The 113197-nt window shown below is 64.2% G+C and carries 110 protein-coding genes and 1 tRNA gene (1 of these 111 cut by a window edge); 43 read left to right on the top strand and 68 right to left on the bottom strand.

The window, feature by feature from the left end; all coding sequences use genetic code 11:
• The 4 genes in view from ABIB73_RS22175 to ABIB73_RS22160 are tightly spaced (at most 19 nt apart) and all read right to left on the bottom strand, a layout consistent with a single transcriptional unit that may run on beyond the window.
• Positions 1 to 384 carry the 5' portion of a MarR family winged helix-turn-helix transcriptional regulator gene (locus tag ABIB73_RS22175; RefSeq protein ID WP_354227300.1) on the bottom strand. 195 nt of this gene lie to the left of the window's left edge, so 384 of the gene's 579 nt are visible here — the first part of the coding sequence; its start codon is at positions 382 to 384; the stop codon falls past the left edge of the window.
• A complete protein-coding gene (locus ABIB73_RS22170; RefSeq protein WP_354227298.1) occupies positions 366 to 1505 on the bottom strand; it encodes an OpgC family protein in 1140 nt (379 codons plus the stop codon). Before ABIB73_RS22170 ends, ABIB73_RS22175 begins: the two co-directional genes overlap by 19 nt.
• Before the next feature lie 19 nt (positions 1506 to 1524).
• The gene (locus tag ABIB73_RS22165) at positions 1525 to 2679 is read right to left on the bottom strand and encodes an efflux RND transporter periplasmic adaptor subunit (protein WP_354227296.1); all 1155 of its coding nucleotides are present in this window, start codon (positions 2677 to 2679) and stop codon (positions 1525 to 1527) included.
• On the bottom strand, positions 2666 to 5863 hold the full coding sequence (locus ABIB73_RS22160; protein WP_354227294.1) for an efflux RND transporter permease subunit: 3198 nt from the start codon (positions 5861 to 5863) through the stop codon (positions 2666 to 2668). Before ABIB73_RS22160 ends, ABIB73_RS22165 begins: the two co-directional genes overlap by 14 nt.
• 173 nt (positions 5864 to 6036) lie before the next feature.
• Here ABIB73_RS22160 and ABIB73_RS22155 point away from each other — a divergent pair, with 173 nt between their 5' ends.
• The 3 genes from ABIB73_RS22155 (at position 6037) to ABIB73_RS22145 (ending at position 7574) form a co-directional block, all read left to right on the top strand.
• Complete coding sequence (locus ABIB73_RS22155; RefSeq protein WP_354227292.1) at positions 6037 to 6960, top strand: LysR substrate-binding domain-containing protein; 924 nt, start codon at positions 6037 to 6039, stop codon at positions 6958 to 6960.
• A 243-nt stretch (positions 6961 to 7203) separates the two neighbouring features.
• The gene (locus tag ABIB73_RS22150) at positions 7204 to 7368 is read left to right on the top strand and encodes a hypothetical protein (protein WP_354227291.1); all 165 of its coding nucleotides are present in this window, start codon (positions 7204 to 7206) and stop codon (positions 7366 to 7368) included.
• A complete protein-coding gene (locus ABIB73_RS22145; protein ID WP_354227290.1) occupies positions 7365 to 7574 on the top strand; it encodes a hypothetical protein in 210 nt (69 codons plus the stop codon). The genes ABIB73_RS22150 and ABIB73_RS22145 overlap by 4 nt, the downstream gene beginning before the upstream one ends.
• A gap of 64 nt (positions 7575 to 7638) precedes the next feature.
• On the opposite strand, the gene ABIB73_RS22140 is transcribed toward ABIB73_RS22145, so the two are convergent.
• A complete protein-coding gene (locus ABIB73_RS22140; RefSeq protein ID WP_354227389.1) occupies positions 7639 to 8097 on the bottom strand; it encodes a MerR family transcriptional regulator in 459 nt (152 codons plus the stop codon).
• A gap of 99 nt (positions 8098 to 8196) precedes the next feature.
• Between ABIB73_RS22140 and ABIB73_RS22135 the strand changes: the two genes are divergently transcribed.
• Positions 8197 to 9510, top strand: coding sequence for an NADH:flavin oxidoreductase/NADH oxidase family protein (locus tag ABIB73_RS22135; RefSeq protein ID WP_354227388.1), 1314 nt, complete (start codon positions 8197 to 8199; stop codon positions 9508 to 9510).
• Between the two features lie 59 nt (positions 9511 to 9569).
• Here the strand turns inward: ABIB73_RS22135 and ABIB73_RS22130 are convergent, their stop codons facing one another.
• The 3 genes from ABIB73_RS22130 to ABIB73_RS22120 form a co-directional block, all read right to left on the bottom strand.
• Positions 9570 to 9848, bottom strand: a complete 279-nt coding sequence (locus ABIB73_RS22130; protein WP_354227289.1) for a hypothetical protein — start codon at positions 9846 to 9848, stop codon at positions 9570 to 9572.
• A gap of 48 nt (positions 9849 to 9896) precedes the next feature.
• On the bottom strand, positions 9897 to 10184 hold the full coding sequence (locus ABIB73_RS22125) for a hypothetical protein (RefSeq protein ID WP_354227288.1): 288 nt from the start codon (positions 10182 to 10184) through the stop codon (positions 9897 to 9899).
• Between the two features lie 104 nt (positions 10185 to 10288).
• Positions 10289 to 10630, bottom strand: a complete 342-nt coding sequence (locus ABIB73_RS22120; RefSeq protein WP_354227287.1) for a hypothetical protein — start codon at positions 10628 to 10630, stop codon at positions 10289 to 10291.
• 121 nt (positions 10631 to 10751) lie between these two features.
• On the opposite strand from ABIB73_RS22120, the gene ABIB73_RS22115 reads away from it, so the two are divergent.
• The 4 genes from ABIB73_RS22115 to ABIB73_RS22100 all read left to right on the top strand — a co-directional run bounded on the left by ABIB73_RS22115 (position 10752) and on the right by ABIB73_RS22100 (position 15568).
• Positions 10752 to 11072, top strand: coding sequence for a hypothetical protein (locus ABIB73_RS22115; RefSeq protein ID WP_354227286.1), 321 nt, complete (start codon positions 10752 to 10754; stop codon positions 11070 to 11072).
• 244 nt (positions 11073 to 11316) lie between these two features.
• Complete coding sequence (locus tag ABIB73_RS22110) at positions 11317 to 12042, top strand: outer membrane protein (protein WP_354227285.1); 726 nt, start codon at positions 11317 to 11319, stop codon at positions 12040 to 12042.
• A gap of 168 nt (positions 12043 to 12210) precedes the next feature.
• Complete coding sequence (locus ABIB73_RS22105) at positions 12211 to 14352, top strand: methyl-accepting chemotaxis protein (RefSeq protein WP_354227284.1); 2142 nt, start codon at positions 12211 to 12213, stop codon at positions 14350 to 14352.
• Between the two features lie 154 nt (positions 14353 to 14506).
• The gene (locus ABIB73_RS22100; RefSeq protein ID WP_354227283.1) at positions 14507 to 15568 is read left to right on the top strand and encodes an MBL fold metallo-hydrolase; all 1062 of its coding nucleotides are present in this window, start codon (positions 14507 to 14509) and stop codon (positions 15566 to 15568) included.
• 74 nt (positions 15569 to 15642) lie between these two features.
• Here ABIB73_RS22100 and aroQ read toward each other — a convergent pair whose 3' ends face one another.
• The 4 genes from aroQ to ABIB73_RS22080 form a co-directional block, all read right to left on the bottom strand.
• The gene (gene aroQ / locus ABIB73_RS22095) at positions 15643 to 16074 is read right to left on the bottom strand and encodes a type II 3-dehydroquinate dehydratase (protein WP_354227282.1); all 432 of its coding nucleotides are present in this window, start codon (positions 16072 to 16074) and stop codon (positions 15643 to 15645) included.
• 101 nt (positions 16075 to 16175) lie between these two features.
• Positions 16176 to 17456 carry a TRAP transporter large permease gene (locus ABIB73_RS22090; protein WP_354227281.1) on the bottom strand — a complete coding sequence of 427 codons (1281 nt, stop codon included), beginning with the start codon at positions 17454 to 17456 and terminating at the stop codon, positions 16176 to 16178.
• Complete coding sequence (locus tag ABIB73_RS22085; RefSeq protein ID WP_354227280.1) at positions 17453 to 18001, bottom strand: TRAP transporter small permease; 549 nt, start codon at positions 17999 to 18001, stop codon at positions 17453 to 17455. Before ABIB73_RS22085 ends, ABIB73_RS22090 begins: the two co-directional genes overlap by 4 nt.
• 19 nt (positions 18002 to 18020) lie before the next feature.
• Positions 18021 to 19049, bottom strand: a complete 1029-nt coding sequence (locus ABIB73_RS22080; protein ID WP_354227279.1) for a TRAP transporter substrate-binding protein — start codon at positions 19047 to 19049, stop codon at positions 18021 to 18023.
• A 159-nt stretch (positions 19050 to 19208) separates the two neighbouring features.
• Here ABIB73_RS22080 and ABIB73_RS22075 point away from each other — a divergent pair, with 159 nt between their 5' ends.
• The 3 genes from ABIB73_RS22075 to ABIB73_RS22065 all read left to right on the top strand — a co-directional run bounded on the left by ABIB73_RS22075 (position 19209) and on the right by ABIB73_RS22065 (position 25075).
• Positions 19209 to 19943 carry a GntR family transcriptional regulator gene (locus tag ABIB73_RS22075; protein WP_354227278.1) on the top strand — a complete coding sequence of 245 codons (735 nt, stop codon included), beginning with the start codon at positions 19209 to 19211 and terminating at the stop codon, positions 19941 to 19943.
• Between the two features lie 204 nt (positions 19944 to 20147).
• Positions 20148 to 21377, top strand: coding sequence for a 5-aminolevulinate synthase (gene hemA, locus ABIB73_RS22070; RefSeq protein ID WP_354227277.1), 1230 nt, complete (start codon positions 20148 to 20150; stop codon positions 21375 to 21377).
• 188 nt (positions 21378 to 21565) lie between these two features.
• Positions 21566 to 25075, top strand: a complete 3510-nt coding sequence (locus tag ABIB73_RS22065) for a PAS domain-containing hybrid sensor histidine kinase/response regulator (RefSeq protein WP_354227386.1) — start codon at positions 21566 to 21568, stop codon at positions 25073 to 25075.
• 849 nt (positions 25076 to 25924) lie between these two features.
• On the opposite strand, the gene ABIB73_RS22060 is transcribed toward ABIB73_RS22065, so the two are convergent.
• Together ABIB73_RS22060 and ABIB73_RS22055 are read right to left on the bottom strand one after the other, a co-directional pair.
• A complete protein-coding gene (locus ABIB73_RS22060) occupies positions 25925 to 26404 on the bottom strand; it encodes a hypothetical protein (RefSeq protein ID WP_354227276.1) in 480 nt (159 codons plus the stop codon).
• Positions 26405 to 26482: 78 nt separating this feature from the next.
• Complete coding sequence (locus ABIB73_RS22055) at positions 26483 to 27154, bottom strand: response regulator (protein WP_354227275.1); 672 nt, start codon at positions 27152 to 27154, stop codon at positions 26483 to 26485.
• Between the two features lie 343 nt (positions 27155 to 27497).
• Between ABIB73_RS22055 and ABIB73_RS22050 the strand changes: the two genes are divergently transcribed.
• Positions 27498 to 29123, top strand: a complete 1626-nt coding sequence (locus tag ABIB73_RS22050) for an MFS transporter (protein ID WP_354227274.1) — start codon at positions 27498 to 27500, stop codon at positions 29121 to 29123.
• Positions 29124 to 29190: 67 nt separating this feature from the next.
• On the opposite strand, the gene ABIB73_RS22045 is transcribed toward ABIB73_RS22050, so the two are convergent.
• From ABIB73_RS22045 to ABIB73_RS22035, 3 genes are all read right to left on the bottom strand, one after another.
• Positions 29191 to 29664 carry a secondary thiamine-phosphate synthase enzyme YjbQ gene (locus ABIB73_RS22045; RefSeq protein ID WP_354227273.1) on the bottom strand — a complete coding sequence of 158 codons (474 nt, stop codon included), beginning with the start codon at positions 29662 to 29664 and terminating at the stop codon, positions 29191 to 29193.
• A gap of 149 nt (positions 29665 to 29813) precedes the next feature.
• A complete protein-coding gene (locus ABIB73_RS22040) occupies positions 29814 to 30335 on the bottom strand; it encodes a hypothetical protein (RefSeq protein WP_354227272.1) in 522 nt (173 codons plus the stop codon).
• A gap of 41 nt (positions 30336 to 30376) precedes the next feature.
• On the bottom strand, positions 30377 to 30700 hold the full coding sequence (locus ABIB73_RS22035) for a hypothetical protein (protein ID WP_354227271.1): 324 nt from the start codon (positions 30698 to 30700) through the stop codon (positions 30377 to 30379).
• On the opposite strand from ABIB73_RS22035, the gene ABIB73_RS22030 reads away from it, so the two are divergent.
• The 5 genes from ABIB73_RS22030 (at position 30692) to ABIB73_RS22010 (ending at position 33328) form a co-directional block, all read left to right on the top strand.
• Entirely contained in the window at positions 30692 to 31066 is a 375-nt protein-coding gene (locus tag ABIB73_RS22030) for an AtpZ/AtpI family protein (protein WP_354227270.1), read from the top strand. The two genes, ABIB73_RS22035 and ABIB73_RS22030, sit on opposite strands and share 9 nt — an antisense overlap.
• Positions 31067 to 31179: 113 nt before the next feature.
• Complete coding sequence (locus ABIB73_RS22025; RefSeq protein WP_354176156.1) at positions 31180 to 31929, top strand: F0F1 ATP synthase subunit A; 750 nt, start codon at positions 31180 to 31182, stop codon at positions 31927 to 31929.
• A 53-nt stretch (positions 31930 to 31982) separates the two neighbouring features.
• Positions 31983 to 32213, top strand: coding sequence for a F0F1 ATP synthase subunit C (locus tag ABIB73_RS22020; RefSeq protein ID WP_007599451.1), 231 nt, complete (start codon positions 31983 to 31985; stop codon positions 32211 to 32213).
• A 60-nt stretch (positions 32214 to 32273) separates the two neighbouring features.
• On the top strand, positions 32274 to 32837 hold the full coding sequence (locus tag ABIB73_RS22015) for a F0F1 ATP synthase subunit B family protein (RefSeq protein ID WP_354227269.1): 564 nt from the start codon (positions 32274 to 32276) through the stop codon (positions 32835 to 32837).
• 5 nt (positions 32838 to 32842) lie between these two features.
• Positions 32843 to 33328: a F0F1 ATP synthase subunit B family protein gene (locus ABIB73_RS22010; RefSeq protein WP_354227267.1), complete on the top strand. Its 486-nt coding sequence runs from the start codon at positions 32843 to 32845 to the stop codon at positions 33326 to 33328.
• 214 nt (positions 33329 to 33542) lie between these two features.
• Here the strand turns inward: ABIB73_RS22010 and ABIB73_RS22005 are convergent, their stop codons facing one another.
• From ABIB73_RS22005 to ABIB73_RS21985, 5 genes are all read right to left on the bottom strand, one after another.
• Entirely contained in the window at positions 33543 to 34196 is a 654-nt protein-coding gene (locus tag ABIB73_RS22005; protein ID WP_354227266.1) for a hypothetical protein, read from the bottom strand.
• Between the two features lie 133 nt (positions 34197 to 34329).
• A complete protein-coding gene (locus tag ABIB73_RS22000; protein WP_354227264.1) occupies positions 34330 to 34917 on the bottom strand; it encodes a GNAT family N-acetyltransferase in 588 nt (195 codons plus the stop codon).
• Between the two features lie 38 nt (positions 34918 to 34955).
• Positions 34956 to 36245 (bottom strand): M16 family metallopeptidase, encoded by a 1290-nt coding sequence (locus tag ABIB73_RS21995; RefSeq protein ID WP_354227263.1) that lies wholly within the window; start codon positions 36243 to 36245, stop codon positions 34956 to 34958.
• Complete coding sequence (gene thrC, locus ABIB73_RS21990) at positions 36242 to 37660, bottom strand: threonine synthase (RefSeq protein ID WP_354227262.1); 1419 nt, start codon at positions 37658 to 37660, stop codon at positions 36242 to 36244. Before thrC ends, ABIB73_RS21995 begins: the two co-directional genes overlap by 4 nt.
• Before the next feature lie 549 nt (positions 37661 to 38209).
• A complete protein-coding gene (locus ABIB73_RS21985) occupies positions 38210 to 38854 on the bottom strand; it encodes a response regulator transcription factor (RefSeq protein WP_354227261.1) in 645 nt (214 codons plus the stop codon).
• A gap of 86 nt (positions 38855 to 38940) precedes the next feature.
• Between ABIB73_RS21985 and ABIB73_RS21980 the strand changes: the two genes are divergently transcribed.
• Positions 38941 to 40281: a histidine kinase gene (locus tag ABIB73_RS21980; RefSeq protein ID WP_354227259.1), complete on the top strand. Its 1341-nt coding sequence runs from the start codon at positions 38941 to 38943 to the stop codon at positions 40279 to 40281.
• Here the strand turns inward: ABIB73_RS21980 and ABIB73_RS21975 are convergent.
• From ABIB73_RS21975 to coxB, 9 genes are all read right to left on the bottom strand, one after another.
• A complete protein-coding gene (locus ABIB73_RS21975) occupies positions 40278 to 40643 on the bottom strand; it encodes a nuclear transport factor 2 family protein (RefSeq protein ID WP_354227257.1) in 366 nt (121 codons plus the stop codon). The two genes, ABIB73_RS21980 and ABIB73_RS21975, sit on opposite strands and share 4 nt — an antisense overlap.
• A 107-nt stretch (positions 40644 to 40750) precedes the next feature.
• Positions 40751 to 41515, bottom strand: a complete 765-nt coding sequence (locus ABIB73_RS21970; RefSeq protein ID WP_354227255.1) for an SURF1 family protein — start codon at positions 41513 to 41515, stop codon at positions 40751 to 40753.
• Entirely contained in the window at positions 41512 to 41913 is a 402-nt protein-coding gene (locus tag ABIB73_RS21965; RefSeq protein WP_354227253.1) for a DUF983 domain-containing protein, read from the bottom strand. Before ABIB73_RS21965 ends, ABIB73_RS21970 begins: the two co-directional genes overlap by 4 nt.
• 97 nt (positions 41914 to 42010) lie before the next feature.
• A complete protein-coding gene (locus ABIB73_RS21960; protein ID WP_354227251.1) occupies positions 42011 to 42868 on the bottom strand; it encodes a cytochrome c oxidase subunit 3 in 858 nt (285 codons plus the stop codon).
• A gap of 77 nt (positions 42869 to 42945) precedes the next feature.
• Positions 42946 to 43581 carry a cytochrome c oxidase assembly protein gene (locus ABIB73_RS21955; protein WP_354227249.1) on the bottom strand — a complete coding sequence of 212 codons (636 nt, stop codon included), beginning with the start codon at positions 43579 to 43581 and terminating at the stop codon, positions 42946 to 42948.
• Positions 43582 to 43586: 5 nt separating this feature from the next.
• Positions 43587 to 43751, bottom strand: coding sequence for a cytochrome c oxidase system small membrane protein (locus ABIB73_RS21950; RefSeq protein WP_354227247.1), 165 nt, complete (start codon positions 43749 to 43751; stop codon positions 43587 to 43589).
• Between the two features lie 7 nt (positions 43752 to 43758).
• Positions 43759 to 44703 carry a heme o synthase gene (locus tag ABIB73_RS21945; protein WP_354227245.1) on the bottom strand — a complete coding sequence of 315 codons (945 nt, stop codon included), beginning with the start codon at positions 44701 to 44703 and terminating at the stop codon, positions 43759 to 43761.
• Positions 44704 to 44764: 61 nt separating this feature from the next.
• Positions 44765 to 46390 carry a cytochrome c oxidase subunit I gene (ctaD, locus tag ABIB73_RS21940; RefSeq protein ID WP_354227243.1) on the bottom strand — a complete coding sequence of 542 codons (1626 nt, stop codon included), beginning with the start codon at positions 46388 to 46390 and terminating at the stop codon, positions 44765 to 44767.
• An 88-nt stretch (positions 46391 to 46478) separates the two neighbouring features.
• Positions 46479 to 47333: a cytochrome c oxidase subunit II gene (gene coxB / locus ABIB73_RS21935; RefSeq protein WP_354227241.1), complete on the bottom strand. Its 855-nt coding sequence runs from the start codon at positions 47331 to 47333 to the stop codon at positions 46479 to 46481.
• A 437-nt stretch (positions 47334 to 47770) separates the two neighbouring features.
• Between coxB and ABIB73_RS21930 the strand changes: the two genes are divergently transcribed.
• Entirely contained in the window at positions 47771 to 48319 is a 549-nt protein-coding gene (locus ABIB73_RS21930; RefSeq protein ID WP_354227239.1) for an invasion associated locus B family protein, read from the top strand.
• 14 nt (positions 48320 to 48333) lie between these two features.
• Here the strand turns inward: ABIB73_RS21930 and ABIB73_RS21925 are convergent, their stop codons facing one another.
• On the bottom strand, positions 48334 to 48822 hold the full coding sequence (locus tag ABIB73_RS21925; RefSeq protein ID WP_354227237.1) for a GNAT family N-acetyltransferase: 489 nt from the start codon (positions 48820 to 48822) through the stop codon (positions 48334 to 48336).
• A gap of 89 nt (positions 48823 to 48911) precedes the next feature.
• On the opposite strand from ABIB73_RS21925, the gene tldD reads away from it, so the two are divergent.
• From tldD to ABIB73_RS21910, 3 genes are read left to right on the top strand one after another with little or no spacing between them, the layout of a single operon-like run.
• On the top strand, positions 48912 to 50339 hold the full coding sequence (gene tldD / locus ABIB73_RS21920; protein WP_354227235.1) for a metalloprotease TldD: 1428 nt from the start codon (positions 48912 to 48914) through the stop codon (positions 50337 to 50339).
• The gene (gene lepB / locus ABIB73_RS21915; RefSeq protein WP_354227234.1) at positions 50336 to 51112 is read left to right on the top strand and encodes a signal peptidase I; all 777 of its coding nucleotides are present in this window, start codon (positions 50336 to 50338) and stop codon (positions 51110 to 51112) included. Before tldD ends, lepB begins: the two co-directional genes overlap by 4 nt.
• Before the next feature lie 10 nt (positions 51113 to 51122).
• Positions 51123 to 51461, top strand: a complete 339-nt coding sequence (locus ABIB73_RS21910) for an MmcQ/YjbR family DNA-binding protein (protein WP_354227232.1) — start codon at positions 51123 to 51125, stop codon at positions 51459 to 51461.
• Between the two features lie 108 nt (positions 51462 to 51569).
• Here the strand turns inward: ABIB73_RS21910 and ABIB73_RS21905 are convergent, their stop codons facing one another.
• The 3 genes from ABIB73_RS21905 to ABIB73_RS21895 form a co-directional block, all read right to left on the bottom strand.
• Entirely contained in the window at positions 51570 to 52148 is a 579-nt protein-coding gene (locus ABIB73_RS21905; RefSeq protein WP_354227230.1) for a PAN domain-containing protein, read from the bottom strand.
• Positions 52149 to 52261: 113 nt separating this feature from the next.
• Positions 52262 to 53632: a glutamate--cysteine ligase gene (locus tag ABIB73_RS21900; protein ID WP_354227228.1), complete on the bottom strand. Its 1371-nt coding sequence runs from the start codon at positions 53630 to 53632 to the stop codon at positions 52262 to 52264.
• Between the two features lie 99 nt (positions 53633 to 53731).
• Positions 53732 to 54229, bottom strand: coding sequence for a MarR family winged helix-turn-helix transcriptional regulator (locus ABIB73_RS21895; RefSeq protein WP_354227226.1), 498 nt, complete (start codon positions 54227 to 54229; stop codon positions 53732 to 53734).
• A 125-nt stretch (positions 54230 to 54354) separates the two neighbouring features.
• On the opposite strand from ABIB73_RS21895, the gene gstA reads away from it, so the two are divergent.
• Positions 54355 to 54969, top strand: a complete 615-nt coding sequence (gstA, locus tag ABIB73_RS21890; protein WP_354227224.1) for a glutathione transferase GstA — start codon at positions 54355 to 54357, stop codon at positions 54967 to 54969.
• A gap of 298 nt (positions 54970 to 55267) precedes the next feature.
• On the top strand, positions 55268 to 55576 hold the full coding sequence (locus tag ABIB73_RS21885; RefSeq protein WP_354227222.1) for a hypothetical protein: 309 nt from the start codon (positions 55268 to 55270) through the stop codon (positions 55574 to 55576).
• Positions 55577 to 56074: 498 nt separating this feature from the next.
• Here the strand turns inward: ABIB73_RS21885 and ABIB73_RS21880 are convergent, their stop codons facing one another.
• The 4 genes from ABIB73_RS21880 to ABIB73_RS21865 all read right to left on the bottom strand — a co-directional run bounded on the left by ABIB73_RS21880 (position 56075) and on the right by ABIB73_RS21865 (position 61775).
• Positions 56075 to 58291, bottom strand: coding sequence for an FAD-dependent oxidoreductase (locus ABIB73_RS21880; RefSeq protein WP_354227220.1), 2217 nt, complete (start codon positions 58289 to 58291; stop codon positions 56075 to 56077).
• A 19-nt stretch (positions 58292 to 58310) separates the two neighbouring features.
• Positions 58311 to 59519 carry an acetyl-CoA C-acetyltransferase gene (locus tag ABIB73_RS21875; RefSeq protein WP_354227218.1) on the bottom strand — a complete coding sequence of 403 codons (1209 nt, stop codon included), beginning with the start codon at positions 59517 to 59519 and terminating at the stop codon, positions 58311 to 58313.
• Positions 59520 to 59582: 63 nt separating this feature from the next.
• Positions 59583 to 61373, bottom strand: a complete 1791-nt coding sequence (locus ABIB73_RS21870) for an acyl-CoA dehydrogenase C-terminal domain-containing protein (protein ID WP_354227216.1) — start codon at positions 61371 to 61373, stop codon at positions 59583 to 59585.
• An 18-nt stretch (positions 61374 to 61391) separates the two neighbouring features.
• Positions 61392 to 61775, bottom strand: coding sequence for a nuclear transport factor 2 family protein (locus tag ABIB73_RS21865; RefSeq protein WP_354227214.1), 384 nt, complete (start codon positions 61773 to 61775; stop codon positions 61392 to 61394).
• Between the two features lie 182 nt (positions 61776 to 61957).
• Between ABIB73_RS21865 and ABIB73_RS21860 the strand changes: the two genes are divergently transcribed.
• From ABIB73_RS21860 to ABIB73_RS21845, 4 genes are all read left to right on the top strand, one after another.
• Complete coding sequence (locus ABIB73_RS21860) at positions 61958 to 62551, top strand: PadR family transcriptional regulator (protein WP_354227212.1); 594 nt, start codon at positions 61958 to 61960, stop codon at positions 62549 to 62551.
• Between the two features lie 268 nt (positions 62552 to 62819).
• Positions 62820 to 66269 (top strand): hypothetical protein, encoded by a 3450-nt coding sequence (locus ABIB73_RS21855; RefSeq protein ID WP_354227210.1) that lies wholly within the window; start codon positions 62820 to 62822, stop codon positions 66267 to 66269.
• Between the two features lie 268 nt (positions 66270 to 66537).
• Positions 66538 to 67455 carry a sulfite exporter TauE/SafE family protein gene (locus tag ABIB73_RS21850; RefSeq protein ID WP_354227208.1) on the top strand — a complete coding sequence of 306 codons (918 nt, stop codon included), beginning with the start codon at positions 66538 to 66540 and terminating at the stop codon, positions 67453 to 67455.
• Positions 67452 to 68222 carry a TIGR02186 family protein gene (locus tag ABIB73_RS21845; RefSeq protein ID WP_354227207.1) on the top strand — a complete coding sequence of 257 codons (771 nt, stop codon included), beginning with the start codon at positions 67452 to 67454 and terminating at the stop codon, positions 68220 to 68222. Before ABIB73_RS21850 ends, ABIB73_RS21845 begins: the two co-directional genes overlap by 4 nt.
• Positions 68223 to 68402: 180 nt before the next feature.
• On the opposite strand, the gene ABIB73_RS21840 is transcribed toward ABIB73_RS21845, so the two are convergent.
• Both ABIB73_RS21840 and ABIB73_RS21835 read right to left on the bottom strand, forming a co-directional pair.
• A complete protein-coding gene (locus ABIB73_RS21840) occupies positions 68403 to 69176 on the bottom strand; it encodes an MBL fold metallo-hydrolase (RefSeq protein ID WP_354227205.1) in 774 nt (257 codons plus the stop codon).
• 12 nt (positions 69177 to 69188) lie between these two features.
• Positions 69189 to 70100 carry a DMT family transporter gene (locus tag ABIB73_RS21835; protein WP_354227203.1) on the bottom strand — a complete coding sequence of 304 codons (912 nt, stop codon included), beginning with the start codon at positions 70098 to 70100 and terminating at the stop codon, positions 69189 to 69191.
• 98 nt (positions 70101 to 70198) lie between these two features.
• Between ABIB73_RS21835 and ABIB73_RS21830 the strand changes: the two genes are divergently transcribed.
• A complete protein-coding gene (locus ABIB73_RS21830) occupies positions 70199 to 71062 on the top strand; it encodes a LysR family transcriptional regulator (RefSeq protein WP_354227201.1) in 864 nt (287 codons plus the stop codon).
• A gap of 78 nt (positions 71063 to 71140) precedes the next feature.
• On the opposite strand, the gene pdeM is transcribed toward ABIB73_RS21830, so the two are convergent.
• The 4 genes from pdeM to ABIB73_RS21810 all read right to left on the bottom strand — a co-directional run bounded on the left by pdeM (position 71141) and on the right by ABIB73_RS21810 (position 77084).
• Positions 71141 to 71839 (bottom strand): ligase-associated DNA damage response endonuclease PdeM, encoded by a 699-nt coding sequence (gene pdeM / locus ABIB73_RS21825; protein ID WP_354227384.1) that lies wholly within the window; start codon positions 71837 to 71839, stop codon positions 71141 to 71143.
• A gap of 184 nt (positions 71840 to 72023) precedes the next feature.
• The gene (locus ABIB73_RS21820) at positions 72024 to 74579 is read right to left on the bottom strand and encodes a ligase-associated DNA damage response DEXH box helicase (protein ID WP_354227199.1); all 2556 of its coding nucleotides are present in this window, start codon (positions 74577 to 74579) and stop codon (positions 72024 to 72026) included.
• A 232-nt stretch (positions 74580 to 74811) separates the two neighbouring features.
• A complete protein-coding gene (locus ABIB73_RS21815) occupies positions 74812 to 76041 on the bottom strand; it encodes an ABC transporter substrate-binding protein (protein WP_354227197.1) in 1230 nt (409 codons plus the stop codon).
• A gap of 116 nt (positions 76042 to 76157) precedes the next feature.
• Entirely contained in the window at positions 76158 to 77084 is a 927-nt protein-coding gene (locus ABIB73_RS21810) for a class I SAM-dependent DNA methyltransferase (protein WP_354227195.1), read from the bottom strand.
• Between the two features lie 65 nt (positions 77085 to 77149).
• Here ABIB73_RS21810 and ABIB73_RS21805 point away from each other — a divergent pair, with 65 nt between their 5' ends.
• The 5 genes from ABIB73_RS21805 to ABIB73_RS21785 all read left to right on the top strand — a co-directional run bounded on the left by ABIB73_RS21805 (position 77150) and on the right by ABIB73_RS21785 (position 82795).
• Positions 77150 to 78187, top strand: a complete 1038-nt coding sequence (locus tag ABIB73_RS21805; protein ID WP_354227383.1) for a ligase-associated DNA damage response exonuclease — start codon at positions 77150 to 77152, stop codon at positions 78185 to 78187.
• Complete coding sequence (locus ABIB73_RS21800) at positions 78184 to 80067, top strand: ATP-dependent DNA ligase (RefSeq protein ID WP_354227193.1); 1884 nt, start codon at positions 78184 to 78186, stop codon at positions 80065 to 80067. The genes ABIB73_RS21805 and ABIB73_RS21800 overlap by 4 nt, the downstream gene beginning before the upstream one ends.
• Before the next feature lie 328 nt (positions 80068 to 80395).
• Entirely contained in the window at positions 80396 to 80701 is a 306-nt protein-coding gene (locus ABIB73_RS21795) for a DUF6460 domain-containing protein (protein ID WP_354227191.1), read from the top strand.
• 32 nt (positions 80702 to 80733) lie between these two features.
• A complete protein-coding gene (locus ABIB73_RS21790; RefSeq protein ID WP_354227189.1) occupies positions 80734 to 81468 on the top strand; it encodes an MBL fold metallo-hydrolase in 735 nt (244 codons plus the stop codon).
• Between the two features lies 1 nt (position 81469).
• Entirely contained in the window at positions 81470 to 82795 is a 1326-nt protein-coding gene (locus tag ABIB73_RS21785; protein ID WP_354227187.1) for an MATE family efflux transporter, read from the top strand.
• A gap of 137 nt (positions 82796 to 82932) precedes the next feature.
• Here the strand turns inward: ABIB73_RS21785 and ABIB73_RS21780 are convergent, their stop codons facing one another.
• Both ABIB73_RS21780 and ABIB73_RS21775 read right to left on the bottom strand, forming a co-directional pair.
• Entirely contained in the window at positions 82933 to 84030 is a 1098-nt protein-coding gene (locus tag ABIB73_RS21780) for a quinone-dependent dihydroorotate dehydrogenase (RefSeq protein ID WP_354227185.1), read from the bottom strand.
• Entirely contained in the window at positions 84027 to 84371 is a 345-nt protein-coding gene (locus ABIB73_RS21775; protein ID WP_354227183.1) for a DUF952 domain-containing protein, read from the bottom strand. Before ABIB73_RS21775 ends, ABIB73_RS21780 begins: the two co-directional genes overlap by 4 nt.
• A gap of 304 nt (positions 84372 to 84675) precedes the next feature.
• Between ABIB73_RS21775 and ABIB73_RS21770 the strand changes: the two genes are divergently transcribed.
• Positions 84676 to 85329 (top strand): S24 family peptidase, encoded by a 654-nt coding sequence (locus ABIB73_RS21770; RefSeq protein ID WP_354227181.1) that lies wholly within the window; start codon positions 84676 to 84678, stop codon positions 85327 to 85329.
• Between the two features lie 188 nt (positions 85330 to 85517).
• On the opposite strand, the gene ABIB73_RS21765 is transcribed toward ABIB73_RS21770, so the two are convergent.
• From ABIB73_RS21765 to ABIB73_RS21745, 5 genes are all read right to left on the bottom strand, one after another.
• Positions 85518 to 87161, bottom strand: coding sequence for a lysine--tRNA ligase (locus ABIB73_RS21765; RefSeq protein ID WP_354227179.1), 1644 nt, complete (start codon positions 87159 to 87161; stop codon positions 85518 to 85520).
• A 199-nt stretch (positions 87162 to 87360) separates the two neighbouring features.
• On the bottom strand, positions 87361 to 88296 hold the full coding sequence (locus ABIB73_RS21760; RefSeq protein WP_354227381.1) for an ABC transporter substrate-binding protein: 936 nt from the start codon (positions 88294 to 88296) through the stop codon (positions 87361 to 87363).
• 125 nt (positions 88297 to 88421) lie between these two features.
• A complete protein-coding gene (locus ABIB73_RS21755; protein ID WP_354227177.1) occupies positions 88422 to 89012 on the bottom strand; it encodes an SCO family protein in 591 nt (196 codons plus the stop codon).
• A 24-nt stretch (positions 89013 to 89036) separates the two neighbouring features.
• Positions 89037 to 89231 (bottom strand): hypothetical protein, encoded by a 195-nt coding sequence (locus ABIB73_RS21750; protein ID WP_354227176.1) that lies wholly within the window; start codon positions 89229 to 89231, stop codon positions 89037 to 89039.
• Between the two features lie 107 nt (positions 89232 to 89338).
• Positions 89339 to 89860: a Clp protease/crotonase-like domain-containing protein gene (locus ABIB73_RS21745; protein ID WP_354227174.1), complete on the bottom strand. Its 522-nt coding sequence runs from the start codon at positions 89858 to 89860 to the stop codon at positions 89339 to 89341.
• A 242-nt stretch (positions 89861 to 90102) separates the two neighbouring features.
• Between ABIB73_RS21745 and ABIB73_RS21740 the strand changes: the two genes are divergently transcribed.
• The 4 genes from ABIB73_RS21740 (at position 90103) to ABIB73_RS21725 (ending at position 93593) form a co-directional block, all read left to right on the top strand.
• Positions 90103 to 91761 (top strand): FAD-binding dehydrogenase, encoded by a 1659-nt coding sequence (locus tag ABIB73_RS21740; protein WP_354227172.1) that lies wholly within the window; start codon positions 90103 to 90105, stop codon positions 91759 to 91761.
• A gap of 3 nt (positions 91762 to 91764) precedes the next feature.
• Positions 91765 to 92682, top strand: coding sequence for a CE1 family esterase (locus tag ABIB73_RS21735; RefSeq protein WP_354227170.1), 918 nt, complete (start codon positions 91765 to 91767; stop codon positions 92680 to 92682).
• 93 nt (positions 92683 to 92775) lie between these two features.
• The gene (locus ABIB73_RS21730) at positions 92776 to 93126 is read left to right on the top strand and encodes a RidA family protein (RefSeq protein ID WP_354227168.1); all 351 of its coding nucleotides are present in this window, start codon (positions 92776 to 92778) and stop codon (positions 93124 to 93126) included.
• A gap of 101 nt (positions 93127 to 93227) precedes the next feature.
• On the top strand, positions 93228 to 93593 hold the full coding sequence (locus tag ABIB73_RS21725) for a nuclear transport factor 2 family protein (RefSeq protein WP_354227166.1): 366 nt from the start codon (positions 93228 to 93230) through the stop codon (positions 93591 to 93593).
• Positions 93594 to 93786: 193 nt separating this feature from the next.
• On the opposite strand, the gene ABIB73_RS21720 is transcribed toward ABIB73_RS21725, so the two are convergent.
• From ABIB73_RS21720 to ABIB73_RS21645, 16 genes are all read right to left on the bottom strand, one after another.
• Positions 93787 to 94638 carry an amidohydrolase family protein gene (locus tag ABIB73_RS21720; protein ID WP_354227164.1) on the bottom strand — a complete coding sequence of 284 codons (852 nt, stop codon included), beginning with the start codon at positions 94636 to 94638 and terminating at the stop codon, positions 93787 to 93789.
• 3 nt (positions 94639 to 94641) lie between these two features.
• On the bottom strand, positions 94642 to 95619 hold the full coding sequence (locus ABIB73_RS21715) for an aldo/keto reductase (protein WP_354227162.1): 978 nt from the start codon (positions 95617 to 95619) through the stop codon (positions 94642 to 94644).
• Between the two features lie 87 nt (positions 95620 to 95706).
• A complete protein-coding gene (locus ABIB73_RS21710; protein ID WP_354227160.1) occupies positions 95707 to 96639 on the bottom strand; it encodes a sugar-binding protein in 933 nt (310 codons plus the stop codon).
• Between the two features lie 93 nt (positions 96640 to 96732).
• The gene (locus ABIB73_RS21705) at positions 96733 to 97815 is read right to left on the bottom strand and encodes an ABC transporter permease (RefSeq protein WP_354227158.1); all 1083 of its coding nucleotides are present in this window, start codon (positions 97813 to 97815) and stop codon (positions 96733 to 96735) included.
• Positions 97815 to 98573, bottom strand: coding sequence for an ATP-binding cassette domain-containing protein (locus tag ABIB73_RS21700; protein WP_354227157.1), 759 nt, complete (start codon positions 98571 to 98573; stop codon positions 97815 to 97817). The genes ABIB73_RS21705 and ABIB73_RS21700 overlap by 1 nt, the downstream gene beginning before the upstream one ends.
• A gap of 12 nt (positions 98574 to 98585) precedes the next feature.
• Positions 98586 to 99908 (bottom strand): xylose isomerase, encoded by a 1323-nt coding sequence (xylA, locus tag ABIB73_RS21695; RefSeq protein WP_354227155.1) that lies wholly within the window; start codon positions 99906 to 99908, stop codon positions 98586 to 98588.
• On the bottom strand, positions 99909 to 101363 hold the full coding sequence (gene xylB, locus ABIB73_RS21690) for a xylulokinase (RefSeq protein WP_354227153.1): 1455 nt from the start codon (positions 101361 to 101363) through the stop codon (positions 99909 to 99911).
• 107 nt (positions 101364 to 101470) lie between these two features.
• The gene (locus tag ABIB73_RS21685; protein ID WP_354227151.1) at positions 101471 to 102529 is read right to left on the bottom strand and encodes a LacI family DNA-binding transcriptional regulator; all 1059 of its coding nucleotides are present in this window, start codon (positions 102527 to 102529) and stop codon (positions 101471 to 101473) included.
• A gap of 99 nt (positions 102530 to 102628) precedes the next feature.
• Positions 102629 to 103093, bottom strand: a complete 465-nt coding sequence (locus ABIB73_RS21680; protein ID WP_354227379.1) for a GNAT family N-acetyltransferase — start codon at positions 103091 to 103093, stop codon at positions 102629 to 102631.
• Positions 103094 to 103108: 15 nt separating this feature from the next.
• On the bottom strand, positions 103109 to 103621 hold the full coding sequence (locus ABIB73_RS21675) for a GNAT family N-acetyltransferase (protein ID WP_354227149.1): 513 nt from the start codon (positions 103619 to 103621) through the stop codon (positions 103109 to 103111).
• Positions 103621 to 104202 (bottom strand): helix-turn-helix domain-containing protein, encoded by a 582-nt coding sequence (locus ABIB73_RS21670; protein ID WP_354227147.1) that lies wholly within the window; start codon positions 104200 to 104202, stop codon positions 103621 to 103623. Before ABIB73_RS21670 ends, ABIB73_RS21675 begins: the two co-directional genes overlap by 1 nt.
• A 155-nt stretch (positions 104203 to 104357) precedes the next feature.
• Positions 104358 to 107540, bottom strand: coding sequence for a VCBS domain-containing protein (locus ABIB73_RS21665; RefSeq protein ID WP_354227145.1), 3183 nt, complete (start codon positions 107538 to 107540; stop codon positions 104358 to 104360).
• 225 nt (positions 107541 to 107765) lie between these two features.
• Positions 107766 to 108578 carry a hypothetical protein gene (locus tag ABIB73_RS21660; RefSeq protein ID WP_354227143.1) on the bottom strand — a complete coding sequence of 271 codons (813 nt, stop codon included), beginning with the start codon at positions 108576 to 108578 and terminating at the stop codon, positions 107766 to 107768.
• A complete protein-coding gene (locus ABIB73_RS21655) occupies positions 108575 to 109639 on the bottom strand; it encodes a TAXI family TRAP transporter solute-binding subunit (RefSeq protein ID WP_354227141.1) in 1065 nt (354 codons plus the stop codon). The genes ABIB73_RS21660 and ABIB73_RS21655 overlap by 4 nt, the downstream gene beginning before the upstream one ends.
• Before the next feature lie 24 nt (positions 109640 to 109663).
• On the bottom strand, positions 109664 to 110197 hold the full coding sequence (locus tag ABIB73_RS21650; protein WP_354227139.1) for a DsrE family protein: 534 nt from the start codon (positions 110195 to 110197) through the stop codon (positions 109664 to 109666).
• A 291-nt stretch (positions 110198 to 110488) separates the two neighbouring features.
• Positions 110489 to 110562 (bottom strand) — tRNA-Gly (locus ABIB73_RS21645).
• 173 nt (positions 110563 to 110735) lie between these two features.
• Between ABIB73_RS21645 and ABIB73_RS21640 the strand changes: the two genes are divergently transcribed.
• From ABIB73_RS21640 to ABIB73_RS21625, 4 genes are all read left to right on the top strand, one after another.
• On the top strand, positions 110736 to 111314 hold the full coding sequence (locus tag ABIB73_RS21640; protein WP_354227137.1) for a methylated-DNA--[protein]-cysteine S-methyltransferase: 579 nt from the start codon (positions 110736 to 110738) through the stop codon (positions 111312 to 111314).
• A 9-nt stretch (positions 111315 to 111323) separates the two neighbouring features.
• The gene (locus ABIB73_RS21635; RefSeq protein WP_354227135.1) at positions 111324 to 112163 is read left to right on the top strand and encodes a helix-turn-helix transcriptional regulator; all 840 of its coding nucleotides are present in this window, start codon (positions 111324 to 111326) and stop codon (positions 112161 to 112163) included.
• Between the two features lie 57 nt (positions 112164 to 112220).
• Complete coding sequence (locus ABIB73_RS21630) at positions 112221 to 112580, top strand: VOC family protein (protein ID WP_354227134.1); 360 nt, start codon at positions 112221 to 112223, stop codon at positions 112578 to 112580.
• A gap of 170 nt (positions 112581 to 112750) precedes the next feature.
• Positions 112751 to 113152 carry an SRPBCC family protein gene (locus ABIB73_RS21625; RefSeq protein ID WP_354227132.1) on the top strand — a complete coding sequence of 134 codons (402 nt, stop codon included), beginning with the start codon at positions 112751 to 112753 and terminating at the stop codon, positions 113150 to 113152.
• The last annotated feature ends 45 nt before the right edge of the window (positions 113153 to 113197 follow it).

Raw genomic sequence — 113197 nt, 5'->3', positions numbered from 1 at the left:
AGAAAGCGACAGCTGGACCACGCGCCTGTCGATCGATGAGGGCCTTCGATACAGAAATCCTTCCTTCTCCAGCGCCTTCGATTGAGACGTAACAAACGACGGCTCGACGTGGAGCATCTTGGCGACGATATTTACGGCAACACCATCCTCTTTGGCTGGTTTGGTTAGTGCCATGAGGATCCTCCACTGCGGATAGCTTATCCCTAACGCGCTTGCCCATATCTGGTGAATCTCTGCGAAATATAGGCTGATTGAGGCGATCTCCCACGCCAGCTGCCTGACGGGGTCGAGCTCCATGGGCCGCGTCTTTGATTCCGCAACAAATTCATTCTGCGGCAGAGGATTGTCCGTGTGGCGGCTTCGTTTCACGGACGGCTGGTCCATCCAATTATCGCGATCGCTCGCATCGGTACGGCTCGGGCCTTGGATCGTCTCATGAACTCTCCGGAGACGTAAGCGATCGCCGTCATGAGCGACAGTCCGACCAATCCGACAGCGATCTGCGTCCACAGCGCGTTCGCGCTCAGCTCGATCAAGGCATGCGCACAGAACGAGAGCACAACGCCGCAACAAAATACCGGCAACGAGCGCTTGCCACAGGCGATCATCGGAGCAAACGCCCGCCAGCGCAAAATCGGCGAGTCCGGTCGCAGCAGGTTGTTCGCAACGACGGCCAAAGCGATGAAGTGAATGATCCGCGACGGCGCGAGGTTGGTCTTATGCGCGGGGTCGAACGGGTTAGGCATCCATTGCGGCAACGCGCCGACGTCGGACTGCAGCGCGACGACGAATGTCAATATGAGGACGCCGACCGCGAGCCAGAAGACAAAATCCGAGCGCAGGATAGGTTCGATCGGCCGCGTCGCTCCGAAGCCAGTCCACGCACCGATGAAGAACAGGAGTTGCCAGGTCAAGGGATTGAAAAACCAGACGCCTCCGTCGGCGCCAGGAAGGTTCCAACCGAAGTGCCGTGACGCAACGTAAATGAACAACGAGAGGACGAGGGTCAGGGACGGACTCTTGGCCAGAAGCCACATGCCCGGCACAAATGCCGCCAGCAACGCCATGTAGAGAGGAAGCACATCGAGATTGACCGGCTTGTATCCCAGAAGCAGCGCGTGTCCGAACGCGCGAAACGGCGCTGCGGAAAATGCGGCAACGTTAAACTGATTGACGTCGTCGGGATCGCCGGAAGCGAACGACACCCAGACGATGACGCCAACGTAGACGAAGAGCACGGAAAGGTGCGCCGCGTAGAGCTGGAACACCCGTTTCATGACCTTCGCTGCGGCGGAGGCATATCCGCTTTCACGCATGATCCGCAGGAAGACCAATGCAGCCGTATATCCGGAGATGAAGACGAACAGATCCGCGGCATCGCTGAACCCATAGTTCTTGATGGTCAGCCAACTCAGGACTTCATGCGGCGTGTGATCCAGGAAGATCGCCCAGTTCGCCAATCCTCTGAACAGGTCCAGCCGGACATCGCGAACCGATTCACCCATGGCGACCTCGCTTTCGACGTCAGGATGACGGTGGCGCAGCGGCGACCTGGACGGTATCGCCGTTGGCCAGCGTTTCCGGCGGATTGTTAACGACACGATCGGACGGCGACAGTCCCGCAAGCACTTCGACGCTGTCGCCGAAGTCGCGGCCCAGTTCGATGGTCTTCAATACGACCTTGTTGCCATCGAGCACGGCCGCTTGCGTGCCCTTGTTGCCGACAACGAGCGCCGTCGACGGAATTCGAAGCCGGTTCGGATCGGATGGGATCTTGAAGTGGACGTTACAATAGGCGCCGCCGAAGAATTTTCCCTCGGAATTGTCGGCCTGCAGCTCGACCTGCATGCTGTGAGAGGCGCTGTTGATCGACTTCGAGATGTGCGACAGTGTCGCGTCGAACTGCACCCCGGGATATTGCGGCATCTCGAATGTCGCGACTATTCCCGGCTTCAATCCTGCGGAGAACGACTGCGGCACCTGGACGTAGATGCGCACCCGGTGCAGGTCCGACACCTCGAACAGCGGCTGTCCTGCTCCACCAGCCGAGATCAGCATACCGATCTCGACGTTGCGGGCCGTGACCACACCGTCGAAGGGCGCGGCCAGCGTCTTGAACGACTGCATCGCCTCGAGCTGTCGAACATTCGCCTCGTTGGCGTCGACGACAGCCTCTTTCGCCTTGGCGTCGGCGTCGGTCTGGTCGGCGAGCTGCTGCGCGACGATCTGCTTCTGAAGCAGGATATTGTTGCGCGAGGCCGTCAGGTTCGCGATCTGGAGGTTGGCGCGCACGCTTGCCAGCGTCGCCCTGGCCTGGCTGAGCTGCTGGTCGAGATCGGGCGCATCGACGATCGCCAGGGTCTGCCCAGCCTTGACCGAGGTTCCGATGTCGTGGTCCCAGCTCTTCAGATAACCGTTCACACGTGCGTAGATCGCGGCCTTGTTAAAGGGCTGGACGTTGCCCGGCAGTGTCAGCGTCTGATTCGGAGGCGTCGGGATAAACGATGCCAGTGAAACCGTTGCGGTCGTCTGCTGGTTGGTCCAGTCCGCGACCTCCTGCTTGCTCTGCGCCCGGCTCATGAAGCCGTAGCCTGCGATAAGCCCGACGAACGCAAGGATGGCGCCTGCAACGGTCAGCAGGCTGCGCTTCGCAGGCGCTCTAACGTTATCCGTCGACATCGGTCGCTCCGCTCAATTCGTTGAAGTGGTCTCGGGCGAGACGCGTCGATGCCCCGCCGTGCACCAGGCTGAAAATGGTCGGAACCAGAAAAAGCGTGGCGCAGGTCGCGAAGATCAGGCCTCCGATGACGGCACGCCCGAGCGGCATGTTCTGGCCGGGCTCGATCGCCATCGGAAGCATGCCGATAACCATCGCAAGTGCGGTCATGAGTACGGGGCGGAAGCGCGAACTTCCCGCATCGAACGCCGCCTCGAACGCGCTCGCACCTTCCGCCATGCGCTCGCGGGCGAAGCTGATCACCAGGATGCTGTTTGCGGTCGCGACGCCCATGCACATGATCGCGCCAGTCAGCGCGGGAACGGACAACGTCGTGCCAGTGCCGAACAGCATCCAGACGATTCCGGCCAAGGCGGTGGGCAGCGCCATGACGATGACGAACGGGTCAAGCCAGGACTGAAAATTGATGACGATGAGCAGGTAGATCAGCACGATGGCGGCGGCGAGCCCAACGTAGAGCTGCTGGTACGCGCTCGTCATCGTGCTCACCTGGCCGCGCAAGGCTACGCTGGCCCCCTGCGGGAGGTCCTTCGAGGTGTCCTCGATCGTCTTCTGGATGTCGGTGGCGAGCGCGCCCAGATCGCGCCCTTGCGGCGTGGCGTAGATGTCGATGACCGGTGAGACGTTGTAGTGCGAGACCACGGCATTGCTGCGGCTGCGCGCGACGTCGGCGATGCCGCCGAGCAACTGCGTGTTCGCGCCAGTCGTGGAGGTGACCGGGATGTTCTGGAGGCCGGTCATGGTGTCGATGTCGCGCTGCGGTGTCTGGATCGAGACCGCATAGGACACACCATTCTTCGGATCCAGCCAGTAGGTCGGCGACGATTGGGAGCTTCCGGACAGCGTCGTGAGCATGGCTGTCGCGACGTCTTTTTCGCTGAGGCCCGCCAGCGAGGCCATCGACCGGTCGACGTTGACGTCGAGTGTCGGCTGCTGGAACGCCTGCTGGATGCGCGCGTCGGCAATGCCCGGGATCGATTTGATCCGGGTCAATAACGCGTTGGCATATTGGCGATCGGCCGCAAGGTCCCTGCCGGCGACCTGGACGTCGATCGGCGCCGGCACGCCGAAATTCAGCACCTGGCTGACGATGTCGGCGGGAAGGAACGCGAAGGATGTGCCCGGGAATTGCTGCGGCAGCTTCTCCCGCATGGTCTTGATGTAGTCGTCCGTCGGCGCGTGGTTCGGGTTCAGGCTGATCAGAATGTCCGCGTCGCCGACGCCGATGGTGCCGGAATTGTTGTAGGCCATGTTGATGCCGCTGACGCTGAGGCCGACGTTGCTGACGATGCCTCCGATCTCGTTCTTTGGAATGATCTTCTGGATCTCGGCGCTGACCTTGTCGCTGAGACTGACCGTCTGCTCGATCCGGGTGCCCGTCGGAGCGCGGATGTGGAGCTTGATCTGGCCGGCGTCCACCGTCGGGAAGAAGTCCTGTCCGAGATAGGGCGCCAGCCCGAACGAAAGAACGCTGACGATCAGGAAGCCGGCGATGACCTTGACGCGGTTGCCGAGGCAAAGCTGCAGCAGGCCGCGGTATCGCGCGCGAACGCCCTCGAACACCCGCTCGAAGCCGCGCTGGAAGCGGGTGAGCGGGTTGCGCGACGGAGGCGCGCCGGCGCCCTCGCCCCCGTGATGGATCTGCTGATTGCGCAACAGATAGTTGGCCATCGTGGGCACCAGCGTACGCGACAGCACGTAAGAGGCGGCGAGCGCCAGGATCACGGCTTCGGCGAGCGGCCGGAACAGATAGCCGGCGACGCCGCCCAGGCCGAACATCGGAACGAAGGCGATGCAGATGCAGAGCAGCGAGACGGTCGCCGGCACCACGATCTGGCGGGCACCGTCCAGGATGGCCGGTTCGATCGCCTTGCCTTGTTCCATGTGCCAATTGATGTTCTCGATCGTGACGGTGGCGTCGTCGACCAGGATGCCCACCGCGAGCGCAAGGCCGCCGAGCGTCATCACGTTGATGGTCTCTCCGAGCACCGAGAGGCCCGCCAGCGCGGCCAGGATTGCGAGCGGGATCGAAAGCGTGATGATCAGCGTGGAGCGCCAACTGCCGAGGAACAGCAAGATCATCATGCCGGTGAGGACTGCGGCGATGATGCCCTCCTTGACCACGCTCGAGACGGCGTCCGTGACATAGACCGACTGGTCGCCGACGGGGGTCAGCTTGAGACTGCTCGGAAGGGTCTTCGAGATCGACGGCAACAGCGCCTTGACGTTGTTGATGATGTCGAGCGTCGAGCTCACGCCGGCCTTCATGACCGTCAACAGCACGGCGCTGGCGCCGTTGACCCGGACCGCGTTGGTCTGCGGCGGATTGCCGTCGTGAACGTAGGCCACGTCGCGCATGTAGACCACGGTGCCGTTCACCGTCTTGATCGGAAGATTATTGAAGGCGTCGATGGCTTTCGGCGAGTCGTTCAGATTCACGGTGTATTCGTAGGAGCCGATCTTCTGCGTTCCGACGGGCGTGATCAGGTTCTGCAGGGACAGCGCATTGATCACGTCGTTCGCAGAGACCCCATATTGGTGGAGCGCCCGCTGATTGAGGTCCGCCTGCACCTGCCGCACCTTGCCGCCGAACGGCAGCGGCAGAGTGGCGCCGGGAACAGGCGCCAAAGCCGGCCTGATGAAGTTGAGTGCGGAGTCGTAGACCTGCGTCTCCGACATCTGGGGGCTCGACAGAGCGAGTTGCAGGATCGGGACGCTCGACGCGTTGAAACTGAGGATCAACGGCGGCGTGATGCCCGGCGGCATCTGCTTCAGCACCGTCTGCGACATGCCGTTGACCTGCGCCAGCGCGGCGTTGATGTTCACGGTCGGCTGAAAGAATATCTTGATGATGCCGTAGTTGACGATCGACTGGGATTCGATGTGCTCGATGTCGTTGACGCTGTTGGGCAGCGAGCGTTCGTAGAATGTGACGATGCGGCCCGCCATGTCGTCGGCGGGCAGGCCCGTGTAACTGAACACCACGCTGACGACGGGAATGTTGATGTTGGGAAAGATGTCCGTCGGGGTCCGTAACGCCGCGGTTGTGCCGAAAATCAGGATCAGCACCGCCATCACCACGAACGTATAGGGTCGCGCCAGCGCCAGCCGCACGATTGCGAGCATGTTCCAATCTCCCGGAAGCCGTGGGCGGTCGTGCCGGGCCAGGCCTCTCACCATCGCCGGCCCGACTGCGGCACCGGCCACGATGCAATAACCAGGAGAATACGATTGAGATCGCCATTCAGATAATGCATTCTTATAATCCGGGTATATCGATTATGAATTAAGGTGGCCCTGTGAAAGCCCCGCCTCTGCGTCTCGGCGCCGTCGACCTCAACCTCCTTTCGGTGTTCGATGCCGTCATGAGGGAGAGATCGACCACGCGCGCCGGCCAGAGCCTGGGCCTGAGCCAGCCGGCCGTGAGCCATGCCTTGGGCCGGCTTCGTCACATGTTGAAGGACGAGCTGTTCGTGCGCGGCCCACATGGCATGGTGCCGACTCCTCGCGCAGAGCAGCTCTCCGTCCCGATCCGCGCGGCCATCGACGGCCTGCGACAGGCGCTGGAGCCGGACGAGTTCGATCCAGCCAAGGCCACCGCGTCATTCAACATCGCTGTCGATAATTACGCGGCGATCGTTCTGGTCGCACCCATAGCGGCCGCGGTCGCGCGGCTAGCTCCGGGAGTAAGACTGGATTTCCGTCCGAGCGGCACGCTGAACGTCATCGACCTGCTCGATCGGAGCGAACTTCAGCTCGCGATCGGCCCGTCCGATACTGCGGCCGAGCGCTTCACGCAGAGGCGGCTGATCCAGGACGATTTCGTGCTCGTTATGCGCAAGAACCATCCACTTGCGAAGGACCGGGAAATCTCCAGGGAAAAGCTCGCCGCCGCCGCGCAGCTGGAGATTTCGTCCGCACGGTTCGGCAGCGACGCCGCCTTGGGTGGGGCAGAGCCCTCGCGACCGCACCGGCGGCCCGTCGTGCGTGCGCCTATCTTGTCAGCGGCACGCATTCTCGCGACATCCGACCTCGTCGCCGTTCTCCCGTCGAGGGTCGCGATCAACATGGCGCACGGCGGTGAGCTCGCGCTGAGACAATTGGCCCGCTCACCCAAGTCAATCGCAACATCGATGATCTGGCCCCGCCGGCTCGACAACCAGCCGGCCCACGCCTGGCTTCGCCATGTCATCACCGACGTCACCGCAGATCACGGCAAGTGACGATCTTCGCAAGGTCGCGTTCGCCGCTCGATGCCGTTCATTACCCAATTTGCGCGGCGGAGCCCAAATCTGCGACCGCATCAACGCGGCGCCATCGGTATCCCGTTCCGACCGGACAATTGCAGTCACGCGCTTTTTATTCCTCGTGACCGCCGACACGACTTCAAAGCTCCAGGCTGCACCCCACATCAGGATGGAATGATTTCCATCATGTGATGATGGACTTGCCAGTTTGGAGCCGACATGGGCCAGGTTATTCAGTTTGTCTCAAAATCCGAGCGCGAACGCGTTCGCCTCATTCAGGAAGCACGAGCGATCTACGACAGCATCTTCCCGCCGGCTGATCCGGTCAGTGAGCGGCACGACAAGGTCGCGATCGGCGGCAACGGCGTGAGTAACCTTTCGTGATCAAGATCATCGCCGTGCTTTGCAGCCTTTCCTCTCCAGCCAATTGCCACGAGCAGATCGTCACCACCTCGGACTTCGCCGACGTCACGATGACATCGTGCCTGATGGGCGCGCCGCAGCTCGCCGAATGGATGAACCAGCATCCCGCCGAGCGCCTCGCGGCCTGGCGCTGCGTGATCGGTCAGCAGAGCCGCAGGGGCGCCTGAGGCGGGCGCTCGCTTTGAGACGCCTGTTCAAGCATTCGGAAAACCCTCCGCACATTCTACCGGATCATGCTCTAGGACGACCTCGTGCGGGCGTTCGTCTCCTCTTTGGAGCCGGCTCGCTCTGTTTGCGAAAGCGGGTCATCACCCGCTTTGCATTGTCGCCGCAGCTCAAGCCTTCCGGCTTGGTCTCGATTGTTTCGATGATGGCGTGCAGACGTTCCAGGCTCTCGGCCAGGCGCTCCCGCAGCGTCTCGATTTCGGCAGCCTTCCGCCTCAGCGCGTCCAGGAGTTCGTCATGGTGCCAGGCATCGAACCTTGGCGGCATCAGGCGGCGAATCTCCTGAAGCGAGAACCCGGCGTTCTGGGCGCTGGTGATGATCTCCAGCAGCATGACCGCGTCCGCTGTGTATTCCCGATAATTGTTCGCGCCGCGCTCGACGGCGCTGATCAAGCCGCTCGCTTCGTAAAAGCGGATGCGGGACGCGGTCAGGCCGCTGCGGGCCGCCAGTTCTCCAATCCTCATACCGGGCCTCACGCGGGGGTTGACCTTAAAGTTAACTTTAAGGGTAGGGTCGGGGCGCAATCAAGCCAGGTATTCGATGAAATGTATTCGATGAAATCCTTGAAACTGTTCGAGAAGCTGACGCTCCCCAATGGCTCGGTCATTCCCAACCGCATCGCCAAAGCCGCGATGGAAGAGAACATGGCCGACGCGGATCAGGCGCCGTCGCAGAAATTGATGCGTCTTTACGAGTCCTGGGCGGATGGCGAGGCTGGCTTGATCATCACCGGCAACGTGATGGTTGACGGGCGCGCGATGACGGGACCGGGCGGCGTCGTGCTGGAGGACGACAGTCATTTGGACAGGTTCAGGCGCTGGGCCGACATTGGCCGGTCCCGAGGCGCGCAGGTCTGGCTTCAGATCAACCATCCGGGCCGCCAGATGCAGGCCAATCTCGGCCAGAAGACCTGGGCGCCCTCAGCCGTGGCGATGGATCTCGGCAAGATGTCCAGTCGTTTCGCCGTGCCGGAGGCGATGACCGAGGATGTCATTGCCGACGTCATCAGGCGTTTTGCACGGACGGCCCGACTGGGCGAGCACGCCGGGTTCACCGGGGTCGAGATCCACGCCGCTCACGGCTACTTGCTCAACCAATTTCTTTCGCCGCGCACCAACCTAAGAACGGATGCGTGGGGCGGCCCCCTCGAGAACAGGGCGCGCCTGTTGCTGGAGATCGTGAAGGCCGTTCGCGCCAAGGTATCTTTGGGCTTCGCGGTCGCCGTCAAGCTCAATTCCGCCGATTTCCAGCGCGGGGGATTCAGCAGCGACGACGCCCGACAGGTGGTCGAGATGCTCAACGATCTCGACGTGGACCTCGTGGAGCTTTCGGGTGGGAGCTACGAGGCGCCGGCGATGCAGGGGCAGTCGCGCGACGGCCGGACACTCGCCCGCGAGGCCTACTTCCTGGAGTTTGCCCGCGACATCAGAACGGTGGCACGGATGCCGCTGATGATCACCGGAGGCATTCGCCGGCGCGCGGTTGCCGATCAAGTCACCGAGAGCGGGGTCGACATGGTCGGCATCGCCACGGCGCTGGCGATCGACCCGCATTTGCCGCGCGACTGGCGTCTCGGCAAGGACACCACCCCGGAACTTCAGCCGATCACATGGACCAACAAGACCCTGGCCTCGCTCGCCAACATGGCCGCCGTCAAATTCCAGTTGCGGCGATTGAGCCGGGGCGGAAGCCCTGATCCAAAAGTGTCGCCGCTATGGGCATTGATCCTGCAACAGGGCGCCACCGCATTCCGGACGCGACAATATCGGCGGTGGATCGCGCAGCGCTCGGCGCCAGAGGCGTCGATCACCTCCGCCTCCGCGTCTGAGCCGGCCTTGCGTGGTACGGCTTCTCACACCAAATCCTCAAGCTCCTGAATGGGCGGTATTTGCCGGCGCCGCCTGCCGCAAGTCATCGTCAGCATGTCATCTCAACGTTAACCAACGTCGATTCCCATGCGATGGACCAACGCGCTCCCGATCCTGCTGGCGCTGAGCGTGTCCTTCACCGCGCCGTGCGTCGATGCAGCCTCCGCGCCGCCATCACCACCCGCCCCGCCCGTGGTGTCGGCCAGCGTCACCGGGCCCGGGCAGACCGTGTTCGATACGCGCAATAGCTGCGAACAAATCGACACCCCTGACGCACCCGCCCGTGCTTTCACGACGATCGCAACGTCGTCCAGGTGAGCCTGCGCTTCGACGGGTAGGCGAAACATTGGCCATGTCCGTCAGGGCCAGGCCGCAACTTCCCTCGGCCCTCGATCTCACCGCGGATTGGTATTGCGCCAGGTCGGGACGGCGTTGGTCACGCCGACCGACGGCCAGTTATACGTGCCGACTGAAGGCGCCGTGACCGTTCCGACCGACTGTCCGGAACTCCCGTACGTCCTGGGTTGCGTCGCGGTCACGCCGGAGCTTCCATAGGTTGGAGCCAGTACGGCGGTCGTACTGGTGTGCCTGCTGGACCTGTGCCTCTTCGCTTCAGCGGCGAAAGGTGCCACCACCAGCCCGACGGTGATGAGGGCGGCAAGCGCAAATCTGGCTTTGGTCATGGCTGATCCTTTCACCGGCGTGGCTGGCCGAACGGTTTCGATACGGACCAGACAGACAACGCCGTGCACGTGCACATGTGCCGGACCACCGCAATGTCAAGCCGTCACCGTCGCTTCGGTCGGCACGCCTTGCGGCCGTGGCGCTCCTTCACGGTCGCGACCGAATGTATCAACTCCTTGAAGGCGGTAATCGCCTTGTCGTCCGCGAGCACATTTCCGGGATGTGCTTCCAGATGCTCGATCACGGCGAGGAGAGCATCCGCAATCTGGCCGATCTGCTTGCCGTAGCCGGCGACGTCGGACAGCACGTCCTTCTCGACATCAGGCGCCGAGGATTGCCCGACCGTGATGTTGACGAGGCCGAACTGGCCGCCAGTCGGACTGAAGAACGACGGATAGATGGACTGGACGACATCCCCCGACAGGGGCAGCTTGAACACGGGCATGCGATTTCCCCTCGCTGACGCTCGACCGGCGCGGAAACACTACCACGGTCAGCGCTGCCTTCGGATGGACCCGAATCAGCGCTAGTGCATTCACCTCATCGACTTCGCGTATTGAGGTGACATGACGGGCCCTGAACTGAAGCAATTGCGCGCCGACCTGTCCGAGGTGCTCGGCCGGGAGCTCACGGTCGCCGACATGGCAAAACTGTGCGGCCTGCCGGCGGCGACCGGCGCCGTCACGATCAGGCGCTGGGAGGTGAGCGGCCCGACCGTGGACGCAACCAAGGTGCTGCGCGTGCTGGCGATGGCGAGCGAGCGCTATCCGATCCTGGAGAAGTTCGACATCTTCGATCGCCACGACGTGCGCGAGGAAGACCGGCCCGCAAAGCGCGCCGCGTTCCGCGCGCAGATGCGCGACGAGGCGCGGCGGCGTCTTGGTTAATAGCGGCGGCGTCGTGGTTAATAAAAGACGCGCGCAAGTTACCCGAAGGCTGCAAGATTAAGCCTTCCTTCAGCACTTCTTAAGCCGCCATTAAGTACGAAAAGCATTTGCAGCCCAATACGTTAGGTTGGGTGTCGCTGTGCCACGCATGTGACAGCATTTTCGACAAAAGCAAGCTATCTGCATAACCGACGACGGCGCGGAAAGCGCGCCTGCCGGGGACCTGAGTGTTGGAGTTTGGACGATGAAGAAGATTCTGTTTGCGACCGTGGCGCTGCTCGTGGTGGGCGCGGCTGCGCCGGCGATCGGTGCCGACCTCGGCGCCCGCCCCTATTACAGCAAGGCTGCGCCGGCCTATGCCGCGCCGATCTACAACTGGACCGGCTTCTACATCGGTGCACATGTCGGCGGCGCATTCTCCAGCGACAACAATTTCAACGGCCTCTCCACCGGCAACAACGGCAACGGCCGTTTCCTCGGCGGCGTGCAGGTCGGTGCGGACTGGCAGCTCAACCCGAACTTCGTGGTCGGCGTCGAAGGCCAGTATTCCTGGCTCTCCGGCAATGTCGGCGCGGTGTTCCCGGGCGGTGTCGCCTACACCAACGACCAGCGCGGCCTCGGCTCGATCACCGGCCGCGTCGGCTACACCTGGGGTCCAGGCTTGCTCTACGTAAAGGGCGGCTACGCCTATTCGGACAACAACGAGAAGGTCACGGTCGGCGGCGTGCCGACCGGCTTCATCATCGATGGCGATCACCGCAACGGCTACACCGTCGGCGCCGGCCTCGAATACATGTTCGCCCCGAACTGGTCGGCCAAGGCCGAGTACCAGTACTACAATTTCGGCGACGCGCACTTCACCGCGGGCCCGCTGGCGGGCACCGGCAACTTCACCACCGACGACCACACCATCAAGGCGGGCGTCAACTACCGCTTCAACTGGGCCAACTCGGCCGTCGCGCGCTACTGATCGATCGTCAAAACCTCTTCGCGATCAAGGGCCGACATGGTTGCCGGCCCTTTCTTTTTTCGCTCTGCGGAACGAACGCAACCAATTGTGCAACTTGCGATTTTTTAACCGGCACCACGGATACTCCGCAGCGAAAATATAAGAGATCACGGGTGTGGGGGAATTTCGATGGCGATCCGTCTGAGCCTTGGTCGTTTCAAGCCTCGCTTCAAAATGCCGAAATGGGGCCTGCGCGGCAGCCTTTTTGCGGCTTTCGCGGTGATCGCGGGCATGGGCTTGGTGATCGCAGCCGGCGCCGGCTTCGTGTTCAACCATCTGGGCTCGACCATGATGGATCTCAGCGGCCGCGACATCCCGCGCCTCTCGGCCAGCCTCCAGCTCGCCTCGCAGAGCGCAACGCTCGCGGCGCAGGGTCCGGGGCTTCTCGCGTCGCCCTCCGACGAAGCACTGAAGGAGCGCACCAAGAAGGTGCAGGAGATCCAGCAGCTCGCCATGGCCAAGCTCGGCGAGATCATCGAGCTCGGCGCCGACCAGCAGACCGCGAGCGCGCTGCGCGACACCGTCAAGAGCATCGACGAAGCGACGCAGAGCCTGGTGTCGGCCGCACGCGAACGGCTCGACACCGGCGCGCTGCACGACAAGCAGTATGAAGCGCTGCGCAAGGCGCAGCTCGCCTTCGTCGGCGCCGCCGGTCCGGCGATGCTGGATACGCAGACGCGCCTGAACGCGATCCTCGGCGCCGCCGACCTCTCCGCGGACGATGCCACCGAAGCCGCCCGCACCGTCGCCCAGATCTCGACGGTCTCCGCCAACGGCAATTTGATGGCCGCCGACATGATGGCGGCGCTTTCGGCCAACAACAGCGACACGCTGGAGGCGATCGAGAAGGAATTCAAGACGACCCGCGACCGCGTCAAGTCGAACATCGAGGATCTCCCGAACATTCCCTCGATGCAGGCCGTGCGCGACACCGTGCAGAAGCTGTTCGCCTTCGGCGAGGGCAAGACCGGCGTGTTCAAGATCCGCGAGAAGGAGCTCGACGCCATCGACTACGGCCAGACCATTCTGGACGAGACGCGCAAGCTCAATGTCGGTCTCGGCATCAGCGTGCAGCAGCTCGTCGACGGCGTGCAGAAGGAGACCAATGCGTCTACCTTCCAGGCCCGGCAGGAGATTTCGCTCGCCACCACCGCCATGCTGGCGCTGGGCGCGCTGACGCTGGTCGGCTCGGCCCTGTTCGTCTGGCTCTATGTCGGCCGCAACATCCTGCGCCGGATCCGCGAGCTCCAGCGCGCGATGCAGCTGCTCTCGGCCGGCGATCTCGATACCGAGATTGTCCGCTCCCGGCAGAATGACGAGATCGGCGCGATGAAAGACGCGCTGCAAGTGTTCCGCGACAGCATGATCGAGGCCCGGGCGCTTGCGAGCGAGCAAGACAAGGACCGCGTCGTCAAGGCCGAGCGTGCCGCGCACATGGAGGCGAAGATCGCGGAATTCGAGGGCACGGTACGCACCGCGCTCAACAATCTCGCGCAATCGGCCAACTCGATGCAGTCGACCGCACAGAGCATGTCGACGACCGCCGAGCAATCCAACGCCCTGGTGAACGCCGTCGCCTCCGCCGCGGAGGAGACCTCGGTCAACGTGCAGACCGTGTCGTCTGGTACCGAGCAGCTCTCGTCTTCGATCGAGGAGATCAGCAAGCAGGTCGTCACCTCGGCCGCGATCGCCAAGAAGGCGGTCGACGAGGCCGGCGCCACCGATACGACGGTGCAGAGCCTCGCCAACAGCGCCAGCCGCATCAGCGTCGTCGTCGATCTGATCCAGACGATCGCCTCGCAGACCAATCTGCTCGCGCTCAACGCCACCATCGAGGCGGCGCGCGCGGGCGAGGCCGGCCGCGGTTTCGCGGTGGTTGCCTCCGAGGTGAAGAGCCTCGCGAGCCAGACCGCGAAGGCGACCGAAGAGATCCGAACCCAGATCGCCAGCATGCAGCAGGTCACGACCTCGGCCGTCGGCGCCATCCAGGGCATCGGCCGGATCATCGGCGAGATCAACGACGTCACGACGACGATTGCGGCTGCGGTCGAGGAACAGGGCGCAGCCACCCGCGAGATCGCCCGCAACATCCAGCATGCGGCCGGCGGCACCAGCGAGGTTTCCAGCAACATCGTCGGCGTCTCCACCGCCTCCGCCGAGGCCGGCGCTGCGGCGACCGAAGTGCTCGGCGCCTCCGATGCGCTGCGCCGCGAGGCCGACATGCTCCGCGGGGAGATCGACGCGTTCCTCAACAACATGCGGGCGGCGTAAAACGCCTCCCGTCGTTCCGGCCGGAGTCTCGTAGCCGAGATAGAGCGCCGCGAAATCCGGGCTACGGAAAAACTGCCGGAATGACCGCTATGCGGGCCGCACCCGCGTCCTTTTTCGGCTGGCGCGGCGCGCCCGGTGGGTTTAAGCCGGTAGCATGCAATCGAAAACCGACACCGTGCAGTCCTCGGCCGAGGCCCTGCGCTACCCATGGGAACAGCACCCCGGCCCCGATGAGGTCGTGGAGGTGCGGCCCGGCGTGTTGTGGGCGCGGCTGAAGCTGCCGTTCCGCCTCAACCACGTGAACATCTACCTGCTCGCCGACGGCGACGGCTATGCGATGGTCGACGCCGGCTTCGGCAATGAGGAGACGATCGAGGCCTGGACGAAGCTGTTTGACGGGCCGCTGAAAGGTGTCAACATCACGCGCCTGATTGTGACGCATTCGCATCCCGACCATGTCGGCCTCGCGGGCTGGATCATCGAGCGGTTCAACTGTCCGCTGGTGATGTCGCAGGTCGAATATCTGCAATCGGTCTATCACCAGAATCGCGGCACCGACGAGCGGCGCGAGGCACAGCGGCTGTTCTTCCGCCGCCACGGCATGGATGAGTCGCTCACCGAAAAGCTGCTCGGCCGCGGCCAGGATTATCTCAAGCGCGTCTCGGTGCTGCCGCCGTCCTATCGCCGCATCTCGCATGGCGACGAGGTCGTGATCGGCGCGCGCCGCTTCAAGGTGATCACCGGCGGCGGCCACGCGCTCGACCAGGTGATGCTGTATTGCGCCGACGACAAGCTGTTCCTCTCCGCCGACCAGGTGCTGAGCAAGATCTCGCCCAATGTCAGCGTCTGGGCGGTCGAGCCCGACCAGAACTCGCTCGGCGAATATCTGGCTTCGCTCGCAAGCCTCACCACCACCCTGCCCTATGATTTGCTGGTGCTGCCCGGGCACGGCGTGCCGTTCTACGGATTAAAGACCCGCATCAAGCAGCTCGCCGACCACCATGAGGAGCGCTGCCGCCTGATCGCGGAAGCGTGCCGCGAGGTGCCGCAGACCTCGCGCGCATTGGTGCCGGTGGTGTTCAACAAGCATGTGCTGGACGAACACCAGATGGGCTTTGCCGCCGGCGAACTGGTCGCGCACGTCAACTACATGATTGTCGAGGGCCGGCTGACCGCCGAGACCAAGGATGGCGTGCTTCAGTTCAGGACGACCTAAACTCTGTCGTCATGGCCGGGCTTGTCCCGGTCATGACGAGTTTGTGGAACGACTGGCCGCTCAGACCGCTCATCTCACTTCATCTGCGCGATCGCGTGCATTGCCGCGATATAGCCGTACGGCCCCAGCCCGCAGATCACGCCGGTCGCCACGAACGAGATCTTCGAGTGCCGGTGATATTCGTCGCGGGCGTGGATGTTGGAGACATGGACTTCCAGCACCGGGCCCTCGAACGCCTTGATCGCGTCCATGATCGCGACCGAGGTGAAGGAGAAGCCGGCCGGATTGATGATGATGGCATCGGCATCCTGCCGCGCCGACTGGATCAGGTCGACGAGTACGCCTTCATGATTGGATTGGTGGAAGGCAAGTTTGAGCCCGAGTTTTGCGGCGGCCGCCTCGCAGCTGTCGTTGACCTGGGCGAGCGTCGTGGTGCCGTAGATGTGCGGCTCGCGCACGCCGAGCAGGTTGAGGTTGGGACCGTTGAGGATCATCACGCGCTTCATGGAAGGTCCTTTCGAAAACTTTGTTTGAGCATGATCTCCGCGCAAACGCGTTTCGCGTTTGTCGCGAGGCAAAACCGCTGCACACTTTTCCGGATCATGCTTTATCCGCCGAACCACTTTGCCGGGCCGGTGACGAGAACGGGAAACAGCGTCAGCAAGGCTAGCACAGCGAGTTGCGCGATCATGAACGGCCAGACGCCGCGGATCAAATCATCCATCGAAACCCGGGAGACGCCGGAGACCACGTTGAGCACGACGCCGACCGGCGGCGTGATCAAGCCGATCGCATTGTTGATGATGAAGAGCACGCCGAAATAGACGGGGTCGATGCCGGCCTGCTTCACGATCGGCATCAGGATCGGCGTCAGGATCAGAATCGTCGGAGTCATATCGAGCGCGGTGCCAAGGATCACGACGATGATCATCAGCACGATGGTAAGAACGGTCTTGTTGCCGGCGAACGGCTGAACCATGGCGACGATCTGGCCCGAGATATCGGCGACCGTGATCAGCCATGACGAGACCAGCGCGGCCGCCACCAGGAACATCACCACCGCCGTGGTCTGCGCAGTAGAGACCAGCAGCGCCGGGAGTTGCGACGGCTTGAGCTCGCGATAGACGCCCATCGCCACCACCAGCGAATAGACCGCGACGACGACGGCGGCTTCGGTCGGCGTGAAGATGCCGAAGCGCAGACCGAAGATGATGATCATCGGCAGCATCAAGGCCCAGAAGCCGTCGATCAACGCGCGCCAGATCTCGGCAAGGTTCTTGCGCGGGAGGCGCGCGGGGTTTTCCTTGCGCACCACCCACCACCAGGCACAGCACAGGCCGGCGCCGAGCAGCAGGCCGGGCACGATGCCGGCCAGGAACAGCTTTGAGATCGAGACATTGGCGGCGACGCCAAAGATAACACAACCGATCGACGGAGGGATCACCGGCGCGATGATGCCGCCGGCCGCGACCAGCCCTGCCGCACTGGCGCGATTATGGCCGGCGGCGGCCATCATCGGCACCAGCAGCGCACCGAGTGCTGCGGCATCCGCGACCGCCGAACCCGAGAGCGAGGCCAGGATGCAGGAGGTGAGGATCGCGACATAGCCGAGCCCGCCGCGGAAATGGCCGACCAGTGCGATCGCGAAGTTGAGGATGCGCCGCGCCAGGCCGCCGGTGTTCATGACCTCGCCGGCGAGGATGAAGAAAGGCACCGCCATCAGCGGAAAGGAATCGACCCCGTTGACAACGTTCTGCGCGATGATCTGGGAGTCGAACATGGCCAGATACGCCATCAGCGCAACGCCGCATATGATCAGCGCGAACGCGATCGGCATGCCGATCGCCATGGCGCCCAGCAGCGAGAAGGTGAAGACGGCGACGGTCATGCCTGGAGCTTTCCGCCGGCGGCTTCGGGAGAGTGCGGCAGCTCCTCGGATTCGCTGATCGCGATCAGGTCGGCATCGGCGATCTGCCCGGCCACGAGCCGGTAGAGCTCATGAATGATGATCACGCAGGACGAGGCGCTGAACACGATGCCGGCGGCATAGAACAGACCGACCGACAGCCCCGAGGCCGGCGCCACCGTGTCCCAGTTCAGGACTGTCTGCTTCCACGATCCCTCCGTCAGCAGCACCGAAGCGTAGAGCATGAGCGCGTGGCTTAGTCCGTAACAGACCTTCCGCCCGAGCGGCGGCAGCACCTTGACCAGGCTATCGACACCGAGATGGGCGTGCTCCTTCATGCCGATGATCGCGCCCAGAAACACCATCCAGACGAACAGCCAACGCGACAGCTCTTCCGAGATCGCGATGCCGGAATTGAAGCCGTAGCGCAGCACCACATTGCTGAACACCAGCACCACCATGGCGGCTAGCAACACCGCGATGACCGCGCGCAGCAGCCAGAAATAAGCATCGACGATCATCTTCATGGCGACAGGCCCGCAGCACTCAAGGCTTCAACGCATGCACGCGGTCGAGCTCGCTGTTGAACAGCTTGACGATCGCGGGATCGTAGTCGGCGGAGAATTTCTCAGCGATCGGCTTTGTCTTGTCGCGCATGCGGGCGAGCTCGGCAGGCGCGATCTCGTTGATCTCCATGCCCTTGGCCTTCAGCTCGTCGATCGCGGCCTTGGCCTGCTCGCGGCTGACCTGACGCTGATAGTCGCGCGCCTCGATTGCGGCGTCCCGCAAGATATTCTGCTCGTCGGGCGAAAGCCCGTCCCAGAACTTCTTGCTGATCAGGATGATGTTGGTCGAATAGGTGTGGTTGGTGACGCTGAGATATTTCTGCACCTCGAAGAACTTGTTCGACAGGATGACGGAGAACGGATTCTCCTGGCCGTCGACGGTGCGGGTCTCCAGCGCGCCGTAGAGCTCGGAAAAGCTCATCGGCACCGGGTTGGCGTTGAAGGCCTTGAAGGTCTCCAGATAAACCGGGTTCGGGATCACGCGGATCTTGATGCCGTCGAGGTCGTCGCCCTTGGTGATCGGACGCCGGCTGTTGGTGACGTTGCGAAAACCGAGATCCCAATAGGCGAGACCGACGAGGCCTTTCTCCGGCAACTTCGCGAGCAGCGCCGCGCCGAGCGGACCATCGAGCAGCGCGTCCGCCTGCTGCGGCGTCGAGACGATGAACGGAAAATCGATCAGGCCGTAATCCTTGACGATGCCAACCAGCGACGTCGTCGCCGGCGACTGCATCTCCTGTGTGCCGGCGCGCAGCGCCGATTGCTGCTGCATCTCGCTGCCGAGCTGGTTGGCCGGATATTCGCGCACCTTGATCTTGCCGCCACTCTTGGCCGCGACGATCTCGGCGAATTTTTGCACGCCCTTGCTGACGGGATGGTCGGTGTTGTTGAGGTGCCCCCAGCGGATGGTGCGCTCCTGGATGTTCTGCGCCGAAGCTGGCCCCATCGCGCCAAATGCGATCGCGCCGATCGCCGCCACCCAGGCCAGACCTTTGAACCGAACGGGCATCGCCCCCTCCCCTGTTGGATCTAGTCTCTTGGGATGGGACGATCTTATATGACGAAATATAAATCAACTGATACTTTCGATATTATCATATATTACTAGAAACGCTTGATAAAGATGGGAAATTTGTCAAAACGCACGTTCGAAGCGCTAGGATGAGGCATGGACACCCTTCCCGACACGACCGCCGAGACGGTGGGCGACAGCGCCTACCGCCGCATCCGCACCGACCTGATCTTCGGCAAGCTCGTGCCGGGACAGAAGCTGAAGCTCGAGCGGATGAGCGGCGCCTACGGCACCAGCATCTCGACGCTGCGCGAGACGCTGAACCGGCTGTGCTCAGAGGGCTTCGTCGTCGCCGAAGGCCAGCGCGGCTTCGAGGTCGCGCCGATCTCGGCGACCGAATTCCAGGAGATCGCCGAGCTGCGTGAGCTGCTCGAAGGCCACATGATCGAGAAGTCCTTTGCGGCCGGCGATCTCGACTGGGAGGCGCGCATCGTCTCGGCGCACCACAAGCTTTCGGCAATGGAGCGGATGCTGCTGTCGGGCGAAAGATCCGACGCCGAGAGCTGGAAACAATGCGATTTCCAGTTTCACCGCGCGCTTGTCGCGGCCTGCGGATCCAAGGTGCTGCTCGATGCGCATGCCGCGGTCTATGACCGCTATCTGCGCTACCAGATGATCGCAGTGGTGTTTCGCGGCGAGATGGCCGCGGCGGAGCATCGCGAGTTGAAGGAGCTGGCCCTGAAGCGCGATGTCAAGGGCGCGAACGAGGTGCTGCACACCCACATCCATGATTGCGTGACGCATGCGCTGCGCAATTCGGATTGGTTAAAGCCAGTGGCCGCCGTGAAAGAGCCTCGTGCGGAACCGCGGAAAAAGGCGAAGGCCGGCTAGCTTTGGGGCCGCGCGGCACCCGCCGCACATCAGCATTACAAATAGCCGTGAGCGGCTTGATCGGAATCAAGTCGCCCCTTGGCCGATAGGGCATTTTGCCCAAATGCCCCGCCCTTCCAAATGTGGGATAGCGCATAGACATTAGAGCTGGAAAAGCTCTAAGAAGATGCGGCCCCTTGATCAGGTTCCGTTGCAGGTTTGCCGATGGATTACAGCCAGTTCTTCAATTCCGCGCTTGATCGTCTCCATGCCGAGCGGCGCTACCGCGTGTTCGCCGACCTCGAGCGCCTGGCCGGGCGGTTCCCGCATGCGTTCTGGCACTCGCCCAACGGCAAGCGCGACGTCGTGATCTGGTGCTCGAACGACTATCTCGGCATGGGCCAGCACCCAAAGGTGGTCGGCGCCATGGTCGAGACCGCAACGCGCGTCGGCACCGGCGCCGGCGGCACTCGCAACATCGCGGGCACGCATCATCCGCTGGTGCAGCTCGAGGCCGAGCTTGCCGATCTCCACGGCAAGGAAGCCTCGCTGCTGTTCACCTCGGGCTACGTCTCGAACCAGACCGGCATCGCGACCATCGCAAAGCTGATCCCGAACTGCCTGATCCTGTCGGACGAGCTCAACCACAATTCGATGATCGAGGGTATCCGCCAGTCCGGCTGCGAGCGGATTGTATTCCGCCACAACGACCTCGCCGATCTCGAAGAGCTGTTAAAGGCTGCCGGCCCGAGCCGGCCGAAGCTGATCGCATGCGAGAGCCTCTACTCCATGGACGGCGACGTCGCTCCGCTCGCAAAGATCTGCGATCTCGCCGAGAAGTACGGCGCGATGACCTATGTCGACGAGGTCCACGCCGTCGGCATGTACGGCCCGCGCGGCGGCGGCATCGCCGAGCGCGACGGCGTGATGCACCGTATCGACATTCTCGAAGGCACGCTGGCGAAAGCGTTCGGCTGCCTCGGCGGCTACATCGCCGCCAATGGCCAGATCATCGACGCCGTGCGCTCCTACGCGCCGGGCTTCATCTTCACCACCGCGCTGCCGCCGGCGATCTGCTCGGCCGCAACCGCCGCGATCAGGCACCTGAAGACCTCGAACTGGGAGCGCGAGCGCCACCAGGACCGCGCCGCCCGCGTCAAGGCGATCCTCAATGCCGCCGGTCTCCCGGTGATGTCGAACCACACCCACATCGTGCCGCTGTTCATCGGCGACGCCGAGAAGTGCAAGCAGGCCTCCGACCTGCTGCTCGAGCAGCACGGCATCTACATCCAGCCGATCAACTATCCGACGGTTGCCAAGGGCACCGAGCGCCTGCGCATCACGCCCTCGCCCTATCACGACGACGGCCTCATCGATCAGCTCGCCGAAGCGCTGCTGCAAGTGTGGGACCGGTTGGGCCTGCCACTGCGCGAAAAGTCGCTGGCGGCGGAGTAGCCGCCCCGCCGTCGTCCTGGCGAAAAGCCAGGACGACGATGGGGCCGACGGCCTGCCGAGCAGCTTAACGACAATGCCAATTCCCGCCCCCATCGGGCATTTCGCTGTCGCTTGCGACCGCCCAACGCGCTAGATTTGCAGGGAAAATGAGATCGGGCGCGGTCGCGCCCGGGGAGAGCGCGCTCGCCATGCTGCACGACTGGAGCGTGATCGCTGCCGCCTTCGGCTATATCGGCTTCCTGTTCCTGGTGGCGAGCCATGGCGACCGCCGCTCGCCGGCCAGGCGCGGCCGCGCGTCCGGACTGATCTATCCGCTGTCGCTGGCGATTTACTGCACCTCCTGGACCTTCTTCGGCTCGGTCGGTTTCGCCACCCGCACCTCGACCGACTTCCTCGCGATCTATGTCGGCCCGATCCTGATGATCGGGCTCGGCGCCGGTGTCCTGCGCCGCGTGATCCAGCTCGCGAAGGCCCACAACATCACCTCGATCGCCGACTTCATCGGTGCGCGCTACGGCAAGAGCCAGGCGGTGGCCGCAACGGTGGCGCTGATCGCGATCATCGGCTCGGTGCCTTACATCGCGCTCCAGCTCAAGGCGGTCGCTTCCTCGCTCGAAGTCATCTTGAGCGAGGACCAGGCCTTCTCCCACATCCCGATCCTCGGCGACATGGCGCTGATGGTGACGCTGGCGATGGCGGCTTTCGCGGTGCTGTTCGGCACGCGGCAGACCGATGCCACCGAGCATCAGCACGGCCTGATGCTGGCAGTTGCGACCGAATCCATCATCAAGCTGGTCGCCTTCCTCGCCGCCGGCATCTTTGTCACCTTCTGGATGTTCTCGCCGCATGAATTGATCGAGCGCGCGATGAAGACGCCGGAGGCGGTGCGTGCCATCGACTATTCGCCGTCGATCGGCAACTTCCTCACCATGACGCTGCTGTCGTTCTGCGCGATCATGCTGCTGCCGCGCCAATTCCACGTCAGCGTGGTCGAAAACTCGTCCGACGCCGAAGTCGGCCGCGCGCGCTGGCTGTTCCCGCTCTATCTCGTCGCCATCAATTTGTTCGTGATCCCGATCGCGCTCGCCGGCCTCATCAGCTTCCCGTTCGGCGCGGTCGATCCCGACATGTACGTGCTGGCACTGCCGATGGAGGGCGGTGCGGGGCTTCTCAGTGTCGCCGTCTTCGTCGGTGGCCTGTCGGCGGCGACCGCGATGGTGATCGTCGAATGCGTCGCGCTCTCGATCATGGTCTCGAACGACCTCGTGGTGCCGCTGGTGCTGCAACGCAGGCCTGAGGGGCGTACCGGCGCCACCGATTTCGGCGACTTCCTGCTGCGCTCGCGGCGGCTTGCGATCTTCGCCATCATGGTGATGGCCTATTTCTACTACCGCGCGCTCGGCAACACCCAGCTTGCGGCGATCGGCCTGCTCTCCTTTGCCGCCATCGCGCAGCTCGCGCCTAGCTTCTTCGGCGGTCTGTTGTGGCGGCGAGCGACCGCGCGCGGCGCGATCGGCGGCATGCTGGTCGGCTTCGCTGTGTGGCTCTACACGCTGTTCATCCCGAGCTTCATGGATACTTCGACCTCGGGGATCCTGCTGCTCCAGCACGGCCCCTTCGGCATCGAAGCGTTGCGGCCGCAGGCGCTGTTCGGCGCCGACCTGCCGCCGCTGATGCATGGCGTCGTCTGGTCGCTCTCGCTCAACATCCTCACCTATGTGCTGCTGTCGCTGGCGCGGCGGCCCTCCTCCATCGAGCTGGTGCAAGCCGATCTGTTCGTGCCCAACACGCTCGCCCCGATCGCCCCGAACTTCCGCCGCTGGCGCACCACCATCACGGTGCAGGACATCCAGACCACGGTCGCGCAATATCTCGGACCCGACCGCGCCCGGCATTCCTTCGAGGCGTTCTCGGCAAGGCGCAATGTGCGGCTGGAGCTCTCTGCGCCTGCCGATTTCGAGCTGTTGCAGCACGCCGAGCACCTGATCGCGTCCTCGATCGGCGCGGCGTCCTCGCGCCTCGTGATGTCACTCCTGCTGCGCAAGCGGACGGTGTCCGCGAAAGCCGCGCTGAAGCTGCTCGACGATTCCCACGCGGCGTTGCATTTCAACCGCGAGATCCTCCAGACCGCGCTGAACCATGTGCGCCAGGGCATCGCGGTGCTCGACGCCGACCTGCAACTGATCTGCTCCAACCGGCAGTTCGGCGATCTCCTCAACGTGCCGCCGCATTTCATCCAGTTCGGCACGCCGTTGCGCGAAATCCTCGAGTTCATGGGCGTGAGCAATCCCGACGATCCTGCCGAGCGCGAAGCCATGCTGGAGCGGCGGCTTGCGGCCTACACCACAGACAGCGAGCCTTATCTCGAACGTCTGCCGGAACGGCACATGGTAATCGAGATCCTGACCAACCGCATGCCCGGCGGCGGCTTCGTCATCACCTTCACCGACGTCACGCCCACCTTCGAAGCGGCCGAAGCGCTGGAGCGCGCCAATGCGACGCTGGAAAAGCGTGTGCGCGACCGCACCGAGGAGCTGACCCGGCTGAACTCGGAGCTGGCGCTGGCGAAGAGCTCGGCGGAAGACGCCAGCATCTCCAAGACCCGCTTCCTCGCCGCCGCCAGCCACGACATTCTCCAGCCGCTGAACGCGGCGCGGCTCTATGTCACGAGCCTGGTCGAGCGCCAGCACAGCGGCGAAGAGACGCGGCTGGTCGAGAACATCGACGAGTCGCTCCAGGCCATCGAGGAGATCCTCGGCGCGCTGCTCGACATCTCGCGGCTGGATGCCGGCGCCATGACGACCTCGATCTCGAGCTTCAAGATGGCCGATTTGATGCGCTCGCTGGAGATCGAGTTCGCGCCGATCGCCCGCGCCAAGAACCTCGAGCTCGCCTTCGTCCCCTGCTCGCTGCCGGTCGAATCGGACCGGCTGCTGCTGCGGCGGCTGTTGCAGAACCTGATCTCGAACGCGATCAAATACACCCCGCGCGGGCGCGTGCTGGTCGGTTGCCGCCGCCGTGGCGCCTCGCTCAAGATCTGCGTCTACGACACCGGCGTCGGCATCCCGACCGTCAAGCGCGGCGAGATATTCAAGGAATTCCACCGCCTTGAGCAGGGTGCGCGGATCGCGCGCGGGCTAGGGCTGGGGCTCTCGATCGTCGAGCGGCTGGCACGCGTGCTCAACCACGGCATCGCCATCGACGCCAATGCCGGTGGCGGTTCGTTGTTCTCCGTGACGGTACCGACGGCGAAGGCGGTGACGCTCACCGCCGCGGTGACCAGTGCAACGCCGCTGGCGCGCGCGCCGATCGCGGGCGCGCTGATCGTCTGCATCGAGAACGATGCCGCGATCCTCGACGGCATGCGCACGCTCTTGAAGGCCTGGGATGCCGAGGTGATCGCGGTCGCCGATCCCGAAGGCGCGATTACCGCGATCGAGGCCGCTGGCAAACGCGTCACCGGCCTGCTCGTCGACTATCACCTCGACCGCGGCAACGGCGTCGCTGCAATTCGCGACATCCGCCGCCGCTTCGGCGACACCATTCCGGCGATCCTGATCACCGCCGACCGCAGCCCCGCCGTGCAGATGGCCGCGCGCGAGGAGAAGATCGCCGTGCTGAACAAACCGGTGAAGCCGGCTTCGCTGCGCGCTTTGCTCGGGCAATGGCGCACGCAGCAGTTGGTGGCGGCGGAGTAGGCGCTCGCTCGCAAATGACGGAGCATGGGGTACCATCGTCATCCCCAATCAGCATTTGACTCGCAGACATGCGCTCGCCTTCTCGCGGCGCAATTCGCCCGAGTTTTACTCTCCGCGTTGCGCTCCTTCGAATAAAGGGCGCAGGGAAGGCCGGGTGCCGGCTGGCACCCGCGGTCCACTGCGCGAAATGCACACGCAGGAAGAACCGCACAGCAGCATACAGGTGAAGCCGAACACACGGCCTTCCCTGCGCGATGGTCGGACGGATTATGCCGCGCTCTCCCGGGAGCCGAGTTCCCTCTGGCCTCCCTCGCCACCGCGAAAGTCACCAGCACCGCGCCGGTTGACGCCGATGCCGCATTCGCGAGGCTTGACCGTAGCAACGACGGCCAGGACCACACGGTTTTGCCGTACGCAGGCGATCCTGCTTCGCCAAAGGCGAACCAGGACGAAACGCCGTTCGTACAACGCGGCTTGCCGGTCGCTCACGGGGCTCGGCTCAATCCGCTGCCCCGCCCTGCAACCGGCATCCGCGACGGCGCTGCATGCGTCCACCGCAGCCCGATCCGCGGCTCGTGACGACGTACGACCGCCCCTCTTCGCCGGATCGGGATGGGCGGGGAATACGCTAAAATAGAATTTCGGTAAAGTGGAATATTTTAACGAAGGCTGATTGACCCAGCCGTAGCTGTTTTGCCCAGCAGGCAACGCAAGAGCTTGGGGAAATCGATATGACGCAAAAACGAATTGCGTCGTACTTCCGGGTTGGGCCAACCTGAGAGGAACTCTACGTGGGCAAATTGCGGCCGCTCCGGCTCACTGAGCAGACTTCGATTAGACGGGCCGAATTCATCGTCTTTGCGTGAGAATCTCATAGGATCGCTGTATCGCAATCAGCTTGAGCCCAAGCTGAGCATCATGCTCGAGCGTACCGACCACGAAACCATGTCCTACGCCAATTCTGGTACAAGTGCTAAGATAGGTAACGACTTTTAACGCGTCGCTGTCGATTGTTCCCCTGACGACCCTTTCGACCCGAGCATTCATGACTGCCAATGGAGTATGGTCCGGAGAGCTAATATCGGCTCCTCTGCTGACGATCGTCACCTCGACGATTACTGGCGCGTCGATTCCTTCGGGAATATGGTCAAAGAGCACACCACGTTGCGAACTCGCCACCGCGCAGGCCTCTGCCCGGTCGAAAATAAGACAACAAACAATCAAACAAAGCGCGCAAAGCCTTGTCGTCTTCCATGTACGCATATTTGCACGCTGATCGCTAATCATCGCACCACGATACCAAGTCTTCTTAAGGTCTGCATGAGTCAAAACCGAACGCTCTGAGCGATCGGAATAATCCCACCTCGTTCTCAAGATCGGACATCCGCGCGTCAATGACTACACGCCCTACCCAGTCGGGGAGCCCTGCTTCCACTGGCCGCCGGCGATCCTGGCGGCGGCGATCACGGCCTGCGTCCGGCTCTCGACGCCGAGCTTTTGCAGGATCGCCGAGACATGCGCCTTGATGGTCGCCTCGGAGACGCCGAGCTCGTAGGCGATCTGCTTGTTCAGCAGCCCCTCCGACAGCATCATCAACACCCGCACCTGCTGCGGCGTCAGCGTCACCAGGCGGTCACGCAAGCGGGTCATGTCGGGGTCGGCCGCGGCCGACAAGTCGGTATCCGCGGGAACCCAGACGTCACCGTCCATGATCTTGAGGATGGCGTCGCGCAGAGTCTCGACGCCGAACCGCTTCGGGATGAAGCCCGATGCGCCGAAATCGAGCGAGCGGCGAATTGTGGCGCTGTCGTCGGAGGCCGAGACGATCACCACCGGGATCGCCGGATATTGCGCGCGCAGATAGATCAGGCCGGAGAAGCCGGAGATGCCGGGCATCGAGAGGTCGAGCAGGATCAAGTCGACGTCGGAGGTTTGCTCCAGCAGTTTCGTCAGATCCTCGAACGACCCGGCCTCGTCGATCTTCGCCGTGCTCAGGACACCGGCCACCGCCTGCCGCAGTGCATCGCGGAACAGCGGATGGTCATCGGCAATGACGAGATGGGTGGAGGGAGCGTTCATCGATCTCTTGCTGTTGTTCGCAACCGGGCCAGTAGTCCGGACCGGCGCCGCGGTCAATTCTTCCCCGACCAGCCGTGGCATGCAAGGGCACATTATTCCTTTGCGGGAAAGGGGTTAATCCGGAGCCTCGTTCCTGCCGCGCCGCACCGCATACCCGCCCGTCAGGTGCACGTCAGTGCGCAAGGCCGAAAGTCGTATTGGGGCCAGTTTCACGCCGATGTTACCTTTGGGGCAAGACTCAGGTTGATCCGGCATGCCCGGACTTCTGGGACGCGAGGAAACGCATTTCGGGGAGCGACTCAAGATGTCGACAATGGCTGTGTCTCAAACGGGCGCGGGTGGGATGACAAAGGACGAACGTTTCGTCATTCTGGCCTCCTCGCTCGGTACCGTTTTCGAGTGGTACGATTTCTATCTATATGGATCGCTCGCTCCGATCATCGGCGCGCAGTTCTTCTCGGCCTATCCGCCGGCGACCCGCGACATCTTCGCGCTCTTGGCGTTTGCCGCAGGCTTCCTGGTGCGCCCGTTCGGCGCCATCGTGTTCGGCCGCATCGGCGACATCGTCGGCCGCAAATATACCTTCCTCGTCACCATCTTGATCATGGGCCTTTCGACCTTCATCGTCGGCCTGCTGCCGAGTGCAGCGACGATCGGCTTTGCGGCGCCCGTGATCCTGATCGCGCTGCGTCTCGCCCAGGGTCTCGCCCTCGGTGGTGAGTATGGCGGTGCGGCAACCTATGTCGCCGAGCACGCCCCGAACGGCAAGCGCGGCTACTACACCTCCTTCATCCAGACCACCGCGACGATGGGACTGTTCCTTTCGCTGCTGGTGATCCTGTTCACCCGCACTGCAACCGGCGAAGCCGACTTCGCGGCGTGGGGCTGGCGCGTTCCGTTCCTGGTCTCGGTGCTGCTGCTCGGCGTCTCGGTCTGGATCCGGCTCCGCCTCAATGAATCGCCGATCTTCCAGAAGATGAAGGACGAGGGCAAGGGCTCGAAGGCGCCGCTGACGGAGGCCTTCGCCAACTGGCAGAATGGCAAGCTCGTGCTGCTCGCGCTGCTCGGCGGCACCATGGGACAGGGCGTGGTCTGGTACACTGGCCAGTTCTACGCGCTGTTCTTCCTGCAATCGATCCTGAAGGTCGACGGCTACACCGCCAACCTGCTGATCGCCTGGTCGCTCCTGTTCGGCACCGGCTTCTTCGTCGTCTTCGGCGTCCTATCCGACAAAATCGGCCGCAAGCCGATCATCCTCGGCGGCTGCCTGATCGCGGCGCTGACCTTCTTCCCTATCTTCAAGATGATCACCACCAACGCCAACCCGGCGCTGGAGAAGGCGATCGAGCAGACCAAGGTCGAGGTGGTGGCCGATCCCGCGGGCTGCGGCGACCTGTTCAACCCGGTCGGCACCCGCGTCTTCACCTCACCTTGCGACACCGCGCGCGCCTTCCTGTCGCAGTCGTCGGTCAAGTACTCGACGTCCAGCGGCGCTGCAGGCTCAGGGGTCAAGGTCGTCGTCAACGGCAAGGAGGTGGCCTACGCGAACGCCAAGGACAGCAACCCGGCGGTGCTCGCCGCGGTGCAGGCCGCCGGCTATCCCAAGGCGGGTGACGCCGGCATCGTGAAGATGTCGAATCCGTTCGACATCTTCCGCCCGCAGGTCGCCGCCATCATCGGCCTCCTGTTCATCCTGGTGATCTTCGTCACCATGGTCTACGGGCCGATCGCGGCGATGCTGGTCGAGCTGTTCCCGACCAAGATCCGCTACACCTCGATGTCGCTGCCCTACCACATCGGTAACGGCTGGTTCGGCGGTCTCTTGCCCGCGACCGCATTCGCGATCGTGGCCTCGACCGGCGATATCTATGCCGGTCTCTGGTATCCGATCATCTTCGCGGTCATCACCGCCGTGGTCGGCTTCCTGTTCCTGCCCGAGACCAAGGACGTGGACATCAAGGCGAACTGATCGCGTCGCGGACGCCTTTCGTCAACCGGCCGCGGAGCGATCTGCGGCCGGTTTTGCTTTTGGGGCCTTACTGATTGCTGCCGATGAATTGCAGCACGACCTCGCGCCGATGCGGACGCGCGCGGTGCTCGACCAGATAGATCGCCTGCCAGGTGCCGAGCGCGAGCGCGCCGTTGAGCACCGGCACGTGCAGCGACGTCCCCGTCAGCATCGTCTTGATGTGCGCCGGCATGTCGTCCGATCCCTCGGTGTCATGGGTCCAGGGCGCGTGCTCAGGCGCGAGGCGCGAGAGTGCCGTCGTGAGATCGACGAGCACGGAAGGATCGGCATTTTCCTGGATCGTCAGCGAGGCCGAGGTGTGGCGGATGAACAGCGTCAACGCACCGTCGCGCGCATGAACCTCCCTGATGAACTTCGCAACTTCGGCGGTCAGATCAGTGAAGTCGCGGCCCGGCGTCTGCACGGTAAGCAGTGACGATGAGATAATGGTGGCCTGCACGGTCGATGGCGCTGAGCGCGTCAGCGATCTGGCTGATGTCATCGAAATTCTCGCATGTCGCCCCGGCGAAGGCCGGGGCCCATAATCCCAAATGTTCTTGATGGCGAACGGTGGCAACGTGCACCGAGAAAAATGGAGGGCTCGCGGCGTATCGGTCCCGGCCTACGCCGGGACGACGCCAGGACGACAACTCAAATCTTCCCCGACACGTCCTTCTGCACGCGGTTGGCCATCTCGATCAGACGCCGCCAAGCCTTTTCCAGGAATGACATCACGCGATCGACGTCCTGGTCGCTCGGCAGCGGAATTTCGATCCTGCGGTCGCCATCGGCGACCTTCGGCTCCGCCTTCTTCAGCGGATCGGATTTCGGCAGCGCCTCGTCGATCTTGCCCGACACGGTCGGCCCGGCTGCAAGCTGTCCCTTCAGCTTCTCGACTTCAGCCTGGAGCCGGCCGATCTCGGCATCGAGCGCGGAGCGTTCGTCGGGCACGGCGTAGCAGGCCCAGCCGGCGCCGTTCTCGGTGCAGGTCGACACCGTACCGGTGCGAGTGTCGAGCCGCAGCACGCCCTCCGGGATCGGCGTCATGCTGTAGCGGCCGTTTTCACCGTCGGGCGCCGATTGCGCGGCCACCAAGCCGCCGCTGGTGGCCATCACCGCTGCAATCGCAGCCGCCCCAAGCCATGATGTTGTGGATGACGTCGCTGGTCTCATCGCACTCTCCGCCACGACGCTTCTGCGGCTCTCCTGCAATTCTACACCGCGGTGAGCCAATCCGCCAAAAACCGGCCCATGAAATCAACGATCGTGCTGGTCCGTTTGATCCCGGGAGCACGGCGAAATGTCGGCCACATCGGCTGATCGCGCGGAGAGCTGCTGCGGTGCGGCGTCACGCTGTGTGCAGCGCTGGCGCCTAAGGAAATATCACCAATAAAATCAACTACATAACCGAACACGACGCGATCGTGACTTGGCTTGACTTGATTATATACGGTCAGTATGGTCCGCGCGGCTTTTGAGGGTGGCGGGCGTAATTTCCATTCAACCGCAGCGTTTCGGGTCTTCGTGGCATGGCTCAAGACACGGGACACGGCGGGAATGGAGATCGCGATAGATCGCCCGAGGAAGCTGCGCTTTCCGAACGGCTCGGAAATCTTGATCAGCGGTTGTCCGAATTTCGCGGCCGCCACATCAAGACCGAGCAACCCGCAGGTGACGGTGAAGACAGAGCGGCCAGAGCCTCGGCGATGGCGCTTGGTTTCCGGTTATCCTCCGAGTTGGTCGCCGGGGTCGTTGTCGGAGCGGGGATTGGCTGGGGATTCGACCGCTTGCTGTCGACGTCGCCTTTCGGGTTTATCGTGTTCCTGCTGCTTGGCTTCGTGGCCGGCGTGGTGAATGTGGTGAGAACGGCGGGTGCGGGTCAAAACAGGCGCGGTGGTACATAGCCGATCCGACATGAGGAGAGGAATGATCGTACCGGCTTCGCCGGTGCGGGCCGGCCCGGCCGGCAGACCGAGACCAGCCGGCTAGCCCCGGCAGACCAAGAGATGCCGCGCCGATGAAAATCGATCCGATCCACCAGTTCAACATTGAGCCTCTCTTCACGATCGGCCATATCGGCAATCACACGATCGCCTTCACCAATTCATCGCTCTACATGCTGGTGGCGGTGGCGATCATCTCGATCCTGATGCTTGCCAGCGGTACGCAGCTGGTTCCCGGACGCCTCCAGTCGGTCGCCGAGATCTCCTACGAGTTCGTGGCCTCGACCATCCGCTCGACCGCCGGCGCGGAAGGCATGAAGTTCTTCCCGCTGATCTTCTCGCTGTTCATGTTCATCTGCGTCTCGAACCTGGTCGGCATCATCCCCTATACCTTCACGATCTCGAGCCACCTGATCGTGACGGCAGCCCTGGCGCTGCTGGTCTTCTTCACCGTCCTGATCTACGGCGTTGCCAAGAACGGCCTGAAATTCTTCTCGATCTTCGTCCCCCACGGTGTCCCCGGCTACATCCTGCCGCTGGTGATGTTCATCGAGATCCTGTCGTTCTTCCTGCGGCCGGTCTCCCATAGCGTCCGTCTGTTCGCCAACATGCTGGCCGGCCACATCGCGCTGAAGGTGTTCGCGGGCTTCGTCGCCATGCTCGGCTTCTCGCTCGGCGCGCTGGGCTGGGTCGGCGGCGTGCTGCCGCTGGCGCTCACGGTCGCGCTGTACGCTCTCGAGATTCTGGTCGCGTTCCTGCAAGCCTATGTGTTTGCGATCCTGACCTGCATCTACCTCAACGACGCCATTCATCCGGGACACTGAGCGGTCCGGGGAATTTCCACCCAAAACCCAATCTTTCTTCCAAGGAGTCTAAAATGGATCCGGCAGCAGCAAAACTTATCGGCGCGGGCATCGCGTGCATCGGCATGGGCGGTGCGGGCGTCGGCGTGGGCGTGATCTTCGGCAACTACCTCGCCGCGGCCGTTCGTAACCCGTCGGCCGCTCAGGGCCAGTTCGGCAACCTGATCTTCGGCTTCGCCGTGACCGAAGCGCTCGGCATTTTCTCGCTGCTGATCGCGCTGCTGCTGCTGTTCGTTCCGCTCTGAGGACGACGTTTCGCGCCGCTTCAACCGAAGCGGCGCGCATGACAGCAACAGGAGTAATCCATGGCTGAGAGTCATGGCGGGGCGAAAAGTCCGGCGGCGGGCGCTCACACCGAGTCCGAAGGCGGTCACGGTGGCGGTTTTCCGCCGTTCGAGAGCAGCACCTATGCTTCGCAGCTGGTGTCGCTCGCGATCTTCTTCGTCGTGCTTTACGTGATCGTGTCCAAGCTCGCTTTGCCGCGCGTCGGCGGTGCGATCGAGGCGCGTCAGAACAAGATCGAGGGCGATCTCGCCGAAGCGCAGAAGCTGAAGGACCAGTCCGACGCGGCGCTGAAGGCCTATGAAGGCGAGCTCGCTTCGGCGCGCACGCGGGCACAGGCGATCGGCAACGAGTCCCGCGACAAGGCAAATGCGCAGACGGAAGCCGAGCGCAAGATTCTGGAAGAGCAGCTGGCGGCCAAGCTCGCCGAGGCGGAGAAGACCATCGCCTCGACCCGCACGACTGCTATGAGCAACGTCCGCGGCATCGCGGCCGATGCGGCAGGCTCCATCGTGCAGCAGCTCACGGGCGTCGTTCCGGATGCGGCGTCGGTCAATGCCGCCGTTGACGCGTCCTTGAAGGGTTAATCGATATGTTCTTCGATCCTGAAACCTGGGTCGCCATCGCTTTCGTGATCCTGATGGTCGTGTTCGGCTATCTCGGGGTCTTCAAGAAGGCGATGGCTACGCTCGACCATCGCGCCGACCGCATCAAGGCCGAGCTCGACGACGCGACGCGCCTCAAGCAGGAAGCGGCCAAGGTGCTCGCCGACTACAAGGCGCGCACCGCTTCGGCCGAGCGCGAGGCAGCCGACATCATCGCCAACGCCAGGAGCGAAGCCGAGCGCATCGCGACTGAGGCCAAGGCGAAGATGGAAGATTTCGTCGCCCGCCGCACCAAGACCGCGGAGGGCAAGATCGCGCTCGCCGAGGCCCAGGCGCTCGCCGACGTTCGCGCCGCAGCCGCGGAAGCCGCTGTCCAGGCCGCTTCCACGATCCTGTCGCAGTCGGTCAAGGGCCAGGTCGCCGACGACCTGCTCGCCAAGGGCATCACCGAGGTTCGGCAGAAGCTGAACTGAGGGCGAACGCCTCATCAATCAAAAAAGCCGGCGCGAAAGCGCCGGCTTTTTGTTGGGCAAGCTGCTTCCTCATCGTCATGCCCGGGCATAGCCGTCCGAAGGACGGCGTCGCTTCCGCTCGCCTATGTCCCGGGCATCCACGTCTGGGCTTCCACTGGAAAGAACCGTGGATGGCCGGGACAAGCCCGGCCATGACGGCTGAAACTGTAGCGACTTACTTCTTCTTCCCGCGCGCCTTCGGCTCGGGCGCGAGCGCCTGCGGATCGAAGCCGACATAGAAGATGTAGGAATCGGCTGTCGCGGCCGACGGCACCGGATAGGACAGGTCCTCGGCGACGAAGGTGAACGGCACGCTGCCGCCCTCCGACATCTCGACCGTGGTCCGGTAAGCCTTCGAGGCGATCACCTTCTCGCCGACGCCACCTTGCACCACGGCGACGCGCAGGGGGACATCGACCGTGGTCGGCGCGCCGGCGGGGCCGGCAATCACGCGGCCCTGGATGCCGACGCGCACCGTGATCTCGCCTCCATTGCGGGCACACTCACGTGCCATCTTGGTGATGGAAGCCTGGAAACGCACGTCGTTGCCGACAGCCGGCTTGCCCGTCGCCCCGACCGCATAGGTTGACGCCCCGGCGCGCACCGTGACCTGGGGACAATCGACGTCGTCATCAGCCGGCGGCTGGCCCGGCGCGGGCGCCGGCTTGGACTGGGCCGGCTCGTCGGACTTGCCGCCAAACAGGCCCTTGAAGCGGTCGGTCAGCGACTGCGCCGCGACCGGCGAGACGGCCGCGAGTGAGACCGACAGCGCCAGCGCGATCACGGGACCTCGCCGCAGCGCATTCCGCAATGATCGAAGCTCGTTCATGAACGCCTGTACTCCATGACAACATCCCGGCCAGTCACCGGCCGATTGCGGGTTATATCGCCAAAATCGGCGATCCCAAGGCAGGAAAACAAGGCAGGAAAAAAGCTGGCTTTGGCTGCACGCAAGGCCCGGCTCAGCCGCGGAAATCCTCGTGCAGCAGGCCGAACAGCACATGGTCCTGCCAGACCCCATTGATGCAGAGATAGCGGCGGGCCAGCCCCTCGCGGGAGAAGCCGCATTTCTCCAGCACCCGGATCGATGGCGCATTGGTCGGGATACAGGCGGCCTCGACCCGGTGCAGGTTGAGCTCGCCGAATAGCGTCGGCAGCAGCACCCGCAGCGCCGCCGTCATATAGCCGCGATGGCCATGGGGCTGGCCGACCCAGTAGCCGATGGTGCCGGCCTGCACGATGCCGCGCCGGACATTGGCGAGCGTGATGCCACCGACCATGGCGCTGTCGAGCTCGCGGAAGATCAGAAAGGGGTAGGAGCGGTCCGCGGCGATATCCTCGGAATAGCGACGCAGGCGGCGACGGAAGCCGGAACGGGTGAGATCGTCCGACGGCCAGATCGGCTCCCACGGCGTGAGGTAGTCGCGGCTGGTCTCGCGCAGATGCGCCCATTGCAGAAAGTCCGACATCTGCGGCGCGCGCAGCAGGAGCCCGTTGCCGCGCGGAGCGAGGGCGGCGGGTCCACTGGATGGCAGGCGAAAGAGGGCCATGGTGATGCTTCCCGGGGCGGGTCGCCCGTGCGCGGCTCCTAATGCAGCCGCGCCTTGGCGCGCGTCCGGGTCAATCCTTCCGCAAAAGATACCGCTGTGTCCAGACCCCTGCCGCTGCCCAATGCAACTACCGCAGGGCGGCTGCGCGAAAGCAGTGCACGCGCTGCATCGCGGGTCGATTCGACGCTGACGGCATCGATCCGGGCCACCAGCTCCTGCACCGTCTGCGGCCGTCCATAGGCCAGCACGTGCCGGGCAAGCTGCTCGGCGCGCGAAGAGCAGCTCTCCAGCGCCATCAGCAGGCCCGCCTTCATCTGCGCCTTGGCGCGGGCGATCTCGGCTTCGGTCAGCGTCTCGACCGAATCATTCATGACGTCGATGACGACCTCCATCATCTCCGGCGCATCGGCCGGATCGGTGCCGGTGTAGAGGCCGAAGAAGCCGGTGTCGGTATAGGGCGCGTGGAAGCTGTAGATCGAGTAGCACAGGCCGCGCTTCTCGCGCACCTCCTGGAATAGCCGCGACGACATCCCGCCGCCGAGGATGTTGGTGAAGACCTGGAGCGAGAACAGCGACAGATCGGTCTGCGGCACGCCTTCCAGCGCCAGCGTCAGATGCGCTTGCTCGAGCTCGCGATGCACCACCTTGGCACCGCCCTTGCCGAACATGGCGGCCTGGGGCTTCGGCCCTGGCGTTCCCTCGAAGCTCGCAAAGCGCTTCTCGACCTCGGCGACGACCTGCTTGTGATCGACCGCGCCGGCGGCCGCCACAACCATGTCGGGCCCGCGGTAATGCGTCGAGAGATAGCCGCGCAGCATGTCGCGGTTGAAGCCTTTCAGCGTCTTCGCGGTGCCGAGCAGCGAGCGGCCCATCGGCTGGTCGGGATAGCAGAGCTCGTTGAGATGCTCGAACACGACGTCGTCGGGCGTGTCCTGCGCCGCACCGATCTCCTGCACGATGACGTTCTTCTCACGCTCGAGCTCGTCGGGCTCGAAGGCGGGATTGGCGAGGATATCGGCGAGCACGTCGAGCGCCAGCGGCACGTCGGCTTTCATCACCCGGGCATAATAGGAGGTCGTCTCGGTCGAGGTGCCGGCATTGAGGTCGCCGCCGACCGCTTCGATCTCCTCGACGATCTCGCGCGAAGAGCGCCCTGTCGTGCCCTTGAAGGCCATATGCTCGAGGAGGTGCGAGATGCCATGCTCATTCGGCTTTTCGTCGCGGCCGCCGACGCCGGCCCAGACGCCGAGCGCGGCAGTCTCGAGATGGGGCATGTTGTCGGTGACGACGGTCAGGCCGGACGCAAGCTTGGAGATTTCGACGCTCATCCGGCAACTCCCTGTTTAGCGGCGCGGCTGACCGACAGCACGAACCGCTCCACCTCGGCCTGATCGTTCTTCATCACCTTCATGTGTTCGGATTTGGCCATCAGACCGTCGAGCCAGGCCGGCAGTTGCGGCCGCTGGCCGCAGGCCGCCTGCACGGCATCCGGGAATTTGGCCGGATGCGCGGTGGAGAGCACGATATTGGGCGCGGTCGTATCGGTGGTGTCGCGGTCCGCAACCGCGAGTGCCACCGCAGTGTGGGGATCGACCAGCTCGCCGGCCTCGCGCCAGGCGGCGCGGATCGCAGCCGCTGTCTCCGTCTCGTCGGCACGGCCGGCGTCGAACTCCTCGCGGATCGCCGCCAGCGTCGCATCCGGCAGCACGAAGCGCCCGGACTGCTTGAGCTGCTCCATCAGCCGGCGCACGCCGGCCGCATCGCGCCGGCTCGCTTCGAACAGCAGCCGCTCGAAATTCGAGGAGATCTGGATATCCATCGAGGGCGATGCAGTCGCATGCACCTCGCGAACCTCGTAGATCCCGGTCTTGAGCGTGCGGGCAAGGATGTCGTTGACGTTGGCGGCAATGCGCAGGGTCCGCACGGGGAGCCCCATGCGCTTGGCGACGTAGCCCGCAAAGATGTCGCCGAAATTTCCGGTCGGCACGATGAAATCCACCGCGCGCGCGGGCGCGCCGGCAGCAACAGCAGATGTGAAGTAGTAGACCACTTGCGCGACGATGCGCGCCCAGTTGATGGAATTGACCCCGGACAGCGACGTCGCATCGCGGAAGCGATGGTTGTTGAACATCCCCTTCACGAGCGCCTGACAGTCGTCGAAATTGCCTTCGATGGCGAGCGCGTGGACATTGGCCGCGCCTGTCGTCGTCATCATGCGCTGCTGCACCTCCGAGATGCGGCCGTGCGGAAACAGCACGATGAGGTCGACATTCTCCAGGCCGGCAAACGCATCAACAGCGGCGCCACCGGTGTCGCCGGAGGTCGCGACCACGATGGTGGTGCGCTGGCCGCGCTTGGCGAGCACATGGTCCATCAGCCGCGAGATCAGCTGCATCGCGACGTCCTTGAAGGCGAGCGTCGGACCGTGGAACAGCTCCAGCACGAATTGATGCGGCGCCATCTGGCGCAGCGGCACCACAGCCGGATGACGGAAGGTGGCATAGGCCTCGTTGGCCATGCGGCCGAGCTCGGCGTCGGAAATCTCGCCGCCGACGAAGGGACGGATCACATCGACCGCAACCTCCCAATAGGGCCGGCCGAAGAAGCCGGCGATGGTCTCGGCCGAGAGCTGCGGCCAGGTCACCGGCACATAGAGGCCGCCGTCGCGGGCGAGCCCGGTCAGCATCACGTCGCAAAAGCCAAGCTCGGGGGCCTCGCCCCGGGTCGAGATATAACGAGTCAAACTGCCCTCCAAAGGCCGGCCCGAACCTGAATCCTGGCCTTAAGCCTTTGATTTTACAACGTTCCTAGTTCGCCTCCAGAGGCGATTCCGGCACCATAGAGTGTTTTGCGGCCTCGGGAAACCGCTTCCCGGCCGCACTTCGTCCAACGAAAAAGGGCTGCGGCGATGCCGCAGCCCTCTCTTGGAAGGTCTGTCGTTGATGTGTGCAGACCGGTTTTCCTTGTGCGGGTGGCCTACCCGCTGAAATTGTTCGCCCGAGCTTTCGTCGCCTGTCATCGGATCGTCAAGGCCAAAACGGCGCGGGCCCCCAAATGTTCCTGTTTTTCCCGATATGCCTCGGTCTCGCCGGCTGTCAGCCAGCACAGCATTCGACCTTGTTGCCGCTTTTTCCCGAATATTGACACCAGACAAGGAACGAACGCCGCGTCGGCCCATTGTGTCGGCGGATGGTGTCAGCCGTCGTCCACGCATTGCCCGGACGATGGCGATGCCGATCCGTCGGCCGAACCGGCAGCATCCTGGAGCAGCCGGTTCGGTCCCTGACGGACGTCAGTTCATACCGATTTCCACCGCGATCCGGATCAGATCGGAATGGTTCTTGGCGCCGAGCTTCTGCTTGAGCAGGGACGTGGTGTTGGCGACCGTCTTGTAGGAGATGCCGAGCGCCTCGGCGACCTCGACGATCTTGTTGCCGCGCCCGAGCAGGCGGAGAATCTCGAGCTCCCGCGGCGTCATCTGCGAGGCGGGATTGGCCTTGATCGCGGCACCGGAGAACGTTACGGCCTCCGCGAGCTGCGGCGAGATGAAATTGTCGCCTGCGACCACCTTGCGCACCGCCTTGAGCAGGATCCGCGGATCGTCGCCCTTGGAGACATAGCCCTGCGCGCCCAGCTCGACCGCGCGCACCACGAAGGCCGGGTCGTCATTCATGCTGAACATGATGATCTTGGCGTCCGGGTCATCCTTGCGGATCCGCCGCATCAGTTCGAAGCCGGAGACGTCGGGCAGGCTGATGTCGATGACGGTGACGTCGGGGCGCTTGCTGATAAAGGCCCGATGCCCGGACTTGGCGTCGCTCGCCTCGTCGATGCGGATGGAATGGTCGGATGCGAACAGGGTGCGGCAACCGGACAGCACCACGGGATGGTCGTCGACGATCAGGACCCTGGTCGCCGGCTTGGCGGTATCTTGCATCGCGCGCTCTCTTGTTTTTGGACTCATAGACCGACGGGAACAAATGGAAAGAGAGAATCCCGCCGATGCGCGTTAGAATTGACCTAATGTGGCGACGACTCCCGTTCAGGACGCAGCTGATTCTTCCGCTCGGCGTGAGCTTTGCCGCCGCGCTGGTCATGGGCGCCCTGCTGCTCCAGATTTTCGCGACCGGCCAGCTGGCCGACGAGAACGAGCCGAGGCGGCGCTCGACCATGATGGTCGCGACAGTGCTCAACAGCACCCTGCAGGCCTCAGACAATCCGCAGCAGACGCTCGAGGCCTTCATCCACTCTATGGACAACGCCTCCGATATCCAATTCCATCCTGTGGAGGCGGGTCCCGCCCCTCGCGCGGATGACGCCCTGCGCAACCCGCATGGCGTGCCACGATGGTTCGTCGACCTCCTCACCATCCCGGACGTGAACGCAGCATCGCCGGTGACGATCAAGGGCAAGCACGTTGGCGACATTGTGTTCCGGCCTGACCTGTCGGCCGACCTGTTCGAGAAATGGGTCGGCTTCCTTGCGTTGACTGGCCTCGTCGCCGTGCTGACGGGGGTCACCGGAATCATCGTCTATGTCTCCGCGGGCTCGGCGCTGCGCCCCCTGCAAGATCTCGGCGCAGGGCTGACGCGGATGCGCCGTGGCGACTATGCAAAGCCGATCCCGGTCGGGGGACCGCCGGAGATCCGGCAGAGCTGCGAGGAGGCCAATGCGCTCGCGGCGACGCTCGCGCAATTGAGCCAGGACAATCGCGATCTCCTGCATCGGCTGGTGTCGCTCCAGGACAATGAGCGACGCGATCTCGCCCGCGAGCTGCATGACGAGCTCGGGCCACTATTGTTCAGCATCCGCGCCGGCACGATCGCACTGATCGAGGCCATGCCGCCTTCGGGACATCTCGGCAATTCGGCACAAGAGGTGCTGCAATCGGTCGAAGCCCTCCAGCAGACCAACCGTCGCATCCTCGACCGGCTGCGGCCGCTCTACATCGAGGAATTGGGCCTCGAGACCAGCGTGCAGACTCTGCTCCGGAATTTTCGCAGACAGGCGCCGCATATCACCCTGACGGCAACGATCGACCCGGCGCTCGACCGAATCGACGGGCCGCTGGCCCAGACCGTCTATCGCGTGATCCAGGAGGCGCTGACCAACGTGCTACGCCACGCCAGGGCGGGCAACGTCCACGTGCAGGCTGCTATTGCCTGCGATATGCTCGCAGTCGAAGTCTCCGACGACGGCGGCGGCTTTCCCGCCGACAACGCCTTTGGCCGCGGCCTGACCGGCATGCATGAGCGCGTACGCGCGCTCAGCGGATCGCTGTCACTCCTGCGTGCCGACGAACGAACCTATGTGCGCTGCCGCCTGCCGGTCGGAGAGATGCGCGACGCGCCGATATCCGGCTAGCACGCGCCGCAACCGTGCGAGCTCTGCCGCGCAGGCTCGCAGAGCGTGCTGTAGATCTTGCCTTCCGGGCTGAAGCGAAACGAGGCGCGGATGCGCAGTGCACCTGCGACGGAGTATTCGAGATCGACGCCGTTCTGCGCGGGATGGATCTCCTCCAGACCGAAGCCCGCCGACGAAAAGGCGCTGAGCTGCGGACCCCAATAGGTTTCGAGCTCGTGCCGGCCGCGATAGAAATGCGTGCCGTTGCACGCGCATTCGACCTCGGCGTCGTCGGCATAGAGGTCGAGCAACGTCGCGAGGTCGCCCTTTCGACAGGCATCCACCCAATCGACGACAATTCCCATCTGATCGAAATCTCTCACGCCAAAATCCTGTCTGCCGCGGAAAAATTCAGAAGCGGCTTAGGATCACACTCGTGAATATGCGCTGAACAATAAAGCCCGGACGATACCGGGTTCCCTCCGGGAACTTACGGGCGCACGCCGCTCTGCCGCCGTCCCCTCACCCAGACAGCGAAGGCAATCAGGAGAGCGCCTGCGAGCGTGAACCAGGTGATGGCGTATTGCAGATGGTCGTCCTTCAGGTTCACGTCGAGCGGACCCGGACGCGGGATGCCGTTCTCGGGCGCCGGCTGCTCCAGATCGATGTAGAACGGCGCGGCCGCACCCCAGCCGAGCGCGCCTGCGATCGCCAAATGATCGCGCACGAACCACAGCCGCTTGTCGCGGTTCTCGGCCGGCGTGAGCCAGCCTGGCGCTTCTGGAAAACGAAGATAGCCGGTGAGCGTGACAGGCGCGCCGGTCACGAGCTTCTTCACCGCGCGATCCTCGACGCTGCGATCCTGCATCGTGTTCTCGACGAAGCCCGCATCGATCACGACGATCTCGCCGCTCGATAGTCGCGCCGGCAGGAAGGCCCAGGTGCCGGGGCCGGAGGCATCCTTGCGCACGGCGGAGCCGGGCGAATAGACCATCGCGTCCGGCAAGGCTGCGTAGGTCGCGGTGAAGCTGACGCGGCGGAATTCGTCGCGTGCGGCGTCCAGGCCGGCCCATTGCGCCGGTGGCGGCAGCGCGATCGGCGGCTCCGCGAGACGCTCGGTGAGCGCGGCGATCAATTCGTGCTTGGCGAGGCGACGCTGCAACTGCCAGAGGCCGAGCGCGACGAAGGCCGCCGTCAGGAACAGCGTGAACAGCGCGAAGCCGGCCACGCGGGGCTTGCGCGCGGTCTCGTTCATTTCGCGCGGTCGACCAGCCGGCCCGGCGCCGCCTTGTGGTGGAATTGCAACGAGATCAGCAGCGACTTCATGGCGCGCAGCGGCAGCAGCGTGGTGACGAGGATCAGCGGCAGCCACAGCACCGCATGCAGCCAATACGGCGGCTGGTACTTGACCTCGACGACGAGCGCGCAGCCAACCACGATCGCGCCGGCCAGCATGATGATGAAGATCGCAGGCCCATCGCCGGCATCGATGAAGGCATAGTCCAGACCGCAGCGCTCGCAGGCGGGCGCGAGCGTCAGGAAGCCCGCATAGAGCTTGCCCTCACCACAGCGCGGGCATTTGCAGGCGAGCCCCCGCAGCGCGCTTTGCAGGACGGTGGTTTCAGGCTCGGAGGTGCGGGGCGGTTCGTTCATGACAAATGAGTCTATCACAGTTTCCGCCGAAGCCTCGGCCGCTGGAAAGCGAAAGGGCGGCCCTGCGGCCGCCCTTTCCTGATCGATCTGTCGCGGCTCAGTGCGCGCCGTGGGCCATGGTCTCGGCGCCGTGTCCCCAGACATAGATGCAGAGGAACAGGAACAGCCAGACCACGTCGACGAAGTGCCAGTACCAGGCGGCGAATTCGAAGCCGAGATGCTGCGTCGGCGTGAAGTGGCCGGCATAGGCGCGCGCCAGGCACACGATCAGGAAGATGGTGCCGACCAGGACGTGGAAGCCGTGGAAGCCTGTCGCCATGAAGAAGGTCGCGCCGTAGACATTGCCGGCGAAGGAGAACGCCGCATGGCTGTACTCGAAGGCCTGCACGCAGGTGAAGGTCGCGCCGAGCAGGATGGTGAGGATCAGGCCGTACTTCAGGCCCTTGCGATCGCCCTCGAGCAGCGCGTGGTGCGCCCAGGTGACCGTGGTGCCTGAGGTGAGCAGGATCAGCGTGTTCAGCAGCGGCAGGTGCCAGGGATCGAAGGTCTCGATGCCGTGCGGCGGCCAGACGCCGCCGAATAGCGCTTCGCGGGTGGCGTGAACGGGATCGGCGGGGAACAGCGCCGCGTTGAAATAGGCCCAGAACCAGGCGACGAAAAACATCACCTCGGAGGCGATGAACAGGATCATGCCATAGCGGTGGCTGATCTGTACGACCCGGGTGTGGTCGCCCTTGTACTGGGCTTCCTTGATCACGTCACCCCACCAGCTCGCCATGGTGTAGAGCACACCGACGGTGCCGATGCCGAAGATGATCGGCGCGGCCGACAGCATATGGTGCATCCAGGTGATCGCGCCGACAGCCATGACGAAGGCCGAGACGGAGCCGACCACCGGCCACGGAGAGGGATCGACCAGATGATAGTCGTGATGCTTGCCTTGCGCGGTGGCCATTTCGGTCTCTCTCCTCAATCCCGTGCCTGTCCGGCACTTATCCCCTTAGTCCAACCCCGGCAGCGTCAACCCGGCGGTCAGAGATTTCCCTTGCGTTTGTCGTCCTCGCTGGCTGCGAGCGGCTTCGCCACCGGATCGCGCACCGGATAGAACGTGTAGGACAGCGTGATCGTGCCGAGCCCGTCATTGTCGTGGTCGTCGACGATCGACGGATCGACATAGAACACCACCGGCATCTCCCGCTTCTCGCCGGGCGCCATGGTCTGCTCGGTGAAGCAGAAGCAGTTGATCTTCTGGAAATAGGACCCGACCGTGAGCGGCGTGACGTTGTAGGCGGCCTGGCCGGAGGTGGTGCGCGCGGCCTGGTTGGTCACGGTGTAATAGATGGTGGTGACCTGGCCGATATTGACCTCGACCTCGCTCTGCTCCGGCTCGAATTTCCAGGGTAGCCCGGGCGCGACGTTGGAATCGAAGCGCACCGCGATCTTTCGTGCGATCGGGCCGGTCGCAGGCGCCGAGGTCGCGACCTGGGTCGTGCCGTTGAAGCCGGTCGCGCGGCAGAACCAATTGTAGAACGGCACGGCCGCATAGGATGCGCCGACCATCAGCGCGACCACGGCGCCACAGATCGAGGCGACCAGCGCGTCACGGCCCAAACCGCGGCGCACCGCCTTCGGGGTCACGTCCTGCGATATGGTCGGCTTCTGATCCATCTCTCTCATATCGGGCGAACTAGAACCGCCGGTCCCTTGACCATGGTGACAGCGAAAAACAGCACGACGAGCACACCAAGCGCGAGCGCGATCGCGATCGAGCGCTGACGACGGCTCTTCTTCTGCGCCTCGGTGAGGACAATTCCATCTGGCTCGGGTTTGTCAGCCATCCCGTTCTCATGCGCCCCCTACCATCGGAGCAAGCGCCCGGTACACGACCTCGGCGAGCAGGGTCGCAAACAGCGCAAACAGATAAAGGATGGAGAACGCAAACAGCTTTCGCGTCGCGCGCAGCGACTGGCTGCGTTCGCGGCGAATATAGACGTTGATTGCAAGCACCAGCATGCCGGCGCCGAGCACCAGCGAGGTGACACCATAAATGGCGTCGAAATAGCCGAGCGCCCAGGGGGCTGCGGCCACGGCGATCAGCACGATGGTGTAGAGCAGGATCTGGAGCCGCGTCGCGTCAGGGCCGGCGACGTTGGGCAGCATCGGAATGCCGGCGCGGGCGTAGTCGTCGGAGCGGAACAGCGCCAGCGCCCAGAAATGCGGCGGCGTCCAGAAGAAGATGATGGCAAATAGCAGCAGCGGTTCGACGTCGACCGTGCCGGTCACCGCGGCCCAGGCCACCACCGGCGGCAGCGCACCGGCGGCACCGCCGATCACGATGTTCTGCGCGGTCCGGCGCTTCAGGCCCATCGTGTAGATCACGACGTAGAAGAAGATCGTGAAGGCGAGCAACGCGCCCGCGATCCAGTTGACGAGGATGCCGAGCGTCATCACCGAGAAGAACGCGAGCGTCATGCCGAACGCCATCGCCTCGGGCCGGGTGATGCGGCCGCGCGGGATCGGCCGGTTCGCGGTGCGCGACATCTTCGCGTCGATGTCGCCCTCGAGCGCCATGTTGAGCGCGCCGGAGGCACCGGCGCCGACGGCGATGCAGAGCAGCGAGGTGATCGCGAGCACGAGATGGAAATGCCCCGGCGCCAGCGCCATCCCGACCAGCGCAGTGAAGATCACGAGCGACATCACCCGCGGCTTCAACAGCGCGATGTAATCGCCAACCTCCGCTTCGGAGATCCGGGGATTGATATCGATGGCGTTCTGATCGAGGACGGACACTTAAACCTGCTCGCTTCGTTATAGAGCCGCGGCGCCCGTCACGGGCGCCGCGGACGATTGCTTACTGCACGCGGGGCAGCACTTCGAACTGGTGGAAGGGCGGCGGCGAGGACAGCGTCCACTCCAGGGTGGTGGCGCCAGCACCCCAGGGATTGTCACCCGCCGGGACCTTCTTCATGAAGGCGTCGAGCACGCAATACAGGAAGATCAGCACACCGAAGCCGGAGATGTAGGAGCCGATCGACGAGACCAAATTCCAGCCCGCGAACGCGTCGGGATAGTCGACATAGCGGCGCGGCATGCCCGACAGGCCGAGGAAGTGCTGCGGGAAGAACACCAGATTAACACCGACGAAGGTGAACCAGAAATGAGCTTTCGCCAGCGTCTCGTTGTACATGTAGCCCGACATCTTCGGGAACCAGTAGTACCAGCCGGCGAAGATCGCGAACACCGCGCCGAGCGACAGCACATAGTGGAAGTGCGCGACGACGTAGTAGGTCTCCTGGAGCACGCGGTCGACGCCCGCATTCGCCAGCACGACGCCGGTGACGCCGCCGACCGTGAACAGGAAGATGAAGCCCACCGCCCAGATCATCGGAGCGCGGAATTCGATCGAGCCGCCCCACATCGTGGCGATCCAGGAGAAGACCTTCACGCCGGTCGGAACCGCGATCACCATGGTGGCGGCAACGAAATAGGCCTGCGTCGCCGAGGACATGCCGACCGTGTACATGTGGTGCGCCCACACCACGAAGCCGATGCCGCCGATCGCGACCATGGCGTAGGCCATGCCGAGATAGCCGAACACGGGCTTGCGCGAGAACGTCGAGACGATCTGGCTGATCATGCCGAAGCCGGGCAGGATCAGGATGTACACCTCGGGATGGCCGAAGAACCAGAACAGGTGCTGGAACAGCACGGGATCGCCACCGCCGTCGGGCGAGAAGAAGGTGGTGCCGAAATTGCGGTCGGTGAGCAGCATGGTGATCGCACCGGCGAGCACCGGCAGCGACAGCAGCAGCAGGAACACCGTCACCAGGATCGACCACACGAACAGCGGCATCTTGTGCAGGGTCATGCCCGGCGCGCGCATGTTGAAGATGGTGGTGATGAAATTGATGGCGCCGAGGATCGACGAAGCGCCCGCCAGATGCAGCGAGAGGATCGCGAAATCGACGGCAGGGCCCGGATGGCCCGTGGTCGACAGCGGCGCATACATGGTCCAGCCCGCGCCGACGCCGTTGGAGCCCGGCTCGCCCTCGACGAAGGTCGACAACAGGAGCAGCGCGAAGGAGGCCGGCAGCAGCCAGAACGAGATGTTGTTCATGCGCGGGAACGCCATGTCCGGCGCACCGATCATCAGCGGAACGAACCAGTTGCCGAAGCCGCCGATCATCGCCGGCATGACCATGAAGAAGATCATGATCAGGCCGTGGGAGGTCACGAAGACGTTATAAGTGTGCGTCTCGTGGAATATCTGCACGCCCGGATACATCAACTCGGCACGGATCGCGATCGACATCGCGGCACCGATGATGCCGGCGATGACCGCGAAGATCAGGTACATCGTGCCGATGTCCTTGTGATTGGTCGAATAGACGTAGCGCCGCCATCCGGTCGGATGGGCGTGCTCGTCATGTCCGTGGTCTTGCGCGTGATCGCCGTGTGCCGCTGCGCTCGTTGCCATTGTCAAATCCTGCCTTGCGTCCCATTCGGACCTTTGGAGGTCCCGCCCTTTATGTCGCTTTCAGTCCCCTTGAGCCGTCACCCGACGCCTACTGCGTCGGGCCGGCCGCGGAGGCGAAAGTGCTGGTGCCGCCGCTCGCATATTTCTTCTTCGCCGTTTCGACCCAGGAGGCGAACTCCTGGTCGCTCACCACACGCACCGCGATCGGCATGAAGGCGTGGTCCTTGCCGCACAATTCCGAGCACTGGCCGTAGAACATGCCGGTCTTGGTGGCCTTGAACCAGGTCTCGTTCAGCCGCCCCGGGATGGCGTCGATCTTGACGCCAAAAGCCGGCATCGCGAAGGCGTGGATGACGTCGGCGCCGGTGACCTGAACGCGGATCACCTTGTTGACCGGCACCACCATCTCGTTGTCGACGCCGAGCAGCCGGGGCTGCTTGTCCGCCGCCATCAGCGAATCAAACTCGAACTTGCCGTTGTCCGGATAGGCGTAGGACCAGTACCACTGCTTGCCGGTGGCTTTGATGGTCAGATCCGCCTTCGGCACGTCGAGCTCGAGGAACAGCAGACGGAACGACGGCACTGCGATGCCGACCAGGATCAGCACCGGAACCAGGGTCCACGCCACCTCGATCAGCGTGTTGTGGGTGGTCCGCGACGGCACCGGATTGGCCTTCGAGTTGAACTTCACGACCACGACCACGAGCAGCGCCAGCACGAACAGCGTGATCACGATGATGAGCACGGACAAGAAGTCGTGGAACCAGACAATATTGTCCATCACCGGAGACCCGGAGGCCTGAAGGTGCCATTCCCACGGCTCCGGCTGCCCGAGCTCGGCGAATGCCGCACCGCCCGTCGCCAGCGTGATGCCAGCCGCCACCAAGGCGATGGTGCCTATTCCCAGCAAATGCCGGCCCACCCGACCCATCGACATCCTCATGCCGTTCGCGCTCCCCTAACGAAATCACCCCAGGTGCATTCCCCTATTTCCGGGAAATGCTTATTCGACCCGCCCGTCCGACAAACCGCCGCTCAAGAATACCTCTAAGAGGAATTGGGGCCAGATCGCTAGAACGCCGAAATCAAGCCTCTCAAACCATAATTCTTGATCTATCGCAATGCAGTCTTCGGCTCCGTCTACCTGCCATCACCCGCAACATATTTCCCAGTAACATCAGACAAAAATACCGTTTCCCGGGATGCCGCGGCTTGACAGTTGAATTGTCCGCTGTAGGCACAGGCGGACGGCCGCGCAGGAACCTGATTCGTGCCGGCGATGGCGGGCCGATGCGGCGCGGGATTTGCCTTCATGATGCCGTCATTCCCGTATCAGTCCACCCGCGCGAGCGACCCAAGCGAGCAGAGGGACCGACCCCGATGGGGCATTCGAGATGCATGGCAAGGCCGGCTAACAGCCTCAAGACGCTGATCGGCCTCCTGACCGCCGCCCTTCTCCTTGCCTTGCCAGTCCTTGTCCTGCCGAGCCTCGCCCATGCGCAGGGCGCGGTGCGCTCCGTCCATGGCGACTGGCAGATCCGCTGCGACACCCCGCCCGGCGCCCAGGCCGAGCAATGCGCCCTGATCCAGAGCGTGGTGGCCGAGGACCGCTCCAATGCCGGTCTCACCGTGATCGTGCTGAAGACCGCCGACCAGAAGAGCCGCTTGATGCGCGTAGTCGCCCCCCTTGGCGTGCTGCTGCCCTCCGGCCTCGGGCTGAAGCTCGACAATCAGGACGTCGGCCGCGCCGGCTTCGTCCGCTGCCTGCCCAATGGCTGCGTCGCCGAGGTCGTCATGGACGACAAGCTGCTCGGCCAGCTCCGCAACGCCAAGACCGCGACCTTCATCATCTTCGAGACGCCGGAAGAAGGCATCGGCTTTCCGCTCAGCCTGAACGGGCTGGGCGAGGGATATGACAAGCTGCCGTAGGGTGGCGGGGCCCGCTAGAACAGCACCGCCATCTGGATCACGTTTTCATACACACAATCGACCTTGACCGCGTTGCGCGACAAGCCCTCCACGGCAAAGCCGACTCTCTCATAGAGAGCAATTGCGTTCCTGTTGGTCTCGCGCACCGTGAGCTCAACACGCGTGATGCCGGTAGCCTGCGCGGCGGCGAGCGCAGTCCTGATCAACCGTGTCCCGATGCCCTGGCCGCGAAAAGGTGGCAAAAGGCCCATACCGAGGATGCCGGCATGGGCATAGATCGGACGCGGATGTCGCCTGACGTCGCACCAGCCAACAACTTCACCGCCAGAAAGGGCGACGAATTGTGGATGCCCCCGCGCGATCATGTCGAGGACGAAGACGCGCGCAGCCTCCAGCGGAGGCGCCTCGAGAAAGGCCAGGTAGCGCCGCTCCCTGGCAACGGTATCGAGCGCGCGGTGGAAGCTTTCGATGTGCGTTTCCGATATGGCAATGATTTCAATCATGTCGATTCGGTAATGTGACGGTCCGCCCTCTCGCCGAACGGCCGGGAAGCCATTATCTTGCCAGACATCTCTCCGACAATGGGTGATCGATGACCGACCCTGCCACAACCTCCCTGCTCGACCGTGCCAATCTCGACCGCGACCAGGTTCGCCACGAGGTCGCGCGCGGGCTTGCCGGCGCCGACGATGGCGAATTGTTCCTGGAATACAGCCAGACCGAAGCGCTGATGTTCGACAATGGGCGGCTGAAGCAGGCGACCTACGACACCTCGCAGGGTTTTGGTCTGCGCGCCGTCAAGGACGACGCGGTCGGCTACGCACATTCCTCCGACATGTCGCTGCCGGCGCTGATTCGCGCTGCCGACGCGGTCGCAGCTGTCCGTGGCGGCTATTCCGGCAGCTTTGCCGCCCCGCCCCCGCACACCAATGTGCGGCTCTATGGCGACGACAATCCGCTTGATGCGCCGGGCTTCGAGACCAAGGTCAAGCTGCTCGCCGAAATCGACGCCTATCTGCGCGACAAGGATCCGCGGGTGCGCCAGGTCAGCGTCAGCCTGGGCGCGACCTGGCAGGTCGTCGAGATCCTGCGGCCCGACGGTGAAAGCTATCGCGACATCCGCCCGCTGGTGCGCGTGAACGTCTCCGTCGTCGCCGGCCAGGGCGATCGCCAGGAGAGCGGCAGCAAGGGCTATGGCGGACGCGCCGGCTATGCCGAATTCATCGAGAGCAAGAACTGGCGCGACGCCGCCGACGGCGCGCTGCGCGAGGCCTTGGTCAATCTGGAATCGATTCCCGCCCCCGCCGGCGAGATGGACGTCGTGTTAGGGGCCGGCTGGCCCGGCGTGATGCTGCATGAGGCGGTCGGACACGGCCTCGAAGGCGACTTCAATCGCAAGAAGACGTCTGCGTTTGCCGGCCTGATGGGCCAGCAGGTCGCGGCCAAGGGCGTCACCGTGGTCGACGACGGCACCATTGCCTCGCGCCGCGGCTCGCTCTCGATCGACGACGAGGGCACGCCGACCAACCGCACCGTGCTGATCGAGGACGGCATCCTGGTCGGCTACATGCAGGACCGCCAGAACGCGCGGTTGATGAACATGAAGCCGACCGGCAATGGCCGCCGCCAGGGCTATGCCCATGTGCCGATGCCGCGCATGACCAACACTTACATGCTCGCGGGCGACCGCGATCCGGCCGAGATCCTCGCCTCGGTGAAGAACGGCGTGTTCGCCGCGAATTTCGGCGGCGGTCAGGTCGACATCACCTCGGGCAAATACGTGTTCCAGTGCACCGAGGCCTACAAGATCGAGAACGGCAAGCTCGGCGCCCCGCTGAAAGGCGCCATGCTGATCGGCAACGGGCCAACCGATCTGCATCGCATCCGCATGATCGGCAACGACCTCGCGCTCGATACCGGCATCGGCACCTGCGGCAAGAACGGCCAGGGCGTCCCGGTTGGCGTCGGCCAGCCGTCGCTATTGATGGAGCGCATTACGGTGGGTGGAACGGGTGCATGAGCGTTGAAAAAGTGACTGTCACGACGAAGCGGAAGAGCAGCGGCTGGGCCGGCCAGCTGGTGCAACTCGCCGGCATCGTCGCCGCCGTGTTCATCGCCAAGGGCGCGCTGGCCGAGCCGTTTTACGTGCCGTCGGGTTCGATGGAGCCGACGCTCCTGATCGGCGACGCGCTGCTCGCCTCGAAATTCCCCTATGGCTACGGCACCTCGTCGCTGCCGATCCAGATCAACCTGCCGGAAACCGGCCGCGTGTTCGCGGAGACGCCGAAGCAAGGCGACGTTGTCGTGTTCCGCTGGCCCGGCGATCGCTCGCAGGCCTGGGTCAAGCGCGTGGTGGGACTGCCCGGCGACCGCATCCAGATGCGGCAGGGCCAGCTCTTCATCAACGATCGTCCCGCCGAATTGAAGCCGGATGGCGTCGGTGCGGCCGAGGACGACAATGGTGGCAGCGAGCCCGCCTATCGCTATATCGAGACGCTGCCGAATGGTGTGTCCCATCTGATCTTCAAGATGCGTGACAACGGCCCGCTCGACAACACGCCGGAGGTAACGGTTCCAGCCGGCCACCTCTTCGTGCTCGGCGATAACAGGGACAATTCTGCCGACAGCCGCGTGCCGCTGCGCTCCGGTGGAGTCGGCCTTTTGCCGGTCGACAATCTCGTCGGCCGTGCCGACGCCGTGCTCGGCTCCTGGGATCTCGGCATGCGCGGCCAGCCGGTTTGGACCTGGCTCTCCGGCTTCCGGCTCGCACGGTTCTTCACCGCCGTGCATTGAGTCGAATCCCATGACCTTCGACGACGTCAGAAAATTTGCGCTGACGTGGCCGGAGGTCGAGGACGGCACCTCCTACGGCACGCCGGCGCTGAAAGTTCGCAAGAAGATGCTGGCGCGTCTGAAGGAGGACGGCGACAGCTTGGTGATGCCAGATGTGCCGGTCGACGAGCGCACGCTGCTGGTCGAGAGTCAGCCGAAGATTTTCTACTTCACCGATCACTACGCGGACTATCCGATCGTGCTGATCCGCCTGTCCAAGGCCAGGCGCGCGATCGTCGAACCGTTTTTGCGGCGGCGGTGGCGCGTGCTCGCTTCGAAGGCGGCGGGGGCAAAGTATGACGTGGTGTGAGATCCCGTAGGGTGGCAAAGCGAAACGTGCCCACCACAACCGAACGCGATTGCGGATCAATGGTGGGCACGGCGCTTCGCGCCTTTGCCCACCACCGGCCTCCGAACGTTATCGCACCACGCCCGATGTGAATCCCGCCTTCCTACGCGGCGGCTTGATTTCCTTTTTCAGGAAGCAGCGCGCTTCGCGCCCGGTATAGCCGGGACGGGCGTAGGTGAAGGCGCGGCATTTACTGTCGGCGGTGCAGGCGGCCTTGCAGGCGTCCTCGCCCTCGCCCTCCTTGGGCTCGAAATTGCGCAAATCGCCGCCGGGGCGGTCGATCGAGGTCTCAACGCCCTCGACGCGCGGCTCGATCACGCCGGCGCCGCGTACGCCGGAGATACAGCAATTGCCCGGCAGCCGCGGCGGCACGGTGCTCTTGAGCCAGCACACCGCCGAGGCGCCGTCGATGTCGGGATAGCTGAAGCTCCAGGAGCGGCAACGCCGATCGCGCTCGCACAGCAGCGCACAATCCTCGGGATCACCTGATGTAACCGGCGTGTTGAAATAGTCGCCGCCGGGCCGGTCGAACGCCGTCTGGGCGCGTGCAGGTCCGCTCGCAAACACGAGCGAAAGCAGCGTGGCGCATGCCGCGATGCTTGCCAAGACCTTTGCCATGACAGCCCCAGGCAGGCGGCCCTTCCCCATCGGAACAGCTTTCGAGTTATTGACGGCGTTCAGGTTTTTTCAGCCTGTCATTTGATCGCCGCAAACCTGTATGGGCGATGAACGGCCTGAATCCTGGTCGTTGGTCTATCGAACTAGAAAGCGTATTCCGCGTAGGCTGGTTCCACCGAGCCCTTCCAGGGGCCGTTGAACTTCTCGAGCATCTCCTCGGCCGGCGTCCGGCCGGAATCGACGATGCGATCGAGCGGCTCCAGATGCCGCGTTTCGTCGCGGCCAAGCCCGTCGATGCGGCCGCGACGACGCAGGCCCGCATGTGCCAGAACGAGGCATTCCTTGGCGATCTCGAAGAGATAACGGTCCTTGATCCGCGCCTTGAAGCCGAAGCGCGGCACGTCGTCGCGCAGGGCTTGGCGCTCGGGCGCGGTCCAGTGCTTCACCATGTCCCAGGCGGCATCGAGCGACACATCGTCGTAGAGCAATCCGACCCAGAACGCCGGCAGCGCCGGCAGCCGGCCCCACGGGCCGCCGTCGGAGCCGCGCATCTCGAGATAACGCTTGAGCCGCACCTCCGGGAAGATCGTCGAGAGATGGTTGGCCCAGTCCGACAGCGTCGGACGCTCCCCGGGAAGGTTGTTGTTGCGGCCGTCGAAGAAGGCGCGGAACGAGGAGCCCGACACGTCGATGTATTCTTCGCCGCGCTTGACGAAATACATGGGCACGTCGAGCGCGTAGTCGACATAACGCTCGAAGCCCATGCCGTCCTCGAACGCCCACGGCATCATGCCCGAACGCGCATTATCGGTGTCGCGCCAGATCTCGGAGCGGAACGAGAGGAAGCCGTTCGGCTGGCCTTCGGTGAACGGTGAATTGGCGAACAAAGCGGTTGCGACCGGCTGAAGCGCGAGCGAGACGCGCAGCTTCTTGACCATGTCGGCTTCGGACGAGAAGTCGAGATTGGTCTGCACCGTGCAGGTCCGGTACATCATATCGAGGCCGTATTGGCCGACCTTCGGCATGTAATTGGTCATGATCTTGTAGCGGCCCTTGGGCATCACCGGGATGTCGGCGCGCGACCAGGACGGCGTCATGCCGAGCCCAAGGAATCCGATGCCGAGCGGCGTCGCGATCTCGCGCACCTGCGCAAGATGCGCCATCAACTCGCTCTGGGTCTGATGCACGTTCTCGACCGGGGCGCCTGAAAGTTCGAACTGCCCGCCGGGCTCGAGCGAGATCGCGCCGCCGCCGGTGACGTCGTAGAGCCCGATGATGTTGCCCTTCTCCATGATCGGCTCCCAGCCGAGCAGGAGCTTCATGCCTTCGAGCAGCGCGCCGATGCCGCGCGCGCCCTCGTAAGGCACGGGACAGTGGCCATCGAGCGTGAACGGCGTCTTCTCGTGCTCGGTGCCCATGCGGAATTCGGACGGGTGCTTGCAGCCTTCCTCGAACCACGCAACGAGCTCGTCGCGTGATTGGAGCGGCGTCATATCGATCTGGTCTCGCGCCATATCAAACTCTAATCAAAAGCGCTTCGACCGAATGCGCGCGGGTGACGGGGATGGTCCGCGAACCCACCGGGCGCGCGGACGTGCTGGTTTGCCGCGCGATCATCGCGACGGCGAGCTTTCGTTGACGTTGACGACGGGCGGCAGTTTCATCTCGCCGCACGAGCAGCCCAGCCGGTCGAGCAGATCACTGAGCTTGACGGCATCGGCATCGGACAGCTTCGAGCCGACATATTTCTCGATCGCGGCCGAATAGGCGCCCCACATCCGCTTCTGCAACTCACGGCCAGCCTCCGTGATCTCGACGAACTGGCCGCGCTTGTCGATCTTGCATTCGCGCCGGGAGGCGAGCCCCTCGTCGACCAGACGGTCGATCAGCCGCGAGGTGGAGTATTGCGGGATCAGCATCTGCCGTTCGAGTTCGACCGGCCGCAGCTCGCCCGAGGGCGCGCGCGACAATTCGAGCAGCGCGTCGTACCAGGCCAGCGGCGGGAAGCCCGCCTTCTTCAAGTCCTGCTCGACGCAATCGAGCACACGGCTCTGCACCCGCATCAGGCGGATCCAGGCGGCAGTTGCCTCGGTCGATGGTTTGCGTTTCATGGTCCCGCTCAAACTCGTCGCCTGCTTCTTACCCCATTCGATGCACCTGCATCAATCTTGCTATTCCATGCAGGTGCATGTAGGCATAGTTTCGTCTGAGCCAAGCCAAAAGAGGAGGAAATTCCATGAAACTGTATTACTCGCCCGGCGCCTGCTCACTGTCCCCTCACATCGCGCTCCTGGAGGCCGACCTGCCCTATGAGCTGGTCAAGGTCGATCTCCGGGCCAAGAAGCTCGAGAACGGCGACGACTATCTGAAGGTGAATCCGAAGGGTCAGGTCCCCGCGCTGGGCCTCGACAGCGGCGAGATCGTGACCGAAGGCCCGGTCATTGTCCAGATGATCGCCGACCAGGCGTCGGCCAAGGCACTGGCGCCCGCCCACGGCAGTTCCGAGCGCTACAAGCTGCTCGAATGGCTGAACTTCCTCACCTCGGAGGTCCACAAGAGCTTTGGTCCGCTGTTCGCGCCGGCGCTCAATGACGAGGCCAAGGCGTTCTTCAAGGACCGTGTCATGGGCAAGCTGAAATACATCGACAGCCAGCTCGCCGGCCGCGACTACCTCATGGGCAAGCAGTTCACGGTGGCCGACGGCTACCTCTTCACCATGCTGACCTGGGGCGACCGGATGAAGTTCGACCTGTCGGCGATGCCGAACCTTACCGCCTACAAGGCCCGCGTCACGGCGCGGCCGAAGGTGCAGGAGGCGCTGAAGAAGGAGGGGCTGGCGCAGGCCGCCTGAGCCGAGGTAACCATCGACACGCGAAAGGCCGGATCGAAGATCCGGCCTTTTCTGTTGTCGCACCGCGAGGTGCGTAGCCCGGCTGAAGCGAAGCGCAATCCGGGAGCGCCGCTTCTGTTGGTGGCCGGATTTCGCTTCGCACCATCCAGGCTACGAACCGCCGAGTGCCAGACCATCGTAGCTCAGGATACGACTTATGAACTGATGTTCACCACAAGTAAGTAATGCTGTCTTGTCACTGCCTGCGAAGCGGGCAAAGCTCAATTGTAGATTGCGTGTACTCGCATTGGAGTTGAACTTGACGATTGCCTTATTGCTGATGCTGGCAAGTGCGTTAGTAGGAATGGCGACCGGTTTTGTATTCAAGATCTGGGCGTTGGTCCTGATCTCGCCGCTCATCGCAATATTTTCCGCGATTGTGTTGCGTTCCCACGAGTTCGGCCTCGTCCCTGGCGTAACCGTCATTGCCGTTTGTCTGGCCGTCTGCCAGCTCGCTTATCTGGCGGCAACTTATCTCCTGCATACGCGGGAAATTTCATTTCATGACGAGGTCGACGGCGAGCCAGACGAGAAGAGCGAGCAGAAAATCCGCCGCCAGCACAAGTAACGCCAAAGCTGCCCAAAACACCGGACCCTTGCGACGCAAACGTGCAGGCTTTTGCTGCGGCAAGAGGCGGCCAAGCGCAGGCGCAACAGTATATTTCGTGACGATATCGCGATCGAGCGCGGTCTTCCGCAGCACCAAAGAGTTCATCAAGGACACTTTCTTATTTCGTCTTCAACTTGCCGGCAGAGCGGCAAGTGTCCCAACAACATTATCCGCCTGATTAGCAAGAGTAGTGCCAAGGCTGAGCAAAAGAACGGCGCCGCTTTGACCCGTCTATGACAATTGCGCGACAGGACGACATTGCGATCATGCATGCTTTTCAGGCCGGACTCTGTGACGGGTTCCACAAACCAGCAAAAAAGCCTGATGCGATCATGATGAGACCGGCCCGGACAAGCGAAAGGCCGGATCGATGATCCGGCCTTTGGCGTGTGCGGGCGATAGCATCTCGGAAACGCTCACGACCACACGATGTCGTGAGCGTTCTGTGGCAAAGCGTCAGGCAGCAGCCGCCTTCTTCGGCGCGAAGCGGCCGTAGAAGGTTTCTCCCTTCGCCGCCATCTCTTCCAGCAGCTTCGGCGGCGTGAAGCGCGATCCGTATTTCGCCTCTAACTTGTGGCAGAGCTCGACGAACGCCTTGGTGCCCATGAAGTCGATGTAGGACAACGTGCCGCCGGTGAACGGCGCAAAGCCGAAGCCGAGGATCGAGCCGACATCTGCCTCGCGCGGATCGGTGATGACATGATCCTCCACAGTGCGCGCGGCTTCCACCGCCTGCACCACCAGGAAGCGCTGCTTCAGCTCTTCGACGTCGAGCGTGTCAGGGTCGAGCTGCTTCGGCTGCAGCGCCGAGAGACCCGGCCACAGGCTCTTCTGACCCTTGCCCTTCTCGGGATAGTCGTAAAAACCCTTGCTGTTCTTGCGGCCCAGGCGGCCCTGCTTCTCCACCATCTCCACCATCAGCTTCTTCTGATCAGGGTTGATGGCGTTGGGGCCGAGATCGGCTTCGGTGGCCTTCATGATCCTGAGGCCAAGGTCGAGCGCGACTTCATCCGACAACGAGAGCGGACCGACCGGCATGCCGGCCATCTTGGCGCAGTTCTCGATCATCGCCGGCGGCACGCCTTCCAGAAACATCTCGTTGCCTTCGGCGACGTAGCGGCCGACGCAGCGGTTGGCGAAGAAGCCGCGGCTGTCGTTGACGACGATTGGCGTCTTGCCGATCTGCCGGACGTAATCGAGCGCGGTCGCGAGCGCGAGGTCCCCGGTGTTCTTGCCCTTGATGATCTCGACCAGCATCATCTTCTCGACTGGCGAGAAGAAGTGGATGCCGACGAACTTGCCCTGGTCCTTGAAGGCTTCCGCAAGCGAGGTGATCGGCAGCGTCGAGGTGTTGGACGCGAAGATCACGTCCGGCTTCAGATATTCCTGCGCCTTGGCAAACGTCTCCGCCTTGACCTTGCGGTCCTCGAATACGGCCTCGATGACGAGGTCGACATCCCTGAGCGTGGCGTAGTCCGCTGTCGGCGTGATGCGCGCGAGCAGCGCTTCGGCGTCAGCGGGCTTGGCGCGGCCCTTCTTGATCTGCTCCTCGATTACCTTCTGCGCGTGCGCCTTGCCTTTGTCGGCGCTCTCCTGGTCGCGGTCGATCAGGACGACGTCGAGGCCGGCGCGCGCCGAGACGTAGCCGACGCTGGCCCCCATGAAGCCGGCGCCGATCACGGCGATCCTTTTCACCTTGGTCGGCGGGACGTCCTTCGGACGGCGCGCGCCCTTGTTCAGCTCCTGCATCGACAGGAACAGGCTGCGGATCATCGCCGCCGCTTCCTTCGAGCGCAGCACCGAGGTGAAGTAGCGCGACTCGACGCGCAAGCCAGCGTCGATCGGCAACTGAAGGCCTTCGTAGACGCAGCTCATGATCGCACGCGCGGCCGGATAGTTGTCGTAGGTCTCGCGGCGATAGATGGCGTTGCCGGCCGGGAACATCATCATGCCGGCCTTTGAGAACACGGGACCGCCCGGCAGCTTAAAACCCTTCTCATCCCAAGGCGCGACGGCCTTGCCACCGCCCTTGATCCAGTCTTTCGCCGCCTTGATGAGGTCGGCGGCCGGAACGATGGCGTGAATCAGATTGAGCTGCTTCGCCTTGTCGACCGTAACCGGATCGCCCTTGAGCAAAATGGTCATCGCATCCTGCGGCTGCACCAGACGCGGCACCCGCTGCGTGCCGCCGGCGCCGGGAAACAGGCCGACCTTGACCTCGGGCAGGCCGAGACGGGTCTTGGGATTTTCGGCCGCAACACGATAGTGGCAGCACAGCGTGATCTCGAAACCGCCGCCGAGCGCGAGGCCGTTGATCGCAGCCGCCCACGGCTTGCCGGAGGTCTCGATGGAGCGCAGCACCAGCGAGAAGCGGCGGGCCTGGTCGAACAGCATCTGATTGGCCGCGGTCTCGCCCTGCTCCTTGAAGACCTTTGCGTAGGCATGGTTCATGCCTTCGAGCATCGAGAGATCGGCGCCGGCGCAGAACGCCTCTTTCGCAGAGGTGATGACGACGCCCTTCACCGCGGTGTCAGCAGTCGTTTCCTTGACGATCGCGTCGAGCTCGCTGGTCGAGGTTTCGTCGAGCACGTTCATCGAACGGCCCGGGATGTCCCAGGTGACGAGTGCGATGCCGTCGGCGTCGGTCTCAACCTTGAAGTTCTTGTAAGCCATGTTGGTTGCTCCCCTACCCTTAGACGCGCTCGATGATGGTCGCGGTGCCCATGCCGCCGCCGATGCACAGCGTCACAAGGGCGGTGGACTTGTTGGTGCGCTCGAGCTCGTCGAGCACGGTGCCCAAAATCATCGCGCCGGTCGCACCGAGCGGATGGCCGAGCGCGATGGCGCCGCCGTTGACATTGATCTTGGCGTTGTCGATGTCGAAGGCCTGGATGTAGCGTAGCACCACCGAGGCGAAGGCTTCGTTGAGCTCGAACAGGTCGATGTCCGACTTCTTCATGCCTGAGCGCGCGAACAGCTTCTCTGTGACGTCGACCGGGCCGGTCAGCATCATCGCGGGCTCGGAGCCGATATTGGCGAAAGCGCGGATCTTTGCACGCGGCTTCAGGCCGTACTTGCTGGCCGCTTCCTTGCTGCCGAGCAGCACGGCGCCGGCGCCGTCGACGATGCCGGACGAATTGCCGGCGTGGTGCACGTAATTGACGCGCTCGATCTCCGGATGCGACTGCACGGCGACGCCGTCAAAGCCGCCCATCTGCGCCATCATCGTGAACGACGGCTGGAGCTGCGCCAGCGACTGCATCGTCGTCGAGGGACGCATGTGCTCGTCCTTGGCGAGGAGGGTGAGGCCGTTGATGTCCTTCACCGGCACCACGGACTTGTTGAAGCGGCCTTCGTCCCAGGCCTTGCCCGCGCGCTGCTGGCTCTGCACGGCATAGGCGTCAACGTCGTCGCGCGAGAAGCCGTACTTCGTGGCGATGAGATCGGCCGAGACGCCCTGCGGCATGAAGTAGGACGGCACCGCCATCGAGGGATCCATTGGCCAGGCGCCGCCGGAAGCACCGATGCCGACGCGGCTCATCGATTCGGCACCGCCGCCGATCACGAGCTCGTGCTGGCCGCTCATGACCTGGGCTGCAGCAAAATTTACGGCGTCGAGGCCGGAAGCACAGAAGCGGCTGATCTGCACACCGGGCACGGCTTCGCCGAGACCCGCCTTCAGCGCTGCGAAGCGCGCAATGTCGCTTCCGGCTTCGCCGACCGGATCGACCACGCCGAGCACGACGTCATCGACGCAATCCTCCGGCAGGTTGTTGCGGTCCTTCAGCGCCTTCAGCGGCACCGTGGCCAGCGCCAGCGCGGTGACTTCATGGAGCGCGCCGTCGGCCTTGCCGCGGCCGCGGGGGGTGCGGACGTGATCGTAGATGAATGCCTCAGGCATGACGCCCTCCTGATATGATGTTCATAATAAGATAGTGGGTCGGACGCGGCGGCGGAAGCGGCCTCAGAACGCTTCCGCCGGCAATTCCATGATGGTGGCGGAGCCGGCCTGGATGCGCGCGAGATTGGCCGCAGTCTCCGGCAGCATCCGCTCCATGAAGAAGCGGCCGGTGACGAGTTTTGTCGAGAGATAGGGCGTGGCGCCACTTGCAGCGATCTTGGCTTGCGTCACCTTGGCCATCCGCGCCCACATATAGCCCAGCGCGACGAAGCCAAAGAGATGCAGATAGTCGGTTGCGGCGGCGCCGGCATTGTCCGGCTTCGCCATCGCGTTCTGCATCAGCCAGGTGGTGGCATGCTGGAGGTGGCCGAGCGCAGTCGAGAGCGGGGTGATGAACGGCTGCATCGCCTCGTCGTTGCCGTTCTCCTTGGCAAAGCCCATGACCTCGCCGAAGAAGGCCATGATGGCGCGGCCGCCGTCGCGCGGCAGCTTGCGGCCGACAAGGTCGAGCGCCTGGATGCCGTTGGCGCCTTCATAGATCATGGCGATGCGGGCATCGCGCACGAACTGCTCCATGCCCTGCTCGGCGATATAGCCGTGGCCGCCATACATCTGCTGCGCCTGCACCGCGTTGGCAAAGCCGTAATCGGTGAGGAAGCCCTTCAGCACGGGCGTCATCAGGCCCATGTGATCGTCGGCGGCTTGGCGATCCTTGAGATCTTCCGAGCGGTGGGCGACGTCGCTCTTCAGCGCGGTCCACATCACGAAGGCGCGCGCGGCCTCGTTGAAGGCGCGGATCGAGAGCAGCGTGCGGCGCACGTCGGGATGCACGATGATCGGATCGGCCGGCTTGTCCGGCGCTTTGGTGCCGGTCAGCGAACGGCCCTGGATGCGCTCGCGGGCGTAGGCGACCGCGTTCTGATAGGCGACTTCGGACTGCGCGAGGCCCTGCACGGCGACGCCGAGGCGGGCCTCGTTCATCATCACGAACATGCCCTGCATGCCCTTGTTCTCTTCGCCGATCAGCCAGCCGGTGGCGCTATCATAGTTCATCACGCAGGTGGAATTGCCGTGGATGCCCATCTTGTGCTCGATCGAGCCGCAGACCACGCCATTGCGGGCGCCGACCGAACCGTCGGCATTGACCAGGAACTTCGGCACCACGAACAGCGACACGCCCTTGATGCCAGCCGGCGCGCCCTCGATGCGGGCGAGCACGAGATGGATGATGTTGGGAGCGAGGTCATGCTCGCCGGCCGAGATGAAGATCTTGGTGCCAGTGATCTTGAAGCTGCCGTCAGCCTGGCGCACCGCCTTGGTGCGGAGCATGCCGAGATCGGTGCCGCACTGCGGCTCGGTCAGGTTCATGGTGCCAGTCCATTCGCCGGCGACCATCTTCGGCACATAGGTCTTCTTCTGCTCGGGGCTACCGTGCACGATCAGGGCCGCAGTCGCCCCCATGGTGAGGCCGCCATACATCGAGAACGCCATATTGGCAGAGATCTGGAATTCGTTGACCGCCTGGCTCAGCGTCACCGGCAGGCCCTGCCCGCCGAACTCGGTCGGTGCCGACAGGCCGAGCCAGCCGCCCTCGGCGACCTGCTTGAAGGCGTCCTTGAACCCCTTCGGCGTGGTGACGCTGCCGTCGTCGGCGCGCTTGCAGCCTTCGAGATCGCCGACACGGTTGAGCGGCTGGAGCACCTCTTCGGAGAGCTTTGCGGCTTCGCCCAGGATCGCTTCGCGCACGTCGCTCGACGCGTCGGAGAAGCCGGCCAGATTGTCGTAGCGGTCGATCTGGAAAACGTCGTTGAGCAGGAAGTTCACGTCTTCGACGGGGGCTTTATAGATCGGCATGGCGTTCTCCCGGCAGGGTCAAGATTGGGCGGCGAGCTGCTCCGCCATCAGGCGATGCAGCATGTTGATGGCCTTGAGCGGGCGTACCATCACCTTGAACTGGGTGATGCGGCCCTCGGTATCGAAGGTGATGATGTCGACGCCGTTGATCTCGATGCCGTCGATCATGGTCTTGAATTCGAGCACGACGCCGTTGGCGCTGGTCCACTCGCCGACATAGGTGAAGCCGGGCCCACCGAGCACCTTCTCGGCGCTCGACAGATATTTGAAGGTGATGTCGCGGCCGCGCTGTGGGCTATGCACGACAGGGCTTTCGAACACGGCATCGGGATGCAGGAGGTCCCAGAGCGCTGTGCGGTCATGAGACTTCATATAGCCGTACCAGGTATCGAGGCCGGTCATGGTCAGGGTGCCTCCCTCAAAGGCCGTGGCAAAAAAACTGAAAAACAACCCCATGCACAGTAGCGCGAAGGCCGATGCCGGCGGGTCTGGGAGCCCGGTTCATATGCACATTGACGCATATGCACCGATACGCATAAAGTCAAGTCAATTGGTCGGGACCTCTTAATAAGGGAGCTGGTGCCATGGCGCTGGGCGACGCAATCCTCGCATGCCTGACAGAACGTCCGATGACGGGCTACGAGCTCGCCAAGACGTTCGACTCCTCGATCGGCTTCTTCTGGAAGGCCGACCACCAGCAGATCTATCGCGAGCTCTCCAAGCTGCGCGACCGCGGCTACATCCAGGGCCGCGAGGTCGTGCAATCCGGCAAGCCCAACAAGCTGGTTTATACGCTCACTCCCGAAGGCAGAACAGCGCTGCGGCACTGGGCCGCGCGACCGAGCACCCCGCCTTCGATCAAGGACGATTTGCTGGTGCGGCTCCATGCGCTCGACAGCATCGATATCGAACCCCTGCGCACCGATTTGATGGCGCGGCTGGAGCACCACCGCGACCGCCACGCCAACTACGAACGCATCCTGAAAAAGCGTTTTCCGGACGAAACGGCGTCAGGCGTGCTCGACCTCGGCAACCTGCTCCTGCTCCGCCTCGGCGCCCGGCACGAGCAGATGGTGGCCGACTTCTGCGAGGAGACGCTCGAGGCGCTGTCGGCGATGAGCGGCAACGGCACGGTGGTGCCGCTGGAGGACGGCAAGCGCGAGGGGAAGGGCCCGTAAGCGCCAACGTTGCGCGGGACGCCGCCACCTCCTCCACTGTCATCGCCCACTTCGCGGGGCATGACATCGGTTGCGTAGCGCCCCCCGGTTCCCGCCGCCCAACTTTAAGACAGCCGCGACGCGTTCCTTAACCCGTTATTTACCGTAACAGGAAAAAGTCGGTATTCGAGGCAGACGACCCGCGCCGAATTCGATTGTCTTGCAACCGGCACGCGTGGGGAGACTGGAGGCGCCGGGTGGGGCGCCGGAGTGGGAACCGGACAGAGTCATGAATTCGCGCGTATCGTCGAGTGTTGACGGCATCGATCCATCCGTGAGGGAGCGGGCCGAAGCTGCTGCGCGTCGCGCCGGCATGTCACTCAACGATTGGCTGAACTCCACGCTCGGCGAGACTGCCCCGCCAAACTTTCGCGGACCTTACGAGCAGCGTCAGGACCAGCGTCCCGATCCGCGTTCAGCGCAAATGCCGAGCCAAGGACCGAGTCAGGAAAGCCGCGAAGTCGCCGACATCCACCAGCGGCTCGACGCGATCACCCAGCAGATCGAACGAATTTCAAAGCCCGCGGAGCGCCAGGACGCCTCGCGCGAAAAAGACGTCTCGCGCGAGCAGGGTGTCGCACGCCAGCTCAACGACGCGATCTCGCGCCTCGATGCGCGGCTGTCGCAAATCTCAAAGCCCCAGCAGCCGCAGCAGCCTCAAGCACCGCGCCCCGCTTCGGTCGAGACGCGCCAGCGCCAGGCCGATACGGTCGAGCGAGCGGCCGCGCAAGTCTATCGCAACTCGCCTCCCTTAAGCCCCGCCTCGTTCGACGTCGCGGTTGCCGAGATCACGGCGCGGCAGAGCGAGCTCGACGGATTTGCACCACGGCAGCTGCCGCCGCGCGCCGCGCCTTCGATTGCGCCCACGACAGCTCCTTTCGCCGCCCCCATCGCGCGCCCTGCGCCTGCCTATGCTCCGCCACCACCGCAGCCGGGGCCGGATTTCTCGTCGCTCGAACGACATTTGCTCAAGATCACGAGCCAGATTGAATCGCTCCAGCGTCCTGACAATACCGAGCAGGCGATCAACGCCTTCCGCAGCGAGCTTGCCGAAATCCGCCACGCCATCACCGAGGCGATGCCGCGCCGTGCGATCGAATCGATCGAGAACGAGATCCGCTCGCTGCACCGTCGCATCGACGAGACCCGCTCGTCCGGCACCGACGGCCAGGCCCTCGCCGGCATCGAGCACGCACTGTCCGATATCAAGCAGGTGCTGCGCACACTGACGCCGGCCGAGCAGCTCACCGGCTATGACGAGGCGATCCGCAATCTCGGCGGCAAGCTCGATCTGATCCTGCGCGCCAATGACGATCCGTCGACGGTGCGGCAGCTCGAAGGCGCGATCTCGGCGCTGCGCGGCATCGTCTCGAACGTTGCCTCCAACGAAGCGCTGGCACGCCTCTCCGAGGACGTGCAGCTGCTGTCGTCCAAGGTCGACCAGGTCACTCGCCCCTCCAGCCACAGCGACAGCTTTGCGGTGCTTGAGCAGCGTATCGCCGCGCTCACCGCGGCGCTGGAAACGCGCGAGCGGCCGGCACCGGCGGAAAGCACCGAACATCTGGAAAGCGCGATCCGGGCGCTGTCGGACCGTTTCGACCGCATGCAGGTCGGCAACGACTCGGTCTCGACCTTCGCGCATCTCGAGCAGCGCGTCTCCTATCTGCTGGAGCGGATCGAGGCCGCCCCCGATCAGCGCGGCGGAAACCTGAGCCGCGTCGAGGACGGGCTGCACGACATCCTGCGCCATCTGGAACGGCAGCAGGCCACCTATTCCGCGCTGGCCGAGAGCCGCAGCGCGGCACCGCCATCCGATTCCGACGTGGCTGACCTCCTTAAGCGCGAGCTCTCCGACATCCGCTTCAGCCAGGCCGAAACCAACCGCAGCACCCAGGATTCGCTCGAGGCCGTGCACAACACGCTCGGCCATGTCGTCGATCGCCTCGCGATGATCGAGGGCGATCTGCGCGCGGTGCGCACCGCGCCGCCGGCCCCCGCGCCACAGCCGATGCCGCAGCCCATGCCGATGGCTGCCCCGGCCGAACCGACGCCGATAGCGCGCGAGCAGCGGCCGCAACCGCAACAACCGCAATACGATCCGAAGCCCGAGCTGCCGAATCCCGCCGCCGCACAATCGGCACACGCCGCCTTCGTCGCCGCGCCGCGCGAATTCCACGCCGCAACGCCCGCCGCGCCGCCGCCAGCGCCGATGGCGCCGCCGGTTCCGCCGCGTGCGATCAGCGAGATCCTGGAGCCGCACACGGCGCCTACGCGCGCCGCGCTCGCGCCCGAACTGCCGCCGGATCATCCGCTCGAGCCAGGCACGCGTCCGAACGGCCGTGCCGCCACGCCGTCCGAGCGCATTGCCGCGTCCGAAAACGCGATCAGCGAAATTCCTGCTGCGCCAAAAGAGCCGGTGTCGTCGTCGAGCTTCATCGCAGCGGCGCGGCGCGCCGCGCAAGCTGCCGCTGCACAACCACCCGAAAAGCCCGCGCGCGGCGCCAAGGCCGCAATCGCGGGCCGCGCCAAGGACAAGGGCCAGGAAGGTGGCTCGACCATCACCTCGAAAATCCGCTCACTGCTGGTCGGCGCGAGCGTGGTTGTAATCGTGCTCGGCACCTTCAAGATGGCGATGAACCTGCTCGAAGGCGGCAGCGCGCCGCCTGCGCCGCAGGCGATGGAGAACTCCAGCGAGCCCGCGCCGCAGGCCCCGCCGCCGGTCGAGACCAAGCCCGCCGCACCCGAGCAGGTCACGCCGTCGATGACTTCGCCGACGCCAATCGGAAAGCAGTCCCTGAACAATGCCGCGCCGGCGCCCGCGACGAGCTCCGGCAATGCGGCTTCAGTCGAAATTCCCCCCGCTCCTGCCGCGGCGCCACCTCCGCCCGCGACTTCAAGCGATGTCACCGGCGCGCTGACGGGCATGAGCCGCGCGCGGCTCGGCCTGGTCCAGGTGCCGCCGAGCGAAAAGCTGCCTGACGGCATCGGCGGCCCGGGCTTGCGCACCGCCGCGATGAAGGGCGATGCGACCGCGGCCTACGAGATCGGCGTGCGCTTTGCCGAGGGCAAGGGCGTGGCCGCGAATTACGACGAAGCCGCCAAATGGTACGACCGCGCGGCGCAGGCCGGCGTGGTACCCGCGACCTTCCGGCTCGGCACGCTCTACGAGAAGGGCCTCGGCGTGAAGAAGGACGCCGACATCGCCCGCCGCTATTACACGCAGGCCGCAGAGCGCGGCAACGCCAAGGCGATGCATAATCTCGCGGTGCTCGACGCCGACGGCGGCGGACGTGGCGCCAACTACAAGAGCGCGGCGCAGTGGTTCCGCAAAGCCGCCGACCGCGGCGTCGCCGATAGCCAGTTCAACCTCGGCATCCTCTATGCCCGCGGCATCGGCGTCGAACAGAACCTCGCAGAATCCTACAAATGGTTCAGCCTGGCCGCGGCCCAGGGCGACGCGGATGCATCGGGCAAGCGCGACGACGTTGCCAAGCGTCTCGACCCGCAGTCGCTTGCCGCCGCCAAGCTCGCGATCCAGACCTTCAGCGCCGAGCCGCAGCCCGACGACGCCGTCAACGTCGCGGCGCCCGCCGGCGGTTGGGACAGCGCGCCACAGGCGAGCACGAAGCCCGCACCGAAGCCGGCCGCGACCAAGCGCTCGGCCTCGGCGGCGCATTAATCACACTCTTTCCCCTCATGGTGAGGAGCGCGCCCTTGCGCGCGTCTCGAACCATGCAGGCCTGCCTCCCGATCCGGGCCTCGCCCTTCGAGACGCATGCTGCGCAGGCTCCTCAGGGTGAGGGGAAACAGTTCACGCGCGTCGTTCACCACACCCCAAGTTCCTGATCCACCCGGCGGCGAATTCGGCTATTGAGGGGCGCGGCAATCGTTCTGCCCTTCCTGCGAGCATTGCGCAAATCGATCCGTCTCGCCGGAGCTTGGGTCCGATGCAGCTTTACCTTCCGATCGCCGATCTTCCAGTCAACGTCTTCCTGGTGCTGGCGATGGGTGCCGCGGTCGGCTTCGTCTCCGGCATGTTCGGGATCGGCGGCGGATTTCTGATGACGCCGCTGTTGATCTTCATCGGCATCACGCCGGCCGTCGCCGTTGCGTCCGTTGCGAGCCACATCGCGGCCTCGTCCTTTTCCGGCGCCCTCACCTATTGGCGGCGGCGCGCGATCGATCCGGCACTGGCGAGCGTGTTGTTGTGTGGCGGCGTCACCGGCACCGCGCTGGGCGTGTGGACGTTCACGCAGCTCCGCGCACTCGGGCAGCTCGATCTGATGATCGCGCTGTCCTACGTCGTGCTGCTCTCTACGGTCGGCAGCCTGATGTTCTCCGAAGGCCTGCGTGCCATGGTGCGAACCCGGCACGGCGCCGTCCCGGCGCGCCGCACGCACAACTGGATCCACGGCCTGCCGCTGAAGATGCGGTTCAAACGCTCGAAGATCTATCTGTCGGTGATCCCCGTGGTGATCGTCGGCATCGTGATCGGCTTCATCGGCGCGATCATGGGCATCGGCGGCGGCTTCATCCTGGTGCCGATCATGATCTACCTGTTGCGGGTGCCGACCTCGACGGTGATCGGGACCTCGATGGTTCTGACGCTGGTCACCATGCTGTTCGCGACCTTGCTGCACGCGGTGACCAACCACCTGGTCGACGCGGTGCTGGCGTTGATCCTGATGGTCGGCGGCGTCACCGGCGCGCAATTCGGCGCCCGCGCGGGCCAAAAAATCCGTGGTGAGCAGTTGCGGCTGCTGCTGGGCCTCCTCATTCTCTCGGTCGGCGTCCGCTTCGCGGTCGAGCTCGTGATCCGGCCCGAGGATCTTTTCACCATCCGCGAGCTGGGGGTGAACGGATGATGCGTGCGCTCATCGCAGCTCTTCTCGTTCTGCTGTTCAGCGGCACCGCGCGGGCCGAGCGGCTGATCGTGTCCGTTTCCAACCACCGCGTCACGGTGACGCCGAACTATTCCGGCGAGGAGCTGGTGCTGTTCGGCTCGGTGGAGAAGGACGCCTCCACGCCGGCCGACCGCACGACCTACGATCTCGTGGTCACCGTGATGGGTCCGCGCGCCGACATGGTGACGCGGCGCAAGGAGCGCACCTTCGGCATCTGGATCAACACCGACTACCGGCAGTTCTTGCAGGTGCCGAGCTATCTGGCCCTGTTCGCCAACCGCTCCTTCGACCTGATCACCTCGCCCGAGATCGCGCGGCGGCAGCAGATCGGGCTCAACAACGTACTGCTGACACAACGCGTCAGCGGCGACTATGCCGACGTGGTGCCGAACGATGCGTTCCGCTCAGCCTTCATCCGTCTGCGCACCCAGCGCGGGCTCTATCGCGAGGATGCGAGCGCGGTGACGTTTTTGACGCCGACGCTGTTCCGCACCGGCATTCCGCTGCCGGCGGAGGTGCCGATCGGCACCTATGAGGTCGAGATCAAGCTGTTCGCCAACGGCGCATTCGTTACCAAGACGGAGACCGCGTTCGAGATCGTCAAGGTCGGCTTCGAGCAATTCGTCGCGACGACCGCACGGCAGAACGGGTTGGTCTACGGCCTGGTCACGGCGGCGATGGCACTGATGACGGGATGGATGGCGTCGATCGTGTTTCGGAAGGATTAGCCGCGTTCTCCGTCATTGCGAGCGCAGGCGCACGACAAGTTCTCCGCTGTCGTCCTGGCGAAAGCCAGGACCCATTACCACAAGCGATCATTGGTATAGGACTCTCTGGCCACAGCTTGCCGCAACAACAACCAGTCGGGGTAATGGGTCCTGGCTTTCGCCAGGACGACGCTGGGGGAGCTACGGCGCCTCCACCACCGTCGGCACGCCCGGCTCCAGCAATCGCAGCCGTGTCCCGAAGCCGAGCACGTCGAACGTCTTGCGCAAATCCTCGCTGTTCTGGCGGAAATGCGCCCAGCCTTCGGTGTGCACGGGAACGATCATCGCATCGGGAAAGGCGCGCGCGGTCTCGATGGTGTCGTTGGTGTCCATGGTGAGGTGGAACGGCCCGCGCGTTTGCGCAGCGCCCGCGAACGGCAGCACCACGCCGCATTTGAAGCGGCGCGCGACCTCGGCGACGCCGTCGAACCAGGTGGTGTCGCCGCTGATATAGACCGGGCGAGTGTCCTTTCGGCTCGAGGTCACCACGAAGCCGATGACATCGCCCGACAGCGGCTCGATGCCGGCCGGACCGTGGCGTGCGGGCGTCGCGGTGATCGTCAGCGAATTGCCGTCGCCGTCCTTCAGATGCGCGGTGCCCCAGGGCGCGAGGCCTTCAACATGACCGCCGAGGCGCTTGGCAGCCGCTTCCGTCGTCAGCACACGCTTGACCTTGTGAAGAAACTCGCGGCCGGAATTGTCGAGATTATCCGAATGCTGGTCGTGGCTGAGCAGGACTGCATCAACCGGCCCGATGGCGTCAGGCCTCACGGCCGGCCCGATCGTCTTCTCCAGCTTCACATGCGGCAGCTGGTAGGCGCCGGGTGCGTCGAAGGTCGGATCGGTGAGCAGGCGAAAGCCGTCGATCTCGATCAGCGCGGTGGGGCCGCCGATCAGGGTGATGGAAATAGGCATGATCAACTTCTCCTACGAATCCGACTTGGCGGGCCGCGTCACCAGGTAGATACCGAGTGCGACCGGGATGATGCCGAGCAGGTCGCGGGCCTCGACATGCTCGCCGAGCACGATGAAGGCGAACAGCATGCCGAGCGGCGGCATCAGGAAATGATAGGCGCTCGCAGCGGTCGCGCCACACACTTTCAGGAGATGAAACCAGAGCCAGTAGGCAAGGATCGAGCCGCCGAGGACGAGGAAGGCGAAGGCGCCGATCAGGCTCGGTGTGAAGTCGATGGCGTGGATGTCAGCGAAGGTGAGCGCAACGGGCGTCAGCACGATGCCGGCGGCGAGGTTCTGTATGCCGTTGCCGATCCACAAGCTTCCCTTTGGCGCGAGCAACTTGAACAGAATGGTGCCGGCGACGATGGAGGCGAGCGATGCCAGCGTGAAGATGATGCCGTGAAACGAGTCGGTGCCGACCGACAGGCGATGCCAGACGATCAGAGTCATGCCGATGATGCCGAGCATCAGGCCGCTCGCCTTGCGCCAGGTCATGCCTTCGCCGAGGAAAAGCGCGGCGAGGGCCGCTGTGAACACCGGATTGGCCGAGACGATCAGGCCGCCGAGGCCGGCGGAGACCGATTGCAGGCCGGTGTAGCCGAGCCCGAGATAGAGCGCGTTGTTGGCAATTCCGAGCACGGCGAAGATCGCGGCATCGCGCCATGACAGCGACCAGTCGTCGCCGCGGATCAGCGTGGCACTGATGATCAAAATGCCGGCGAGCGAAAAGCGCGCGGCGAGCAGGATCAGCGGCGGGCAATGGGTGACGCCAATCTTGCCGGCGACGAAGGCGTAGCTCCAGAGCAGGCAGAACAGGCCGATAGCGAGCGGCAACATGTTGAAGCGGCTGCGGGGAACGGCAATCGAGGGGGCGAGCGACATGTGGGCATTCTCCTGAGCCCTCGATCTAGGGATCCGGCTTGTCATTTGGAAATTAAATGATTAACTTCCGATCAGTGGATTTTCGAATGGAGGCGCCCATGCTCGATCTCGAGCTCCTGCGCAGCTTCGTCTCGGTGGTGGATTCCGGCGGCTTCACCCGCGCCGGCGAGCGGGTCCACCGCACGCAATCGACCGTCAGCCAGCAGATCAAGCGGCTGGAGGAGGATGTCGGCCAGACCCTGCTGCACCGTGACGGCAAGGATGTGCGCCCGACCGAGGCCGGCGAGCGGCTGCTGTCCTATGCGCGGCGGCTGCTGTCGCTTGCCGAGGAGGCGCGCGACGTGCTGAGCCAGCCTGACAGCGAAGGCGCGATCCGGCTCGGTATCCCCGAGGATTTTGCGGCGTATCAACTGGCAAAACTGCTGGGGACGTTCTCGCGCTCGCATCCGGGCCTGCGGCTCGACGTGCGCGCCGACCAGAGCAAGAACCTCGCCCGCGACCTCGAACGCGGCGAGCTCGACCTTGCGCTTTACAAGCGCGAGGCCGGCGAGAAGGGCGCGATTGCGGTGTGGCCGGAACAGGTGCACTGGGTCACCAGCAAGAGCCATCCGATCCACGCGGACGTCCCCTCCGTGCCGCTGATCGGCTTTCCGCTCGGCTGCCTCTACCGCGCCGGCGCCATCCATGCCTTGGAAAGCGCGGGCCGCATCTGGCACATGTCCTACACGTCATCGAGTCTTGCCGGCATTCAGGCCGCGGTCGCCGCCGGCATGGGCCTGAGCATTTTGTCGGAGATGTCGATACAGGCCGATCATCGCGTGCTGACGGCCAAGGATGGCTTTGCGCCTATCAACCGGACCGAGGTGGCGTTGATGGCTTCACCCGGGGCCAGCCCCGCGACGCTACGGCTGGCCGATCGGCTGGCGGAGTTTTGTGAGAACGTGCAAGCGAAGGCGGCTTAGTCGCCACGAGCTCGGTCTGTTCCCTCCCCCGCAAGGAGGGAGGGAGCGCAGTTGTGCGAGCGGCCCGCAGCGCGCCCCTCAATAACACCGCGACGCGGCGATCGCATGGACGCGGCGATCGCCGAGGAGATGGGCGACAAAACCGTTCTTCGGAAAGATCTTTGCGAACGCCGCGTCGCGGATGCTTAAGCCCCCCGCATAGGCGCCAAAGGCGGGCATCACCGTGCGCTCGCCGTCGGAGGCAAAGCAGCGGCGCTCCATCGAACGGCCGCGCGCGGAGACGCGGGCCTTGGGATGGAGATGGCCGGCGATCTCGCCGGGGGCGCCGGTCGGCTCGTGGCGGAAGGTGATCGGCCCGATCGCGACTTCATCGGCGATGGTGCCGCCAAGATCGCGCGGCAAAGCCGGATCGTGATTGCCGGAGATCCAGATCCAGTCGCGGCCGGTCTGCAACGCGGCCACGGCATCGCGATCCTCCGCCGACAGGCGTCTATGTGCAGTGCGATCGTGAAAGCTGTCACCGAGCGCGATGACGATGCGCGGATCATGGCGGGAGATGACAGCAGCGAGGCGACTGAGCGTCGCGATGGTATCGTAGGGCGGCAGCAGCACGCCGCGCGTGGCGAAGCTCGAGCCCTTTTCCAGATGCAGGTCGGAGACGACGAGCAGGCGCTGCTCTTCCCAGAACAAGGCGCCGGAGAGATCGGCGTGAAACGACACACTGGTCACATCCAGGGTGCGCGTTGACGAAATCGATAGCGCCACGTGCTCCGTCATGGCCGGGCGCAGCCGTTCGAAGAACGGCGTCGCTTCCGCTCGCCTATGCCCGGCCATCCACGTTCTTGGCGCGGAGGCAAAGTCGTGGATGCCCGGGTCTTCCAAATGAAGGCGCGCTCCGCGCTTTTGCCCGGGCATGACGGTGTGGATGGATCGGTGCTCCGAAAAGTCATTGTTGCTGCAGCTACGACATCGCCTCTTTGACAAGCTCGTCGGCGGCCTCCGCCAACAGCTCGTCGCCAGCTTCGCCATAAACTGACTCGCGGCCGATTTCCAGCATCACGGGGACGGCGAGCGGGGAGACGTGGTCGAGTTCCCGGTGCGTGATGTGACCCTGGATGCGGGTGAGCATGTCGCTGAGACGGCGCAGATCGAGCAGGCCGGTGGCGGCATCGGCGCGCGCGGCGCGCAGCAGGACGTGATCGGGCTGATGTTTTCTCAGGACGTCGTAGACGAGATCGGTCGAGAACAGCACCTGGCGGCGGCTTTTCTCCTCGCCAGTGTGGCGGCGAGCGATCAGGCCGGAGATGATCGCGCAATTCCGGAACGTGCGCTTCATCAATGCGGACTCGGCGAGCCAGGCCTCGAGGTCGTCGCCGAGCATATCAGGATCAAACAGCGCGTTGAGATCGAGCTTGCCGTTGCGGATCATGAAGGACAAGTCGCCGAGCCCCCAGATCGCGACCGCATATTCGTTGGCGACGAAGCCGAGCGGACGGGCGCGGGCACGCTCGAGCCGGCGCGTCAAGAGCATGCCGAGCGTCTGGTGCGCGAGGCGTCCCTCGAAGGGATAGCAGACGATGTAATGCTTGTTGGCACGCGGAAAGCTCTCGACCAGAAGCTCACGCACCGCCGGCACGCGCGAGACGTCCCTTTGCAGCGACAGCCAGTCCCGCACCTGCTCCGGCAGCGCATGCCAGGCTCGGCCGTCATCGAGCAAGCGGCGAACGCGTTCGGCGAGATAGGTCGAGAGCGGAAACTTGCCACCCATATAGGACGGCACTTTTGGATCCTTGTCGTTGGCGCGCGAGACATAGACCTGGTCCTCGACCAGCGCCTCGTAGCGCACGACTTCGCCGCCGAACACGAAGGTGTCGGCTGGGCTCAGGCCTTCGATGAAGCCTTCCTCGATCTCACCCAGTAATCTGCCGCCACGCGCGATCACGCCTGTCGAGCCCGCACCACTGCCACGCGAGCGCACCAGCCGCACCTTCAGCATGTCGTCCTCGACGATGGTGCCGACATTCATGCGGTAGCTCTGCCGCACCTTTGGATTGGCGACGCGCCAGCGCCCTTGCTTGTCCTGCTTGATGCGGGCGAAGCGCTCATAGGTCTTCAGCGCATAGCCGCCGGTGGCGACGAAATCGACGGCGTCGTCGAAATCCTGCCGCGTGAGATCGGCGTAGGGCGCGGCGGTGCGCACTTCGCCGTAGAGATCGTCAGAGAGAAACGGCTCGCCGCAGGCGCAGCCGAGCACGTGCTGGGCCAGCACGTCGAGCGCGCCTGTCCGAAGCGGCGGTGTGTCCTGCGCATTCTCGGCAATGGCGTCGATCGCGACGCTGCATTCCAGCACCTCGAAACGGTTGGCCGGCACCAGCACGGCGCGCGAGGCTTCGTCGAGGCGGTGGTTGGCGCGGCCGATCCGCTGCATCAGGCGCGAGGCCCCCTTGGGCGCGCCGATATTGACGACGAGATCGACGTCGCCCCAATCGACGCCGAGGTCGAGCGAGGAGGTGCAGACCACGCCGCGCAGCTTGCCTGCCGACATCGCGTCCTCGACCTTGCGACGCTGGGCGACGTCGAGCGAGCCGTGATGCAGGGCGATCGCAAGGTTGTCGTCGTTCATGCGCCAAAGATCCTGGAACAGCATCTCGGCCTGGCTGCGGGTGTTGACGAAGACCAGCGTGGTCTTGTTCGCCTTGATCAGCTCGTAGATTTCGGGAAGCGCGTGGCGGGCGCTGTGGCCGGCCCAGGGCAACCGCTCGCGTGTGTCGAGCATCTCGACGACCGGTGGCGCCGCGCCGCCGGCGATGACGATGTCGGCCGATTGGGCTTGGTCCTTCGGCTGCGGCATCAGGAAGCGGGCCAGCGATTCCGGCTCGGCCACGGTCGCGGACAGGCCGATCGCGCGCATCTGCGGCGCCAGCCGCCACAGCCGCGCCAGCCCCAGCGACAGCAGGTCGCCGCGCTTGGAGGTCACCAGCGCGTGCAGCTCATCGAGCACGATGCGCTTGAGCGAGGAAAATAGGAACGGCGCGTCATCGGAGGACAGCAGCAGCGCAAGCTGCTCCGGTGTCGTCAGCAGAATATCCGGCGGATAGCGCCGCTGCCGCTGCCGCCGCGAATTTGGTGTATCGCCGGTGCGGGTCTCGATCTTGATCGGCAGTCCCATCTCGGCGACCGGCCGCTCCAGATTGCGCGCGATGTCGACGGCGAGCGCCTTGAGCGGCGAGATGTAGAGGGTGTGCAGGCCGCCGCTGCGCTGAACGCTACGGCCGGTGGAAGCCACGGCTTTCACGGAGGCCGCAGAACTCAGCTCCACCAGCGTCGGCAGAAATCCCGCCAGCGTCTTGCCGGCACCGGTCGGCGCGATCAGCAGCGCGCTAGCGTCCTCTCGCGCCTTTTCCAAAAGCGCCAATTGATGCGCGCGCGGCACCCAGCCGCGCGCCGCGAACCATGCCTGGAAGCGGTCGGGCAGCGTGGCCGGCTCGGCCAGGGCTTTTAGGGTGCGGGGCGGCACGGCATCACAGGTAAGCCGTGGGGGCGGGTTCGTCGAGGGGGTCGTGCCACGATGAGCGAAGCGCCGTCCCCTCTCCCCTTGTGGGAGAGGGTGGCTCGTCGCGTAGCGACGAGACGGGTGAGGGGTCTCTCTCCGCACGCCCATCTCTTGCAGAGAGTTCGCGGAGAGATACCCCTCATCCGGCGCTTCGCGCCACCTTCTCCCACAAGGGGAGAAGGGAGAGCGCGCCCCCCTACTCCGACATCGGCTTGTCGGAGATGTCCCAGTCCTTGCCGCTGAAGATCGAGATGAAGAGCGTCTTCATCGGCGTGTAGTCGTCGGGCGTGTAGCTGTAGTTCACACCATCGAGGAAATAGGGCGAGTGGAAGCCCGCGAGCGTCGAGGCCTGCTTCAGCACGTTGGCGCGGGTGAGATCGTCGCCGCAGCGTCGCAAAATCTCGCCCATGGTCACGGCCTGGCCGTAGCCGGCAAAGGCGATCGTGTTATCGGGGTCGATCGTGGGGATGTACTTCTTGCGCAGCTCCTCGAACGCCATCACGTCCGGATCCTTCTCCCATTTCGGCAGGCCGACTTCCTTGTTGTAGCGGATGGCGACGATGCCGGCGGCGTTCTCGAGCCCGGCGGCGTTGAGAATCGAACGTCCGGTCGAGCCGGCCGACAGCAGTTGCAGCGGCTTCCAGCCGAGCTCGGCGACTTTACGGATCGACTGCGACGTCGCCTTGCCGGTGGTGATGTTGTAGAAGACGTCCGCGCCCGACTTCGAGAGATTGATGAGCTGGGAATCGACCGTCGGATCGGTGAGATCGTAGGTCTGCTCCATGATCACCTGCGCGGTGCCGCCGGCATCCGCCAGCACCTTCTTGAACGGGCCGAGGAAGTCGCGACCGAAATCGTCGTTCTGGTAGAGGATGCCGATCTTCGCGTTCGGCTTCACGCCGACGACGTGCCGCGCCAGGATGCGCGCCTCGGTCGGGTAGAGCGGCAGGCCCGCCATCGTCCATTTGAACTCTTTCGGATTGTTCCACTTCGACGCGCCGGTGTTGAGCAGGAGCTGCGGCACGCCCTTGGAGTTCAGATATTTGTGCACGGAGGTCTGCGGCGCGGTGCCGAGCGAACCGTACAGCGCCAGCACCTCCTCCTGCTCAACCAGGCGCCGCGTCGCCTCGACGCATTTCGGGGCGCTGTAGGCATCGTCCATGGTGAGGAATTTGATCTTGCGCCCGTTGATGCCGCCCTTCTCGTTCAGCATCTGGAAATAGGCTTCGCCGATCCGGCCCAACACGCCGTAGAGCGAGCCGGGACCGGAATGCGGCACGGTCTGCCCGATCTTGATCTCGGTGTCGCTGGCGCCCGCATCGTACTTCTTCTCCGCCGCCCAGACATAAGGCGCAGGCAAGGTGGATGCAGCGATGGTTGCGAACGCGGCGGCGCTGACATCGCGCCGCGATGGATTTTTGGTCATTATTTGTTTCTCCCTAGCGCGCGCATTGTGCTGGGAACGCAGCACGGCTCGCAAGTAGGAAGTCGTCGCTTTGCGACGCAAAGACGCTCAAATCGACGGGTGTTTAGCGTCTAAACTCAAGTTTTCTCAGCGACCACGACGAGGCCGCGCACCGGCTCATTGTTCTCGATGCGTGGCGAGGCCGGCTCCAATGTCAGCAGCTTCAGCCCGGCCTTGGTTATCGCACCGCGCACATATTCCGCCGAATGGGCATAGCGCAAGCCTTCGCCGAGGACGATCCCGCTGCCGTCATGCGTCTCCAGCGTGAAGGCAAGCACGCCACCGGATGCGAGCACGCGCCTGGCTTCGCCGAGCACCGGCGCGAGGTCAGAGAGATAGACGAAGGCGTCGGCCGCGACGACGAGGTTCGCGCTCGCATCAGCCTTGCCGCGCAGGCCCTCGATCATGTCGGCAACTTCGAGCTCGGCGTAGAACTCCGTCGCCCGCGCCTGCTTGATCATGCCGGGTGAGAGATCGATGCCGGTGAAATGATCGACCTGTTTTGCGAAGGCGGCGGCCGCAAGCCCGGTGCCGCAGCCGAGATCGACGGCGCGCTTGAACAGGGCTCGCTTCTTCGCGGCGACGCGGGCAGCCACCACCGCCTTGAAGATCAGCGACGGCGCGCGATAGTCGAGATCGTTGATCAGGACGTGATCGAAGCGCGGCGCATATTGATCGAACAGCGCCTGCACGTATGCCTTGGGCATCTCGGATAATTGCTCGTCGCCAAGGCGTATCAGATGCAGGTGGGCGCCGTGCTGGTCGCCAGGATCGGACCGGCGCGCTTCGCGAAATGCCGCAATCGCCTTGTCGCGCTCGCCGAGCTGCGCACGGATCTCGCCAAGCGTGAACCAGGCCGAGGTGAAATTCGGCGCGAGCTCGATCGCCTGCTCGATGAGGTCGGCGGCGGCCGGCAGATCGCCCTTGAGCTGGAGATCGCGCGCGAACTCGAAACGGCGGTCGGCCATGAGATCGCCGGAGGACAAAAACAGGCGCAGGGGCATTTTGGAACCAGGGAGCAAAGCGGCAGGTGACTCGAAGACGCGATGGCGCAACCTATATAACAGGCATGCGTCCGCAAGACATCCTGTTGCCAGTCGCGAGCGGCCTGTGCTGCAAGCCCGGCGGTTTTCATATCGACCCTGTCCGCCCCGTGGAGCGGGCCGTGATCACCCACGGCCATTCCGACCATGCCCGCGCCGGCCATGGCGCAGTGCTGGCGACGCAGGAGACGCTGGACATGATGCGGCTGCGCTACGGCGAGAATTTCGCCGGATCGACGCAGGCGATCCGCTATGGCGAGGAGATCCGCCTCGGCGACGTCACCGTGAAATTCCATCCGGCCGGCCATGTGCTGGGCTCGGCGCAGATCGCCGTGAGCTGCAAGGACACCTGCATCGTCGCCTCCGGTGACTACAAGGACGCGCCCGACCCGACCTGCACACCGTTCGAGCTCGTGCCCTGCGACGTCTTCATCACCGAGGCCACGTTCGGGCTGCCGGTGTTTCGCCACGGCGATGCGGCCGACGAGGTGAAGAAGCTGCTCGCCTCGGTCGCGTTGTTTCCCGAACGCGCCCATCTCGTCGGCGCCTATTCGCTCGGCAAGGCGCAGCGCGTGATCGCGCTGTTGCGCGAGGCCGGCTACGACGCGCCGATTTATCTGCATGGCGCAATGGAGAAGATCACGCACTATTATCAGAGCCGAGGGGTCGCGCTCGGCGAACTAAAGCCGGTGATGGGCGTGAAGAAGGCTGCCCTCGCCGGCACCATCACGCTGGCGCCACCGTCTGCGACCTCCGATCTCTGGACCCGGCGCTTTCCCGATCCGGTCACCGCGTTTGCGTCGGGCTGGATGCGCGTGCGCGCCCGCGCGAGACAACGGGGCATCGAGCTGCCGCTGGTGATTTCCGATCATGCCGACTGGGACGGCCTCACTGCAACCATCGCCGCCACCGGCGCCGGCGAGATCTGGGTCACGCACGGCCAGGAAGATGCGCTGGTGCATTGGTGCCAAAGCAAAGGCTTGCGGGCGCAGCCGCTCGATCTCGTCGGCTATGGCGACGAGGAGGAGAGCGAAGCGCCGCTCGCTGACGAGGCCGAGGCATGAATCGCTTCGCCGAACTCTTGGACCGCCTCGCCTACGAGCCCGGCCGGAACAACAAGCTGCGGCTGATCACCAGCTATTTTCGCGAGGTTGGCGACCCCGACCGCGGTTATGCGCTGGCGGCGCTGACCGGTGCGCTGAGTTTCAAGCACGCCAAGCCCGCGTTGATCCGTGATTTGATCGCGTCGCGCACCGATCCCGTGCTGTTCGGGTTGTCGTATGACTATGTCGGAGATCTCTCGGAGACGGTGGCGCTGATGTGGCCGAGGCGGGTGCTCGGCAACGGCGAGTCTTTTCCGGGCTACCCCCCTCCCTCGCCCTTCCCCGCAAGGGGGGAGGGAGCGCAGCGGAGTGCTGGGCAATCACCTGATGCTTCAGCGACCATCGGCAAAGAGTCGAAGCGTGAGGCGCGCACCACTCTCACCGTTCCCTCCCTCCTTGCGGGGGAGGGTCAGGGAGGGGGGTGCTCCGGGCGAGATGCCGATGAGTCCACCCACGTCCGTAACCACAACAACCCGCCGCCCCCGACGCTGACCGAAGTCGTCACAACCCTCCGCACGCTCGGCAAAACCGAGCTGCCAAAGCAGCTCGAACGCTGGCTCGACGAGCTCGACGAGACCGGCCGCTGGGCGCTGCTGAAGCTCGTCACCGGGGCGCTGCGTATCGGCATCTCCGCACGGCTGGCGAAAACCGCGGCGGCCGCGCTCGGCGACAAGGACCCGCACGAAGTCGAGCTGATCTGGCCCGGTCTCAGCGCTCCCTATCTCGACCTGTTCGCCTGGCTGGAAGGCCGCGGAGAAAAGCCGGTCAACCGCGATCCCGCGCCGTTCCGCCCGGTGATGCTGGCGCATGCGATCGAGGACACGGATTTCGCCGCGCTCGATCCCGCCGACTACATCGCCGAATGGAAATGGGACGGCATCCGCGTGCAGGCGGTCGCAGGCCGCGACGACCGCGGCCACATCACGGCGCGGCTCTATTCGCGCACCGGCGAGGACATCACGGGAAGCTTTCCCGATCTCGTGCCCTCGCTGCGCCTGCCCGGCGCGATCGACGGCGAGCTTTTGATCCTGCGCGAGGGCCGCGTGCAGAGCTTCAACGTTCTGCAGCAGCGGCTCAACCGCAAGGTTGTCTCGCCGAAGCTGATCAAGGAGTTTCCGATCCATCTGCGCGCCTACGATTTGCTCGGCGACGACGAGAACGATCTGCGCGAGCTACCCTTCGCCGAGCGGCGCGAGCGGCTGGAGACCTTCATCGAGAAGCTCGACGATCCCCGCATCGATCTCTCGCCCACCGTCGCCTTCGCAAGCTGGGAGGCGCTCACTGCGGCGCGCGCCGATCCCGCGAGCGCAGGCGCGGGCAAGGATGCCGACGCCGTCGAAGGCGTGATGCTGAAGCGGCGCGACGCGCCCTATCTGCCGGGGCGGCCGAAGGGACAATGGTGGAAGTGGAAGCGTGATCCACATATCATCGATGCCGTGCTGATGTATGCGCAGCGCGGCCACGGCAAGCGCTCGTCCTATTATTCCGACTACACCTTTGGCGTCTGGACCGAAGGCGAAAACGGCGACGAGTTGGTGCCGGTCGGAAAAGCCTATTTCGGCTTCACCGACGAGGAGCTGCTCCAGATCGACCGCTTCGTCCGCCGCAACACCACCGAAAAATTCGGCCCCGTCCGCCATGTCGTGCACGAGGTCGACAAGGGGCTGGTGCTGGAGGTCGCCTTCGAGGGTCTGCAGCGCTCGCCGCGGCACAAATCCGGCGTCGCCATGCGCTTTCCCCGCATCAGCCGGCTGCGCTGGGACAAGCCGCCGCGGGAGGCCGACCGGCTGGAAACGCTGGAAAAGATGCTGAAGGCGGAGGCGACTGAGATTGAGGCTTGAAGGGAGATGGAGATAGAGCCCAAGTGCAGCCACCAGGGAGGTGTGCTCCCTCGCCCGCTTGCGGGAGACGGTCGGGGTGAGGGTGTCTCCGCGTTGGGATTCCCCAGAGGCGAGAGCCCTCACCCGGCGCTACGCGCCGACCTCTCCCGCAAGCGGGAGAGGTTAAGCCTCCCCGCGGCCCGACCGATTCAAACAATGCATCCCTCGAAGCGGTCGGCATTAAAATGCGGTAAGCTGATTGACGCCCCGTTGCGGGTTCCCCATGTGCCTCGCCGTGCCCTATAATGGGGGTCAATGGGGGTCGAATCCGCCCAAGGAGTTTTTTGTGATGGCCCACGACGTCAGAGATTTGCCGGCCGGCCGCAGTGATGGCCTGAACCGCTTTCTCGGCGGCTCGCCGCTGGCGGTCGCGTTTCGTCTGATCCTGCTCTCGATCCTGGTCGGCGTCGTGCTGGCCGCAATCGGGTTCGATCCCTGGAATATCATCTACAGCATCCGCCTCTTGTTCCAGCGGCTGTGGGATCTCGGCTTCGATACCGTCAACTGGCTATGGCGCTACTTCCTGCTCGGCGCCGTCATCGTGATCCCGATCTGGCTGCTGATGCGCGTCTTCGGCACGCCGCGCGGCCGCTAAGCCGGGTTCATGCTCTAGGGAGCCCGCAGCCGATGCAATTGCGCTTTGTCGGCTGCGGCGACGCCTTCGGGTCGGGCGGCAGGCTCAATACCTGCTTCCATGTCTCGGGACGCGAAGCCAATTTCCTGATCGATTGCGGCGCCTCGGCTCTGCCGGCGTTGAAGCGACTCGATATCCCGCGCGACGACATCGACCTGATCCTGATCACTCATTTCCACGGCGACCACTTTGCCGGCCTGGCGTTTTTCCTGCTCGACGCGCAGTTTTCGCGGCGGACCCGGCCGCTGACGATCGCGGGCCCGCAAGGAATCGAGACGCGGCTTAAACAGGTGATGGAAGCACTGTTCGAGCATTCCTCGAAGACCAAGCAGCGCTTCGAGCTGTCCGTGGTCGAGCTCGCACCGAGGCAAAGCCAAAACTTCGGCGCTGTGACGGTGACGCCCTATCCGGTCGTGCACGGCGAATCCGGTGGACCGTTCCTGGCCTATCGCATTGAGGCCGAGGGCCGCACGCTCGCCTACAGCGCCGATACCGAATGGACGGAGACGCTCATTCCGCTGGCGCATGGCGCAGATCTTTTCATCGCCGAAGCCTACATGTACGAGAAGGTGGTCAAGAACCATCTCAGCCTGAAGACCTTGGAACAGCATTTGCCAGCAATCGGCGCCAAGCGGCTCGTCCTCACCCATATGAGCGACGACATGCTCTCACGCCTCGACGATATCGCGCATCTCGCCGCCGAAGACGGCATGGTGCTCGTGTTCTGACATGCACGCGCCCGTTCATCCCAGGGTCGGCTCCCGTCAGGTGTTCGCCATCGCAGGTCCCGCGATGGTCGCGAACCTCACCACGCCGCTGATCGGCGTGGTCTCGACCACCGCGATCGGACGGCTCGACGATGCCGCCCTGCTCGGCGGCGTCGCCATGGCATCGGTGATCTTCGACTGCCTGTTCTGGCTGTTCGCCTTCCTGCGCATGAGCACGCTCGCCTTCACCGCACAGGCACTGGGCGCCGGCGAGACGCACGAGTTGACCGCGATCCTGGTGCGCGGCTTCATCGTCGCAGGCCTGATCGGCGCCGGGCTGATCGCGCTGCAACTGCCACTCGCCGCCATGCTGTTCGACCTGATGGGCGGCAGCGAAGGCGTCACGCGCGCTGCCAGAACCTACTTCATGACCCGGATCTGGTCGTCGCCGCTGGCCTTCGCCAACTACGTCATCCTCGGCTGGCTGGTCGGACAAGCCCGCGCCAATCCGGCGCTGCTGCTCCAGATCGTCATCAACCTCATCAACATGGTGGCGACGATTCTGCTGGTGCTGGTCTACGACACCGGCATCGCCGGCGCGGCGATCGCGGCGCTGCTGTCGGAGACGATCGGCTTCGTCCTCGGCGTGATCGTCTGCCGGCGCTACGCGGACGGCGGCTTTGCCGTGCCGTACGCGACGCTGTTCGACCGCGAGAAGCTGATGCGGATGCTGGCGGTGAACTCCGACATCATGATCCGCACCGCGGCGCTGATCGCCGTATTCCTGTTCTTCACCGCCAAAGGCGCGCGCGCCGGTGACGTCACGCTGGCCGCGAACTCCGTGCTCAACAATTTCCTGCTGGTCAGCGCCTTCTTCCTCGATGGCCTTGCCAACGCGGCGCAGCAGCTCTGCGGCCGCACCTTTGGCGCACGCGACGCCAGGGGTTTTGCGGATTCGACTCGACTGGTCCTGCTGTGGGGGCTTGGTTTCGCACTGGTCGTGTCAGCGCTGTTCGCGCTGTTCGGTCCGGCCCTGATCAATTTTATGACCGCCAGTGAGGACGTCCGCCGGGCTGCACGCGATTTCCTGGTGTTCATCGTGCTCGCGCCCGTGCCCGGCGTGTTCGCCTTCGGCTTCGACGGCATCTATGTCGGCGCGACCTGGGCGCGCGAGATGCGCAATCTCATGCTGGCTTCGCTCGCGATCTTCTTAGGCGTCTGGTGGTCGCTGCAATCGTACGGCAATGCCGGACTGTGGTGGGCGCTGATCGCGTTCTACGTCGCGCGCGGCGGATTGCAGGGCGCGCGCTATCCGGCTCTGTTCAGGGCGACGTTCTCGAAGCTGTAGCAATCTTGTCCCGGACGCGGTGCGGCATGAAATGACGCGACGCAGAGCCGGGACCCAGCGACTGTAGGCCCCGGATCAGCAGCGCACCACGCCGCGAAGTGCGGCGCGCTGCGCTGCATCCGGGGCACGAGACCGCCTCACATGCCCGGCCAGTCTTCCGCCGTCAGCGTGGCTGCATCGGCGCCGACGATCTCGGAGAGCGAATCCCGGCCGGTGCGCAGCAGCGTCGAGGTGAGGTCGCGCTTGATCTCGTCGACGAGGCCAAGGCCCTTGTAGACCAGCGACGAATAAAGCTGGATCAGGCTCGCGCCGGCGCGGATCTTTGTCAGCGCGGCACCACCCGAATCCACACCACCGACGCCGATCAGCGGGAACGCGCCCTCGACGCGGACATAGGTCTCCGCGACCATGCGCGTCGACAAGCGGAACAGCGGCCGGCCGGACAGGCCACCTTGTTCTTTCGCGCGCATCTCTTCCCGCAGCGTGCTCGGCCGCGCGATCGTCGTGTTCGACACGATCATGCCGTCGACCCGGCGCGAGCGGGCGACCTGCACGACGTCGTCGAGCTGGGCGAGGCTCAGATCCGGTGCGATCTTCAGCAACACCGGTGTGTCGCCGGCCTTCTGCCGCACCCGCTCGCGCGCGTCGATCACGCGTCCAAGCAGATCGTCGAGCAGCGCGCCTTCCTGCAGATTGCGCAAGCCGGGCGTATTCGGCGAGGAGACGTTGACGGTGAAATAGCTCGCGACTGGCGCAAAGGTCTCGATCAGTTTGACGTAGTCGCCGACGCGGTCGGGCGAGTCCTTGTTGGCGCCGACATTGACGCCGACGATACCGCCATGCTGCGCGCGGGCGGCGAGCCTCCGAAGTGCGACTTCGGCGCCGTCATTGTTGAAACCCATGCGGTTGATGACGGCCTCGTCACGCTCGAGGCGAAACAGCCGCGGCCGCGGATTACCTCCTTGCGGCTTCGGCGTCACCGAGCCGATCTCGACGAAGCCGAAGCCGAGCCGCAGCAGTGCATCCGGCACCTCGGCGCTCTTGTCGAAGCCCGCGGCCATGCCGATCGGATTGGGAAAGTTGAGCCCGAAGGCGCGCACCGCAAGCTTGGGATCTTCTGGCCGCGGCTTGACCGGCGGCAGGAAGCGCAGGCCCTGGATCGCAAGGCGATGCGCATCCTCCGGATCGAGCCAGCGCAGCACCGGCAGCGAAAGGGCATCGAAGGCGCGGATCACGGGGCAAGCTCCGGGGTGTCATGGCCACCGTCGGAGCGCATGTTGAGGTTCGTCACCGAAATCACCGCACCGAGATCGAGCTCGCCATAGAGATGCGGAAACAGCTCCTCATTGCGCGAACGCTCCCAGCGCAGTTCGCTGCCGAGCGCATCGCCGTCGACCTCGACCAGGAACAGCGCACGCTGTCCGAAGAAATGCTTCCGCAGCGTCTCGGGAACCTGGGAGGCGGTGGAAAAATGGATGAAACCGTCGCGCGAATCGTCCGCGCTGCCACGGTAAACGCCCTGCCGTTCCGCCTCGCGCCAGGCCGAGGCCGGACAGATTTTGTAGATCTTGACCACCGGTTACGGAGCCCTGTTTGCCCGTTGAGTCAGCTCATTGAGTCTCTTGGGGTTTTTCGTCTCTTGCGGGTCTCAAAACCCGGGCGCGACCGTAGAGGCGGCCCCCTCCGAACTCAAGCCTTAGAGCCTATTCCGTTCCGATGAAATCGGAACGGGGCTCTAAATTCTTGTTTTGACGCGTTTTCTTTACGCGAACCGGTATCCACCTCGCTTGAAAACGCTTCCCCGTCGCCTCTTGCGCGGAAAACGGAAAACCGGTTGATTTGAGGATAGTTTTCCTGAGTTGCGACGGGCTGGACCTTCCATGGTCAGGCAGGCCAAAGCGCAGAGGATGCTGACCCACGACCAGATCTGGGGCGCGCTGGATCGACTGGCCGCGCACGCCGGGCTGTCGCCGTCCGGCCTTGCCAAGCGCGCCGGGCTCGACCCCACCACCTTCAACAAGTCCAAGCGCGTCACCTCCGACGGCCGCGAACGCTGGCCTTCGACCGAATCGATCGCGAAGGCGCTCGCGGCGGCCGAATCTTCGATGGAGGCCTTCGTGAAGCTGATCGGCGACGGCGCGGGCGACGGCCGCTCGGTGCCGTTGCTCGGCTTCGCGCTGGCCGGCGCAAGCGGCGCATTCGACGAGTCCGGCTTTCCATCCGGCAAGGGCTGGACCGAAATCGCGCTTCCGACCGCCGAGAATCGGCACACCTTCGCGCTTGAGATTTCCGGTGATGCGCTTCAACCGGCCTATCGCGACCGCGACGTCATCCTGGTCTCGCCGGGCACGCCGGTTCGCAAGGGTGACCGCGTGGTGGTGAAGACGAGGGCGGGCGAGGTAACGATCGCCACGCTGATGCGCCGCACCACGAAGGCACTGGAATTGCAGCCGCTCGGTGCGACGCAGGTCGAGCGGGCGATAGCGGTGAGCGAGGTGGCGTGGATTGCGCGGATCGTTTGGGCGAGTCAGTGAGGGGGGCGCAACACGCACCAGACACTCAGTGTCGTCCTGGCGAAAGCCAGGACCCATTACCCCAGGGAGATGTTGTCGCGCGAAGCAGGTAACTCCCGGTCCCCGTAACCACATCCGACGGTGGCTATGGGTCCTGGCTTTCGCCAGGACGACGTTGGGGGTTGCGCCTACAACGAAGGGCGGTCCCCTCACGCACTCCGCGCCAGCGCGCCGTCGATCATGTTGACCGCGTTCTGGATGCCGTACACCGCGACGAAGGAGCCGAAGCGCGGTCCCTTCTCCTGGCCGAGCAGCACCTGATACAGCATGTTGAACCAGTCGAGCGTCACGCCGGGCCGGCCGTCCTTGCCCTTCTTGACCTGATCGAGGAACGGCTCGCGGCGCCCGATCTCGTAAACGACGTTCTGGATCTCTTCGGCGGACGACTCCTGCGGAAGCTGCGACAGCGCATCGCGCAGATCCTGGAGCGCGGCGCGCTCGGTGCCGGTCGGCACGCGGAACTGCTTCGTCGGCGCCACGAAGTCGCGGTAATAGTTGATGGCATAGCCGACCATCGCGTCGAGCTTCGGATGCGTCTGCGGCGACACGCCGGGACGATAGCGGCCGATGAAGCCCCACAGCGTCTCGGCATTCTCCGCATTCGACGACGACACCAGCGTCAGCAGCAGCTGGAAGGTGACGGGCATATCGCCCTTCGGCGGGTTGCCGCTGTGGATGTGCCAGACGGGATTGCCGAGCTGCTGCTTGCCATCCTGCTTGGCAAAACCGTCGCTGAAATGCTGATAGTCGTCGACATTGCGCGGGATGACGTCGAAATACAGCCGCTTGGCCGCCTTCGGCTCGCGATACATGAACAGCGACAGCGATTCCGGCGAGGCGTAGCGCAGCCATTCGTCGATGGTCAGGCCGTTGCCCTTCGACTTCGAGATCTTCTGGCCCTTCTCGTCGAGGAACAGCTCGTAGTTGAAACCTTCGGGCGGCGTGGCGCCGAGCGCCCTGGCGATCGCGCCGGACAGCTTCACGGAGTCGATCAAATCCTTGCCGGCCATCTCGTAATCGACGCCGAGCGCGACCCAGCGCATTGCCCAGTCGGCCTTCCACTGGCACTTGACGTTGCCGCCGGTGACGGGCGTCTCGACTTCCTGGTTCGTGTCGGGATCGACATAGGTCACGGTGCCCGCCGCGACGTCGCGGCGGATCATCGGCACCTGGAGCACGACGCCGGTGGTCTTGCTGATGGGCAGGAACGGAGAATAGGTGGCGCGACGGTCCGGCCCGAGCGTCGGCAGGATGATCGCCATGACCTGGTCGTAGGCCGCCAGCATTTTCAGAAGCGTCGCGTCGAAGCGGCCTGACTTGTAATAGTCAGTCGAGCTCGCGAACTCGTAGTCGAAGCCGAAATGATCGAGGAAGGCGCGCAGGCGCGCGTTGTTGGCGGCGCCGAACGAGGGATATTCGTTCGAGAACGGGTCGGGCACCGCGGTGAGCGGGCGGCCGAGATATTGTGCCAGCAGATCCTTGTTCGGCACGTTGTCCGGCACTTTCCGAAACCCGTCCATGTCGTCCGAAAAGGCGAGCAGCCGCGTCTTGATCTTGTCCTCGGTGAGCACGCGGAAGGCGTGGCGCACCATCGAGGTGCGCGCGACCTCGCCGAACGTGCCGATATGCGGCAGGCCGGATGGGCCGTAGCCGGTCTCGAACAGCACCTCGTCCTTCGGGCTTTTCTTCAGCCGCGCGACAATGGCCTTCGCCTGCTCGAACGGCCAGGCGTTGGATTGTTCGGCGAGCGCACGCAGATCGCTCGGGTTCATGTTGGGATCGGTAACGGACATCAAGGGGGCCTCCGGGCCGCGGAAAATAGCGATTTCCGGGTAGAATGCAATTTTGCGAGGTGCTGTGAGACCCTCACCCTGAGGATCGCGCCCCTTCGCGCGCGTCTCGAAGGGCGAGGCCACCGGCGGGGCCTTCATCCTTCGAGACGCTTGCTTCGCAAGCTCCTCAGGATGAGGAATTGTCGCCGCAGCGAAAGAACTAAAACGGGCTGACCGAAAAATACCGCAGCCACAGATCGGTGTAGCGGCCTTTTTCCCAAACGCGGAACAGCGCCCAGTTCAGGGCCTGGCGCAGCACGTCGTTGCCCTTGCGCACGGCGATGCCGATGCCCTCGCCGAAGAAGCGGCTCTCGACGAAGGGACCGCCGGAGAAGGCGCAGCAATCGCCGGAATCGGTGCCGTTGATCCAGAACGCCAGCGAGATGGCGTCACCGAAGATGAAATCGACTTCGCCCTTGCGCAAGGCGGCACGCATGGCGTCGTCATTGGGATAGCCGTGCAGCTCGGCGTCGGTGAACATCGCCTTGAGGTAGGCTTCATGCGCCGAGCCCGCGATCACACCGACCTTCTTGCCTTCGAGATATTCGGGGCGGATCTCCGGCATCACCGCATCCTTGCGCGAGGCGAAGCGCGCCGGCACGCGGTAATAGGGATCGGTGAAATCGACACGCGCGCGGAGCTGCGGGCTCACCGCCATCGAGGCGATGATGGCATCGCCCCGGTTCGAGGTGAGCGCGTCGACCAGCGTCTCGAAGCGGCGCATCTGCACCGTGCAGGTCACCTTGATCTCTTCGCAGAGCGCGCGGGCAAGATCCACGTTGAAGCCGGCCGGATTGCCATCGGCACCGGTGTAGTTGAACGGCGGATAGTCGGTCTCAGTCAGGAAGCGGACCACGGTCAGGCGCGACAAATCCGGCCGCTCCGGGCGCCGCCGCGGATCCCAGAAGCCGGGCACGGCCTGGGGGGCGGCCTGGGGCGCTACCCGCGGCGTGGCCTGGGGCGCCGCCGGAGGCTGCTTGGCCGGGGCCTGCGCCTTCGCGCCGGTCAGGCCCACGAGCAGGCAAGCGCCGAGGACCAGCCCTGTCAGGAGGCCACGGGCGGATTTGGGCGATTTTACCTGTCGCGATGCGGCCATCGGCGGGAAATGAACGAATTTCATTGGGATCGGAGGACCTTATAGACCATCCCGCCGGGAACGCGAGCGACGACTGCTGCCACGGAGACGGTGAGCCCCTTCTCCCGCTTGCGGGAGAGGTGTCCCTAGAGATACCGCTTCAGCTCGGTCGCGGCCTCTTCGGGGCTGCGCTTCAGGTTGAACGGCGAGACGAAGCGGGCGTCGCGGTCCATCAGATAGATCAGCGCGGTGTGGTCCATCGTGTAGTCGCCGTCCTTCGTCGGGACCTTCTTGGCGTAGACCCGGTAGGACGTGATGACCTTGGCGGTCTCGGCGGAATCGCCGCTGAGGCCTTCGAGATGCGGATCGAAGCTCGAGAGATAATCCTTCATCGTCGCGGGCGTATCACGCTCGGGGTCGACCGAGATGAAGATGGCGTTGACCCTGTCGGCATCCTTGCCCATCGCACGCAGCACTTCGGACATCTCGAACAGCGAGGTCGGGCAGACGTCGGGGCAATGGGTGTAGCCAAAGAAGATCAGGGTCGGCTTGCCCTTCAGGCTCTTGTCAGTAACAGCCTTGCCGTTCTGGTCGGTGAGCTGGAACGGGCCACCGATCGAGGCCGGCTGCGCCACCTTGCTCACCCCGCCCATCGCCCAGAACAGCACGAGCAGACCGACGACGAGGCTTGAGGCGAAGGCGGTCGCGATCACCAGCGGGCGCGCGGTTGAGCTCATGAGCGGAAAACTTCCTGTCGCGGGTCAGAAGCAGGCGGCAAAGCCGGTCCTGATCATTTCGAAGAACACCTGGCTGCCGTAGTGGAACCAGAGGGCGAGCGCGCCGAGCACAACCAGCCCGCCGACGCCTGCGCCGGCCAACAGCACCACGGACGGCGTCCGGCCGGCAGTGGGCGAATTGTCCGATACTGGATGCGCGGAGTGTAGAGGTTGAGCCATCACAACGATCGGGCCGAAAGCGCCCGTTCCCTGCCTCCCAAATAGGCGTTGACCCGCCGAGGGGCAAGCGCCGCAGGCGGGCCAGGGATCACGTCGCGCTGATGGCTTCAGTGCAGCAGCTGCCCCCGGGCGGACTCCAAATCTTCCGCTGGCGGAGAAGATCGGCGCAAAGGCCTGTTGGCCAAGGCTTGCGCGTCGAGGTAGCAGGGCTTGTACATGGCCTGGAGCTGCCTGCCCCTGAGGAACAGCATGTGCGGGGTGAGGCCGCCGCGATGCGCGATCCAGCGCTTCACCTGCGAGGGATACATCGCATACAGCATCTGGGTCGCTTCGGAATTGGTCACGGCGCGGCCGTTGGTGCCGAAATCCCAGGCGGCATGGAAGCCGAGAGTCGCGTTCGAGGTCACGCAGATCCGGTCGCGGGGAATGGCACCGAGGACGATGGTGCAGGCGGAAGCGCAGAGGCCGTCTATGATGACGGTATCGCCTGATTGCCGCAGATCCTGGTACCTGTCGACGTAGGTTCCGATCCGGCCGCCGCGGTCATCCGCGATCCGGACCACCGCGTGAGAAGCCCCCATGCCAGCGATCAGGAGAACCGCCGCAAGCAACCCCGTCAGAAACTTCATTGGCCCCCGCCCCAGTCGAATCTGTGTGTCAGGTGGTGATGCACTGCTAGCGTCGGTCGAGACTGCGGTTTTGTCTAGGCATGCAGGCTCGCTCAAAACAAATTCAAATCCAGTGTTGCGTCGGCGCTGCACTGGGGCCGTCCCGGTCCCAAACTGGAACAAGTTAACGATGTCTTACGCGACAGCCCTTGATCTCAGATACAACCGCTGGCTTCAATCCGGGCAACTACAGGGGGGAACTCATGAGCGAGCAGGCGGACGTTATCGTCGTCGGCGGGGGGCTATCGGGACTGGTGGCGGCGACCGAAATTGCAGACAGCGGCAAGCGCGTGATCGTCGTCGACCAGGAGGGCGAGCAGTCACTGGGCGGCCAGGCGTTCTGGTCGTTCGGCGGATTGTTCCTGGTCAATTCGCCGGAGCAGCGCCGGCTCGGCATCAAGGACTCCTTCGAGCTCGCGATGCAGGACTGGCTCGGCACCGCCGGGTTCGACCGCGATGAGGATTTCTGGCCGCGCCAATGGGCCGAGGCCTATGTGGCGTTCGCCGCAGGCGAAAAGCGCGACTGGCTGCGCGCGATGGGTCATCGCATTTTCCCCGTGGTCGGCTGGGCCGAGCGCGGCGGCTATGACGCGATGGGCCACGGCAATTCGGTGCCGCGCTTTCACGTCACCTGGGGCACCGGCCCGGGCATCGTCGAGCCGTTCGAGCGCCGCGCGCGCGACGCGGCTAAGAGCGGACGGTTGACCTTCAAGTTCCGCCATCGTGTCGATGCGCTCTCCATCACCAACGGCACCGTGGATGGCGTCAGCGGCGTCGTGCTCGCCCCCGACACGATCGAGCGCGGCAAGAGCTCGTCGCGCGATGTGGTCGGCGAATTTGCGCTGAAGGCGCAGGCCGTGATCGTCGCCTCCGGCGGCATCGGCGGCAATCATGATCTGGTGCGGCAGAACTGGCCGAAGCGGCTCGGCGAGCCGCCAAAATTCATGATCTCCGGCGTGCCCGAACATGTCGACGGCCGCATGATCGGCATCACGGAGAAGGCCGGCGCGCGGCTGATCAACCGCGACCGCATGTGGCATTATGTCGAGGGCATCCAGAACTGGTCACCAATCTGGCCTCGCCACGGCATCCGCATCCTGCCAGGCCCGTCCTCGATGTGGTTCGACGCCACCGGCACGCGGCTGCCGGCACCGCTCTTCCCCGGCTCCGACACGCTCGGCCAGCTGCAATACATCATGTCGACCGGCTACGATTATTCCTGGTTCATCCTGACGCAGAGCATCATCAAGAAGGAATTTGCGCTGTCGGGTTCTGAGCAAAATCCCGATCTGACCGGCAAAAGCTGGCGCATGACCTTGCGCCGCGCCACCAACAAGGGCGCGCCGGCGCCGGTGGAAGCGTTCAAGCGCCATGGTGTCGACTTCATCGTGCGCGACAAGTTCGAGGATCTCGTGGCGGAGATGAACAAGCTCGCCGGCAACGACCTGCTCAAGCTCGAGCATGTGAAGATGCAGATCGAGGCGCGCGACCGCGAGATCGCCAACCCCTACGTCAAGGATGCGCAGGTGATGAACATCCACAATGCGCGGCGCTATATCGGCGACAAGCTGATCCGCACGGCGTCTCCGCACCGCATCCTCGATCCCGCGCAAGGACCGCTGATCGCGGTCAAGCTCAACATCCTCACCCGCAAGACGCTCGGCGGCTTCGAGACCGATCTCGATTCGCGCGTGTTCGGCGAGGAAGGCCAGATCATCCCCGGGCTCTACGCGGTCGGCGAGGCCGCAGGCTTCGGCGGCGGCGGCGTGCACGGCTACCGCTCGCTGGAGGGCACGTTCCTCGGCGGCTGCCTGTTCTCGGGCCGCAATGCGGGCCGTGCCGCGGCGAAGGCTGTGGGCTAGATCATGCGGCGGCCGATGCGCATCGCGGCGTTCCTTACAGCGCTCGCCGCCGCGCCATCAGCGTCGGCGGACACGATCGGCGTCAACGGCGTGATGCGATCCTACACCGCGCAACTGCCGGCGAAAAAGCCGGCACCGCTCGTGGTCGTACTGCATGGCAAGACCCAGCGCGGCGCCGACATGATCACGCGGACCGCATGGCCAAAAGTCGCCAAGCGCCAGGGCTTTGCCGCGGTTTTTCCCGATGGGCTCAACCATGCATGGGCCGATGCGAGGACAAAAGCGGGACCTGAGCTGCGCGGTCCGCCTCCAGGCACCGATGACGTCGCGTTCATTGCAAAGCTCGTCGAGAAGCTGGTGGCTGACGGCACCGCCGATGGAAAGCACGTCTATGTCACCGGCGTCTCCAACGGCGGCGCCATGGTGATGACGTTGGTCTGCGCACGCGCCGATCTGTTTGTGGCCGGTGCAAGCGTGATCATGAATCTTACCGACGAATCCGCCGCAACCTGCCATCCGTCGCGCCCCCTGCCGATGCTGATCATGAACGGCACCGCCGATCCGCTGATCCCTTATGAGGGTGGACGCGGGTCGAGCTATTTTGCCGCAGATGGGTTCTGGTCCACCGAGAAGACCGTGGCATTCTGGCGCCAACTCAATGGCTGCGAGGCGGATGACGCAAGCGTGACAGACCTGCCCGACAAGTCGCCTGCCGACCAGTCCACCGTCACGCGGATTTCGTCGCGCTGCCCGACGGGGCACGATGTCGTGCTCTATCGCGTCAACGGAGGCGGCCATCGCATGCCCGGATTTTCTCCGGATGCCCGCTTCCCAAGGGTCGCAACGGGCCTGCTCGGGCCGCAAAACGGCGACATCGACGGCGCCGAGACGATCTGGGCTTTCTTCAGCAAGTTTCCGTAACGGACGCATGCATCATGACCAACGCATGCGTGCCCGGGGTGGCACAGAGCAAGCTGCTGCGCTAGACAGGGCCGCCATTCACAGGAGATCCCAATGAGCATTCAGCGTTTTGAAACCGGCCCGCGCATGAGCCAGGTCGTCGTGCACGGCAACACCGTCTATCTCGCCGGTGTCGTCGCCAATAATGCCGCCCGCGAAAGCGTGACCAAGCAGACCCAGGACATCCTGGCGACCATCGACGGCCATCTCGCCAAGGCCGGCACCGACAAGTCGAAGCTGCTCTCGGCCACGATCTACATCACCGACATGAAGACGTTTCCCGAAATGAATGCTGTGTGGGACGCTTGGGTGTCGCCCGGCAACACCCCGGCGCGCGCCACTGTCGAAGCCAAGCTGGCGGCGGCGCAGTACACCGTGGAAATCATGGTGACCGCGGCGAAGTGAAAATTTCACGCGCGCTGATGACCTCAGAGGTAATCGATCGGCGCGCGTGAACCTTCGATAGTCAGGGACAGCCGAACACGGTGCCATCGAAGGAGAATACCATGACCGATCCCGTCACCATCGCCCGCCGCTACATCGATCTCTGGAACGAGCGCGCGCAGAACCGGCGGCGCGAACTGCTCAGCGAGAACTGGACCGCCGATGCGAGCTATGTCGATCCCGTGATGAAGGGCGACGGCCATGACGGCGTCGACGCGCTGATCGTCGGCGTGCAGCAGCGTTTTCCGGAGTTCAAGTTCAAGCTGATCGGCGAGCCCAACGGCTACGGCGACAATGTCCGCTTTTCGTGGGGGCTTGGCCCCGATGGCGTCGACAGTCCGATCAAGGGCACCGATTTCGCCGTGCTGAAGGACGGCCGCATCAAGAGCATCACGGGATTTCTGGACCAGGTGCCAGCGGGGGCGTAAAGGCGCTCCTACCCTCCCCTGGAGGGGGAGGGTCGGCTCACATGGAGCGCAGCGAAATGTGAGCCGGGGTGGGGTGACAGTCTCTCCGCACCGAACGCTGCCCGCGTGGAGAGATCACCCCACCCCGCTCGCGCTTCGCGCGATCGACCCTCCCCCTTCAGGGGAGGGTAAGAAAAAGAGTCCGCGCCTCGCGCTAGCTTGCAACCGCCAACCGATACGCTCGCTTCGCATTCATCCCAAACGCCTTCTCGCGCACCTGTGGGCCTAGCCTCGCCAGACACGCCTCCAGCGCGCTCTTGATCTCTCCGTAGCTGCCCGCAAGCAGGCACACCGGCCAGTCGGAGCCGAAGATCAGGCGATCCTCGCCGAAGCAATTCGCGGCATGCTCGACGAACGGAAACAGCCGCTCCGCATTCCAATCGTTCCATTTCGCTTCAGTCGCGAGACCCGAGATCTTGCACCAGACATTGCCACAGACCGCGAGCGCGGCGATGCGATCGGCCCATTCTGCGCTCCAGCCGTCTGCGATCGGCGGCTTGGCGGCGTGGTCGAGCACGAAGCGCGCGTGTGGAAAGTCTCTGGCGATCGCGATCGCGGCGGGCAGCTCGCGGGTGCGGACCAGGAAGTCGTAAGTGAGATCGCGCGCGAACACTGCCGTGAGGCCGCGCTGAACGTCACTACGCAACAGCCAATCCGGATCGAGCTCGTCGTGCACCTGGTGCCGGATGCCAACGAGCTTCTGACCGCCCGGCGAGGCACGCAGACGATCGAGTGTCCCGCCAAGCGAGCCATCAGTCAGATCAACCCAGCCGACCACGCCGATAACCGAGGGCGTGACATTCGCGATGCGCAAGAACTCCTCGGTCTCCTCCAGCGCGGAGCGGCATTGCACCACGATGCTCGCCTCGATGCCGTTCGCTTTCAGAAGCGGCGCGAGGTCGGCGGGACCGAAGGCGCGGCGGATCGGCGCGAGCTCCGGCGCGTCCATCCAGGGATAATGGGCGCGCGCGGGGTCCCAGAAATGCTGGTGACCGTCGATGATCATGGCTCACGCTCCACCGGGCAGCGGCGCGCGCGCTTCGATAAGTTTTCGCGCACGCAGTTCCTGCCAGAACGCCGGCGGCACCGCCATCTCCGACATCGCGATGTTGTCGGCGACTTCGGCGGCGTTACGCGCCCCCATCACGGCAACCGTTACCACGGGATGCGCCATGCAGAACTGGAAGGCAGCGGCCCTCAGCTCCGTGCCATGCTTGCGGCAGAGCTCGTCGAGCTCGCGCGCCCGCGCAATCAGCACCGGATCGGCATCCTGATAGTTGAACTTCGCGCCGACATGCGGATTGGCCAAGATGCCGCTGTTGTAGATGCCGCCGAGCAGGATGCCGATGCCTCTGTCGCGGCAAACCGGAAACAGCGCATCCAGCGCGCCCTGATCGAGCAGCGTGTAGCGGCCGGCGAGCAGGAAGCAGTCGACCGGCACGGCTTCCGCGAAGCGGACCAGCATCTCCGACTGGTTCATGCCGGCGCCGATCGCCTTGATGGTGCCGTCCGCGCGCAGGCGCTGGAGCGCGCGGAAGGCGCCGGCGACGGCATCGTCATAATGATCGTCCGGATCATGCACGAGCAAGACATCGACGCGGTCGAGCCCGAGGCGGATCAGGCTCTCCTCGACCGAGCGCATCACGCCGTCATGGCTGAAATCGAACACCGGCCGCTCGCGCGGTGCGCCCTTGTAATGGTCGTCCTCGGCGGCAGTGCCGTCAGGCGCGCGCAGAAGGCGACCGACTTTTGTTGAGATGACGTAGGAGTCGCGCGGCTTCTGCCGCAGGAAGCTGCCCAGCCGCCGTTCTGCCAGGCCGAAGCCATAGAGCGGCGCGGTGTCGTAGAAGCGTACACCGAGCGACCAGGCGCGCTCGATCGTCGCTTCAGCGTCGGCATCACTGACCGGAGTGAACAAACCGCCAAGCGGGGCCGAACCAAGGCCGATTGACGTCACGTCGAGAGAACCGAGCCGCGATCGTTTCATTCCCATTCCTTCCAAGAGCCGGTGTCTCTCCCGCTTGCGGATTACGCAAGCGAGAGAGAACGCAGGAGTGTGGGGCTGGCGACACTCCTATTTCAACATCTGGGCGACGTTATCCTTCGTCACGAGATCGAGACCGGTATAGACGATCTCCGGCACCTTCTCGCCCTTCTTGATGGCGAGCAGCGTGTCCATTGCCTTCTCGCCCATCTCGAACGGGCGCTGGCCAACCAGCGCATTGGCATAGCCGTCACGCAGCAACTCGAGCTGCATCTTGAGCGTATCTGCGACAACAAGCGTGAACTTGCCGCTGTCGATGTCCTTCTTGGATCTGGAGGCAAAGGCCTTGAAGCCCTCGGGCGCGAACATCGGCCAGCCGCCGACGGGGACGATCGCGGCAAGGTCGGGCGTCGCAGTACGCACGTCGGTCATTTGCTGGACCGCAAGCGCGGGATCGTCATTGCAGAACGTCGGAGAGCCCGCGACCTCGGTCCATTTCGACCCCTTCAGCGCCTCGCGGACACCGTCGACGCGCTCAGCGAGGTTCTTGGCACCGGGACCGCCCGAGACCATGGCGTACTTTCCGCCGTCGGGCCGGAGTTTTAGCAATTGCTTGCCGAGCGCGACGCCGAATTCCTTGTTGTTGGTGCCGATATAGGCAATGCGCTTGGAACCCGGCGCGTCGGCGTCGAAGGTGATGACGGGAATGCCGGCTGCGGTCGCCGCCTCGATCGACTTGGTCATGGCCGCGACGTCGGCGACCGAGATCGCGAGGCCATCGACCTTCTGGGTGACGAAGTCCTGGATGATCTGCGCCTGCGTCGCCGGCTCATGCTCGACCGGTCCCTTGTAGATGCACTCGATGTTGCCGAGCTCCTTGGCGCGTTTCTGGCAGCCGTCGCGCGCAAAGTCGAAGAACGGATTGTTCATCGCCTTCGGCACGATGACGAAACGATAGTTCGCTGCGAATGCCGGGGCCGCCATCATCGCGACGGCCATGCCGGCAAGAAGAAGTCTCTTCATTGCTCTCCTCCACCCTTGTCTTGCGCCCATCCTCTCGAGATCGTCCGGGAAGCGGACAGGCGACATTTTCGTTGCCTTCCCGACGACGTCACTTCAGGTCATCCGCGAGCGGATGCGGTCGACCAGCACGGCCAAGATGATGATCACGCCCACCAGCGTCTGCTGCCAGTAGGAGCTGACCTGCGCGAGCACGAGACCGTTTCGGATCACCTCGAGCAGCACGCAGCCGACGATGGCGCCGAGCGGACCGCCGACTCCGCCGGCCAGGTTGGCGCCGCCGATCACGGCCGCCGCGATCACGTTGAGCTCGTAGGACGTCGCCATGTTGGCCGGCGCCGAGCCGAGCCAGCCGGAGATGATGATGCCCTGGAGCCCTGCGGCGAGTGCGCAGGTGACATAGACCTCGATCTTGACCCGCACGACCGGGATGCCGGTCAGCTCCGCCGCCTTCTCGTTGCCGCCGAGCGCGAAGACGTGGCGGCCGAAGGAGGTGTGGTGCAGGACCACGGCCATCGCCAGCGCAAGGATCACCAGATAGATGAAGGGCACGGGCACGCCGAGCACGTCACCCGAGGTGAGTGCGTAAAAATAATCGGCGTCCGGCCCGCCCGGGAAGCTGCCGCGGCCGTTGGAGACGACATAGCCGAGCCCACGCACGATCGAGAGCATGCCAAGCGTGGTCACGAACGGCGACAGGCCCAGCACGGCGATGCAGAAGCCGTTGACGAGGCCACCGAGCAGCGCGACGCCGAGGCCCGCGACGACCGAGACCAGCAGGATCAGGCCCGGCACGTTAGCCAGCACGGTCTTGCCGTCGGCCGCCATATGCACGAACAGCGAGGCGCCGAGGCCGCCGGGCGTCGACAGCTCGGTCATCACCATCGAGGTGATCATGGCCGAGAAGCACATCATCGAGCCGACCGAGAGATCGATGCCGCCGGTGATGATGACGAAGGTAACGCCGAGCGTGGCAATGGCGATGAAGGAGAAATTCTTCGCCACATTCTGCATGTTGCCTTCGGTGAAGAAATACGGACTGGCGAAATGCATGACCACCAGCAGCACCGCGAGAGCGAGCAGGACGTAGCCGGTCTGGGAGGCGAAGATGCCACGCTGCCACCATTTGGCCTTGCCTATATTGGTGAAGGTGATCGGGGATTCCAGGGGCATGGCCATCACGCCGCCTCCTTCGCGCCGGTGATGAGGGCGGTGACTTCCTCGGGGGACGTCTCGTGGATCGGCTTGTCGGCCCGCTTCTCGCCACGGCGCATGACGATCACGCGGTCGCACACCGCGAACACATCGGGCATGCGGTGCGAGATCAGCATCACGGCGACGCCCTGCTCCTTGAGCCGGTGAATCAAACTCAGCACCTGCTCGACCTGGCGGACCGAGATCGCAGCCGTCGGCTCGTCCATCATCACCAGCCGTGCATTGGAGAGCCGCGTCCGCGCGATCGCGACCGCCTGGCGCTGGCCGCCCGACATCTGCTTGACGAGATCATCGGGCCTCGTCTCCGAGCGCAGTTCGCCGAACAATTCGAGCGCGCGCGCCGCCATCGCCTTGTGGTCGAGCAATGCAAGTGGGCCGAATCTGCGCTTCAGCTCGCGGCCGAGAAACACGTTGGCGGCAGCGGTCAGATTGTCGGCCAGTGCGAGGTCCTGGTAGACGACCTCGATCCCGACTGCGCGGGCATCGATGGGCCGATTGAAATGAACCGCGTCGCCGGTAAAGCGGATCTCGCCATGTGTGGGCCGGAAATTTCCGGCGATGATCTTGACCAGCGTCGACTTGCCCGCGCCATTGTCGCCCATCAGGCCGACCACTTCGCCGGGCAACACCTTCATGTCGACACCATGCAGCGCGCGAATCGCGCCAAAATCCTTGCCGATGCCGGTGAGTTCGAGGACGGGTGTTGCGCCAGCACTTGCCATCAGCAGCCTCGCTCAGACGTAGCGGTTGACGAGTGATTCCAGATATTCCTGCCGACCCGAGCGCGGCTGCGGGTCGAAGCCGGGGCTCAGCGCACGGTCGGCGAGCTCGGCGAGCGAACGCTGGCCGCCGAGAATGGCCCTGCCCTCGGCGCCGGCCCATCCCTCATAGCGCTTGGCAAGCGGTGCGTTGAGAACGCCGGCATCGAGCATGTCGGCGGCAGCGAGGAAGGCACGCGCGCAGGCATCCATCGAGCCGACATGGGCATGGATCAAATCATCGGGATCTATCGACTGGCGCCGGATCTTGGCGTCGAAATTGAGCCCGCCCGAGGTGAAGCCGCCGCGGTTCAGGAGCTCGTGGAACACCAGTGCCAGCTCCGGCACGTTCATCGCGAACTGGTCGGTATCCCAGCCGAGCAGACCGTCGCCGCGGTTGATGTCGAGCGAGCCGAAGATGCCGAGCGCCTCGGCAAGCGCGACCTCGTGATGGAAGGAGTGGCCGGCGAGGATGGCGTGGTTCTGCTCGATGTTGAGCTTGACGTCCTTCAGCAGGTCGTAGCGGGCGAGGAAGCCGTAGCAGGTGGCGACGTCGAAGTCGTATTGATGCTTGGTCGGCTCCTTCGGCTTCGGCTCGATCAGGATCGGCCCGTTGAAGCCGATCTTGTGCTTGTGCTCGACGACGAGCGACACGAAACGGCCGAGCTGGTCGAGCTCGCGTTTGAGATCGGTGTTGAGCAGCGTCTCATAGCCCTCGCGACCGCCCCACAGCACATAGTTCTGGCCGCCGAGCCGGTGCGTCACCTCCAGCGCGGCGCGAACCTGGCCCGCGGCATAGGTGAAGATCTCGGGGTCCGGATTGGTCGCAGCGCCCGCCATGTAGCGGCGGTGCGTGAACAGGTTCGCGGTGCCCCAGAGCAGGCGGACCTTGCTTGTTGCCATCTTCGCTTCGAAGAGATCAGCGATCACGTTGAGATTGGCGACGGATTCGCTGAGCGAAGTGCCTTCCGGCGCCGCATCGACGTCGTGGAAGGTGAAGAAGGGCACGTCCAGCAGGCGGAACAGCTCGAACGCGATGTCGGCCTTGGCCCGCGCCAGCGCCATCGGATCCATGCCGTGATGCCAGGGGCGCAGGAACGTCTCGCCGCCGAAGGGATCGCCGCCTGGCCAGCACAACGAATGCCAGTAGCAGACCGCAAAGCGTAAGTGTTCCTCGAGCCGGCGGCCATGTACGAGGCGATCCTTGTCGTACCAACGGAACGCGAGCGCGTTCCCTGCATCCTTGCCGGCGAAGGCTATGGGTGCGTTTGCATCGAAGAATTTGGCTGGCGCGTTCACTTAGACGGACTCCTTCAACGCGGGATAAAGATCGCGCCATCGACGATAGGCATCGTCGTAGGCGGAGACGATGGAGGCGCGGGGCAGGAAACTCGCGAGTCGTCGCGGGCGCGTGCAGACTTGCGCCGGGTCTTCTCCGGTAGCGGCGAGCCGGCCGAGCCGCGCGGCGCCGAGCGCGGCCCCCATCTCGCCTTCCTCGACCCGGTGCACGGGAATGCCGAGCACGTCGGCACAGATCTGTGCCCACAGCGGCGAACGCGAACCACCGCCGACGAGATCGACCTCGGCGATCGGCCCGCTCGCCGCGCTCAGGGCCGCAAGATTGTCGCGCGCGGCGAAGGCGACGCCTTCGAGCACGGCCTGGATGATCTCGCCGCGCCCGGTCGCGCCACGCAGGCCGACAAAGGCGCCGCTCGCAGCGGCATCGTTGTGCGGCGTGCGCTCGCCGTCGAGATAGGGCAGGAATTTGACGGGGCTCGGCGCATCGACGCGCTCGCCGAGCGGCGCCAGCAGCGCCGCGGCCGGCGTCTCCATCACACCGGAAAGCCAGGCGAGCGAGGCCGCCGCCGACAGCATGACGCCCATCTGGTGCCAAAGCCCGGGCAGCGCGTGGCAGAAGGCATGCACGGCCGAGGCCGGCGCCGGCGCAAAACGATCGGTGACGCGGAAAACGACACCTGAGGTTCCCAGTGACAAAAACGCATCGCCGGGCGCGATCGCGCCGAGGCCGATCGCGCTCGCCGCGCAATCGCCGGCGCCGCCGGCGACCACGACATTCGTCGTCATGCCCCAGCGCTGCGCCAGCTCTGGCGTGAGCACCGCACTCGCCTCGCTGCCTTCGACGAGGCGCGGCATGTGGTGGAGATCGAGCCCGGTGGCGTGCAGCAGTTCCGCCGACCAGCGGCGTCGGCCGACATCGAGCCACAGCGTGCCTGCGGCGTCCGACATGTCCTCGACCATCTCGCCGGTGAGGCGGTAGCGGACATAGGCCTTCGGCAGCAGCACCTTTGCCACGCGTTCGAAGATTTTTGGCTCATGCCGCGCGACCCAGAGCAGTTTTGGTGCGGTGAAGCCGGGCATAGCCAGATTGCCGGCAATGGCGTGCAGCGACGGACAGCGCAACTCCAGCTCACCGCATTCGGCATGCGCGCGGCCATCATTCCAGAGGATCGCAGGCCGCAGCGGCCGGCCGTCCGCGCCGAGCAGCGTCGCGCCATGCATCTGGCCTGATAGCCCGATGCCGCGCACCTGCGCGACCTCGCGCGGACGGTGGGCTACGAGATCGTCGACCGCCCCGATCGCCGCATCGATCCAGGCGTCGGGATCCTGCTCGGACCACAACGGCGCGGGATGCGACAGCGCAAGCTCGCGGGCCGCCGTCGCGACGATCGCGCCGGCTTCACTCACGAGCACCGCCTTCACACCGGACGTGCCGATGTCCAGTCCGAGATACACGCCGTCCTCCCTTCGAGCCCTGTCGCGGTGTGCGAGCTTGCGTCGCTTGTCCCGCAACGGGCGGTATTGAAACTGGTGCCATTCAGCCCATCGTTCCGTCCTTGGGCCTACGGCAGATTGTCCCGCATCACGATATCGATTCTGATCTTCTCCTGTTCGCGCAAGATCGGCTCACCGCGGGCGAGCGCAAGCAGCACTCGCACGGCGGCGCGCGCCTCATGTCCCGGATTCTGCGAGATCGCGGCATCCATCACGCCCTGCAACAGCAGCCGGCGCGTCAACACGGTGACGTCGTGGGCGACGAACACCACTTGCTTCTCGCGGCCGGCATCGCTCAACGCTTTGGCGACGCCCTGTGTGCCCGCGCCGACGTTATAAAGGCCGACAATGTCAGCATGCCTGCCCAACAGCCGCGCCAGAAGCTGCTCCGAGCAGTCGTCCTCGTCGCGCCCTTCCAGCACCGGCAGCACATTGAGCTCCGGAAACTCCGAAGCCATGACCTGGTTGAAGCCGAAAATGCGCTCGGCATGATCGCGCAAGCCCTGCGAGCCGGCGACGATCGCGACCTTGCCGGGCTTTTGGCCGACCAGCCGCCCGACCAGCGCACCGGCGGTGCGACCGGCGGCGATGTTGTCGATGCCGACATAATGGTGGCGCCGCGACGATGGCACGTCCGAGACCAGCGTCACCACCATCGTGCCGGCGTCGACGAGATCGTCGATCGCAGCACGGACGCCCGGATGATCAAGCGCCACCACGGCGACGCCGTCATAATCTCCCGACAACGCCTCGAGCGAGGCGGCGAGCACGGACGGATCGAACACGTCGGTTGCAACCATCTCGACGTTGAGGCGGCGGGCCGAGAGCCAGGCCGACATCTCGCCCAGATACGCCTCAATCTGCTGCATGAACGGGTTCGGCCCCGACGGCATCACGAAGGCGAAGCGGCGGCCGCGACCACGGGCGAGTTCGGCGGCGGCGACATGCGGCTGGAAGGCGTTGCGCGCGATCGTCTCCTGCACGCGACGGACCGTGTCCGGCCGCACGCCCGGGCGATTATGCAGGACGCGGTCGACCGTCGCGAGGCTGACGCCGGCCTGGCGGGCGATGTCCTTCAACGTCAGCGCAGTGGCGGTGAGAGCGTCGGAAAGGGTCTCTTGGGCCATCGCTGAAGGCTAGCAGAGGCGCTCTGAGGTACGCAACTCATTTTGAGGGGCGTGACGTCATTTTCGAGCCGAGGTCGCGCTGAGGGGCTGCGTGCTGGCTTAGGCGCTGGTCAGATCAAGCGTCAGGAACAGGCTGTTGGGATCCTCGGCATATCCCTCGAACGGGCCACAATCGACGAAGCCATGCGCGCGGTAGAGCACATGCGCCGGCTTGAAATAGTCCCAGGAGCCGGTCTCGAGGCTGAGCCGCTTCAGGCCGCGGGCGCGGCCCTCGGCAATGATGTGGCTGAGCATCTGGCCGCCGAAACCGCGCCGGCGTGTGGTTTGCAGCGTGTGCATCGACTTGACCTCGCCATGCACCGCCGAGAGCGTCTTCAGCGCGCCGGTGGCGACCAGCGTCTCGCCGTCCCAGCCGGTCCAGAACGCGACGTCGGGCGCGCGAAGCCCAGCGAGATCGAGAGCATGGGCGCTGCCCCGCGCAGTCTGCGCACGCGCAGTGGCGACGTGATGGTCGAGCAGCGCGATGACGCGCGGATCAAAAGTGTCGCCGGTGCGGATATGCATCGTCATGGCCTCACTTCAAGGATTCACGTGGCTCGCAAGCCGCTTCTGCATCAGGACGAGATCGAGCCAGCGGCCGAACTTGCAGCCGACTTCCGGCATGCGGCCGACCTCGGCAAAGCCGAGCGAGGCGTGCAGTGCGATCGATGCGGTGTTGGCGGCTTCGATGCCGGCGATCATCGCGTGCTTGTCGAGCGCTGTGGCGCGCTCGATCAGCGCGGCTACCAGACTGCGGCCGATGCCGGCCCTGTGGTGCCGCTCGTCGACATAGACCGAGTTTTCCACGGTGTGGCGATAGCCGGGCCACGGACGAAAATCGCCAAACGAGGCGAAGCCAACCACATCCTTGCCCTTCATCGCGACCAGAACCGGATAGCCCGCCTGCCGTCGCGCGAAAATCCAGTTGCGCCGCGTGTCCAGATCGACCGGGCCGTCGGTCCACACCGCCGTGGTGTTGAGCGCGGCGAAATTGTAGATGGCGAGGATGTCGACGGCGTCCTCCAGCGTGGCGTCCCGGACGATCAGCGACATCACATTTTCCCGTAAGAGGTACCGCGCCGCGTGATGATGACGTAGCGCGCGTCCTGCCTGGTTTCGTTCTCGAAGGTCACCGCGCGCATCACGTCGAAGTCGAGACAGTCGCCCTCGCGCAAGCGCACCGTCTTGGCGTCGATATGTACGCAGACCGCCCCCTCCAGCATCAGAAGCTGCTGGGTGAAGGCGTTGCGACCCCAGGGGCTGTAGGGCACCCGCGCGCCGGCCGGCAGGTCGACGACGATGATCTCGATGCCGCTCGCCGCATCGGTCGGCGAGGCGTGGCGCCTGCGATAGCCGCTCTCGGGATCGCGCCAGTGCGGCTGGTCGGCAAGCCGCACCAGCCGCTCCGGCGGCTTTTCGGCGAGCGCCACCACGTCACTCAGCGACACGTCGAGCGCGGCGCAAAGCTTGCCGAGCAGCGCAGCCGTGGCACTGCTCTGCGCCCGCTCCACCCGCCCGATCATGGCCCGGCTGACGCCGGAGCGCGCTGCGAGTTCATTCAAGGTCATGCCGGCCTGCGTCCTCAGCGTCTTCAATCGCCGACCGATCGCGCGGTCGAGTTTTTGCTGGTCCATGGTCCTCATCCGAACATTGCCCGGCCACAGACCGCACCCGCCGGGGCGACGCAGAGCTTAAGCCGGGAAAGGCGCGCATGCTGGGTACGAGGGGCTAATATATTGGAATCTTTGTGCGGAAGGGCGGGTTCGAGAGAGTGTTCCATGGAAATTCGCTAGACAAGAAAATCCGACGCCGCGCCGTGGGCCTGCGGGATCAAGGATCCAGGTGCGAGGTGAAGGGTCATCGCATGATGATCCGCATCGGTCAGTGTCAAAATATCGGTCTGATGGTTGAAGGCCACGTTGACCTTGGCGTCGAAGCCATCCAGCACCAACGTTGTGCCCGGCGTATAGTTTGCGATGACACCCGATGTTTGTTTGGCATCGGGTCCGAAGACAAATGAATCCGTACCAGTCAGAACGACATTGCTGCTTAGATTACCAGTGACCGCCAACGTCCCGCTGTTGACGTAGACAGTTCCAGTCCCGCTCAAACTATCGACCTTGAGCACGCCACTATCCAGGACAGTGCCGTTGTTGACGAGGTTGCCTGAGACATCCGCCTCACCGCCGGCGCGCACATCGACGATGCCGCCATTTGTCAAGCCATTCCTGAAGTCGATCGTGCCGCCCTGATCGGCGGTGATCGTTGCAAATCCGTTGAAAACGGCGTCGTCGAAATTGAGCGAGGCGTGCGTGGCTTCGATCAGGCCGTTGTTGGTGACCGAATTGCCAGTGTTCACTTCAAGCGGTTGAGACCCGTTCGCATCGAGCTTGCCGGCGAAGCCGATATTCAAAGTGAGGCCGTGGTCTCCGTTTCCGATCGTGCCGGCGCCGCCGATCGTGCCGCCTTCAAGGTAGAGCGCCTGATGCGCACCGCTGTTCAGGATCAGGGAGCCCGGATCGAGTTTGATCTCGCCGTTGCCGATAACGACGACGTCGCCGGTCAAGACAGTTTTCGTGGCATTGAAGAGCTCGATTTTGCCGCCGTTGTTCAACATGCCGCTGACATTCAGAGAGCTTCCGGCACTGTCGTCAAACACGGTGCCAGCCTCGAGTGTCACGTTGTTGAGGGTGTTGGTGCTGCCTGCAACGGATTCGATAAGTCCGCCGGATGTCGCGCCCAGCGACGTCCCGTCGAGATGTACATTGTCGAACGTGATGGTACCACCATTGGCGACGATCACACCGAGGAAACCGCCGAAGATAATATCGTTCGCGAGCGCGAGCTTCACCCGGGTTTCGTTCAGCGAACCAAGATCAAGGATCGCGCTGTTGCTAATGACACCGGTGCTGCCGGTCTCATGCAAGTTACCGGTCACGCCGATATTGATCGTTGCCCGATCAATCGACGTGAAGCCAGTCGAGCTGGTGACAGTCAGAACACCGCCGTAGGTGGTGTCATTCACGTCAGTGACCGTGATCGCGACGTTCTTTGTGGTGATTTTTTCACCATCGCTTGCTGCTACGGTGACGTCATAGACGTTGTCGTGGTTTGCGTCTTTCGGCGCTTCGAAGTCGGGCGCAGACTTGAACGTCACATTGCCTGTAGCCGACACGTCGAACAGAGCCGCATCGGTGCCGGAGAGCGAATAGGTTAGCGTTGGGCTGTCCACGTCGGTCGCCGCGATGTGGTAGGCGACGCCCGTGCCATTCTCCGCGAAGCTTGCCGTCGTGCCCGAGCTGATCACGGGGGCATCATCGATTCCCGTCAGCGTCACGGTGATGTTCTGTGTCGCCAAACCGCCGTGGCCGTCGTTGAGGGTCAAGGTGAAAGTGTCGGTATGGGTCTGTCCGGCCGCGAGCGGAGCGATGTTGGCGTGAGAAACATCATAGCTCCATATCACCTTGCCATCGGCATCGTCGACGGTGGCCGTGAGTGTGCCGAGATCGCCGCTCTGCGATGTCACCGAGACCGTGTGAGCGTCGGTCTTGTCGGCGTCGGTAAAAAACACCGCCCCCGATGTCGAAACATGGGCGGCGCCATTGTCCGTCAGCTTCGCCTCGGTGACGGATGGCGGAGCAACATCTTTCACAAAGATGTCGGAAGTGCCGTTGGTGTCGCCCGGCACTAGATTGCTGGCTGAAGACTCGAATATCAGCTTGGTGCCATCAGCCGAGAAGCCGGGAAGCTGGCTGTAGCCATTTGCCGGCGCCCCGCTCGCGTTGGTCGAGACAATCGTGACGGCCCCGGTGATCAGGTCCTTCACATGGATCTCATAGTCATAGCCGCTGACCCCCGGCACGAGATTGTTGGCTCGAGAATAAAATGCAATCTTGGTGCCGTCAGGCGAAAATACGGGTTTCTGGGCTTCACCGTCGTTCTGCGGAACTCCGTCGGCATTGGCCGATACCAACGTGACCACGCCCGTGATCAGATCTTTAATGACAATGTTGCCGATTCCGATATTGGAGCTACCCGGCACAAGATTCTCGGCGAAGGTATAGAACGCCACCTTGGTGCCATCGGGCGAGAACACCGGGTCGTAGCTGCCGCGATTCCCTTGCACGCCGCTGGCGCTGACCGACACCAGTGTGGTGGTCCCGGTGGCAAGATCCTTGATGTAGATATCGTTGCCCTGGCCAAACCCCTTGGTGGACCCGAACACGATTTTGGTGCCATCGGGCGAGAACGAGGGGGCGTAGGTAAAGCCATTCTGATCCCCACCGTTGGTGCCGGCTCCCCCGTTGTACGGACTGGTCGCCACGAGCGTTATCGCGCCAGTGGTCAGGTCCTTCACGAAGACGTCGCGCAAATGGTCGGTATCGCCCGGCACGAGATTGTCGGCATCGGAATAGAACGCAACCTTGGTGCCATCAGGCGAAAATACCGGGTTGGTGCTCTGGAAGCCGTCCGCCTGTGCCCCGCTGGCACTGGTCGACACGAGCGTGATGGCGCCGGTGGTCAGGTCCTTCACGAAGACGTCCCAAGCATGATTGGTATCGCCCGGCACCAGATTGTCGGAAGCAGATACGAACGCCAGCTTGGTCCCGTCTGGCGAAAAAACCGGCTGGTAGCTCCAGCTATCCCCCTGAACCCCGCTTGCATTGGTCGACACGAGCGTGATCGCACCAGTCGTCAGGTCCTTCACGAAGACGTCGGGTCCGCCGTTGGTATCGCCGGGCACAAGATTGTCGGCATAGGATTCGAACGCCACTTTCGTGCCGTCGGGCGAGAATACGGGCTGGTGACTTTGGCCATCCGCCTGCGCCCCGGTTGCGCTGGTCGACACGCGCGTGACGGAACCGTCGCTACCACCACCAGCGGTGAAAACAGGTGCTGAATTTGTCATCAATGCCTCAGTTTGCCCGACAAGAGGCCGGGCCAGAATGTTTTGTCCGATAATCAGGAACAAAAACGCGGCACCAATGAGTCCCTGCTAACCAAAGCAAGTTTAGTGCCCCTAGATGACGAACGCTTGATGTCGCTCGATTCGTCATCGCGACAAAGCTTGCTAGATAGCGGCCTTGCCAAGGTCTTGTCGGTTGACGCAGAAGCGGTCAAAGGGGATCAGTCCAACCTGACAGCGCTCGCCGCGCAGCTTGGGCTGGAAGCGGCGAAGGCAGCCGCGTTCCCTGCTTCATCGCCCTCGCGATTCGACTGTCGTATTCGGCCAGTGACAGGCGCTTCCGAGCCTGGCGCGAACGACATCGATGCCGGTGAGGTCGAAAATCGCGCTGGCGTTGCGACCCGTGCCGTCGGTCACGGAAATCGTTGTCCTCCCGCCGCTTAACGCGCGCACCACATCGACCGGGTCATCCAGCATGGAGGCCGTGCGACCGTCGGGCGCCAATCGCCAGCGCCATGGCCTTGCCGCCGGTTGATCGGAGGAGACCGTGACCTCGATGTCTCCACCGCGCAAAGCGCGCCAGGCGCCGTTGACGCCGAGGGACATCTCGGTCCGTTGGCCCCGGCAGCGCAGCAAGAGGATCGCAGGCGCATCGACTGCGACTGGGGGGAGCGCGTACAATTTGGCCACTAAGAGCGGGGAGAAGTCTCGCGGGGACGTGGTCTCACCGATCAACCAGCCATTGACCGTCGGGAGTGCCGCGACCGTGTCGTCCCGGCTCGGCTCAGTCGCTTTCGGCGCAGGTTCGGATGCGGGTGGCCCCGGCGGCGCGCGGGAGCGCGGTTTGGAAGGCATATCGTTCGGTTGCGTGATCTCGTCTCTTTTCGCGAATATGCCATCAAGACACAGCTTCTCCGCGGTGTGCGCCTTCAGCCGGCATGCCAAGCGGGTCGTGGTGTCGCTGTCGGCTTGATCGCAGGTGGCTTCCGCCACGCTTGTCCGGGCAAAGCACTCGTCCAGGCCTCTGAGGGTGCTGGATGCGGATTGAGCGCGAGCTTCCACGATCGCAAGGCTGCCGAACAGGACGGCGGCGAACCGCCTCATCGACGTCCTGCCCGATTGGCCATTTGGGCATCTTGCCAGCTCTCGGCCGCCTTCAGACGTTGCAGTCCAGGAGCGCTGGCGGCGGGATTGGCATCCTTCCACTTCGGGTCGAACCCGGAGGCGCGCAATTGGTCGAGCCTGCTGAACAGCTCGTTCACGAAGGCCGTGACGCGGTCATAGCGCGGAGTGCCCGGGTTCCAGTTATAGGCGACCAGGACTGTAGGCACCGCGATCGTCTCGATATCCTGCCCCGCGGGCACCAGCGCGGGGTAGTCGGCCGGTGTCAGCGACGCCGATACGTAATAGTCAGCCAGCTTGGGCCCCAGCGGCACAGGCAAGAACTTGAAGCCCTCATCCCATTTGCGCTTGACGAAGGCGTCCACCGGCTTGGACGTGACGAAAACCACGGCGGCCATCTCACCTTTGCGCATCTGCTCCAGCGCGACGGGGTGCGGCACGAAGGTCTTCTCCACCTCGATGCCGAGGCGACTGAAGATGAGTGGACCCGAATAGGCGGCTGCAGTGCCTTGCGAATTGAAGTTCACCTTCTTACCCGCGAGGTCGGCGAGCGAGTTGATCTCGGGGCGTACGAAAACATGCAGCTCCGACGGGAACAGGTTCATCACGTGGACGATGCGCTTTTCGATCTCCGGCACCTGCGCGCGATACTCGTCGAGGGAATCGCTGTTGATGATCGCGATGTCGATTCCCTTGAGATAGAGCAGATCGTTGACATTCTCGGTCGGTCCACGCGTCACGATCGGAAGCACGTGCACCTTTCCGCTTTGATTGACGACGCGCGAAATCTCGGTGGCGAAGCGGAGCGGCGCGCCTTCCAGGAGTCCGGCGGCGAGTCCGACCGTGCCTGAATTGATGCGCTCTCTCACCCCCTCCTCTGCGGTCCGCGCCTCTGCGGGCCGCGCGGCGCGGCTCCCGCGCGTTGCTGCAGGTCCGGCCGATTCCGCGGACCGTTTGTCACCGCCGGTCCTGCTGGCATTCTGGGCGGAGGCGGACAGCGCGAGCAGCGACAATGCCAGCGCGAACATCAGCTTGCGTATCATCGCGGTCTCCCGTCGTTGACTTGCCTATGGCCGGACGTAGCTCCATCCCTTCTCCTGCAACTCCATCATGCGCACGACTCCCGAGGGGACCATGGAGGCCTCCGGCAGCAACTCAAGCGGCTTGCCTTCCTTCTTCTCCATCCCCTCCCTGGTGACGCCGCACGCGGCGAAGCGAACCTTGTTCGGGAAGGCGAGGTCCTTCATGGCGTGAATGCGCTCGGCGACCGGCGTCGTGTCCTTGCGCAGCATGTGTAGTCCCGGACCGAAGGCCACGATCTCGACGTCGGCCTCTTCACCCTTCTTGCGGTAGTATTCGAGCACGTTGGTGGCGTTGTTGAGCGCGAGATTCATCACGGCGGGGTCGTTCTGGTTGACCTGGATCACGAGCCGATGCTGCGCCGGCTTGACCGGGCGCACTGCAGCCTGCTGCTTCGGGATCATCGCGCGTGCCGAACTCGCAGAAGTCGGTTGCTGCTGCGTCGAGGTCATGGCGTGGGCCGGGCCCAGTGCGAATATGGCAAGCAAGGCTGCGGCGATCTGGATTCGTGGATCAGGCATGGACCATCTCCCGTCTGCGTTGTGCGCTCACCATGCGGGGCAACTCGCTCGATCTCGATCCGGGCCTTTTGGTGACCCGTTGATGTTGCGCTGGATGTTGCGCCTCACGCCGTGCCCCGGACCGAGAAACATGAACTCACCGCAAGCCCCTCGACAGGCTGCAGTTCGTGCTAGGCCCAATGGATTAGGCACAAGGATGGTCAGCTCAACGTGCCGTTGCGCCGCGATTGACCGTCAAACGGAAATTCAGGCCCTGAGGACACCAGGGCGATCGCACCGCGATAAGGGGCTTGGAGCGGGCGAAGGGAATCGAACCCTCGTATGCAGCTTGGGAAGCTGCCGTTCTACCATTGAACTACGCCCGCGGATGCGCTGCTCGCGCCTGTCCTGATTAGCCGAGACAGCGCCTCGCGCCAAGCGCTTTGGCGCGCCCGGCCTGACGCTTGTTAACGTCCTGGCAAGATTCCAGGTGCGCCGGATTGTGGCAGTGTTATGATCGCTGCTGGGTTGAGGAACGTACAGTGTGTGGGGCGTGCGCATGGTGGGGCGTGCTTACGCGATATTCGATACGGCCATAGGCCGCTGCGGCATTGTCTGGAGCAATTCCGGCGTGGTGGCCGTGCAATTGCCGGAGGCACGGGAGATCGACACCCGCCGCCGGATCTTCCAGGTCCATCCCGAGGCGCGCGAGCAACCGCTTCCACTCAGTGCCGAGCTTGCGATCGAAGGCATCGCGGCGTTGCTGCAAGGCAGCGATCCCGACTTTTCCGACGTCAGCCTCGATGCCGGCGATGTGCCCGCCTTCAACCGGCGGGTCTATGAGTACACCTGCACCATTCCCCGCGGAGAGACGCGCACCTATCACGAGATCGCCAAGGCATTGGGAGCCTCCGGCGCCGCGCATTCGGTGGCGCACGCAATCTCGAAAAACCCTTACATGCTCATCGTGCCCTGCCACCGGGTGCTGGAGGCCGGCAGTTATGCCGATCGGATCTCGCCTTATGGCGGGGTGATCTCGAAGCGACGGCTGCTGGCGCTCGAGGGCGCTCATCCGATCGCCAGCAAGACGCTGTTCGAGGTACTGCTGCCCGTTGCCCCGCCGCGAGCCCCTTCCTAAATAGGCGGGATGGACGCGACCAGGCTGCTGACGTCACGATCGATGACAGTCTCCGAGTTTCGCTGCGATGCGGGACCGGGCGACAAGCCGTTTGCCGAGTGCCGCACCGGCCATTCGATCGCCTACGTCCGCGCCGGCAGTTTCGGCTGCCATTGCCGCGCCGGCTTCTTCGAGCTGGTGGCGGGCTCGTTGCTGGTCGGCGCTCCCGGCGACGAATACACCTGCACCCATGAGCATGTCTGCGGCGACGTCTGCCTGTCGTTCTTCTTCAGCGAGGATCTGGTCGAGGCGCTGGGCGGACGCCGCGAGGTCTGGCGGGTCGGTGCGACGCCGCCGCTCCCTGAGCTGATGGTGCTGGGCGAGCTCGCCCAGACGGCAGCAGATGGCAACAGCGACCTCGGCCTCGACGAGGTCGGCCAGATCCTGGCCAGCCGCTTTGTCGAGGTCGTGTCGGGCAAGCCGCGCAAGCAGGCCACGCCCACCGCGCGTGACCGTCGCCGCGCGGTCGAGGCAGCGCTCTGGATCGACGAGAATTCGCATGCCGAGATCGACCTCGAGCAGGCCGCGCGGCAGGCGGGCCTGAGCCCCTTCCATTTCCTGCGGCTGTTCTCGAACGTGCTTGGCGTCACCCCGCATCAATATCTGGTGCGCTCGCGGCTGCGGCACGCGGCGCGGCTGCTCACTGATGACGACATCGCGATCACCGACATCGCCTATGACGTCGGCTTCGGCGACCTCTCCAACTTCGTCCGCACTTTTCATCGCGCCGCCGGCGTGTCGCCGACGAAGTTCCGGCAGGCCTCAAAGGGGATGCGCAAGATTCTCCAAGAGGGACTTGTCCTCAACTGACTAGGTTCGTCTCCGGCGCGCGCCACTCGCGGCGCGCATCTGCAAATGGAGACGATCATGTACGACCACATCGGACTGCGCGTTGCCGACCTCGACGCCGCCACGCGCTTCTACACCGCGGTGCTGGCACCGCTCGGCTACGTCCTGTGCTCGAGCGGCGACGGCTATGCCGGCTTCGGGCCGAAGGACGCGCCGGCGCTGTGGCTGCATCTGAACAAGGGGCGCAAGGCGGACGGTGCGCACATTGCGTTTCGCGCCGGGGATCATGACGCGGTCAGGGCGTTTCACAGCGAAGGCCTGAAGAGCGGCGGCCGCGACAACGGCGGCGCCGGCCCGCGCAAGGATTACAGCCCGACCTACTATGCAGCGTTCTTGATCGATCCGGACGGCAACAATGTCGAGGCGGTTTGTACGTGAGCTCGGGGCTAAACGCGACAATCCGTAGGGTGGGCAAAGCGACTTGTCCGCCGTAGCTCGAAGAGCGAAGGCGGAAGCGTGCCCACCAACTGAGCGCAACAGCGTCGACGAATGGTGGGCACGGCGCAAGAGCGCCTTTGCCCACCCTCACTCAATCAAGGACACCTCCCGTGGCCTCCATCCACAATGACATCTCCCTCCCCGTCCCCGCCCGCGACGTCTGGGATGCGGTGCGTGACTTCGGCGCGCTGCCTCAGCGGCTGGTGCCGGGCTTCGTCACCGCATGTCAGCTCGAGGACGACGCGCGCGTCGTCACCTTCGCCAACGGTTCGGTGGCGCGCGAGGTGCTGGTCGATTGCGACGACGCGCGGCAGCGGCTGGTCTACGCGATCAACAACGAACGGCTGAAGCACTACAGCGCCTCGGTGCAGGTGATCGCCGAGGGCGAGGCACGGTGCCGCATGGTCTGGATCATCGACATGCTGCCGAACGAGCTTGCGCCTTACGTCCAGGGTCAGACCGGCGAGGCCGTGGCCGCCATCCACAGGGCATTTCCGTCTGCCGCAGCCTGATCGGCCTCTGTGATTTTTCTCACAGAGCTCTCCCTTCCTCAGCCG

The organism is Bradyrhizobium sp. F1.4.3 (assembly GCF_040548375.1).
Lineage (GTDB): Bacteria > Pseudomonadota > Alphaproteobacteria > Rhizobiales > Xanthobacteraceae > Bradyrhizobium.
Note: the sequence above shows the minus strand (reverse complement) of the source record. Positions and strands in the feature narration are given on the sequence as shown.

Coding starts and splice junctions, on each gene's coding strand:
- ABIB73_RS22170 (WP_354227298.1), bottom strand. CDS start 1,505: ATGGGTGAATCGGTTCGCGATGTCCGGCTGGACCTGTTCAGAGGATTG.
- ABIB73_RS22165 (WP_354227296.1), bottom strand. CDS start 2,679: ATGTCGACGGATAACGTTAGAGCGCCTGCGAAGCGCAGCCTGCTGACC.
- ABIB73_RS22160 (WP_354227294.1), bottom strand. CDS start 5,863: ATGCTCGCAATCGTGCGGCTGGCGCTGGCGCGACCCTATACGTTCGTG.
- ABIB73_RS22150 (WP_354227291.1), top strand. CDS start 7,204: ATGGGCCAGGTTATTCAGTTTGTCTCAAAATCCGAGCGCGAACGCGTT.
- ABIB73_RS22140 (WP_354227389.1), bottom strand. CDS start 8,097: ATGAGGATTGGAGAACTGGCGGCCCGCAGCGGCCTGACCGCGTCCCGC.
- ABIB73_RS22130 (WP_354227289.1), bottom strand. CDS start 9,848: ATGTTTCGCCTACCCGTCGAAGCGCAGGCTCACCTGGACGACGTTGCG.
- ABIB73_RS22125 (WP_354227288.1), bottom strand. CDS start 10,184: ATGACCAAAGCCAGATTTGCGCTTGCCGCCCTCATCACCGTCGGGCTG.
- ABIB73_RS22120 (WP_354227287.1), bottom strand. CDS start 10,630: ATGCCCGTGTTCAAGCTGCCCCTGTCGGGGGATGTCGTCCAGTCCATC.
- ABIB73_RS22115 (WP_354227286.1), top strand. CDS start 10,752: ATGACGGGCCCTGAACTGAAGCAATTGCGCGCCGACCTGTCCGAGGTG.
- ABIB73_RS22110 (WP_354227285.1), top strand. CDS start 11,317: ATGAAGAAGATTCTGTTTGCGACCGTGGCGCTGCTCGTGGTGGGCGCG.
- ABIB73_RS22105 (WP_354227284.1), top strand. CDS start 12,211: ATGGCGATCCGTCTGAGCCTTGGTCGTTTCAAGCCTCGCTTCAAAATG.
- ABIB73_RS22100 (WP_354227283.1), top strand. CDS start 14,507: ATGCAATCGAAAACCGACACCGTGCAGTCCTCGGCCGAGGCCCTGCGC.
- aroQ (WP_354227282.1), bottom strand. CDS start 16,074: ATGAAGCGCGTGATGATCCTCAACGGTCCCAACCTCAACCTGCTCGGC.
- ABIB73_RS22090 (WP_354227281.1), bottom strand. CDS start 17,456: ATGACCGTCGCCGTCTTCACCTTCTCGCTGCTGGGCGCCATGGCGATC.
- ABIB73_RS22085 (WP_354227280.1), bottom strand. CDS start 18,001: ATGAAGATGATCGTCGATGCTTATTTCTGGCTGCTGCGCGCGGTCATC.
- ABIB73_RS22080 (WP_354227279.1), bottom strand. CDS start 19,049: ATGCCCGTTCGGTTCAAAGGTCTGGCCTGGGTGGCGGCGATCGGCGCG.
- ABIB73_RS22075 (WP_354227278.1), top strand. CDS start 19,209: ATGGACACCCTTCCCGACACGACCGCCGAGACGGTGGGCGACAGCGCC.
- hemA (WP_354227277.1), top strand. CDS start 20,148: ATGGATTACAGCCAGTTCTTCAATTCCGCGCTTGATCGTCTCCATGCC.
- ABIB73_RS22065 (WP_354227386.1), top strand. CDS start 21,566: ATGCTGCACGACTGGAGCGTGATCGCTGCCGCCTTCGGCTATATCGGC.
- ABIB73_RS22055 (WP_354227275.1), bottom strand. CDS start 27,154: ATGAACGCTCCCTCCACCCATCTCGTCATTGCCGATGACCATCCGCTG.
- ABIB73_RS22050 (WP_354227274.1), top strand. CDS start 27,498: ATGACAAAGGACGAACGTTTCGTCATTCTGGCCTCCTCGCTCGGTACC.
- ABIB73_RS22045 (WP_354227273.1), bottom strand. CDS start 29,664: ATGACATCAGCCAGATCGCTGACGCGCTCAGCGCCATCGACCGTGCAG.
- ABIB73_RS22040 (WP_354227272.1), bottom strand. CDS start 30,335: ATGAGACCAGCGACGTCATCCACAACATCATGGCTTGGGGCGGCTGCG.
- ABIB73_RS22030 (WP_354227270.1), top strand. CDS start 30,692: ATGGCTCAAGACACGGGACACGGCGGGAATGGAGATCGCGATAGATCG.
- ABIB73_RS22025 (WP_354176156.1), top strand. CDS start 31,180: ATGAAAATCGATCCGATCCACCAGTTCAACATTGAGCCTCTCTTCACG.
- ABIB73_RS22020 (WP_007599451.1), top strand. CDS start 31,983: ATGGATCCGGCAGCAGCAAAACTTATCGGCGCGGGCATCGCGTGCATC.
- ABIB73_RS22015 (WP_354227269.1), top strand. CDS start 32,274: ATGGCTGAGAGTCATGGCGGGGCGAAAAGTCCGGCGGCGGGCGCTCAC.
- ABIB73_RS22010 (WP_354227267.1), top strand. CDS start 32,843: ATGTTCTTCGATCCTGAAACCTGGGTCGCCATCGCTTTCGTGATCCTG.
- ABIB73_RS22005 (WP_354227266.1), bottom strand. CDS start 34,196: ATGAACGAGCTTCGATCATTGCGGAATGCGCTGCGGCGAGGTCCCGTG.
- ABIB73_RS22000 (WP_354227264.1), bottom strand. CDS start 34,917: ATGGCCCTCTTTCGCCTGCCATCCAGTGGACCCGCCGCCCTCGCTCCG.
- ABIB73_RS21995 (WP_354227263.1), bottom strand. CDS start 36,245: ATGAGCGTCGAAATCTCCAAGCTTGCGTCCGGCCTGACCGTCGTCACC.
- ABIB73_RS21985 (WP_354227261.1), bottom strand. CDS start 38,854: ATGCAAGATACCGCCAAGCCGGCGACCAGGGTCCTGATCGTCGACGAC.
- ABIB73_RS21980 (WP_354227259.1), top strand. CDS start 38,941: ATGTGGCGACGACTCCCGTTCAGGACGCAGCTGATTCTTCCGCTCGGC.
- ABIB73_RS21970 (WP_354227255.1), bottom strand. CDS start 41,515: ATGAACGAGACCGCGCGCAAGCCCCGCGTGGCCGGCTTCGCGCTGTTC.
- ABIB73_RS21965 (WP_354227253.1), bottom strand. CDS start 41,913: ATGAACGAACCGCCCCGCACCTCCGAGCCTGAAACCACCGTCCTGCAA.
- ABIB73_RS21960 (WP_354227251.1), bottom strand. CDS start 42,868: ATGGCCACCGCGCAAGGCAAGCATCACGACTATCATCTGGTCGATCCC.
- ABIB73_RS21955 (WP_354227249.1), bottom strand. CDS start 43,581: ATGGATCAGAAGCCGACCATATCGCAGGACGTGACCCCGAAGGCGGTG.
- ABIB73_RS21950 (WP_354227247.1), bottom strand. CDS start 43,751: ATGGCTGACAAACCCGAGCCAGATGGAATTGTCCTCACCGAGGCGCAG.
- ctaD (WP_354227243.1), bottom strand. CDS start 46,390: ATGGCAACGAGCGCAGCGGCACACGGCGATCACGCGCAAGACCACGGA.
- coxB (WP_354227241.1), bottom strand. CDS start 47,333: ATGAGGATGTCGATGGGTCGGGTGGGCCGGCATTTGCTGGGAATAGGC.
- ABIB73_RS21930 (WP_354227239.1), top strand. CDS start 47,771: ATGGGGCATTCGAGATGCATGGCAAGGCCGGCTAACAGCCTCAAGACG.
- ABIB73_RS21925 (WP_354227237.1), bottom strand. CDS start 48,822: ATGATTGAAATCATTGCCATATCGGAAACGCACATCGAAAGCTTCCAC.
- tldD (WP_354227235.1), top strand. CDS start 48,912: ATGACCGACCCTGCCACAACCTCCCTGCTCGACCGTGCCAATCTCGAC.
- lepB (WP_354227234.1), top strand. CDS start 50,336: ATGAGCGTTGAAAAAGTGACTGTCACGACGAAGCGGAAGAGCAGCGGC.
- ABIB73_RS21910 (WP_354227232.1), top strand. CDS start 51,123: ATGACCTTCGACGACGTCAGAAAATTTGCGCTGACGTGGCCGGAGGTC.
- ABIB73_RS21905 (WP_354227230.1), bottom strand. CDS start 52,148: ATGGGGAAGGGCCGCCTGCCTGGGGCTGTCATGGCAAAGGTCTTGGCA.
- ABIB73_RS21900 (WP_354227228.1), bottom strand. CDS start 53,632: ATGGCGCGAGACCAGATCGATATGACGCCGCTCCAATCACGCGACGAG.
- ABIB73_RS21895 (WP_354227226.1), bottom strand. CDS start 54,229: ATGAAACGCAAACCATCGACCGAGGCAACTGCCGCCTGGATCCGCCTG.
- gstA (WP_354227224.1), top strand. CDS start 54,355: ATGAAACTGTATTACTCGCCCGGCGCCTGCTCACTGTCCCCTCACATC.
- ABIB73_RS21880 (WP_354227220.1), bottom strand. CDS start 58,291: ATGGCTTACAAGAACTTCAAGGTTGAGACCGACGCCGACGGCATCGCA.
- ABIB73_RS21875 (WP_354227218.1), bottom strand. CDS start 59,519: ATGCCTGAGGCATTCATCTACGATCACGTCCGCACCCCCCGCGGCCGC.
- ABIB73_RS21870 (WP_354227216.1), bottom strand. CDS start 61,373: ATGCCGATCTATAAAGCCCCCGTCGAAGACGTGAACTTCCTGCTCAAC.
- ABIB73_RS21865 (WP_354227214.1), bottom strand. CDS start 61,775: ATGACCGGCCTCGATACCTGGTACGGCTATATGAAGTCTCATGACCGC.
- ABIB73_RS21860 (WP_354227212.1), top strand. CDS start 61,958: ATGGCGCTGGGCGACGCAATCCTCGCATGCCTGACAGAACGTCCGATG.
- ABIB73_RS21855 (WP_354227210.1), top strand. CDS start 62,820: ATGAATTCGCGCGTATCGTCGAGTGTTGACGGCATCGATCCATCCGTG.
- ABIB73_RS21850 (WP_354227208.1), top strand. CDS start 66,538: ATGCAGCTTTACCTTCCGATCGCCGATCTTCCAGTCAACGTCTTCCTG.
- ABIB73_RS21845 (WP_354227207.1), top strand. CDS start 67,452: ATGATGCGTGCGCTCATCGCAGCTCTTCTCGTTCTGCTGTTCAGCGGC.
- ABIB73_RS21840 (WP_354227205.1), bottom strand. CDS start 69,176: ATGCCTATTTCCATCACCCTGATCGGCGGCCCCACCGCGCTGATCGAG.
- ABIB73_RS21835 (WP_354227203.1), bottom strand. CDS start 70,100: ATGTCGCTCGCCCCCTCGATTGCCGTTCCCCGCAGCCGCTTCAACATG.
- ABIB73_RS21830 (WP_354227201.1), top strand. CDS start 70,199: ATGCTCGATCTCGAGCTCCTGCGCAGCTTCGTCTCGGTGGTGGATTCC.
- pdeM (WP_354227384.1), bottom strand. CDS start 71,839: ATGACGGAGCACGTGGCGCTATCGATTTCGTCAACGCGCACCCTGGAT.
- ABIB73_RS21815 (WP_354227197.1), bottom strand. CDS start 76,041: ATGACCAAAAATCCATCGCGGCGCGATGTCAGCGCCGCCGCGTTCGCA.
- ABIB73_RS21810 (WP_354227195.1), bottom strand. CDS start 77,084: ATGCCCCTGCGCCTGTTTTTGTCCTCCGGCGATCTCATGGCCGACCGC.
- ABIB73_RS21805 (WP_354227383.1), top strand. CDS start 77,150: ATGCGTCCGCAAGACATCCTGTTGCCAGTCGCGAGCGGCCTGTGCTGC.
- ABIB73_RS21800 (WP_354227193.1), top strand. CDS start 78,184: ATGAATCGCTTCGCCGAACTCTTGGACCGCCTCGCCTACGAGCCCGGC.
- ABIB73_RS21795 (WP_354227191.1), top strand. CDS start 80,396: ATGGCCCACGACGTCAGAGATTTGCCGGCCGGCCGCAGTGATGGCCTG.
- ABIB73_RS21790 (WP_354227189.1), top strand. CDS start 80,734: ATGCAATTGCGCTTTGTCGGCTGCGGCGACGCCTTCGGGTCGGGCGGC.
- ABIB73_RS21785 (WP_354227187.1), top strand. CDS start 81,470: ATGCACGCGCCCGTTCATCCCAGGGTCGGCTCCCGTCAGGTGTTCGCC.
- ABIB73_RS21770 (WP_354227181.1), top strand. CDS start 84,676: ATGGTCAGGCAGGCCAAAGCGCAGAGGATGCTGACCCACGACCAGATC.
- ABIB73_RS21765 (WP_354227179.1), bottom strand. CDS start 87,161: ATGTCCGTTACCGATCCCAACATGAACCCGAGCGATCTGCGTGCGCTC.
- ABIB73_RS21760 (WP_354227381.1), bottom strand. CDS start 88,296: ATGGCCGCATCGCGACAGGTAAAATCGCCCAAATCCGCCCGTGGCCTC.
- ABIB73_RS21755 (WP_354227177.1), bottom strand. CDS start 89,012: ATGAGCTCAACCGCGCGCCCGCTGGTGATCGCGACCGCCTTCGCCTCA.
- ABIB73_RS21750 (WP_354227176.1), bottom strand. CDS start 89,231: ATGGCTCAACCTCTACACTCCGCGCATCCAGTATCGGACAATTCGCCC.
- ABIB73_RS21745 (WP_354227174.1), bottom strand. CDS start 89,860: ATGAAGTTTCTGACGGGGTTGCTTGCGGCGGTTCTCCTGATCGCTGGC.
- ABIB73_RS21740 (WP_354227172.1), top strand. CDS start 90,103: ATGAGCGAGCAGGCGGACGTTATCGTCGTCGGCGGGGGGCTATCGGGA.
- ABIB73_RS21735 (WP_354227170.1), top strand. CDS start 91,765: ATGCGGCGGCCGATGCGCATCGCGGCGTTCCTTACAGCGCTCGCCGCC.
- ABIB73_RS21730 (WP_354227168.1), top strand. CDS start 92,776: ATGAGCATTCAGCGTTTTGAAACCGGCCCGCGCATGAGCCAGGTCGTC.
- ABIB73_RS21725 (WP_354227166.1), top strand. CDS start 93,228: ATGACCGATCCCGTCACCATCGCCCGCCGCTACATCGATCTCTGGAAC.
- ABIB73_RS21720 (WP_354227164.1), bottom strand. CDS start 94,638: ATGATCATCGACGGTCACCAGCATTTCTGGGACCCCGCGCGCGCCCAT.
- ABIB73_RS21715 (WP_354227162.1), bottom strand. CDS start 95,619: ATGAAACGATCGCGGCTCGGTTCTCTCGACGTGACGTCAATCGGCCTT.
- ABIB73_RS21710 (WP_354227160.1), bottom strand. CDS start 96,639: ATGAAGAGACTTCTTCTTGCCGGCATGGCCGTCGCGATGATGGCGGCC.
- ABIB73_RS21705 (WP_354227158.1), bottom strand. CDS start 97,815: ATGGCCATGCCCCTGGAATCCCCGATCACCTTCACCAATATAGGCAAG.
- ABIB73_RS21700 (WP_354227157.1), bottom strand. CDS start 98,573: ATGGCAAGTGCTGGCGCAACACCCGTCCTCGAACTCACCGGCATCGGC.
- ABIB73_RS21685 (WP_354227151.1), bottom strand. CDS start 102,529: ATGGCCCAAGAGACCCTTTCCGACGCTCTCACCGCCACTGCGCTGACG.
- ABIB73_RS21680 (WP_354227379.1), bottom strand. CDS start 103,093: ATGCATATCCGCACCGGCGACACTTTTGATCCGCGCGTCATCGCGCTG.
- ABIB73_RS21675 (WP_354227149.1), bottom strand. CDS start 103,621: ATGTCGCTGATCGTCCGGGACGCCACGCTGGAGGACGCCGTCGACATC.
- ABIB73_RS21670 (WP_354227147.1), bottom strand. CDS start 104,202: ATGGACCAGCAAAAACTCGACCGCGCGATCGGTCGGCGATTGAAGACG.
- ABIB73_RS21660 (WP_354227143.1), bottom strand. CDS start 108,578: ATGAGGCGGTTCGCCGCCGTCCTGTTCGGCAGCCTTGCGATCGTGGAA.
- ABIB73_RS21655 (WP_354227141.1), bottom strand. CDS start 109,639: ATGATACGCAAGCTGATGTTCGCGCTGGCATTGTCGCTGCTCGCGCTG.
- ABIB73_RS21650 (WP_354227139.1), bottom strand. CDS start 110,197: ATGCCTGATCCACGAATCCAGATCGCCGCAGCCTTGCTTGCCATATTC.
- ABIB73_RS21640 (WP_354227137.1), top strand. CDS start 110,736: ATGGTGGGGCGTGCTTACGCGATATTCGATACGGCCATAGGCCGCTGC.
- ABIB73_RS21635 (WP_354227135.1), top strand. CDS start 111,324: ATGGACGCGACCAGGCTGCTGACGTCACGATCGATGACAGTCTCCGAG.
- ABIB73_RS21630 (WP_354227134.1), top strand. CDS start 112,221: ATGTACGACCACATCGGACTGCGCGTTGCCGACCTCGACGCCGCCACG.